General features: G+C 55.2%; 104 protein-coding genes, 1 tRNA gene, 1 pseudogene and 2 riboswitches (2 of these 108 running past the window's edge). Of the genes and pseudogenes, 79 read left to right on the top strand and 27 right to left on the bottom strand.

The window, feature by feature from the left end; genetic code table 11:
* Together phnE (GSF01_RS08510) and phnE (GSF01_RS08505) are read left to right on the top strand one after the other, a co-directional pair.
* Positions 1-674, top strand: partial view of a phosphonate ABC transporter, permease protein PhnE gene (phnE, locus tag GSF01_RS08510; protein WP_159882820.1) — the 3' portion only. It extends 118 nt beyond the left edge of the window; 674 of the gene's 792 nt are visible here — the last part of the coding sequence; the start codon falls outside the window, past its left edge; it ends in the stop codon at positions 672-674.
* Positions 671-1465: a phosphonate ABC transporter, permease protein PhnE gene (gene phnE, locus GSF01_RS08505; RefSeq protein WP_159882818.1), complete on the top strand. Its 795-nt coding sequence runs from the start codon at positions 671-673 to the stop codon at positions 1463-1465. Before phnE (GSF01_RS08510) ends, phnE (GSF01_RS08505) begins: the two co-directional genes overlap by 4 nt.
* Positions 1466-1578: 113 nt before the next feature.
* Here the strand turns inward: phnE (GSF01_RS08505) and GSF01_RS08500 are convergent, their stop codons facing one another.
* Positions 1579-2496, bottom strand: a complete 918-nt coding sequence (locus GSF01_RS08500) for a LysR family transcriptional regulator (RefSeq protein WP_235941356.1) — start codon at positions 2494-2496, stop codon at positions 1579-1581.
* Positions 2497-2617: 121 nt separating this feature from the next.
* Here GSF01_RS08500 and thrC point away from each other — a divergent pair, with 121 nt between their 5' ends.
* Positions 2618-3895: a threonine synthase gene (thrC, locus tag GSF01_RS08495; RefSeq protein WP_159882816.1), complete on the top strand. Its 1278-nt coding sequence runs from the start codon at positions 2618-2620 to the stop codon at positions 3893-3895.
* A gap of 94 nt (positions 3896-3989) precedes the next feature.
* Here thrC and GSF01_RS08490 read toward each other — a convergent pair whose 3' ends face one another.
* The gene (locus GSF01_RS08490) at positions 3990-4961 is read right to left on the bottom strand and encodes a phosphate/phosphite/phosphonate ABC transporter substrate-binding protein (protein WP_159882814.1); all 972 of its coding nucleotides are present in this window, start codon (positions 4959-4961) and stop codon (positions 3990-3992) included.
* Positions 4962-5204: 243 nt separating this feature from the next.
* On the opposite strand from GSF01_RS08490, the gene GSF01_RS08485 reads away from it, so the two are divergent.
* Both GSF01_RS08485 and GSF01_RS08480 read left to right on the top strand, forming a co-directional pair.
* The gene (locus tag GSF01_RS08485; RefSeq protein WP_268893703.1) at positions 5205-6821 is read left to right on the top strand and encodes a bifunctional metallophosphatase/5'-nucleotidase; all 1617 of its coding nucleotides are present in this window, start codon (positions 5205-5207) and stop codon (positions 6819-6821) included.
* Between the two features lie 781 nt (positions 6822-7602).
* Positions 7603-7887, top strand: coding sequence for a CD3324 family protein (locus tag GSF01_RS08480; protein ID WP_159882809.1), 285 nt, complete (start codon positions 7603-7605; stop codon positions 7885-7887).
* Between the two features lie 139 nt (positions 7888-8026).
* On the opposite strand, the gene GSF01_RS08475 is transcribed toward GSF01_RS08480, so the two are convergent.
* Positions 8027-8803: a sulfite exporter TauE/SafE family protein gene (locus GSF01_RS08475; RefSeq protein WP_159882807.1), complete on the bottom strand. Its 777-nt coding sequence runs from the start codon at positions 8801-8803 to the stop codon at positions 8027-8029.
* 363 nt (positions 8804-9166) lie between these two features.
* On the opposite strand from GSF01_RS08475, the gene GSF01_RS08470 reads away from it, so the two are divergent.
* Positions 9167-9538 (top strand): gamma-glutamylcyclotransferase family protein, encoded by a 372-nt coding sequence (locus tag GSF01_RS08470; RefSeq protein WP_159882805.1) that lies wholly within the window; start codon positions 9167-9169, stop codon positions 9536-9538.
* A 58-nt stretch (positions 9539-9596) separates the two neighbouring features.
* Here GSF01_RS08470 and GSF01_RS08465 read toward each other — a convergent pair whose 3' ends face one another.
* Positions 9597-9983: a hypothetical protein gene (locus GSF01_RS08465; protein WP_235941355.1), complete on the bottom strand. Its 387-nt coding sequence runs from the start codon at positions 9981-9983 to the stop codon at positions 9597-9599.
* Between the two features lie 213 nt (positions 9984-10196).
* On the opposite strand from GSF01_RS08465, the gene GSF01_RS08460 reads away from it, so the two are divergent.
* The 3 genes from GSF01_RS08460 (at position 10197) to GSF01_RS08450 (ending at position 14013) form a co-directional block, all read left to right on the top strand.
* Positions 10197-10580: a response regulator gene (locus GSF01_RS08460; RefSeq protein WP_159882803.1), complete on the top strand. Its 384-nt coding sequence runs from the start codon at positions 10197-10199 to the stop codon at positions 10578-10580.
* Positions 10581-10670: 90 nt separating this feature from the next.
* Entirely contained in the window at positions 10671-12353 is a 1683-nt protein-coding gene (locus GSF01_RS08455) for a GGDEF domain-containing response regulator (RefSeq protein WP_159882801.1), read from the top strand.
* 106 nt (positions 12354-12459) lie between these two features.
* On the top strand, positions 12460-14013 hold the full coding sequence (locus GSF01_RS08450; RefSeq protein WP_235941353.1) for a methyl-accepting chemotaxis protein: 1554 nt from the start codon (positions 12460-12462) through the stop codon (positions 14011-14013).
* Positions 14014-14354: 341 nt separating this feature from the next.
* On the opposite strand, the gene GSF01_RS08445 is transcribed toward GSF01_RS08450, so the two are convergent.
* Together GSF01_RS08445 and GSF01_RS08440 are read right to left on the bottom strand one after the other, a co-directional pair.
* Positions 14355-15392, bottom strand: coding sequence for a ribonucleotide-diphosphate reductase subunit beta (locus GSF01_RS08445; RefSeq protein ID WP_159882799.1), 1038 nt, complete (start codon positions 15390-15392; stop codon positions 14355-14357).
* A 151-nt stretch (positions 15393-15543) separates the two neighbouring features.
* Complete coding sequence (locus tag GSF01_RS08440) at positions 15544-17769, bottom strand: ribonucleoside-diphosphate reductase subunit alpha (RefSeq protein ID WP_159882797.1); 2226 nt, start codon at positions 17767-17769, stop codon at positions 15544-15546.
* 422 nt (positions 17770-18191) lie between these two features.
* Here GSF01_RS08440 and GSF01_RS08435 point away from each other — a divergent pair, with 422 nt between their 5' ends.
* The gene (locus tag GSF01_RS08435) at positions 18192-19850 is read left to right on the top strand and encodes a copper resistance CopC/CopD family protein (RefSeq protein ID WP_159882795.1); all 1659 of its coding nucleotides are present in this window, start codon (positions 18192-18194) and stop codon (positions 19848-19850) included.
* A gap of 138 nt (positions 19851-19988) precedes the next feature.
* Entirely contained in the window at positions 19989-21734 is a 1746-nt protein-coding gene (locus GSF01_RS08430; RefSeq protein WP_159882793.1) for a putative bifunctional diguanylate cyclase/phosphodiesterase, read from the top strand.
* A gap of 747 nt (positions 21735-22481) precedes the next feature.
* On the opposite strand, the gene GSF01_RS08425 is transcribed toward GSF01_RS08430, so the two are convergent.
* From GSF01_RS08425 to GSF01_RS08400, 6 genes are all read right to left on the bottom strand, one after another.
* Positions 22482-23405: an aldo/keto reductase gene (locus tag GSF01_RS08425; protein ID WP_159882791.1), complete on the bottom strand. Its 924-nt coding sequence runs from the start codon at positions 23403-23405 to the stop codon at positions 22482-22484.
* 156 nt (positions 23406-23561) lie between these two features.
* Positions 23562-24134: a hypothetical protein gene (locus GSF01_RS08420; RefSeq protein WP_159882789.1), complete on the bottom strand. Its 573-nt coding sequence runs from the start codon at positions 24132-24134 to the stop codon at positions 23562-23564.
* Positions 24135-24305: 171 nt separating this feature from the next.
* Entirely contained in the window at positions 24306-24500 is a 195-nt protein-coding gene (locus GSF01_RS08415; protein WP_159882787.1) for a hypothetical protein, read from the bottom strand.
* A 215-nt stretch (positions 24501-24715) separates the two neighbouring features.
* The gene (locus GSF01_RS08410; RefSeq protein ID WP_159882785.1) at positions 24716-24946 is read right to left on the bottom strand and encodes a DUF7660 family protein; all 231 of its coding nucleotides are present in this window, start codon (positions 24944-24946) and stop codon (positions 24716-24718) included.
* Positions 24947-24978: 32 nt separating this feature from the next.
* Entirely contained in the window at positions 24979-25467 is a 489-nt protein-coding gene (locus GSF01_RS08405; RefSeq protein ID WP_235941351.1) for an SMI1/KNR4 family protein, read from the bottom strand.
* Between the two features lie 717 nt (positions 25468-26184).
* Positions 26185-26556 (bottom strand): hypothetical protein, encoded by a 372-nt coding sequence (locus GSF01_RS08400; RefSeq protein ID WP_235941350.1) that lies wholly within the window; start codon positions 26554-26556, stop codon positions 26185-26187.
* Between the two features lie 1098 nt (positions 26557-27654).
* Between GSF01_RS08400 and GSF01_RS08395 the strand changes: the two genes are divergently transcribed.
* A complete protein-coding gene (locus GSF01_RS08395; RefSeq protein WP_159882781.1) occupies positions 27655-28179 on the top strand; it encodes a hypothetical protein in 525 nt (174 codons plus the stop codon).
* On the opposite strand, the gene GSF01_RS30330 is transcribed toward GSF01_RS08395, so the two are convergent.
* The 3 genes from GSF01_RS30330 to GSF01_RS08380 all read right to left on the bottom strand — a co-directional run bounded on the left by GSF01_RS30330 (position 28156) and on the right by GSF01_RS08380 (position 29485).
* Positions 28156-28395: a hypothetical protein gene (locus GSF01_RS30330; RefSeq protein WP_407945750.1), complete on the bottom strand. Its 240-nt coding sequence runs from the start codon at positions 28393-28395 to the stop codon at positions 28156-28158. The two genes, GSF01_RS08395 and GSF01_RS30330, sit on opposite strands and share 24 nt — an antisense overlap.
* Before the next feature lie 470 nt (positions 28396-28865).
* The gene (locus GSF01_RS08385; protein ID WP_159882779.1) at positions 28866-29030 is read right to left on the bottom strand and encodes a hypothetical protein; all 165 of its coding nucleotides are present in this window, start codon (positions 29028-29030) and stop codon (positions 28866-28868) included.
* Between the two features lie 384 nt (positions 29031-29414).
* A tRNA-Gly gene (locus tag GSF01_RS08380) sits at positions 29415-29485 on the bottom strand.
* Positions 29486-29655: 170 nt separating this feature from the next.
* Here GSF01_RS08380 and GSF01_RS08375 point away from each other — a divergent pair.
* The gene (locus GSF01_RS08375; RefSeq protein ID WP_159882777.1) at positions 29656-29997 is read left to right on the top strand and encodes a hypothetical protein; all 342 of its coding nucleotides are present in this window, start codon (positions 29656-29658) and stop codon (positions 29995-29997) included.
* Between the two features lie 25 nt (positions 29998-30022).
* On the opposite strand, the gene GSF01_RS08370 is transcribed toward GSF01_RS08375, so the two are convergent.
* The gene (locus tag GSF01_RS08370) at positions 30023-30379 is read right to left on the bottom strand and encodes an MmcQ/YjbR family DNA-binding protein (RefSeq protein ID WP_159882775.1); all 357 of its coding nucleotides are present in this window, start codon (positions 30377-30379) and stop codon (positions 30023-30025) included.
* Between the two features lie 167 nt (positions 30380-30546).
* A riboswitch (cobalamin riboswitch) is annotated at positions 30547-30755 on the top strand.
* A gap of 266 nt (positions 30756-31021) precedes the next feature.
* Between GSF01_RS08370 and cobJ the strand changes: the two genes are divergently transcribed.
* The 11 genes from cobJ to GSF01_RS08315 all read left to right on the top strand — a co-directional run bounded on the left by cobJ (position 31022) and on the right by GSF01_RS08315 (position 42803).
* The gene (gene cobJ, locus GSF01_RS08365) at positions 31022-32788 is read left to right on the top strand and encodes a precorrin-3B C(17)-methyltransferase (RefSeq protein ID WP_159882773.1); all 1767 of its coding nucleotides are present in this window, start codon (positions 31022-31024) and stop codon (positions 32786-32788) included.
* A 15-nt stretch (positions 32789-32803) separates the two neighbouring features.
* Positions 32804-33937 (top strand): sirohydrochlorin chelatase, encoded by a 1134-nt coding sequence (locus tag GSF01_RS08360; protein WP_159882771.1) that lies wholly within the window; start codon positions 32804-32806, stop codon positions 33935-33937.
* Entirely contained in the window at positions 33934-34713 is a 780-nt protein-coding gene (cobK, locus tag GSF01_RS08355) for a precorrin-6A reductase (protein WP_159882769.1), read from the top strand. Before GSF01_RS08360 ends, cobK begins: the two co-directional genes overlap by 4 nt.
* Positions 34713-35363 carry a precorrin-8X methylmutase gene (locus tag GSF01_RS08350; RefSeq protein ID WP_159882767.1) on the top strand — a complete coding sequence of 217 codons (651 nt, stop codon included), beginning with the start codon at positions 34713-34715 and terminating at the stop codon, positions 35361-35363. The genes cobK and GSF01_RS08350 overlap by 1 nt, the downstream gene beginning before the upstream one ends.
* A gap of 5 nt (positions 35364-35368) precedes the next feature.
* Positions 35369-36571: a cobalt-precorrin-5B (C(1))-methyltransferase gene (locus tag GSF01_RS08345; RefSeq protein ID WP_159882765.1), complete on the top strand. Its 1203-nt coding sequence runs from the start codon at positions 35369-35371 to the stop codon at positions 36569-36571.
* On the top strand, positions 36568-37791 hold the full coding sequence (gene cbiE / locus GSF01_RS08340) for a precorrin-6y C5,15-methyltransferase (decarboxylating) subunit CbiE (RefSeq protein ID WP_159882763.1): 1224 nt from the start codon (positions 36568-36570) through the stop codon (positions 37789-37791). The genes GSF01_RS08345 and cbiE overlap by 4 nt, the downstream gene beginning before the upstream one ends.
* An 82-nt stretch (positions 37792-37873) precedes the next feature.
* Positions 37874-38584 carry a precorrin-2 C(20)-methyltransferase gene (gene cobI, locus GSF01_RS08335; RefSeq protein WP_159882761.1) on the top strand — a complete coding sequence of 237 codons (711 nt, stop codon included), beginning with the start codon at positions 37874-37876 and terminating at the stop codon, positions 38582-38584.
* Positions 38581-39357 (top strand): precorrin-4 C(11)-methyltransferase, encoded by a 777-nt coding sequence (cobM, locus tag GSF01_RS08330; protein ID WP_159882759.1) that lies wholly within the window; start codon positions 38581-38583, stop codon positions 39355-39357. The genes cobI and cobM overlap by 4 nt, the downstream gene beginning before the upstream one ends.
* Positions 39357-40607: a cobalt-precorrin 5A hydrolase gene (locus GSF01_RS08325; protein WP_159882757.1), complete on the top strand. Its 1251-nt coding sequence runs from the start codon at positions 39357-39359 to the stop codon at positions 40605-40607. Before cobM ends, GSF01_RS08325 begins: the two co-directional genes overlap by 1 nt.
* A gap of 41 nt (positions 40608-40648) precedes the next feature.
* Positions 40649-42151, top strand: coding sequence for a cobyrinate a,c-diamide synthase (locus GSF01_RS08320; protein ID WP_159882755.1), 1503 nt, complete (start codon positions 40649-40651; stop codon positions 42149-42151).
* A gap of 220 nt (positions 42152-42371) precedes the next feature.
* Positions 42372-42803, top strand: a complete 432-nt coding sequence (locus GSF01_RS08315; RefSeq protein ID WP_159882753.1) for a hypothetical protein — start codon at positions 42372-42374, stop codon at positions 42801-42803.
* 65 nt (positions 42804-42868) lie between these two features.
* On the opposite strand, the gene GSF01_RS08310 is transcribed toward GSF01_RS08315, so the two are convergent.
* The 3 genes from GSF01_RS08310 to GSF01_RS08300 all read right to left on the bottom strand — a co-directional run bounded on the left by GSF01_RS08310 (position 42869) and on the right by GSF01_RS08300 (position 43923).
* On the bottom strand, positions 42869-43042 hold the full coding sequence (locus GSF01_RS08310; protein ID WP_159882751.1) for a hypothetical protein: 174 nt from the start codon (positions 43040-43042) through the stop codon (positions 42869-42871).
* Between the two features lie 111 nt (positions 43043-43153).
* A complete protein-coding gene (locus GSF01_RS08305) occupies positions 43154-43390 on the bottom strand; it encodes a YwbE family protein (RefSeq protein WP_159882749.1) in 237 nt (78 codons plus the stop codon).
* A 59-nt stretch (positions 43391-43449) separates the two neighbouring features.
* Positions 43450-43923 (bottom strand): hypothetical protein, encoded by a 474-nt coding sequence (locus GSF01_RS08300; protein ID WP_159882747.1) that lies wholly within the window; start codon positions 43921-43923, stop codon positions 43450-43452.
* 184 nt (positions 43924-44107) lie between these two features.
* On the opposite strand from GSF01_RS08300, the gene GSF01_RS08295 reads away from it, so the two are divergent.
* The 6 genes from GSF01_RS08295 to GSF01_RS08270 all read left to right on the top strand — a co-directional run bounded on the left by GSF01_RS08295 (position 44108) and on the right by GSF01_RS08270 (position 53952).
* Positions 44108-44671 carry a guanylate kinase gene (locus GSF01_RS08295; RefSeq protein WP_159882745.1) on the top strand — a complete coding sequence of 188 codons (564 nt, stop codon included), beginning with the start codon at positions 44108-44110 and terminating at the stop codon, positions 44669-44671.
* A 464-nt stretch (positions 44672-45135) separates the two neighbouring features.
* Positions 45136-46170: a phenylalanine--tRNA ligase subunit alpha gene (gene pheS / locus GSF01_RS08290; protein WP_159882743.1), complete on the top strand. Its 1035-nt coding sequence runs from the start codon at positions 45136-45138 to the stop codon at positions 46168-46170.
* Positions 46171-46191: 21 nt separating this feature from the next.
* A complete protein-coding gene (pheT, locus tag GSF01_RS08285) occupies positions 46192-48642 on the top strand; it encodes a phenylalanine--tRNA ligase subunit beta (RefSeq protein ID WP_159882741.1) in 2451 nt (816 codons plus the stop codon).
* Positions 48643-48945: 303 nt separating this feature from the next.
* Positions 48946-49887, top strand: coding sequence for a macrolide 2'-phosphotransferase (locus tag GSF01_RS08280; RefSeq protein WP_159882739.1), 942 nt, complete (start codon positions 48946-48948; stop codon positions 49885-49887).
* 253 nt (positions 49888-50140) lie between these two features.
* The gene (gene zapA / locus GSF01_RS08275; RefSeq protein WP_159882737.1) at positions 50141-53317 is read left to right on the top strand and encodes a cell division protein ZapA; all 3177 of its coding nucleotides are present in this window, start codon (positions 50141-50143) and stop codon (positions 53315-53317) included.
* Positions 53318-53319: 2 nt separating this feature from the next.
* On the top strand, positions 53320-53952 hold the full coding sequence (locus GSF01_RS08270; protein WP_159882735.1) for a CvpA family protein: 633 nt from the start codon (positions 53320-53322) through the stop codon (positions 53950-53952).
* An 11-nt stretch (positions 53953-53963) separates the two neighbouring features.
* On the opposite strand, the pseudogene GSF01_RS08265 reads toward GSF01_RS08270, so the two are convergent.
* Positions 53964-54128 (bottom strand): annotated as a pseudogene (locus tag GSF01_RS08265) (ATP-binding protein); the annotation flags it as partial.
* A 15-nt stretch (positions 54129-54143) separates the two neighbouring features.
* Between GSF01_RS08265 and GSF01_RS08260 the strand changes: the two are divergent.
* Positions 54144-54557: a DUF418 domain-containing protein gene (locus tag GSF01_RS08260; protein WP_159882731.1), complete on the top strand. Its 414-nt coding sequence runs from the start codon at positions 54144-54146 to the stop codon at positions 54555-54557.
* 46 nt (positions 54558-54603) lie between these two features.
* Here the strand turns inward: GSF01_RS08260 and GSF01_RS08255 are convergent, their stop codons facing one another.
* On the bottom strand, positions 54604-54987 hold the full coding sequence (locus GSF01_RS08255) for a cupredoxin domain-containing protein (RefSeq protein ID WP_159882729.1): 384 nt from the start codon (positions 54985-54987) through the stop codon (positions 54604-54606).
* A gap of 301 nt (positions 54988-55288) precedes the next feature.
* A complete protein-coding gene (locus GSF01_RS08250) occupies positions 55289-55657 on the bottom strand; it encodes a phage holin family protein (protein WP_159882727.1) in 369 nt (122 codons plus the stop codon).
* A 189-nt stretch (positions 55658-55846) separates the two neighbouring features.
* Between GSF01_RS08250 and GSF01_RS08245 the strand changes: the two genes are divergently transcribed.
* The 10 genes from GSF01_RS08245 (at position 55847) to GSF01_RS08200 (ending at position 65867) form a co-directional block, all read left to right on the top strand.
* Positions 55847-58234: an endonuclease MutS2 gene (locus GSF01_RS08245; RefSeq protein ID WP_159882725.1), complete on the top strand. Its 2388-nt coding sequence runs from the start codon at positions 55847-55849 to the stop codon at positions 58232-58234.
* Positions 58235-58374: 140 nt separating this feature from the next.
* Positions 58375-59058: a PspA/IM30 family protein gene (locus GSF01_RS08240; RefSeq protein ID WP_159882723.1), complete on the top strand. Its 684-nt coding sequence runs from the start codon at positions 58375-58377 to the stop codon at positions 59056-59058.
* Between the two features lie 104 nt (positions 59059-59162).
* Positions 59163-59585: a DUF350 domain-containing protein gene (locus tag GSF01_RS08235; RefSeq protein ID WP_159882870.1), complete on the top strand. Its 423-nt coding sequence runs from the start codon at positions 59163-59165 to the stop codon at positions 59583-59585.
* Positions 59586-59775: 190 nt separating this feature from the next.
* A complete protein-coding gene (locus GSF01_RS08230; protein ID WP_201305339.1) occupies positions 59776-60291 on the top strand; it encodes a hypothetical protein in 516 nt (171 codons plus the stop codon).
* Between the two features lie 297 nt (positions 60292-60588).
* Complete coding sequence (locus tag GSF01_RS08225) at positions 60589-61824, top strand: MFS transporter (protein ID WP_407945752.1); 1236 nt, start codon at positions 60589-60591, stop codon at positions 61822-61824.
* Positions 61825-61954: 130 nt separating this feature from the next.
* Positions 61955-62881, top strand: a complete 927-nt coding sequence (cysK, locus tag GSF01_RS08220) for a cysteine synthase A (RefSeq protein ID WP_159882717.1) — start codon at positions 61955-61957, stop codon at positions 62879-62881.
* 432 nt (positions 62882-63313) lie between these two features.
* The gene (locus GSF01_RS08215) at positions 63314-63616 is read left to right on the top strand and encodes a hypothetical protein (protein ID WP_159882715.1); all 303 of its coding nucleotides are present in this window, start codon (positions 63314-63316) and stop codon (positions 63614-63616) included.
* A gap of 145 nt (positions 63617-63761) precedes the next feature.
* A complete protein-coding gene (locus GSF01_RS08210; protein WP_159882713.1) occupies positions 63762-64253 on the top strand; it encodes an Lrp/AsnC family transcriptional regulator in 492 nt (163 codons plus the stop codon).
* 15 nt (positions 64254-64268) lie between these two features.
* Entirely contained in the window at positions 64269-65468 is a 1200-nt protein-coding gene (locus GSF01_RS08205) for an aminotransferase class I/II-fold pyridoxal phosphate-dependent enzyme (protein WP_159882711.1), read from the top strand.
* A 132-nt stretch (positions 65469-65600) separates the two neighbouring features.
* Entirely contained in the window at positions 65601-65867 is a 267-nt protein-coding gene (locus GSF01_RS08200; protein WP_159882709.1) for an aspartyl-phosphate phosphatase Spo0E family protein, read from the top strand.
* A gap of 98 nt (positions 65868-65965) precedes the next feature.
* On the opposite strand, the gene GSF01_RS08195 is transcribed toward GSF01_RS08200, so the two are convergent.
* Positions 65966-66559: a uracil-DNA glycosylase gene (locus GSF01_RS08195; protein WP_201305338.1), complete on the bottom strand. Its 594-nt coding sequence runs from the start codon at positions 66557-66559 to the stop codon at positions 65966-65968.
* A gap of 118 nt (positions 66560-66677) precedes the next feature.
* Between GSF01_RS08195 and GSF01_RS08190 the strand changes: the two genes are divergently transcribed.
* The 12 genes from GSF01_RS08190 (at position 66678) to GSF01_RS08135 (ending at position 79367) form a co-directional block, all read left to right on the top strand.
* Entirely contained in the window at positions 66678-67232 is a 555-nt protein-coding gene (locus GSF01_RS08190) for a DNA-3-methyladenine glycosylase (protein ID WP_159882707.1), read from the top strand.
* A 191-nt stretch (positions 67233-67423) separates the two neighbouring features.
* A complete protein-coding gene (locus tag GSF01_RS08185) occupies positions 67424-67981 on the top strand; it encodes a hypothetical protein (protein WP_235941349.1) in 558 nt (185 codons plus the stop codon).
* A gap of 112 nt (positions 67982-68093) precedes the next feature.
* A riboswitch (cobalamin riboswitch) is annotated at positions 68094-68312 on the top strand.
* Between the two features lie 168 nt (positions 68313-68480).
* A complete protein-coding gene (locus GSF01_RS08180) occupies positions 68481-69500 on the top strand; it encodes an ABC transporter substrate-binding protein (protein WP_159882703.1) in 1020 nt (339 codons plus the stop codon).
* Positions 69501-70544 (top strand): FecCD family ABC transporter permease, encoded by a 1044-nt coding sequence (locus tag GSF01_RS08175; RefSeq protein ID WP_159882701.1) that lies wholly within the window; start codon positions 69501-69503, stop codon positions 70542-70544.
* A 51-nt stretch (positions 70545-70595) separates the two neighbouring features.
* The gene (locus GSF01_RS08170; RefSeq protein ID WP_159882700.1) at positions 70596-71387 is read left to right on the top strand and encodes an ABC transporter ATP-binding protein; all 792 of its coding nucleotides are present in this window, start codon (positions 70596-70598) and stop codon (positions 71385-71387) included.
* Complete coding sequence (gene cobT, locus GSF01_RS08165; RefSeq protein ID WP_159882699.1) at positions 71380-72453, top strand: nicotinate-nucleotide--dimethylbenzimidazole phosphoribosyltransferase; 1074 nt, start codon at positions 71380-71382, stop codon at positions 72451-72453. Before GSF01_RS08170 ends, cobT begins: the two co-directional genes overlap by 8 nt.
* A gap of 11 nt (positions 72454-72464) precedes the next feature.
* Entirely contained in the window at positions 72465-73040 is a 576-nt protein-coding gene (gene cobU / locus GSF01_RS08160) for a bifunctional adenosylcobinamide kinase/adenosylcobinamide-phosphate guanylyltransferase (protein ID WP_159882866.1), read from the top strand.
* A 40-nt stretch (positions 73041-73080) separates the two neighbouring features.
* On the top strand, positions 73081-74061 hold the full coding sequence (gene cbiB / locus GSF01_RS08155; RefSeq protein WP_235941359.1) for an adenosylcobinamide-phosphate synthase CbiB: 981 nt from the start codon (positions 73081-73083) through the stop codon (positions 74059-74061).
* Entirely contained in the window at positions 74040-74936 is an 897-nt protein-coding gene (locus GSF01_RS08150) for an adenosylcobinamide-GDP ribazoletransferase (RefSeq protein WP_235941348.1), read from the top strand. The genes cbiB and GSF01_RS08150 overlap by 22 nt, the downstream gene beginning before the upstream one ends.
* Before the next feature lie 16 nt (positions 74937-74952).
* On the top strand, positions 74953-77802 hold the full coding sequence (locus GSF01_RS08145; RefSeq protein WP_159882698.1) for a cobyric acid synthase: 2850 nt from the start codon (positions 74953-74955) through the stop codon (positions 77800-77802).
* Between the two features lie 36 nt (positions 77803-77838).
* Entirely contained in the window at positions 77839-78405 is a 567-nt protein-coding gene (locus GSF01_RS08140; protein ID WP_159882697.1) for a cob(I)yrinic acid a,c-diamide adenosyltransferase, read from the top strand.
* A complete protein-coding gene (locus GSF01_RS08135) occupies positions 78405-79367 on the top strand; it encodes an RluA family pseudouridine synthase (protein WP_159882860.1) in 963 nt (320 codons plus the stop codon). Before GSF01_RS08140 ends, GSF01_RS08135 begins: the two co-directional genes overlap by 1 nt.
* Before the next feature lie 121 nt (positions 79368-79488).
* Here the strand turns inward: GSF01_RS08135 and GSF01_RS08130 are convergent, their stop codons facing one another.
* A complete protein-coding gene (locus GSF01_RS08130) occupies positions 79489-80232 on the bottom strand; it encodes a YdcF family protein (protein WP_159882696.1) in 744 nt (247 codons plus the stop codon).
* 178 nt (positions 80233-80410) lie between these two features.
* Here GSF01_RS08130 and GSF01_RS08125 point away from each other — a divergent pair, with 178 nt between their 5' ends.
* The 3 genes from GSF01_RS08125 to GSF01_RS08115 all read left to right on the top strand — a co-directional run bounded on the left by GSF01_RS08125 (position 80411) and on the right by GSF01_RS08115 (position 83287).
* On the top strand, positions 80411-80785 hold the full coding sequence (locus GSF01_RS08125; protein WP_159882695.1) for an arsenate reductase family protein: 375 nt from the start codon (positions 80411-80413) through the stop codon (positions 80783-80785).
* An 85-nt stretch (positions 80786-80870) separates the two neighbouring features.
* Positions 80871-81905, top strand: a complete 1035-nt coding sequence (locus GSF01_RS08120; RefSeq protein ID WP_235941358.1) for a site-2 protease family protein — start codon at positions 80871-80873, stop codon at positions 81903-81905.
* 158 nt (positions 81906-82063) lie between these two features.
* Entirely contained in the window at positions 82064-83287 is a 1224-nt protein-coding gene (locus GSF01_RS08115) for an aminotransferase class I/II-fold pyridoxal phosphate-dependent enzyme (protein ID WP_159882692.1), read from the top strand.
* A gap of 363 nt (positions 83288-83650) precedes the next feature.
* On the opposite strand, the gene GSF01_RS08110 is transcribed toward GSF01_RS08115, so the two are convergent.
* On the bottom strand, positions 83651-84676 hold the full coding sequence (locus tag GSF01_RS08110; RefSeq protein WP_159882690.1) for a LacI family DNA-binding transcriptional regulator: 1026 nt from the start codon (positions 84674-84676) through the stop codon (positions 83651-83653).
* 468 nt (positions 84677-85144) lie between these two features.
* Here GSF01_RS08110 and GSF01_RS08105 point away from each other — a divergent pair, with 468 nt between their 5' ends.
* From GSF01_RS08105 to GSF01_RS08020, 18 genes are all read left to right on the top strand, one after another.
* The gene (locus tag GSF01_RS08105; RefSeq protein WP_159882688.1) at positions 85145-86461 is read left to right on the top strand and encodes a sugar ABC transporter substrate-binding protein; all 1317 of its coding nucleotides are present in this window, start codon (positions 85145-85147) and stop codon (positions 86459-86461) included.
* An 81-nt stretch (positions 86462-86542) separates the two neighbouring features.
* The gene (locus tag GSF01_RS08100; protein WP_159882686.1) at positions 86543-87901 is read left to right on the top strand and encodes a carbohydrate ABC transporter permease; all 1359 of its coding nucleotides are present in this window, start codon (positions 86543-86545) and stop codon (positions 87899-87901) included.
* On the top strand, positions 87898-88746 hold the full coding sequence (locus GSF01_RS08095; RefSeq protein ID WP_201305335.1) for a sugar ABC transporter permease: 849 nt from the start codon (positions 87898-87900) through the stop codon (positions 88744-88746). The genes GSF01_RS08100 and GSF01_RS08095 overlap by 4 nt, the downstream gene beginning before the upstream one ends.
* A complete protein-coding gene (locus GSF01_RS08090; protein WP_159882684.1) occupies positions 88743-90395 on the top strand; it encodes an alpha-amylase family glycosyl hydrolase in 1653 nt (550 codons plus the stop codon). The genes GSF01_RS08095 and GSF01_RS08090 overlap by 4 nt, the downstream gene beginning before the upstream one ends.
* 132 nt (positions 90396-90527) lie before the next feature.
* Positions 90528-92588 carry a methyl-accepting chemotaxis protein gene (locus tag GSF01_RS08085; RefSeq protein ID WP_235941347.1) on the top strand — a complete coding sequence of 687 codons (2061 nt, stop codon included), beginning with the start codon at positions 90528-90530 and terminating at the stop codon, positions 92586-92588.
* 35 nt (positions 92589-92623) lie between these two features.
* Positions 92624-93271 carry a response regulator gene (locus GSF01_RS08080; RefSeq protein ID WP_159882682.1) on the top strand — a complete coding sequence of 216 codons (648 nt, stop codon included), beginning with the start codon at positions 92624-92626 and terminating at the stop codon, positions 93269-93271.
* Between the two features lie 248 nt (positions 93272-93519).
* Positions 93520-94575: a cysteine peptidase family C39 domain-containing protein gene (locus GSF01_RS08075; RefSeq protein ID WP_159882680.1), complete on the top strand. Its 1056-nt coding sequence runs from the start codon at positions 93520-93522 to the stop codon at positions 94573-94575.
* A complete protein-coding gene (locus tag GSF01_RS08070) occupies positions 94572-95768 on the top strand; it encodes an acyl-CoA dehydrogenase family protein (RefSeq protein ID WP_159882678.1) in 1197 nt (398 codons plus the stop codon). Before GSF01_RS08075 ends, GSF01_RS08070 begins: the two co-directional genes overlap by 4 nt.
* 4 nt (positions 95769-95772) lie before the next feature.
* Positions 95773-96363 carry a CYTH domain-containing protein gene (locus GSF01_RS08065; protein ID WP_159882675.1) on the top strand — a complete coding sequence of 197 codons (591 nt, stop codon included), beginning with the start codon at positions 95773-95775 and terminating at the stop codon, positions 96361-96363.
* 5 nt (positions 96364-96368) lie between these two features.
* Positions 96369-96629, top strand: coding sequence for an acyl carrier protein (locus tag GSF01_RS08060; RefSeq protein WP_159882673.1), 261 nt, complete (start codon positions 96369-96371; stop codon positions 96627-96629).
* A 12-nt stretch (positions 96630-96641) separates the two neighbouring features.
* A complete protein-coding gene (locus GSF01_RS08055) occupies positions 96642-97652 on the top strand; it encodes an ABC transporter ATP-binding protein (RefSeq protein WP_159882671.1) in 1011 nt (336 codons plus the stop codon).
* Positions 97627-98415, top strand: coding sequence for an ABC transporter permease (locus GSF01_RS08050; RefSeq protein WP_159882669.1), 789 nt, complete (start codon positions 97627-97629; stop codon positions 98413-98415). The genes GSF01_RS08055 and GSF01_RS08050 overlap by 26 nt, the downstream gene beginning before the upstream one ends.
* 5 nt (positions 98416-98420) lie before the next feature.
* Positions 98421-99251 (top strand): ABC transporter permease, encoded by an 831-nt coding sequence (locus GSF01_RS08045; protein WP_201305334.1) that lies wholly within the window; start codon positions 98421-98423, stop codon positions 99249-99251.
* A gap of 27 nt (positions 99252-99278) precedes the next feature.
* Positions 99279-100865 carry a bifunctional metallophosphatase/5'-nucleotidase gene (locus tag GSF01_RS08040; RefSeq protein WP_159882667.1) on the top strand — a complete coding sequence of 529 codons (1587 nt, stop codon included), beginning with the start codon at positions 99279-99281 and terminating at the stop codon, positions 100863-100865.
* Positions 100866-100906: 41 nt separating this feature from the next.
* On the top strand, positions 100907-102028 hold the full coding sequence (locus tag GSF01_RS08035; protein WP_159882665.1) for a nucleotidyltransferase family protein: 1122 nt from the start codon (positions 100907-100909) through the stop codon (positions 102026-102028).
* A gap of 51 nt (positions 102029-102079) precedes the next feature.
* Positions 102080-102787 (top strand): dTMP kinase, encoded by a 708-nt coding sequence (locus GSF01_RS08030; protein ID WP_159882663.1) that lies wholly within the window; start codon positions 102080-102082, stop codon positions 102785-102787.
* Positions 102771-104285, top strand: coding sequence for a preATP grasp domain-containing protein (locus GSF01_RS08025; RefSeq protein WP_159882661.1), 1515 nt, complete (start codon positions 102771-102773; stop codon positions 104283-104285). Before GSF01_RS08030 ends, GSF01_RS08025 begins: the two co-directional genes overlap by 17 nt.
* A gap of 202 nt (positions 104286-104487) precedes the next feature.
* Complete coding sequence (locus tag GSF01_RS08020; RefSeq protein ID WP_159882659.1) at positions 104488-105855, top strand: MATE family efflux transporter; 1368 nt, start codon at positions 104488-104490, stop codon at positions 105853-105855.
* Positions 105856-106073: 218 nt separating this feature from the next.
* Here the strand turns inward: GSF01_RS08020 and GSF01_RS08015 are convergent, their stop codons facing one another.
* On the bottom strand, positions 106074-107834 hold the full coding sequence (locus tag GSF01_RS08015) for an alpha-glycosidase (protein WP_159882852.1): 1761 nt from the start codon (positions 107832-107834) through the stop codon (positions 106074-106076).
* A 447-nt stretch (positions 107835-108281) separates the two neighbouring features.
* Between GSF01_RS08015 and GSF01_RS08010 the strand changes: the two genes are divergently transcribed.
* The 3 genes from GSF01_RS08010 to GSF01_RS08000 all read left to right on the top strand — a co-directional run bounded on the left by GSF01_RS08010 (position 108282) and on the right by GSF01_RS08000 (position 111705).
* The gene (locus GSF01_RS08010; protein ID WP_159882850.1) at positions 108282-109148 is read left to right on the top strand and encodes an ABC transporter permease; all 867 of its coding nucleotides are present in this window, start codon (positions 108282-108284) and stop codon (positions 109146-109148) included.
* 17 nt (positions 109149-109165) lie between these two features.
* On the top strand, positions 109166-110059 hold the full coding sequence (locus GSF01_RS08005) for a carbohydrate ABC transporter permease (protein ID WP_159882657.1): 894 nt from the start codon (positions 109166-109168) through the stop codon (positions 110057-110059).
* A gap of 68 nt (positions 110060-110127) precedes the next feature.
* On the top strand, positions 110128-111705 hold the full coding sequence (locus tag GSF01_RS08000; RefSeq protein ID WP_159882654.1) for an extracellular solute-binding protein: 1578 nt from the start codon (positions 110128-110130) through the stop codon (positions 111703-111705).
* Between the two features lie 98 nt (positions 111706-111803).
* On the opposite strand, the gene GSF01_RS07995 is transcribed toward GSF01_RS08000, so the two are convergent.
* Positions 111804-114032, bottom strand: coding sequence for a helix-turn-helix domain-containing protein (locus tag GSF01_RS07995; RefSeq protein WP_159882652.1), 2229 nt, complete (start codon positions 114030-114032; stop codon positions 111804-111806).
* Between the two features lie 267 nt (positions 114033-114299).
* Between GSF01_RS07995 and GSF01_RS07990 the strand changes: the two genes are divergently transcribed.
* Together GSF01_RS07990 and GSF01_RS07985 are read left to right on the top strand one after the other, a co-directional pair.
* A complete protein-coding gene (locus GSF01_RS07990) occupies positions 114300-115217 on the top strand; it encodes a 5'-3' exonuclease (RefSeq protein ID WP_159882651.1) in 918 nt (305 codons plus the stop codon).
* A gap of 46 nt (positions 115218-115263) precedes the next feature.
* Positions 115264-115343: the 5' portion of a spermidine synthase gene (locus tag GSF01_RS07985; protein ID WP_235941357.1), read on the top strand. It continues 718 nt past the right edge of the window; 80 of the gene's 798 nt are visible here — the first part of the coding sequence; it begins with the start codon at positions 115264-115266; its stop codon lies beyond the right edge, outside the window.

Raw genomic sequence — 115343 nt, 5'->3', positions numbered from 1 at the left:
TGCCCAGGCTGATTGAGGGAGCGCCGGAGATGGGCAAGCTGATCGTCGAGATGTTCCCGCCGGATTGGAGCTATATCGATGTAGTATGGGCCCCTATGATGGAAACGGTGCAAATGGCTGTAATCGGTACGACGATCGGCGGACTGCTCGCCATCCCTATCGCATTGCTTGCCGCTAGCAATGTCGTACGGACGCCATGGCTGTATCAGCCGGCACGTTTTATCCTGAACCTGATCCGGACGATCCCCGAGCTGTTATTCGCGGGCTTGTTCGTTGCGGTTTTCGGGATCGGGGCTATCCCCGGCATACTCGCGCTAATCTTCTTCTCCTTCGGTCTGGTAGCCAAGCTGACCTATGAATCGATCGAGGCCATCGATCCCGGGCCGCTTGAAGCGATGACGGCGGTCGGGGCCAATAAAGCCCAGTGGATTCAATTCGGCGTAGTTCCTCAGGTAGCGGCTCAATATATGGCTTATTTCTTGTATACCTTCGAGGTCAATGTGCGTGCGGCAGCCGTACTCGGACTTGTAGGCGCGGGCGGCATAGGCCTGTACCTGGACCGTACGCTCCAGCAATTCCGGTACGATCGCTCTTCGCTTATCATTCTCCTGACGCTGGCGATCGTCCTGCTTATTGATTATGTCAGCACAAGGGTAAGGGAGAAGCTGCTATGACAACCAGACCTGTTCCAAAAAAATCGTCTCGCATCCGCTTCTGGCTTGTAGCCCTGATCGTCCTGGCTATTTATGTATGGTCGTTTACCGGCATTGAATATACCGGTCTGACGGAAAGCGCAGGCAAGGATTTCGCTACTATACTGCGAGGTTTATTTCATCCCGACTGGGAATTCGTCTACCGGCCGGAGGGCGAGGATCTGCTTAGAGGACTGCTGGATACGCTCGGCATATCGATCATCGGTACGTTCATCTCCGCGATTCTTTGCGTGCCGTTCGCCTTCTGGGCCGCTGCCAACATGAGCCGTCTACGCTGGGTCAGCGGAAGCGGAAAATTCATGCTCAGCCTGATTCGGACGTTCCCCGAGATCGTCATGGCCATTATCTTCATTAAAGCTGTCGGCCCCGGTGCCTATGCTGGAGTGCTGGCGTTGGGGCTTCATTCGATCGGGATGCTCGGCAAGCTGTATTCGGAGGCTGTCGAAAACCTGGATTTGGGTCCTTCCGAGGCTCTGACAGCCTGCGGCGCCAACCGCCTGCAGGTGCTGTGGTTCGCCGTTATGCCGCAGGTGCTGCCACACTTCTTCTCTTTTGCACTATATCGGTTTGAGATCAACATCCGTTCGGCCTCGATACTCGGGTTGATCGGCGCAGGCGGTATAGGCGCGCCGCTTATATTCGCTCTGGAAGCCCGGGCCTGGAATCGGGTCGGTATTATCCTGCTGGGAATTATCGTGATGGTGACGATCATCGATATCATCTCGTCCTCGATTCGCAAACGCTTGGTATAGCTTTATGTTCGCATCGTACGTAGAAGAAAACCCGCTTTCCGCCGCCTTCGGAGAGCGGGTTTTTCCGTTCCGTCGGAACCGCGCGGGGGCGCTCGGAGTTGGTTGGCGAAGCCTTATTCTCCGGAGCCATATTCAGGTTGGTCGAACAGCCAGCGCAGGAAACGCTCGGCTTGCACCGAGAGCGGATCGCCTTCACGCCAGTAGACGGCCAGCGGGTTGGTTATCGTGACACCAGGTACCTGTACGCGGGCCACCTCTCCCCGTGAGAGAAAGTCCCGGACCTCCGTCGCAGAGGCAAAAAGCGTCCCATAGCCGGCTGCAACGGCACGGACCGCTTCATTCATTCCGCCGAGCTCAAGCCCGATCCGTGGCATGCCTACATGCATGGAGCGGCATAAAGCAAGCAGCATGTCCCGAGTAGAGCTCCCCTCCTCCCGCATAACGAACGGCTCCTGCAGCACCTCGCTCAGCGCAGCCTCCTGACCGGCCAAACGATGCTCCGGCGGTACGATGAACCACATCGGATCCTCGGCCAGCGGCCTCCGTACAAGGCCGCTAGCCGCTTCGAGCCGGCCCCCGACGACGGCGAGCTCAGCTTCGAAGGTGACCAGCATGCCGAGCGCCCGGTCGGCGTTGGCCGTGTGCAGGATAAGCTTGACATCCTCCGCCTGCTTCTTGAAGCCTGCCATCCAGGACGGGAGTAGAAAGTTAGCGGGCAAATACGTAGCCGCCAATCTCAGGCTGCCGGAACGCCCTTCCCGATATTCGTGGATGAGCAGGCTCAGTTCATCCTCCAGGGAAACCAGCCTCTTCGCCTGCGCGGCGACGAACTCCCCAGCTTCGGTCAGCAGGATGCCTCGCCCTCTGGGCGCTAGAAGTGTTAATCCCAGCTCCTGCTCCAGCTTGCGAATCTGCATCGTAACAGCCGGCTGGCTGATTCGCAGCAGCTCGGCAGCCTTGGTTACGCTGCCGGTGCGGGCAATGGCATGGAGCAGGTGCAGAGCATGACTATTCACATGAGGCGGCTTCATGAAAAACATCCTTTCTTGATATAAACATAAATATAATATATATAATCACAAATTATATATATTATATTTATTATATATCATGCCTTATGCTTAAAGAAATGAGAAGAAAGGCGTGAATGGTATGAAAATGACTTGCTCGGAGTGCGGAATTGAATACCCGGTGAGTTCGGTAGCCTACTGTTGCCCATGCGGTGGACTTATGCAGATTGTGCAGGAGCTGGGCGGCCTGGACGCCGATCGGCTCAAACGGATCTTCGATGACCGGTTGAGCGAGCGCGGCACGCTTCACGCAAGCGGAGTATGGAGATATAAGGAATTGATTCATCCTCAGTTGTCTTCTGAGCAGGCCATTACTCGATATGAGGGCAACACGGGACTGTACGAAGCGGAGTCTGTGCGGGCTTTCGCCGGAGTGGACAGGCTATGGCTGAAGGCACAGAGTGAAAATCCGAGCGGATCGTTCAAGGACAACGGAATGGTTGTCGCCGTCTCCCAGGGGCTATCGCTTGGATATAAGCGGTTTGCCTGCTCTTCAACGGGAAATACCTCGGCTTCGCTTGCTATGTATGCGGCGTGGAGCGGGTCCGAAGCGTATGTGTTCGTTCCGGAGCAGGGCGTCGCCGCGGGGAAGATCGGGCAAACGCTGGCCTATGGCGCGAGGATGATCCGCTTCGCCGGGACGTATGATGACGGCATTGCCTTTTTACAGCGGCATGCAGGTGAACTAAGCTTGTATCTATGCAATTCGGTCAATCCTTGGCGGATCGAAGGCCAGAAGAGCATTGGCTTCGAGATTGCGCATAGGCTAGGCTGGAAGCTGCCGGACTGGGTGGTCCTTCCAGGTGGCGCGCTAAGCAATGTCGCTGCATTGGGAAAAGGACTAAGGGAGCTGCTTGCGATCGGGTTGATCGACAAGCTGCCAAGGATTGCCGTGGTGCAGGCGGAAGGGTCCTCCCCGTTCCACCGGATGATGGCCGCGGGGAGCGACATGCTGACGCCCGAAGCTAACCCGCGTACGAGAGCCAGCGCCCTGCGCATAGGCGATCCGCCCAGCTGGAAGAAGGCGATGGTCGTCCTTCAGGAGACATCGGGCGTTACCGTGTCGGTAACGGATGAAGAGATTTTTGCCGCCAAGAGGGTCGTAGATCGCAGCGGCATCGGCTGTGAGCCTGCCTCGGCCGCCTCGGTGGCCGGATTGCGTAAGCTGCGCGAGGAAGGGACTATCGACCGGTTGTGCACGGCGGTCTGTATCCTGACGGGGCATATGCTCAAGGATCAGGAGTCTCTGGATATGTATCCGCATGAGCCTGATGGAGCAAGCGGGCAGTCTCGACCATCAAAGGGGGCGGAAGGACTTTATCCTGACGCGATCCGCGCGATGTTCGGCGCACAAGGGTAATAACAAAAAAAGGCTGTCCGCGGAAATGATCGGAATCGATCTTTCCGGGACAGCCTTTGTCCACTTAAGCTCCTATCCTCGAGCAGAAGCCTGATTATTTTTGACCAACGTCCTTGGAGTACTCGCGTACGATATCGAAGTTTTTGTCGTCGGACTTGACATAGCCGCGGTGCGAGTATACTTCATAGATGATTTTGCTGCCTTCCGGATCTTTGCCGATCTCGATAAAGGCGTTAGCAATCTTGTCTCTCCAGGCTTGATCCATATCCGTGCGGACGGTAATCGTATCGTTAGGGATTTTGGAAGTGAAGGCCAGGACGCGTGTTTGCTCGAAGACGTCCGGCTTGTCCTTTTTCACGGTATTGCGAGCATCTTGGAAAATAGCCGCTGCATCGGTTTGACCGTTCAATACGGCAAGTACGCCTTTATCATGGCCCTTGACTTCGATACCTTTGACGTCTTTCTCCGGATCGACGCCTGCTTTCTTCATGTCGTTAGCCGGCCATACGAAGCCAGCTGAGGACGTTACGCCTTGCCAAGCGATCGATTTGCCCTTCAGGTCCGTGAGCGTTTTGATCGGAGAGTCCTTCTTGACGATAATCATCGCTTTATAGAAATCTACAAGCTCCGTCGTTTCAGCGCCTGTTGCATCGTCGATGCCATAGCGCTGGGCCTGCAGAAGCAGATCAGCCGCTTTCTTCTCGTCATGCGCCAGTACATAGGCGTTTGGAGGCAGGAAGCCGACATCGACTTGTTTCGAGGACATTGCCTCGATGACGGTGTTATAGTTGGTCGAGACGGTTACTTTGACAGGAATGCCGAGCCTGTCCCCCAGAAGCTTCTCCAGTGGCTTAGCTTTCGCTTCGAGCGTTTCGGCGCTTTGCGAAGGAACGAATTGAACGCGAAGCTCTTTCGGCTCGAAGCCTTTGGCTGCAGGAGCCTCTTGTTTGGCGCCGTTCGGGGCAGGAGCATTTCCTCCCGGTGTTTCCGTTTTCGTTCCGCAAGCAGCGGCAAGTCCAGCCGTCAGGATCAGAGAGAGGCTGAGAGCCGTCATTTTCTTAAACATACCAATTGACCTCCAGTAAATTCTGTTTATTTGTCAAACAATTACACTATACCACAAAATGGAGAATTGAATAATTAAAATATTGTGAAAGCCGGCTTATGTGTGAGTAAATCTGACCCATTACTTACACTGTGGCTCTTTTTTATTGATTTTGCTAAGATAGATACATCATTCCCTCCGGTGCAATTGGGGTGCGAATGGATAATAAAAGTCAAAATTTGGACAATGGAGTTGACCGCTGCTGTGACCCAATCTCCCCAAGACTCGCTCAAGATTACTGTGCTGGAAACATCCGACATTCACGGGAATATCATGCCCATCCAATATGCAAATCATAACCCGATCGAAAGCGGGCTCGCCAAGCTGGCGACGTTGATTCGCGAAGAGCGCCGAAAGCAGGATTATGTGCTTCTTGTGGACAATGGGGACCTGATCCAGGGCACGCCCTTGGCTTATCATCATGCGCGCTTGAACCGGGAAGAGCCGAATCCGATGATCTCTTGTCTCAATGAACTGGGATACGATGCAGCCGTCGTCGGGAATCATGAGTTCAACTATGGGATGGAGCTGCTAAGCAAAGCAGTTGCCGAATCGTCATTCCCGTGGCTGTGCGCCAATATTGTTCGGGAAGCCGACAAGGAGCCTTTTTTGGGACAGCCCTATATCCTCAGGAGGTTTGGCGGAGTAAAGGTTGCGGTGCTCGGACTGACTACTCCGTATATCCCTAACTGGGAGAAAGCGGAGCATATAGCCGGTCTTGTCTTCGAGGATGCCGTCCAATCGGCCAAGCGGTGGGTAAAAGAACTGCGTGAGAGGGAAGGAGCGGATATCGTTATTGTCTCTTATCACGGGGGCTTCGAATGTCATCTGGAGACGGGCGAGCCGACAGAGCCGCTAACGGGGGAGAATCAGGGATTTGCGCTTTGCCGCGAGGTTGAAGGGATCGATCTGCTATTGACCGGGCATCAGCATCGGGTTATCCCGGGCGCCCGAGTGTGCGGAGTTCCGGTTCTGCAGCCCGGCAGCGCAGGCGGCTGGCTGGGTAAAGCCGTTCTTAGCGTAGAGCGGGATCGGGAAGGCCGTTGGCATATAGCCGCAGTGGAGACGGAGCTGCTCTCGCCTGAGGGTGCGGCGCCGGATGCCCAAATATTGGAGCTCGCCGATCCGCATGAGCGGTTGACCCAGGTTTGGCTGGACCAGCCTATAGGGAGATTGGTCGGCGATATGCGGGTGCTCGATCCGATGGAGGTCCGCTTGAGGGAGCATCCGCTGATCGAGTTTATCAATCGTGTCCAGATGGAGATTTCCGGCGCCCCGATCTCCAATACGGCGCTTTTCGACAATATATCGCCGGGATTTCCTGAACTTATAACGATGAGAGATATCGTGTCGAATTATATTTATCCCAACACGCTGCAGGTCATCCGCGTAAGCGGGAAGGACATTGAAGCTGCGCTGGAGCAAACGGCCGGGTACTTCGAGACGTATGATGGGCATGGGGAGATCCGGGTAAGTGCCGCTTTCAGCGATCCGAAGCCGCAGCATTACAATTACGACATGTGGGAAGGGATCGAATACAAGCTAGACATTTCAAAGCCAGTCGGCCAGCGTGTCTCCGGACTGCGCTATCAAGGAGCCCCTCTCGATCCCGAGGGCGAGTATGAGGTGGTTATGAATAACTATCGGGCCGCAGGCGGCGGCAATTATGCGATGTTCCGGGGGAAGCCGATCGTCAAGGATATACCGACCGATATGGCGGAGCTTTTGGCCAGCTACATTATGGAGCGCGGGACGATCGAATCGACGCTTGACCGGAACTGGGAGGTTATATGGACGGGGCATGCCGAAGACCGCCTCTAACACGCTCTCCGCGGCTCGCGGCCTCTCGGTATAAAATAGCTATAACGATTCTTCACCTTGCGGGGATCCGGCCTTCCATGCGTTAATAGTACTGTAGCCGGCCAGCTAACACTCTACGAAAGGAGTGATCGGAAACGATGATTACATTAACTGAGGTGATCTCTGCGTAAGCAGGGATCGCATGATGGTGAGGAGCTTCAGCTTCGGATTCCAGCGGATGCTAGCGTGTCCGAAGGAAGCTTCTCATGGGGCCTTCGGGCCCCGCCTCTACATACGGATTAACTGGGATATAAGCAAATAGACATTTTGGGAAACAATGGGTATAATAAGGTTTAATACATTCTAAAGAAGGGAGTGGCGTGTGATGTTGGTAGTGACAAACGCGACTATGATGATTATGGCAAGAGGATTTGATTACAAGTGAATAAGCATTTTCTCCATCACCGTCACCTGAACCCCGTCTTTTACAGGAACAGAACATAAGAGGCATTCGGGCACGCATCGGCAGATCGTGTTTTTTTTCTTTTCCGGCCATTCCGGCGTTTTGATGCTCTTAGAGCATGCTTATGCTTGGGAGGAAGTTGCGGATTAGCAAAAAGCATGCATGGTCGAATGGTACGGGCGCCCATCTTGAAAAGCTTCAATAGAGGTTTTCTTGTATGCCCCTCAAGACTAGCGAATCCTGTGTATCCAAAGGGCACATTCATAGGAGGTGTGAAGATGAAAATGCTGACGACTTTCGGAAGTAACGCCAATACGGCGCGAAAGGAGGCATTCATCGGTGGGGTACAAGAATGGAAGGGACATTTTGCCACCTAACCTGCTCAAGCAGCTGCAGGACTATATACAAGGTGAGATTATTTATATTCCGAAGAAAGACCAGACGCGCGCAGGCTGGGGCGAGAACAACGGCACCCGGCAGTCGATACAAAAGCGGAACCATGAGATATTCCGGCTATATCAGAACGGATACTCCGTTACAGAGCTGATCGGCAAGTTCCACTTAAGCGAAGACAGCATCCGCAAAATTATAGTCAAGACTCGCGGGCTCGCTGCCAGGCCTTAACAAGGCAGGCTAGAGCGGTGCGGGGGCGATAGCACGGGGTGTTGGTCCGCCCGTCGGAGCTGTCAGCGGAAGCCTTAACTTACAGAACATCATGACAAGAGCCAAAAGCGGATGACTTTTGGCTTTTTTCGATGAAATCTTACAGGATGTTCAAGCCTGCCAGCTTGATGCCGCTGATCAGGATGATCGCAGCCATAACCGTGCGAAGAGGCTTCGCCGGCACCCTGGCGGACAAGCTGCTGCCGAGCAGAACGCCGGGAACGGATCCGACAAGCAAGTTGAAGGCGAGCAGGTAATCGATATTGCCGAAGCCTGCATGCATCAGACCGGCAGCCGATACGAGCAAGAAAGCGTGGACGATGTCGGTACCGACCAGCTCGGCGGCTTTCAAACGGTAGAAAAACATCATGGCCAGTGCAAAGAGAGAACCGGAGCCGATCGAGGTCAGGCCGACGATAAAGCCGAGCAGCACGCCGATCAGAATAGAAAGGCCTTTTTTATCGGTCAAAGACTTATCCTGGATGGAGTTGGTCTTATTGGGCGAAATCCAAACCTTCGCGAGACTCAAAAGGGCGACTACGATCAGGACGATGCCAAGCGAATGCTTGATAATCGCATCCTGGTAGCCTTGCAGGGGCGGATAAAACCTTAGCAATACGATAGCAAACACGGCGCTTGGCACACTACCCATAGCCAAGTGCTTGACGAGCGTAACATTCACCGTCTTCTGGCGCACATGCTGAATGCTGCCGAACAGCTTGGTAATCGAGTTATAGAAGAGGTCGGTGGCTACCGCAACGGTGGGCTGGATACCCAGAAATACAAGCAGAGGAGTCAGCAGAGCAGCTCCGCCTACACCCGTCAAACCAACCAAGAGCCCGACAAGCGCGCCCATCAAAACAATGTTCATCTCCATTTACTTTTCCCACCTCAAGTTATCTTGTCGGTCAGCATTATTATAATCCCAAGTTAACCGATGTGCAATTATTATTTTTCAACATTTTCCTGCTGTGCCCTTCTCCCCCACTATATGTGGGCGTAAAGAGATCTGGTGCCAGTTTCCATGCAAAAAAACATCCGGCAGCGATCGCTGAGGAATCCCCTCATAACCTGTCGGATTTTTTGATAGCCTTTGCTATTCATGTCTGGCGAGGGAACGGTTGCCGTGATTTAAAGATAGTCCGGTATTCCCGAGGAAGCGTCAGGCGGCATATGGTATGATTTAAAGAAAGCCGCAGCAGGGTAGGCGCAAGCTTTGGCTCAGAAGGAGTGAGTAGCCTTGATCCCGTTGTTTGTGTATGGAACCTTGTTGGTGGGGGAAGCGAATCATCCTGTCATCGCTCCTTATGTATGGTCGGTACGGCCAGGCGCCGTGTACGGCAGACTGTTTGACGCCGGAGGCTATCCCGGCCTTGTGCTGTCCGGAGCAGGAACACATGGAAGGGTTCAAGGAGAGTGGATGGTAATTGCCGAGGAAGGAATGCCAAGACTCGAAGAGCTGGAAGAATACTACGGAACGGAAAAAGGACATGACTATGAACGGGTCTGGATACGCGATGGCTTACGGGAAGAGAGAGAGGGCTGGACTTACGCGTGGAAGCATTCGCACGGTTATCCGGAGATTGAAGGGGGTTCGTGGCGAAGCCGCTGAGACAGCGCGCAAAGAAGCCGTTCCCAAGTTGAGAACGACCGCTTAATTAGCATGGGGCTTAGGCTCGCCTGGAAAGCGGCCTCCAATCCTCTTTCTCCGATTTCTTGATGATCTCACTGATCCTCATGACGATAGCGTTGGCATCCTCTTCGCCTATGGACAACGCAAGCTGCTCAAAGGTCAGGTTATCCTGGTGAAGCTTCCGGGTCACCGAGCTTTCCTTGTACCAGGCTTCGGTGATGGCGAAGTAGCCTTCCTTTTTCAACCAAACCTCATGGTAGTACTGATCCTGCTCGTTCTGAGTTCTCAGGGACAGATAATAGGCTTGCATCGGGATGCGTGGATCGGAGAGGCGCTGGCTGATCACCGAACCCGAGGAGACGGGCTGGCCGAATGAAATATACCGGGACACCTTGCGTATTAATTGTTCGACAGGCTGCATCATAAATCACCCTTTCTATAGGACGTTTTCCCTAGGTTTTCGATACCGTTCTCTAAAGAACTCTTTATAAACATATTAACATAGTTCTTAAGGATTATGAAACTTATTTTTGAGTAGGATGTTGTCGGCTTTTCTTTCTTTTTTTTACCCAATATTTCCGGTTCATGCTATAATGAAACAGATGAAATTGCCAGATGAGAAGCGGAGAGAATACGAATGAGCGCCTATAGAATATTGCTTGCCGATGATGAGGAAGCCCTCCGTTTTTTACTTACGGAGACGCTTGCAGACGAAGGCTATGACATCACCGAAGCGACCGACGGCAGGGAGGCAGTCGAACGCTTGCGGAGCGAGTCGTTTGATCTGGTTATTTTGGACTATATGATGCCGGAGCAGACCGGCGTCGAAGTATGCGAATGGCTGCGAAGTCAGGACGGGGCGAACCGTGAGGCGCCCGTAATTCTTCTGACGGCCAAAGCTCTCGATAAGGATCGCGAGCGCGCGAAAGAGGCCGGGGTTACGCAATATATCGTTAAGCCCTTCAGCCCCCTTCAATTGATCGATACCGTTCAGGAACTTATTCAGCAGCGTTCGACTTAGGCGATGCGCTTTATCATGTACATAGATCGGGAGTGAGCTTGGTTGCGTCACAGCTCTGGAAACGACAGAAGCGATAGGGAACAGCGTCTCATGAAGGAGGGCAAGCGCAAGTATGTCTCCGAGCTGGCCAAACAATTGGCTCAGCTCCGGGAGTGGCTGTCGTCGGAGGCTAAACCGGATGATAGGCAGGAAACCGCTAAGAGCATCTACCGCGTTGCCCACACCTTAAAGGGAAGCGCTCCGATGTTCGGCTTTGTCCGCGTCGGGGCTGCCGCGCAGAAGCTGGTGGAAGTATGGGAGTGGACGCAGTCTGAAGAAAACAAAGGACAGGCTTCCGAAGCGATCGGCTCGTATTCGCACTGCGTAGAGAAGTCTGCCCCTATTTTACTTGAGCTGGAGCTGGAGCTGGACATATACGGGCGAGAGCTTGAGCTTGACGAGCAACAGGAACGCATGCACCGTTCCCTGATGCAACCGGGCGGTGAGCGGCTTCTCGTCATCGATGACGACGAGGTTTTACGTTCCTATCTGGTCCGGCGGCTCCGCCTGGACGGGTATGAGGTAGACGAGGCGGCTGACGTCGCTACGGCGGAGAAGCTGCTTCGCGAGAAGTCTTACCAGCTTGTGACGCTCGATCTGATGATGCATCCGGTGAGCGGCTATGAGTTATTTGAGTGTTTGAAGGAAGACCCCACACTGAAGTGGCTTCCGCTGATCGTCTTGTCGGGTCGCGAGGACGTAAATGACAAGGTACGCTGCTTCTATCTAGGGGCGGATGATTACGTGACGAAGCCTTTTCAATACGAGGAGCTAGCCGCACGTATTTACAGCCTGCTCAAGAGAACGAAAACCTTCGAGCAGATGGCGTTCCGGGATCCATTGACCGGGGTGTATAACCGCCGGTTCTTCGATCATCAGATACAGGTAGAGCTACAACGAATCGGCCGTTACCCCGGGCCTATTTCCCTTGCGTTTATTGACATTGACCGATTCAAGTCTATTAACGATACCTATGGGCACCATGTGGGTGACCTCGTCCTGCAGGGCCTTGCCCATCTTCTGCAGGATAATCTGCGGAGTACGGATGTCTTAGCCCGCTTCGGAGGAGAGGAATTCGTCATCGTATTTCCGAATACGAGCGGCCCCGATGCCAAGAAGACGATCGAACATATCCTGAAGCTTGCCCAGGTTGAGCCGGTCGCTCAAAACGAAGGGCAGGCTTATCGAATCACGTTCTCAGCGGGTATCTCCGAATGGGTAAGCGGCATGGATGTGCAGAGTTGGATAGAAATATCGGATAGTGCCATGTACGCGGCAAAGGAAGGCGGCCGCAATCGCGTCGTATTGCGCATGGATGGAGAGGCTGCGGCCAATGCAACCCAGCTCGCGCAGACGAGCGTGCGCAAGCGCGTGCTGATCGCTGACGACGACAAGATTCTGCGGTCGATCCTGATCGCGAAGCTGAAGCATCTGCCCGTTGACTTTCAAGAGGCTGTCGATGGGGAGGAGGCTTATCAGATCATGATGGAGCAGCCCGTGCATCTATGCATCTTGGACGGCGTCATGCCGCGTCTCGATGGCTATGCTCTGCTCAAGCGGCTGCAGGAAAAGGATGAGCGACCGTACGGGATGAAGATTATGATTCTGTCCGGACGGGGGCGCGAGGAGGATGTGAGCCGGGGCCTGCAATACGGAGCGGACGGCTACATGCACAAGCCCTTCTCTATGGTGGAGCTTGAACTACGCGTTAAGGAACTGTTGGAGCTTCCTTAGCCGTCCTGCCTATTAATTAACACCGCTGGAGCTGATGGATTGGGCCCGAGAGTCCCTCCTGCTCTAGCGGAGAGACGAGAGATTACACTTAAAATATTAAGGGGATGTGGGAGATTTGACCGAAAAACCGCTCGATATGCTCACTATAAAAAATCGCATGACTTTACCCGTAACCTTGGGAACTTTTATGCTGGCGCTGCTCACCCATACGCTGTTCCGCTGGATGGGCGTGTTTCATTCGCAGCATGACATCGATCTGGCGGCCTACAGCTTTGAATTAAATTCGCTGCTGGCAGCTCCGCTTCTGTTGCTTATTGGGGGCGGCATCGCCTTTGCTATGGGGCATCAACGCTTGGTCCCGTTGGCGAATGCCTTGTCAATGACGCTTTCGAGCGTAGCGATGATCTTCGTGGCTGGTGGAATGGTGGAGTTCTTTTTCTCGATCTTTATGGTCATTGCTCTGATGGCCTTTTATGAAAGCGTACTGCTTATTTGGATCATGACTGCCGTATTTGCGCTCCAGTACATCGCAGCGTATCTCTTTTTCCCGGAGCTGGTGTTCGGGACCGACGGGTATGGGGTGAAGCTGCTGCTGGTTCATCTTATCTTCCTGCTGTTGACGGCGGGTACGACCGTTTGGCAAATATCGAAGAAGCAGGCCACGTTCGCTCTGCTCGAAGCGGACAAGCAGAAGAAGCAGGAGCTGCTGAAGCAGACTTTGCATCAATTGAAGACAAGCTCAGGCCAGCTTGTTCGTTATGTCGAACATCTTAACGGCAATGCGGATCGCACGCTCGTGGAAAACCGCAGCATCATGGAGTCGATGGAAAGTATGGCTGCCGCGACCGAGGGACAGGCGCAGACCAGCGATGACAGCGCCCGTGCCATGGAGGAAATGACGATTGGCGTACAACGTGTGGCGGAATCGTCAGGCGTCGTTACGGAAGCTTCCATGGGGATGGTTCGCGAAGCGGAAAAAGGCAATGTGACGATTACCCATGCGGTGGAGCAGCTGGATTCGCTGCAAACCACCTCGCGCGAAGTAGGCGAGGCGTTGGAGCGCCTGGAGCAGCAGTCGCTGCAAATCGGCGAAATCGCCACGATTATCTCGGGCATCGCTTCACAAACGAATCTGCTGGCGCTGAATGCCGCCATTGAAGCGGCACATGCGGGAGAGCATGGAAGCGGATTTGCCATCGTTGCGACAGAGGTGCGCAAGCTGGCCGAGCAGTCGGAGGCTTCCGCGGGTCAAATCAGCGAGCTGATCGAAGATATCCAGCGGGCGACTGCTTCAGCCGTGGAGATCATGAAAATCGGCAGTTCCGAGGTCGAATCCAGCCATCAGGCGGTTGGCGAGGCAGGTCAAGTATTTCGCTTGATCGTACAGGAAGCGCATCGGGTATGCGACCAGATTCAGGAGATATCCGCCTCCGCCGAGCAAATGTCCGCAGGAACGGAAGAAGTATCGGCTTCGTTGAACGAGGTAGCCCGTCTGTCCGGAAACAATGCCAGCGGGGCTCAGCGGGTGCTTGCCTCGAGCCAGCAGCAGCTGAAGGCGATGGAATCCATATCCGAGGCGACAGAAGGCCTAAGCCGGCTTGCATATGAGCTGGAGAACATATGCGCCGGCTTGAACGAAGAGGCGAGAAAGCATATATAGTTCGTTCATCGTTCTTTTAATGCGATAACAAGCCGCCATTCTCTTTCTTAAAGGAGAAGGCGGCTGTTAAGGCAAAACACTTGAAGAAATAGTGATGTTTCCAGATGCATCGGGCTTGGACATATAATAAATTTTATTTTGCTGTGAAATAAAGATCCAGAGACTTCCGTCTGGAGTCACGGAGCTTGTCACACCGCCTTGGTTCAACGAGATGTCCCCCCTATCACCAAACAAGAGGCCTCCTGAACCACGTTTACCGTGGTTCAGGAGGCCTCTTGATTAATTCGGAGCAGCTTATTATATTAACGGATCAGGGATAGCCGCCCCCTCTTTGAGCCGGCTTACAAGTCGTCCCAGTTCAGGTTGGACGACTTGCTATAGTTCGTTACCTTCTGCTCGAAGAAGTCGGTCTTCATGCTGTTCATGTTGCTGAAGCTTTCGACCCACTTCATCGGGTGGTCGACGACTTCGGGATACAGAATTTCAAGATTAAGCTTGCGCAGACGCTCATTGGATAAATATTTGATATATTGGTCAATGATTTCGTTGCTCAGCCCGTTGATTTTGTTATTGGTAATGTATTGGCCCCACTCGATCTCATGCTCCACGGCCGTTTGCATCATGCCCCGCAGATCCTCGATCAGCTCATCGGTGAATATCTCCGGATTTTCCTTGCGGATCTCACGGAAAATATTCTGGAACAAAGCCAGGTGAGTCAGCTCATCACGCTGGATATATTTGATCTCGGAGACCGTCCCGAGCATTTTGCCCTGACGTCCGAGCGCATAGAAGAAGCTGAAGCCGCTATAGAAGTACAGCCCTTCGAGAATATAGTTGGCCATGATCGTACGGATCAGGTTATCGGTCGTCGGCGACTCGATGAAGCGCTCATACAGATCCGTGATGAACCGGTTGCGCTTCAACAGGTGCTTGTCTTCCCGCCATTGGTTGTAGATATCGTCGCGGACCTCGGCCGAGCAGACGCTGTCCAGAATATAGGAGTAGCTCTGGCTGTGGACAGCTTCCTGGAACGTTTGGACGGTCAGGCACAGGTTAACCTCGGAAGCGGTGATGTACTCGTTAATATTGGGCAGATTGGCCGTCTGCAGAGAGTCAAGGAAGATCAGGAAGCTGATGATTTTATCATAGCTTTGGCGTTCCTCGGGTGAGAGGAACTTATAATCCTTGGCATCCTGGGCAAGAGGGATTTCTTCCGGAATCCAGAAGTTGTTCATCATGGTGCGGTACATCTTCGTGGCCCAGTCGTATTTCACATTGTTCAACTCGATCAGATTCGTCGTGTTGCCTCCGATCATGCGGCGCTTGCCCCAATCACGGTCCCCGTTTTCATTGAACAGCTTTTTCTTTTGCAGATCCATCTTGCATATCCTCCCGTTCGGGCCTCGGGCCCTCATATCGTTTGTGCTCGGCGGCTGACAAAGGAAACAGGGGCGCATCTGCCCCTGTGTAGAAATTCAATTTCTGCTGCCCGCTATTCCGCTCCACGGGCTTGGGATAAGCGACTGCGGCTTAAGCGCTGCAGCTCACGCAATCCTCGACCTCCAAGCTTTTGTTGCGGACGTAATAAACGGTCTTGAGTCCATGCTCCCAGGCTGCCATATACAGCTCCAGGAACTCACGGGCGGACAGCTCCGGCGTGATGTACAGATTGAAGGATTGCGACTGGTCGATATGACGCTGGCGCGCGCCGGCCGCCTTGATGCTCCAAAGCTGGTCGATGCGGTGAGCTTCTTTATAGTACCACATGGTTTCGGCACTCAGGTTAGGCGCCGTTTGCGGAATGACGGCATTTTTCTTTTCCTCGACGAAGAATTTGTTGAAGATCGGGTCGATGCCCGCCGTCGAGCCTGCGATCAGCGAGGTCGAAGCAGTCGGCGCGATAGCGAACATCCAGCCGTTGCGGACGCCGTGCTTCGCCACCTGCTCCTTCAACTCTTGCCACTCGGGGCTATCGTAGCCTCTGGCCTCAAAGTAAGCGCCGGTCTGCCACTCGCTGCCCTCGAAGGCCGGGTAGGCGCCCTTCTCGCGGGCGATCTCCATGGAAGCCTTGATCGCGTAGTAGTTCATCCACTCGTACACTTCGCTGGCTTTTTCCACATGCTCGTCGGATTCCCAGTTGATCGCCAGCTGTGCCAGCATCTGATGGTAGCCGCTGGAGCCGAGCCCCACAGCCCGGTACTTCTTGTTCGTAATTTCCGCTTGCGGGATCGGGTAGTAGTTCAGGTCGATCACGTTATCCATCATGCGCATCTGTGTCGTGACCACGCGCTCGATGTCTTCCTTCGAGTAAACTCGGCCGAGGTTAGTGGAAGACAGGTTGCAGACGACGAAGTCGCCGCTCTTCACCTGCGAGGTAATGATGCCGTCCTCATGAGTCGTTTGGATGATTTCCGTCGCGCTCATATTCTGGCAAATCTCCGTACACAGATTGGAGCAGTAGATCATGCCCTTATGCTTGTTCGGGTTGGCGCGGTTCACCGTATCGCGGAAGAAGATGAACGGCGTGCCAGTTTCGAACGAGCTGGTCAAAATCCGCTTCATGATATCGATAGCCGGAATCTCGTCCTTGGAGATCTTGTCGTCGCTTACGCAATCCAGATAACGTTGTTCCCATTCGTCGCCGAACGAATCCTCCAGCGAATAGCCCTTGTATTTGCGGACCTCATGCGGATCGAACAAATACCAGGAGCCGCGCTCCTGCACCGTGCGCATGAACAGATCGGGAATGCAGACGCCGGGGAAAATATCGTGAGCCTTCATCCGGTCGTCGCCATTGTTGGTCTTCAAGTTCAGGAAGTCGAGAATATCTTTATGCCAGACGTCGAGATAGACGGCGACAGCGCCGGAGCGCACACCGAGCTGGTCGACGGCGATCGCGGTATTGTTATAGTTTTTGATCCAAGGCACGACGCCGCCGGCGACGCCCTTGAAGCCCCGGATGTTCGAGCCGCGGCTGCGCACTTTGCCGACATAGATGCCCATGCCGCCGCCATGCTTGGATACCTGCGCGAAGCTTTGGTCCACGTTGTAGATGCCCCACAGATTATCCGGTACGGTGTCGATGAAGCAGCTCGACAACTGATGCAGCGGCTTGCGGGCATTGGCAAGAGTCGGCGTGGCGACTGTCATCTCCAGGCTGCTGAGCACATCGTAGAACTGCTTGGCCCAGCGCAGCTTGTCCGTTTCTTTCATGGCCAGATGCATGGCCACACCCATGAACAGCTCCTGCGGCAGTTCAAGCACCTCTTTGTCGAGTCCGCGGATCAAATAGCGGTCAGCCAAGGTTTTGAGTCCGATATAATTGAGCAAATAATCGCGCTCCGGCTTGATATAAGCCCCGAGCTCCATGATTTCCTCCCGGCTGTAATGCTCCAGCATATAGGAACCGTACAGTCCCATATCAGTCAGGTATGTAATAAGCGAATACAGGTCTCCATAGCCGAAATGCCCATATTTGCGGTTCAGGCGCGCTTCTTTGTACAGATCATAGGCCAGCAGCTTGGCGGCTACATACTGCCAGTTCGGCTGCTCCACGCTCGTCTTCTCCACAGCGACCTGAATCAAAAGGCGTTGGATTTCCTTGGTCGTGATGCCGTTGCGGAATAGAGGCAGCAGAGCCGTTTCCAGCTCGAGGGGATCGCATTCCGGGTATGCCTCGATGGCGAAATCGATCACCTTTTTCATTTTGGAAAAAACAAGCTCTTCCTGTGTGCCGTCGCGTTTGACGATAATCATCATTCCAGCTCCTCTACAGTAATAATATCGGCAGTTCCCTCGGCAATCGAATAAAAAGCACGCGCCCATCCCGTTGCCGGGCAGCAGCATGCCGGTGTTAACGCCTCAGGAAGGTGTAAAATACGGGGCGAAGGGTGTCAAAACAAGCGGGGGCGACGGAAGTCGCACCTGGCCATGATACAGTTTGACATTTCACAGAAACACACTATATATCGTATATCTTAATGGGTGTATATACAATATATAGTTTATTCAATAAAAAGACAATAAGTTGAATTTACATGATGAACGGACAATTTGTCAATCTATTTGATAGAAACGACATGTCATAGAATCGTAAGTTTCACCTGCCGGGTCATGTGGTTAAGGGAATCGCTTTATGCTACATTAGAGGCTGACAGGTCGAAGGGGAGGGGTAATCAATGAATCGTTCTTGGTTTCAGCGTTCACGCGTGGGGATGTGGGTTTATGTTTGGATGATCGCGCTTACTGTGTTCGGGATGCTGCCTGCCGGCACGGTCCATGCACACACCAGCCTGCTGCAGGCGGTGCCGGAAGCGGGCAGCGAGCTGGAACAGTCCCCGGCGGACGTGACGCTGACCTTCAACGAACGTCTGGAGGAAGGGATATATTACCTTCGGGTATATGATAAGGATAAACGGAAGGTGACAGATCGTCCGGCAACCATGAACGAGTCGCGGACGGCTCTCAGCCTGCAGCTGCCCGAGCTTGGCCGGGGGACCTATCTGGCCACCTATCACGTGATTTCGGCGGACGGCCATCCCGTACAGGGCAGTTATATGTTCGCCGTCGGACAAAGTCTTGATGCTCCTTCCGCTGCGAACTCGAATGCATCGCTCGAGCATACTCATCGTCATGGTGGGGAGCTGGGCGGAGGACTTGGGCTAAAGGACGCGCTGCAGTTTGCAGCGAGGATAGCGTTCTATGTCTCCATGCTGACGCTTACGGGATGGGTGCTATGGTACCGCTGGTTCGCGCTTGGCCAGCCGGAGGAGACGCGGTCTCTGCTGAGGAAAGTATTGATCGGCCTGCAGCAGGTGTATACGGTCGTTTACATTTTATTCATGGGCGCCCATCTCGCCGATCTGATAGGAGACGGCGGCATGGAAGGGCTGGTCAGCCTGTTTACGCGGACGACGATCGGACCCGCCTGGCTGGCGGGACTTGTGCTGGCCTTGCTTTCCTTCGTCTGTTTGCAGCGCGGACCCTGGCTGGCATACGGCTGGGTGGCGGCAGTGTGGTTGAGCAAAGGCCTGCTCGGGCATGCGGCTGCATTTGAGCCCAAGAGCCAGACCCTGCTGCTCGATTGGCTGCATCTCGGAGCCTCGGCCATCTGGGTCGGGGGTCTCTCCATGCTGCTCTACGCCTGGCGCATCAGACAAGAGGCTGCCCGCACTTTGCTTCCCTTATTTTCGACGGCGGCCTTGTTATCCATTCTGCTTCTGGTTGTAACGGGAACGCTCTCGGTTTTTATTTTCCTGCCCAATATTGAGTATGTACTGGAGACGGCATGGGGACGCTGGCTGCTTGCTAAGACAGGACTCGTTCTGCTGGTCATCGCAACTGGCGCAGCAACCCGGATGGTTCTGCGCAGGAAGCGTGAGCGCGCGGCAGGGATGCTCATTCGCGTCGATGCTGCTTGGATGGCCTGTATTCTGTTTATTGTCGGAATCTTTACTTACTTGACGCCTATGCCGGCCAACACTCCGCTGTACTGGCATGAGATGGGACAGAAGATTCATATGACGACGCAGATCAGCCCTAACAATCCCGGAGTGAACAACTTCACGGTGAAGGTTTGGCTGCTGGAGCAGCTAGGGCCACCCAAGCAAGTTGTGCTGAAGCTGCAGTCTCCAGATAGCCCGGATATCGCTCCGATCGAGGTGCCTGTAGAGCCGGCGGAGGATACGAGTGTGGACGAGGATTTCGGGATGAAGAGGCATACGTACAAGGTGAAAGGCCCTTATCTGCCCTATGCGGGGAGATGGACGGTCGAGGTTCGTGTTCTGGACCAACAGGATGAGGAAACGGTCTATGTGAAGGAGATTCGCGTATACTAAAAAGTTTTCGACATTATTCTGTGAAAAATAGGATGAATTATATCTAATTAGGACTTTAAGACCAAATATTGCTTGTCGATTCTTCGTTATCCCCTTACAATAGGAATATACCTTTTTAAGAGGAAGCAGAGGATCAACATGGAAAAACGGAATCATCCTCCGGGTCCTAGTCAGGAGAAGTGGGAAACAACTAGCAGAGCCCTTGCTTATTACGGTTTGCTGCTGCGCTTGTGGTGCGCGTTTGCCGCGGCCGCATTGGTCCTGCTCTCCATAAAGGAACTTCTGGGGTATTCGAACGATCTGTTCGATTACTTGAGGGCCTTGATCATTAGCCTTATCGTGACGCCGGCCCTGTGTGCGGCCATCAGGAAGCGATGGTTTTGGCATTGGCTGGGTACGCCGCTTATCGCAGCCGCAATCATTTTAACGGTAGAAGCGCTCGATGCGGCCTTAAGGTACCTGTTTACGGGCGAAGTGATTTGGTTCGTAGATACGAAAGAAACCTTGCTGCTGATTGTACTGACTGCTCCCATGACGTACTTGGTAGCCGCGGATATTTACCAGCGGGAGCAAACGGTTCGTCAGCTGTCGTATCTCGCTTATCACGACCAGCTGACGGGGCTGCCCAACCGCCAGATGTTTCAAGAAACGTTGACCTTATCGATAGACGCGGCTAAGCATTCGCAGCAACAGCTGTCGGTTATGCTGATCGACCTCGACCGGTTCAAGAATGTCAATGAAACCTTTGGCCATGAGTTCGGAGACCAATTGCTGAAGGAGGCCGCGTGGAGGCTTCAGACGGGGCTTAGGACAGGGGATGTAGTCGCCAGGCAAGGAGGGGACGAGTTCACGCTTTATCTTAAGGATACGGGTCAGACCGACGATGCGGAGAAGATCGCGCAGAAGATTATGAGGCTGCTGGGTCAGCCCTTCTCTATACAGGGGCATGTACTGCGTGTCGGCTGCAGCATCGGGATCGCGATGTATCCGATTGACGGCGAGGACTCGGTTACCTTGATGAAAAATGCGGATACCGCGCTGTACCGGGCCAAGGACCGGGGGAAGAACGGCTACCAATTTTTCCAGGCCGAAATGAATGAGACGGTGATCCAGAAGCTGATTATGGAAGAATGGCTGAACCAAGCGCTGGAGCATGATGAATTTATCCTGCACTATCAGCCCCAGGTGGATATATTCACAAGCCGCATGAACGGGATGGAGGCGTTGATTCGCTGGAATCATCCTCGTCTTGGCTTCATCTCTCCGGGTGAATTTATCCCGCTCGCCGAGGAAACGGGCCTGATCATCCCGATCGGGGAATGGGTGCTGCGCACAGCCTGCAAGCAGAACAAGGTTTGGCAGGCAGCCGGCTTTACGCCTATCAAAATGGCGGTGAATATTTCGCCGATTCAATTCCATCAGCCGGATTTCGTTCAAGTCGTGCTGAGAGCGCTTCAGGATAGCGGGCTGGAGCCGCAATATCTGGAGCTGGAAATTACCGAAGGTATAGCGATGGTTCATGTCGATCAGGTTATTCAAAAGCTCCAGACGCTTCGCGATCTGGGCGTACATATTTCGATGGACGATTTTGGGACAGGTTACTCTTCGCTCAGCTATCTGAAGAAGTTTCCGATCAACAAGCTCAAGATCGCTCAGCAATTCGTCCGCGATATCACAGATGATCCCGATGATGCGGCGATCATTCAAGCGATCATGGCCATGGCGCACAGTCTGAAGCTGAATGTGATCGCAGAGGGCGTGGAAACGGAAGAGCAGTTGTCTTTCCTGCTCGGTGTCAAATGCCGCGAAATCCAGGGCTATATTTTCTCCAAGCCGATTCCGGCCAGGGAGTTTACGAGCTTGCTGCAGCGCTTATCGGCTTAACTGGGGAACGTTCCCGAAGTAACGTTACTTGTCCCCAATACCTGCATGGGTATCGGGATCGGCTAACGGACATGGCAGAGGCTGTCGATTCATTGTGGACGGCAGCGCAGTTAAGTAAAGGCTGATCGTAACGGACACCACAGTCGCTATTTCACAAAAATGGGGCCTGTTCAAATTGTAACGGACACAGACGACCTTACTTACGTCAAAACCGCATAGAATGGTCGGAAATGCACCAAATAGCGTCATCTGAGTCCGTTAGATTTTCAATATCGCGAAAATGCTGTAAATAGAGACTCTGAGGTCCGTTAGCGAAAGCAGAACGTTTCAACTCAGTTACTCACAATGAATCGACAGCCTCATGGCATACTCTTAGAAGCAGATTTGGGCTTGATGAAAAATGTAACGGACATGGCGTACTCTAAAGCGGCTCGAACGCTCGGAAAACCAAGAAATTGTCGCTCTAACGGTCCAATATGTCCCTTACATTCGTATCCGTGTCAATCCCAACCGCTAACAGTTCAAATGTCCGTTAACCGTAACCCCGCCACCGCTCCTATGTTGCTCCATTATTATATAAATTTCAGATCGCTCTACTAGGGATCGATGGACCCCAAAAACCTTCAAAACCACGCTACGTGGTTTTGAAGGTTTTTGGCATGCCGCCGTTTCCGGCGCAAGTTCTAGGGGGTGGAGAGGCGGCTTGGAGCGTAATCCCCCCACAGCCGCCGCTAGGCTGTCACGGGATTAGGCTTGCTGCCAGGCCTGCGGATGGCCGTCGCCGACATAAGCGACCGCGGCTGCGTTGGCCTTGACCTGCTCAGGGCTCTTGCAGCCTGGGATAACGGCGGTTACGGCAGGGTGCTTGAGGCACCAGGCCAGCGCCCAGGCAGACATGTCCACCCCTGGCGGGATTTCCTGGGTGCGGATGCGCTCGACCTCTTCGAGCTTCAGACGCGTTTGCTCCGCCTCGTGGCGGTGCCGAACGTCGTTATCGGGGAATACGGCTCCCGGCTTGTACTTACCGCTCAAATAGCCGCTGGCGAGCGGTACGCGAGCGAGGACGCCGAGCTGCTGCTGCTGGCAGGAAGGGAATACATGCTCCTCGGGAACCCTATCCAACCGGTTGTACACGACCTGGATGACCTCCGAGCCGACACGGGAAGAGGCCTCTACCTGATGCAGGTTGGCGTTGCTTCCGATCGACGTGCCGAGATGCCGGATTTTCCCCGCCTGCACCTGCTTGTCCAGTAGCGTCCATAAGGCATCCTGGTCGAAGTCTTCATTCGTCCCGGAGTGAAACTGGTAAATATCGATATAATCGGTGCGGAGCGCTTTAAGCGATGCTTCCAGCTGGGCGAGCACCTGCTCGGGCGACCATTCCTGCGATCGTGTGAAATTTTCATGAAAATGGTGGCCGAATTTCGTAGCCACAATCCAGTCCTCCCGGCGTCCGCGTGACAAATAGCCGCCGATCAGGGCTTCCGACGTATGGTCGCCATAGCATTCGGCCGTGTCAATCAGATTAATGCCGCTTTCGCGGGCCTGATCCAGAATAGCATCCGCTTCCTGCTGCGTATAGGGCTTGCCCCATTCGCCCCCGAGCTGCCATGTTCCAACGCCGATGACGGATACTTTCAGATTCGTTTTACCTAGCACTCTGTACTTCACGTCATACGCCTCCTTAGTTCTGGGTACACGCTCTATTGTAGAGCATAATGGGGGCGACGGCAAAAAAACCTTGCACGGAAAAAATCCGGGCAAGGCTCTGAAAGGAAGCGGGTGAAGGGAATCGAACCCTTCTCTTTTATTGAATTGTTCCTAATGCTAATCTTCCCAATAGAAAAAGGCATCAAATAATTTATACGGTTCTTCGGCAAGAATTGTGGGTATCTTCGCTTCAAAGGGGAACGGTTGATTAACGAAATTACGGTCTAATACTGTGAAATTGTAGGATTCAAGTACATCCCTAATTCCCCAAACCTCTTGATTCCAATCGCCTGACGGTAAAACATCAACCTTATTACTTTCTATGTAATCGCTACTTCCTCCTCTTGCATGTTTTGTTACCTGACCTTTACCAATCACGGCTACAGGGGTAACACGACATACATAAATTCTAATACCGTCAATGTACAATACGCCCTCTTGTTCTTTTGACGAACTCCCATTCTTTTTCCAACAGAAAATACTTACATATGAAGCATATCCACTCCCGTAACTCCTGAAATCAGCTTCGTGGTTAATATTATTTACGCTAGCCAAGGAACCAACCACTTTTGAGATATACTCATTCACTGCATCATGATTATATTCTTTTATATTATATGGGTAAAAGTTGCCTACAGGTTTTGTTTCGATAATCCTTTTTAGATCATCATTAGAGAAGTTTATAGACACAGTAAGCCCCCAATATAGGATTTTGTTTTGGGTTGCGACGAAATGAAATCCATCTTTTTTTACTTGAACACCATCACGCTCATGAATAGTAAAATAAACAAGAACAACAGTAAAATGAAGACTATTAAACCTACAAACCTCCCATAGCGAAATGCTTTTAAAATTGCTCTTTTACCCAACGCAATCGACTTCATAGTCTACTGTTTCTGCAACGATTTCAAATGAAGCATCATCTCTTTCATCCCAATTTCCAAAGATGAATCTACGTAATGTTTGACTTTCCTTCATTTCACTAATTGCATAAAGCATCATACCAATTGGTCTGTTGGAATGTATTGTTTTCACGCCGTAAAATCTTACGACCATCCCCTCTCCGTCGTAGCTTCTTAAGGATACGCAAAGATTCCCATTTTATACATTCAATCCTACTATCGTGTACCCTATAATCCCCTGTATAAGAAATAAACTGCTTTTCTTCCATAATGCTTTGCTCCTTATATAGAATCGTGCTTTCACCAATTAAACAAGTTAACGCTCCTATACTTCAAATAAATCATTCTTTCATGCTAGGCTCTGCATAATCACTCGTAGCTTTTACCAACATACATGATTTGAGCGAGAATATTCCAATTAGGCACTTCTGGCAATGATGAAGTATCTTTCACCCAAGCTTCGATGGATTCTAAATATTGGTCGAGCGTGAGGTTCTGCCACTCATCGTTATTTGTTCGCAAGTCAATTCTTAATGATTGAATAAACTCCGCTAGGTCATCTTTTGTTTTTACTTCATTGCATTTTTCATATAAATTCATTTTAAGTAGTACCTCTTTTTATAGATACATTTTTATACGTTATCATAAGCATCGCCCATTGATACAAAATCATCTTGTAGCCAATACCATCTTTTTCCCTTGGTCTCCATGAAGCGTAATAGCAAATCTGTAAATGAAGTTGCGATAATCGGGCAATCACCTGCTACACCATGCTTATCCCAAAAGCTGTCATAACATTTCCCTAATCGCTCTTTTGCAAGATCAATGGTCAAGTAATCACCATTGCCATCGTCCGCAACTATGTACCAATTTGATGAAATATCCCCTTCGCATCTTTCGCCAACTATTACTGGATTAGCCAAAACAAATTTCTTTGGAGAAACAATAGAGATAGAATAATCACTACTGGTGAACAGTTCTATTCCACCACAAATTTTATAAAATTCGTGTACATCTAAAGGAACTACATGTTCTCTTTCTACAATTGGGCTTACAGTAGGAGGATATACAATGCAATCTGGAAGTGTTTTTATCTTTATTAATAGCTGTTTTATGTTCAATTCAAAAACACCATCCATCGAAATAAAATTATGTCTATAAATTACAACATTGAAGCTTCTCTCTGAGCCATTCTAATCCTTTAGTTAGTTCTTTACGATTTTTTCTATTCTTTATCCATTTAGGAAGTCTGCTTGCCAAAGATTGATTTCTATTGGGTATGCGTTCTCGCAGGGAAGAAGTAATATAATAGTCCAAAAAATCTAGGTGTTCCTTGTTATAAGCCCAAAGCACATTGCCACAACAGTTAATTCTCAACCAAAGATTAAGTCCCATGAAAGTACCATTACCCCATGAGCATGTCTTTGGATTCATAAGTATTCCACAACGATTTCAAATAAACTTATATTCATAGTTGGCATCTTGTATTTTTATACCTTTTGCACATTTCAAGCAATGCGGACACTCAATAAGTACACAATCAGACTTCAAAAGAAAATCATACAAACTTTGACCTGTATCAGCGAATCTTGATTCAGTCATCTAACTGTTCCTTTACTATTTGATAAAATCATTAATTCATTCTTGTTCTTTCTGACCCATACCTTCAACTGTGATTCTAATATGTCCAGGGCATCAAAGTAAGCAAGATTCAAGCCTAATCTAAAGGCTTTGTCAGCTTCTAATTCTTTTGATTTTGTTTCAAGAGTTTCGTTGTATTTTCTTTAGTTAATGCCACGTAATATCTATGAATCCCTGTAATAGCAATAATACCAACCCTAGCATTTTATAATTTTTGAATATACAGTTAGTTTGTAATGGCTTTCTATTTCATCATTGTTATCCATGTTATTGTCTGTTTCATCTACCTCAATAATAGCGATACCATTAAACTGGGCTTTCTCCCTATATTGAACAAGAAGTTCATTTAAGGAATTTACCTTGTTCAATGAACATACAAAAGGCAGTTCTAATTCTTTGTAGAACGAAGCAATTGAAATCCTAATAGCAGGTATCTGATAATCTCCCCATACATAAAAGACAAAGACTTTTCCTTTGTAATGCTTTTTCAAATAGTCATACCAGGACGATTCAATAAAGCTAAACACCTTCTCTAAATCTCTTATTGCAATATTGCTGTTCTTAATCATTTTGTTTAGCTTTTGGATTGTATAAAGGTTATAACTGGCTTCTGCATAATATTGATTTTTGTCATTTGAAAATAAGAGATTTGGGTTCTCAGCTATTCTAAAATTTCATTGTACGCTTTATTTCCTTATTCCTTAGAAATACAATCATGAAAATATCACTGCTTTCCAAGTTCTTCAACATACATAAATTGTTGTAGCGGGAAGTGGGGTTGTTGCTTTTTTCATGCTGAAGTTCCATTGAAAATGATTAACTGTTTGCAGTGAAACATCCTGTACACTCATGATTTGTTTATTGGTGCAGTAATTTTGAAACATATCCAGAACCATTATGTAACCGTCAATTTTCTTCGCCGACAAGATGATGTGCTTCTTGCACGCAATAAAGTCCTTTATAGCAAACTTAGTAAGCATAAATAAAAACAAACCTTCCAAGTGATTTTGTGTCACAAGGTTGGTGTGTTGGCTACTTGAAATGCGATTTTAACTTGACCACTAAACAAAATGCGTGAAAAGTCTCATAAGCGGGTGAAGGGAATCGGACCCTCGCCTCAAGCTTGGGAATTTTAATTTTCTTACCCGTTCTATCCCTATGTGAACGGAAAAAACTTGATGTATCAGGCTTTCCGCTTTTTTCTGAACTGACTGATGGGAGTGATTTGGCTCTCACCCGATGTGTCTTGTCCCCATTTTGTCCCCCACTTTTTTTGGGTCGAACTTCTCCAATCGGTTCGGAAATCTTCTGCAGGCGATAAATTCAGCAGGTAGTACATTGAGTATAAACCCAAACTTAGCTGGTGCCCCTGCGTTGGCTTTCAACAATGTAACAACACAAGCCAGACAATGGGTAAACGGGACGTATTTTGTAGTAGATACAACCACAACCCCAGGCTCATCAATGCATTTATTGTCTGGGTGGGTATTCTACTTACACCATGGCCAGGAAGATAAGTAAAAGTCAGTAATAGATATTCAATAGCTTTTGATAGTGGTGGTACGCTTGGAGCAGAATTAGACGCCCTATCGAATCGGATCGCAGCTCTAGGAAGGTAGAACCTTTTGTGGTATAATATACCAAAATGGCACAGGAGTGTGATCGCTTTGAAACGATGGTCCTATATCTCGTTGGGTATTATTATTGGAATCGCAGGATCGATAACAGTTAGCGCGGGGGCAGAAAATATCCAGACGTTAGTCGGCAAGAAAATTGACGGAGAATTCCCAGTTACCCTGAATGGCAAAATACTTGAAAGCTCAGCTGGTGTTATTGAGGGGACATCTTACCTCCCTGTGAGGGCAATAGGGGAGGCGCTCGATCTAACTGTAACTTTCGACCAAATCCAAGGTATCGTTCTCTCCAAAAAAGAGGAGGATGTGAAGTTGAACGGACTACAGAAGGATAAAAATACAGTAGATCCGGCCAAAGATGTAAGTTTCTTGAAAGATCAAATATCCGGTCGGGAATCGGCAATCGAGTCCATGAAGGGCATCATAACGATGAACGAAGCATCAGGTCAGCATCTTGATAAAAACGAGATGCTTAAAGCTGAAGCGCTGCGCCTCGAGGGAGAAGTGACAGTCTTAAAAGACATACTTGCTAAACTAGAGAAACTCGAAACCAAATAAATCACAAACAGAGTCGGTACTGTCCCAGCAGTTACCTCTGCGCGACATCGATTGCTTAAAACCTGCCTCAGCTATGAAATGAAGGGTTTTAGGATGTGTACAATGCATCCCTTGATCGGAGTGTATAATAACCTCCGGATGGATATTTCCTCCCATTCGCTCTAAAAGGCGTTGAAGTGTCCGTTCAACAATAGGAAGTTCAAGCGTGGCTGCCACGCAGTCGGCAAGGATCTGTCTAGTGGCTCCGTCCTTTACACAGGAAAGGTATGCTCACTGACCGGCCCCATAACGTAAACAAGTGATGTCTGTGAGAAATAATTTCTTGGGTTCACCTTGATTAAACTGGCGCTCTAGCAGTAGGGCAAGTCTGGTGTTCGTGAGTTGCCTTGCCTTACGCATGAGAAGCCGAATCTTCTTGTGATTCATGATGACATGGCTTATTTGCTCAAGACGCATTTTTATGGCCAGCATACCCGCTTTGCCGTTCAGTGCCTCAAAGTGGTGTCTGATAAGAACGATGTCCTCTGAATCAGCTGCTGCCCGAATTTGGCGTTGTTCCTCGGCTGCATGCCATCTGTAATAACCGCTCGGACTTACATCCACAAGCTCACACAGATATCGCGTCATGCGTTTTAGGCCATAGACCCGTATTGTACGGTTAATGATCTCAAAGCGCTCAGCGGCCGTTAGCGCTTCTTCTGCCGCTCGAGCGCTTCGACTTTTTTTAGCAAGTCCACCTGCGCTTCAAGCAGTTTGATCTTGGCCTGGGCTCGCTTTAACTCTTCTTCCACCGACAACTCTCCAGCCGGCTTTCGTCCCGCGCTGTCCTTACCGCGCCGTTCAGTAGCCAACCCTTCTTCGCCGTACAGTTCGTTTGTTTCGCGCCAACGCTTTAAACTTTATTTCGGCTTTTGATGTCCGATTACATCGAGGTCGAAGCCTGCACGAATAAATATCTCCGAAGGCAGCTGCCCCGCCCTGTAAGCTTGAAGAGCCTCCAATTTAAACGCAGGCGTGTAAGTAATGGCTGATTCCTACGCCCTTAGCACGTTGGGGTTTGCCTCCAACTTTCTTATCTGCTCCTCCGTAAAAACGATTCGTTTCAACCTTCCCTTGACCTCACTCCTCATCCCTGTATCTCGATTAAAACACAAAAAAACCACAAGAGAGTCACTTTTCTCAAAGTGTCCTTCTTAATGGGTCACAGTTCAGGGTTTCAAGTCACAAAAAGGATAAGCGGGTGAAGGGAATCGAACCCTCGCCTCAAGCTTGGGAAGCTGGCGTTCTACCATTGAACTACACCCGCATAGGAAAGACTGCTTAACAAATCTAGCACATTTTTTAAAGAAAATCAATCTGCAATCAGTTGGAAACGAGCAAGGGACATGGAACATTTCCCCAGCTGCCTGCGTCGATAGTGACGAACAATAGAGGTTGCTCCATGTACGTAATCCGGCGTATGGGAGGAGAGATAGGATGCTGCCTATGGAGCAGGAAACCATGAGTTTGCTGGTTATCGGCTATGCCATCGTGATGGGGATTGCTTTTGTATTCGTCAGTCTGCTGTGGATCAAGGGGCGAAAAGAGGTGTACGCCAGCACTTTCGGCTGGGTGCTCGCCCATTTTCTGATGTTCACCGCGGCGGTAGTCTGCTGTCTGATTGCGATAGGGAGCCGCCCCGAGCATCCGGCTATGGCCTCTGAGGCCAACTCGCTGTGGCTTGGCGTTGGCGGAGTGCTATGGGCCGTCTCCATGCTCTGCTTGCTTGCAGCGGTGTCTGCCTTTAATCGCACGGGAGTCGGATTCCAGCAAGGGTGAGCAGACTTGAGAAGGGCGTCGGGGGTTAAAGCCCGTACTCTTCCTTCACCGCTTTTGTCAGCTTGCGCCGCGTCAGCTGATACGATTCCTCGAGCATATCGAGAACTTCCTCGTCCGACAACTTTCCGTTCAGTACGACTGTGTTCCAATGCTTTTTATTCATGTGATAGCCGGGCAGGACGGTACCAGGATAGGTTTCCCGAGTCAGCCACACCGTGTCTGGGTCCGCCTTCAGATTGACGCTCGGTATGCCTTCGGTTGTGCCGAGCAGGGCGAACATTTTATTGCCCACGAACAGCACCGGGAGCCCCGGGTCGAATGGATAACGCAGGGACGTTCCCGGCTTGGACAAGCCGCGGGAGGTTAATTGCTCGTGATTCATAGCGTCTCGACTTCCTCTCAAAGTTCGTAAGTTCAGCATATACGAAGAGCCTGCATAAGAAAAGGCCGAGAATGATAGAAACCGGAAACGGTAGACATTGCCGAAACGATCATGCTATCATGGTAACGAATCATGGACGGATATAAAGCAGTAATTTCATATAGGTAAAATCAGTTCAAAAAACAGGTTCCGGTCAGGGAGTGCAAATACTTGCGCACCCTGCCGGATTAAAAGGGAAGCCGGTGAAAATCCGGCACGGTCCCGCCACTGTAAGCGAGGAGCTTCCGCCTGCACGATGCCACTGTCTGACGATGGGAAGGCGCAGGTGAAGCGAAGAGACGCGAGTCAGGAGACCTGCCTGTTTGTTTGACGTCATGGTCTGCGAAGCTTCGCGGACATGGCGTGCAGTCACCGGTAAACCTACGAGGATAGGGAGGTGTACGCCGAACGGATGTGCCAGGATACGTATGACCGCATGCAGGTGTCTGCAACATTCTGCCGCAAGTCGACGTGCCATCGGCAATCTCCCTTTGTCGTCCAGCGTCTTCCTCTTTTCCGAGAGGGAGGCGCTTTTTTTGCGTTTCATCCGCTCCAGTATAAACAAGCCATCTATTCATTTGAAAAAGAGGGAGGAAGAAGAGGATGAGAGGAACATTGTCTGTCATCGGATTTGGTCCAGGCAGCTTCGAGCATATGACGCAAGCGGCCAGAGATGCGATACAAGATAGCGAGGTGATTATCGGGTACAACACGTACGTGGATCTGATCGCAGGGCTGCTGAGCGGCCAGCAAATCGTGCGAACCGGCATGACCGAGGAGGTCAGCCGGGCCCAGGAAGCTGTCAGGCAGGCGGAGGCCGGACGAAAGGTAGCCGTCATCTCCAGCGGAGACGCAGGGGTATACGGGATGGCCGGTCTCATCTACGAGGTGCTGATGGAGAAAGGCTGGAGGCGAGAGGACGGGGTTGCCGTGGAGATCATCCCTGGCATCTCGGCCATTAACTCCACAGGCTCATTGCTCGGTGCGCCGATTATGCATGATGCCTGCACCATCAGCCTCAGCGATCATCTGACCCCCTGGGATCTGATCATTAAGCGGGTCGAGGCTGCTGCTGCCGCTGATTTCGTCGTAGCCTTGTATAATCCTCGCAGCGGAAGACGAACGCGCCAGATCGTCGAGACGCAGCGTGTGCTGCTGCGCTACCGTTCGGCCGACACGCCGGTGGGAATCGTCAAGAGCGCTTATCGCGACCGGCAGGACGTCGTTGTGACGACGCTGGGCCGCATGCTGGATCACGATATCGGCATGCTGACGACGGTCATCATCGGAAACTCGGCGACCGTCGTCTACGACGGTCTGATGATCACGCCGCGGGGCTACCAGCGCAAATATACGCTCGGCGACGATATTCAGCCGCTGAAGCCGCATGAGCGGCTGCGTCCGGAAGCGGAGCCTTGGTCGCTGGAGGCCCGGCTGGGAGGCTCGCCTGCCCAAAGCTTGACGGAGGACGGCGCCGAATTATTATCCGCAGGCGGAAGCGTGCCGGTAGCGGAACGCGAGTCGGCGGCGAGCGGACTTGCTTCCGCAGCCACCCAGGCGGTGGCGTCCTCAGCTGTGGCGGAGTCGGTATCGCCGCTTGAGCTGGCGCTGGAGGCGTTGTGGCTGGTCGATGCCCGCCGTGGAACAGCGGCAGAGCCCGCACGGCTAGAAGGAACGGGTACGACGGAGGCGCCTTGGCTTCTGCAGAACGCATTTCGAAGGCAGGAAATTCTGGAGTTCGCCGTCAGCCCGGGGCTGGCCGAGAAGAAGCTGACCAGCGCTCAGCTGACGCTGCTGGCCGATGTGGTCGGCGAGGACGGTTCGATTGAGTATACGCCTCATCATCAGTGGCTCGTACGCATCGTCACCGGAGATCCCGGCGAAGCCGTCAGTCGGCTGAAGGAAGCCGGGCTGATGCTGGCTCCGGTCGGCGACGTCGCGCAAATCAAGGCTTGCGATTTCTGCGATATGGAAAAGGTGGATTCGGTGCCGTATCTGGAGGAGCTGCACAACCGCATCGGCGGGATGAAGGTGTCCAAGGAGCTGCGCATCGGATTCAACGGCTGCGGCATGGCTTGCTATGGGGCGGTCAAGGATGATATTGGGATCGTCTACCGTCGCCAAAGGTTCGACCTGTTTTTGGGCGGCAAGACGGTCGGGAGAAATGCTCATGCCGGCATTCCCGTAGCCGAAGGCATCGACCCTGAGAAGCTGGTGGAAACCGTAGAGAAGATCGTGCGCAGGTATGCGGACGAAGCGCATCCGAACGAGCGGTTTCATAAATTTTTCAATCGCGTCAAGGAGCTGGAAGGCTACCGTTACCGCGAACTGCCTGTTTTTCAAATCGAGAACGCCCTTTGTGGCGATTAATAAGGAGACCGGAATATGGATGCATTACTGTTTGTCGGACATGGAAGCCGCGATCCGGAAGGAAATGAAGAGATACGCGAGTTTGTCAAGGCGGTCGAGCAGAAGCTGGACGTGCCGATCGTCGAAACATGCTTTCTGGAATTTGAGCGTCCGACCATGCGGGACGGATTCGCAGCCTGTGCCCGGCGGGGGGCTACCCGCGTGGGGGTTGTACCGATTACGCTGCTGGCGGCAGGTCATGCAAAGCTGCATATCCCGGCGGCGATCGATGAGGCCAAGGCGGCTTATCCGGCCATCCGCTTTCATTATGGTAGGCCTATCGGCGTGCATGACTTGTCGCTGGACATTTTGCAGTCGCGGTTGGCCGAGTCGGGAGTCGACGGACTGGCAGCGGAGCCGGATACGGCCTTGCTTCTGATCGGCCGCGGCAGCAGCGATGCGGATGCCAATAGCGATTTGTTCAAAATATCTAGGCTGCTGTGGGAGCGGCTTAACGTTCGGTGGGTGGAGACGGCTTTCATAGGGGTCACGGCGCCGCTCGCCGATGAAGGGGTGGAACGCTGTGTTCGGCTCGGAGCCAAGAAGATCGTGCTGCTGCCTTACTTTTTGTTTACAGGCGTTCTCATCAAAAGGCTGGAGCAGCTGAAAGAAACGTTTGCTGCCGCATATCCGGAGCTGGAGCTCGTGCTGGCCGATTATTTCGGGTTTCATCCGAAGCTTCAGGACATTCTGCGCGAGCGGGCGCTGGAGGCGCTTCAGGGCGAGGTGAAGATGAATTGCGACATGTGCCAGTTCCGTCTGGAGGCGATGAAGCACCATCACCACCATCACGATCACGATCACGGCCACGACCATGACCACGGACATCATCATGGACATGAGCATGCACACGAGCATGCGCATAGCCACGATCATGAGCATACGCATAGCCACGATCATGAGCATACGCACAGTCACGAGCATGCGCACAGCCACGGTCACGAGCATGTACATAGCCACGATCATAAGCATACGCACAGCCACGCGCATTCAGAGCATGAGCATCACGAGCGGGACAAGAAGGGCGAGCCGGGTGGCGGAAACGAAGGTTCGACCCGACCGGCGGACGCAAGCCGGGAAGCGGCGGCAACCAAGGAGGTATCCTTATGATCCTCGTCATGGCGGGAACGAGCGACGCCCGGGAGCTAGCTGCCCGGATCAGCAAGGCGGGCTTCGACCTGCTGACCACCGTCGTAACCGATACGGCGGCCAAGAGCTTGTCCGAGGTCGGGCTGCCTGTCCAGGTGGGCAGACTGCCCGAGGCAGCGCTCGTCCGCCTTATCCAGGAAAGAGGAGTTCGGGCTGTCGTCGATGCGACCCATCCATTCGCCGAGGAGGCCTCGCGCAATGCAATGGCGGCGGCACAAGCAGCCGGCGTCCCCTATATCCGTTACGAAAGGGAGCATGGAAGCTACTCCTCGCATCCCAAGCTGACCTTCGTGGACGACTATGAGCAGGCTGCCGAGTTAGCCGCTTCGAAGCGCGGCGTCATTTTTCTCGCGACCGGCAGCAAGACGCTTCAGGTGTTCGCCGAGAAGCTGATCGGCTTGCCGGATACGACGCTGGTGGCGAGGATGCTGCCTCGCAAGGACAATATGGAAAAATGCGAGCAGCTCGGCATCGAGCAAAAATATATTGTGGCGATGCAGGGCCCCTTCTCCAAGGAAATCAACCGGGCGTTCTACCTGCATTATGGCGTAACCGTGCTTATTACCAAGGAGAGCGGTCAAGTGGGGGCGGTCGAGGAGAAGCTGTCGGCCGCGCTGGAGATGGGCATCGATACGATCGTCATAGGTCGTCCGCAGCTGGACTACGGGCTTGTATTTACCGATTATGCCGGCGTGATCGCCGAGTTGAAGAATAAGGTGCAGGAGGTGCATGGCTAATGGATTTTCAGACGGAATTCAAACCGCTGACCGTTCAGCCTCAGGAGATTGAGGAGAAGAGCTTTGATATAATCTCCGAGGAATTCGGTCCGCATGATTATCCCGAGGAACAGTACAAGGTGGTACAGCGCGTCATACACGCGTCCGCGGATTTTGAGCTGGGACGCAGTCTGGTGTTCCATCCCCATGCGGTGCGTGCCGGGATTGAAGCGATCCGTCAGGGACACCCGGTCATCGCGGATGTGCAAATGGTGCAGGTCGGCATCAGCAAGCCGCGCCTTGAGAAGTTCGGCGGCGATGTCCGCGTTTATATTTCCGACCCGGATGTGATGCAGGAGGCGAAGCGCTTGAATACGACGCGTGCCATTATCGCCACCCGCAAGGCCGCGCGTGAAGCGGAAGGGGCCATCTATGCGATCGGCAACGCGCCGACGGCGCTTCTGGAGCTGATCCGGATGGTCAAGGCTGGCGAGGCTCGTCCAGGACTCATCATCGGGGTACCGGTCGGGTTCGTATCGGCCGCCGAGTCCAAGGAGGAGCTGCTTAAGCTCGACGTGCCGTTCATTACAAACGTGGGCCGCAAGGGCGGAAGTCCGGTAGCCGTGGCTACGGTCAACGCGCTGTCGCTGATGGCGGAACGGTCAGGTTAACCGCGATGGCGCAGGCTGCTGGAGACAATGGGGAAGCAAAGCCGCTGCGTCACGGATACACGACGGGAGCCTGCGCAACCGCCGCCGCCCAAGCGGCGCTGGAGGCGCTGATTAGGCAGGAGCCCGTGGAAGAGGCGACGATTCGGCTGCCGGTCGGGCAGGACGCGACGTTCGCGATCGTCCGCTGCGCCTTCGAGACGGATAGGGCGAGCGCGGAGATTATCAAGGACGGAGGCGACGACCCGGACGCGACGCACGGCGCGAGAATTATAAGCGAGGTGTTCTGGACGGAGCAACCGGGGATCGAGATCGACGGCGGCGTCGGCGTAGGGCGCGTGACCAAGCCGGGCTTGCCCGTCGAGGTGGGACAGGCGGCGATCAATCCAGTCCCGCGCAAGATGATCCGCGAGGCTGTGAAGGCGGTCCTCCATCGGTTCGATATGCTCCATCGGGGGGTTCGCGTGGTCGTATCCGTGCCGGATGGCGAGGAGATTGCCAAGAAGACGCTGAATGGCAGATTGGGCATCCTTGGCGGCATATCCATCCTGGGCACCCGAGGAACCGTCGTTCCCTTCTCGACCGCCGCCTATAAGGCGAGTGTAGCGCAGGCGATCCGGGTTGCGGTCAAAAGCGGCGTACGCCATATCGTGCTGTCTACAGGAGGCCGGACCGAGAAATACGGCATGGAGCTGTACCCGGCGCTGCCCGAGGAAGCATTCGTCGAAATGGGCGACTTCGTCGGCTTTGCCGTGCAGCAATGCGTTCGGCAGGGAATCAGCCGGATTACGCTGATCGGGATGATGGGCAAGTTCTCCAAGGTAGCTCAAGGCGTGATGATGGTGCACTCCAAGAGTGCGCCGGTTGACTTCGGATTTCTAGCCGGGCTGGCCCGGGAGGCGGGCGCCTCTGAAGAGACGCTGATCGAGATCCGAGAGGCGAATACGGCCGCTCAGGTAGGCGATATGATGCAAACGCAGGGTAACCGGACATTTTTTGAGCGAATGGGCTCGTATTGCTGCCACGCTCTGCTGAGAGAGGCCGGACGGGGGATGGACCTGCAGGAAGGGACATTGGACAGCAGAGGGGCTGGGGACGAGATGAGGGAAACGGCAGAGGTAGAGACGGTCATTATCTCTATGAAGGCCGAGCTGCTAGGGCGGTCGAGCTGGACAGGATCGTCCGACAGGAAGGAGAAGGAAGAAACATGAGCCATTCCATTACCGTGATTGGCGTGGGCGATGACGGCAAGGCGGGCCTTCCGGCCTCCTATCTGGAGCGCATCGAGCGCTGCGGAGTATTAGTCGGAGGGGAGAGGCAGCTGTCTTTTTTTGAAGACAGTCCGGCGGAGAAGGTATCGATAAAGAACGGCCTCTCCGGGCTGGTTGCAAGGCTGGAGCAGGAGGTACGCGATACGGTCGTGCTGGCTTCAGGCGATCCGTTATTTTATGGCATAGGCGGATATTTGTCCGGCAAGCTGCCCGGACGGGTATGCGTATACCCGGCGGTAAGCTCGCTTCAGCTGGCATTTGCCCGAATAGGGGACAGCTGGCAGGATGCGGTGGTGGTCAGCCTGCACGGCCGACCGATCAAAGGATTGGCTCAGCGTCTGGACGGCAAGCGCAAGGTGGCGCTGCTGACCGATGAGGTTAACCATCCCCCGGCTATTGCCGGCTATTTGCTCGAGTTCGGCATGACGGAGTATGAGGTGTTCGTCGGGGAGCATCTGGGCGGGGAGCAGGAGCGTACCGGCTGGTATGGCGTGGAGGAGCTGGCCGGTATGGAGGCTGCCTTCTTCGCTGCGCTGAATGTCATGGTGCTGCGTGTAAGACGTGACGCTGACAAGCCGGCGGAGTGGACGCTGGGTATCGACGATGCCGAATTCGCTCAGCGCAAGCCGGATAAAGGGCTTATTACAAAGCGGGAGGTCCGCGTGCTCAGTCTGGCGGCGCTCGGGCTCAAGCCGGACAGCATCGTTTGGGACATCGGCACCTGCACCGGCTCGGTCGCTATCGAAGCCGCCCGTTTATGCAGGGAGGGGGCTGTCTATGCGATGGAGAAGAATGAGGGGGACCTTGCCAATGCGGCGGAAAACTGCCGCAAGTTCAGAGCCGACCTCACGCTGGTTCATAGCAAGGCGCCGGAAGGACTAGAAGCCTTTCCCGACCCGGATGCCGTGTTTATCGGCGGCAGCGGGGGCGAGCTGCGCGAGCTGCTGGCGCTTTGCTGCTCCCGGCTGCGCCCGGGCGGGACCATCGTCTTGAATGCGGCGACGATCGAAAATTTATCGGCTGCCCAGCAGGCATTTTCCCAAGAGGGCTTCGCCACGGATATTACGCTCGCCCAGCTTGCTCGCAGCAAGCCGATCCTGGACATGACCCGATTCGAAGGGTTGAATCCGGTCTATATCATAGCGGCGCGGCGCAATTGAATTAACGTTATAACTGGACAAGACGGAGCAGATGAAGCCCGCTCATCCAGGTTCAATATGGACTATGAAAGGAAGCTATGGCATGACAAAGCTAGGCACGTTGTATGGACTGGGGGTAGGGCCCGGAGACCCGGAGCTGATCACGGTAAAGGCATTCCGTCTGCTGAAGCAATGCCCCGTCATCGCTTTTCCGAGGAAGAAATCGGGAGCCAAGAGCTACGCGCTCTCGATTACGGAGCTTTATGTGGATACCCGGGAGAAGGTGATGCTCGGACTGACCTTCCCCATGACGAAGGATCGGGAAGCGCTGGAGAAGCATTGGAACAAAACGGTCGAGACGGTATGGGGATATTTGTCCCAGGGACAGGATGTCGCGTTTGTGACCGAAGGGGATACGATGCTGTACAGCACTTATATTCACCTTATGCGCCTGATGAAGGAGCAGCATCCCGAAGTAGAGGCTGTCTCGGTCCCGGGCATCTCATCGGTGATCGCCTCGGCGTCCCGGCTTGGCCTGCCGCTTGCGGATGGAGACGAGCAGGTGGCGATCGTGCCGGCAACGGATGATTACGAGGCGATGCGGAAGGCGCTGGAGACGCATGATGCCGTCGTGTTTATCAAGGTGGCGAAGGTCATCGATCTGATGCTGCGCGTGCTGGGCGACCTTGGGTTGACGGAGAAGGCGTCGGTATTGACGAAGGTCACATCGGAAGAGGAGCAGATATGGCGTGATGTCACCGAGCTTGCGGGGCGCGAGCTGGAATATTTGACCTTGATGGTGGTGAGAAAATGAAAATATACATGATCGGAGCGGGGCCGGGCGATCCGGACCTCATTACCGTCAAGGGATTGAAGCTGCTCCAGGAGGCGGATGTCGTTCTGTATACCGACTCGCTCGTGAACCCCGAGCTGATCGCGAAGGCCAAGCCCGGTGCGGAGGTCATGCTGAGCGCGGGCATGAGCTTGGAGGAAATGGTAGACGTGATGTCCGATCGGGTGAAGGCGGGAAAAATGGTTGTCCGCGTTCACACGGGCGATCCCTCGATATATGGCGCGATCATGGAGCAGGCCGCTTTGCTGAAGCGGGAAGGGATTGACTACGAGGTCATCCCGGGCGTCAGCTCCGTCTTCGCCTCGGCGGCGGCCATCGGGGCTGAGCTGACGATCCCCGAATTGACGCAGACGCTTATCCTGACGCGTGTCGAAGGACGCACGCCGATGCCGGATAGGGAGCAGCTGCGCGATTTGGCGGCTCATCACTGCACCTTGGCGTTGTTCCTCAGCGCTACGCTGACGAAGAAAGTCATAAGCGAGCTGACCGAGGCCGGCTGGAGTCCGGACACGCCGGTAGCCGTCGTCCAGCGAGCGACATGGCCCGATCAGCTTATCGTGCGTTCGACGCTGGCGCGACTGGATGAGGATATGCGTGCGCATGGCATTCGTTCCCACGCGATGATATTGGCAGGCTGGGCGCTGGACCCGGAGATTCATGACCGGGATGAGTATCGCTCCAAGCTGTACGACAAGACGTTCACTCATCGCTTTCGTAAGGGAGTGAAGGAATAATGCAGGAGACGGATGCCGTGCAGTCCAAGACGGAAAGAAATACATCGGCGATCAGCGCAAGCGCAGGGCAGTTGGGGCGGCCTGTCGAAGCAGCGGAAGCAAGTGAAATCGCCTCAGGGAATCGCATCAAGCTGCAGGAGGGCGTCGTGCCGTCCATCCGCCGCACTGGGGACTATGCGATCGTGGCCATCACCAAGCACGGCGTAGAGGTGGCCAGGCGGCTGCAGACTTCCTTCGAAGGCGTGGCCGACGTCTACTACATGTCGAAGTTCGCCCGGGGAGACGAAGTGGCGCGTGGTATTCAGTTATTCGACGGGAGCGTGAGGCTGCTGTTCCCCGCCCTGTTTCCGGCGTACTCGGGCATCGTCTGCATCATCTCGCTCGGTGCGGTCGTACGGATGATCGCACCGCTGCTCGTGGATAAAAAGACCGACCCCGGGATCGTCGTCGTGGACGATAAAGGGGAGCATGTCATCAGCGTGCTGTCCGGGCATCTGGGCGGAGCCAATGAGCTGACGGGCGAGGTTGCGGCGGCGCTGAACGCCCGCGCGGTCATTACGACGGCTTCGGATGTGCAGAAGACGATTGCCGTCGATCTGTTCGGCCGGCGGTTTGGCTGGACATGGGAAAGCGCCGACAAGCTGACGGCGGTGAGCGCCTCGGTGGTCAATGAAGAGCGGGTGGCAGTCGTGCAGGAATCGGGGGAGCCGAACTGGTGGCTCCACGATACGCCGATGCCGGATAGTATCCGCGTATACGATCACGTGCGGGCCGCCCAGGCCGACCATCCGCAAGGCGCTCTGGTGGTGACGCACCGGCTGTTGGAAGCCGATGAGGAAGGCATCCTCGCGAATGGCGTGCTGTATCGCCCCAAGTCGATCGTGCTGGGGATCGGCTGTAACCGCGGGACGGAGGAAGCGGAGCTCGAGACGGTCATCCGCCGAACGCTGGAGGAGCTGCGCTTCTCGATCCGCAGTGTGAGGGCCGTTTGCACGATCGACCTGAAGAAGGACGAGGCCGGACTGCTCTCCGTATGTGAACGGAACGGCTGGCCGCTGGTCTGCTATACGGCGCAGGAGCTGAATGAGATCGCCATCGAGGAGCCGTCCGAAACCGTCTTCCGGTTTACGGGCGCTTACGGAGTCAGCGAACCTGCCGCCAAGCGGTATTCCGGCAATGACCGGCTTGTCCTGACCAAGAAAAAGAGCGGCAATGTTACCATCTCCGTCGCGTTGATGACCTATTCGTAACATACATACTTAGACACTTAGACACAGGAGGAATCCCGCAAATGGACAACAGGCAATCGGGGGCGGCCCGCAGTCTCGTTATTGCCGGAACCGGCAGCGGCGTCGGCAAGACGACGGTCACGCTGGGCATCATGGCGGCTCTGCGGCGAAGAGGCTTAGTCGTTCAAGGCTTCAAATGCGGACCTGACTATATCGATCCGACCTATCATAAAGCGGTCACCTCACGGCCATCCCGAAACCTGGACGCGTGGATGATGGGTGCGGAGGTCGTACGGGAGATTTATGACCGGGCCTCGGCCGATGCGGATCTGGCCGTCATCGAGGGTGTGATGGGGCTTTATGACGGCAAGGACCCGAAGTCGAATACGGGAAGTACGGCCGAGATCAGCGTGCTGCTGGACAGCGCGGTGCTGCTGGTCGTCAACTGTCAGAGCATGGCGCGCAGCGCCGCCGCTATCGTGAAGGGCTTCCAGCTGTTGGACCCGCAGGTGAAGATCGCAGCCGTCTTTGCCAACAAGGTCGGAAGCGAAAATCATTACCGGATCGTGAAGGAAGCGATTGAGCAGGAATGTGGCATACCTGTCGTGGGGTATATGCTGCGCAGCGACGAGCTGTCCGTGCCGGAGCGGCATCTCGGACTCGTGCCATCCATCGAGCGGGGCGAGCTGGACAGCTTCTACACGGCGTTGGCTGACCGCCTGGAGACGTGCTCGGATCTGGACCGTTTGCTGGAGCTGGCCGGCGTACCGGCGGACGGACCGCTTGCGGAGACGTCCGGGATACCATCGGGTACCGGTCCTGCGACGGGCTCGATGGTTGTCAAACGCCCTGCGTCTTCAGTCCGCTCAGGCAAGCCTGTATTGTTTGCGGAGCCGGCAAGGCGTTTCTCCGTTAAGCTGGCAGTGGCGAGAGACCCGGCATTTCATTTCTACTACGAGGAAAACCTGGAGCTGCTCCAACTGCATGGCGCCGAGCTGGCCTTCTTCTCGCCGCTCGCCGGCGAGCAGGTTCCATCCGATGCCGACGGGCTTTATATCGGAGGGGGCTTCCCGGAGGAGTTTGCCGGGCGTCTTGCCGAACAGACCGAGGTGGCTGAGTCGATCCGCCGCGCCATCTCCTCGGGCATGCCTACATTTGCCGAATGCGGCGGTTATATGTACTTGACCGAGTCGATCCGGGATACGAAGGGACAGAGCTACCCGATGGTAGGCATCGTACCCGGACAGGTGTCGATGCAGACAAAGCTGGCCGCGCTCGGATTGCGCGAGGTGACGGGATTGCGGGGCAACTATCTGCTGCCGGACGGCGAACGGGCCCGCGGACATGAGTTTCATTATTCCGTCTATGAGCCAGGGGAGGAGAAGCTGCCTCAGGCCTACGAAACCCAGGGGATGCGGGGACTTAAAACGGAAGGGAGCCTGCGCGACCGGTTAGTCGCCGGTTATACGCATCTTCACTTTGCCTCCAATCCCGGTCTGGTCCCGCGCTGGCTGGAGCTATGCTTGATGTATCAGGGAGAGCGGAAGCAGGAGGAAGGGCTCTAGCCGGAAAAAGGATAAAGGAAAAAGAAAGCAGGTAAACCGTCTTTCCAGGTAAATGGACAGACGGTTTTTCCTGCTGCGCCGTCCGTACCTACCTCTGCGCAGGCAATGCATAGCTCGTCATGCTCCGCATATATATCAAGATAATAGGCTAAATGACGATAATCGCGAGAATCGTACCGAGAAGGAGAGAGTCCTAATGGCAGGACAGGAGGATTAGGGAATGAAGGATACGACTTGGATAAAGGTTACGAGGCCGGGAAGGTTCGCCTCCTGGTTAAGCGGGGTTACCGCAGTGACGGGAATTTGGCTGATAAACGGGATCAAGCAGTCGGCGATCTTGTATGAGCGGACGCTTCTATTCCTGATGCTGTCGAGCCTGCTAATCGCTTCCGCGGGGCTGTTCGTCCTGCTGGCCGGGAGGCGATATACGCTGCTGATCGGAGACGACATGATCCTGGCCGGACGGAGGGCATACAAGCAAGCGGACATTACCGCGATCCGTCTGGAGGAAAATCGGAGAAGGATAGCGGTGAAGAGCAGGCATGGTTGGGGCTGGAGCGAAATGGCGTTTGCCCGTTCCCAAACTCCCGTCGTCATGACGGCCATGCAGAGATGGGCCGATCGGCATGGGATACCGCTGGAGCGGAGATAGCGCATAGAAAACCGGCAGCTGCAGGGAACGTCCTCGCTTTGGCAATGAACCTGCAACGGAGAGGCTCACTCCCAGGGCTTTGGCTTGGTTCTGGGCCTGCGGGACGGCGTGAGCTTCTGCCACCACTTGCGTCTTTGCTTGCTTTCCTGGTAAGTCCGCAGCTGCTGCATGACCAGCTTGGCGCGGTCCTCGTCCTTGAACTTTACACGTAAATCTTCGAACAAATTGTTGGATTCCATGGGTATCACCTGTCGTCGCAATGGATTCTAAGTTGAAATAAGAATGTATGTTCCCATTATAAGGCGTGCGGAAGGCATATAGCAAGAGCGGAAGTACAGAAAAGACGCAGATCAGCTTGAGCTGCCGCCTGCGCCTGTGCTTGTATCTGTGCTAATTACGGACTGGACTCGACCAACCTGTCCGTTCTGCAGCCTTACCTTTATACCATGCGGGTGTGTAGGAGAATTGGTCAAAATATCCTTGACGATTCCCCGTGTCGTTTTCCCGGTTCGCTGGTCCTGCTTCAGCACAATATCCACCTCGAGTCCGGGGCGAATCTGGCTGCGCTGCTGTCCGGCTTTATTCATCCTCTGCACTCCTTCCTGCTGTATCTTCTTGTGCCGAATGACGAAATCCTACGGCCATTCTAAGGACGGCGAAACCCTTCCTCCTGCAAATAGTGCACGGCTTCTTCATAAGTTTCGAAAGCCGACTCGAGATTAAGGCCGGCATACACGTACCACAGCTCATCCTCATGAACGAGCAGCAGGGTTTGGTTATCCGGGCCGTGCCAGCGTTCTTCGTCGTCCGCCGTGCCACTGACGGCCAGCTCTGCAGCCGACTTCGGGGCGAGCGATAAGATAGAAGCTTTGATCAGGGCGCGCAGCTCGTCTTCGCCATAATCGCGAATATTGACAAGCCCCCGGTCGTCGGTCTCCGCTTCGGCCAAGTGGCCGGCATAGACGAAACCATTTCCGTTGGGATGAAGATGATAAACGACGATTTTCTTATCGTAACCGCTGTTTTCATAATGATAATTGGCGCGACCGAGCGATACCTCTTTGCGCGTCAGCTCGGAGAAGGATTCGATCACCGCTTTTTTCTGTTCGTAGCTTAACATGGAAGAACCTCGCTTTTCGTAGACAATTAGGGTTTGGTTGATTATACCATAGAGACTCGGGTTCTCAAAAATGGTCGGGCAAGAAGCGGGCCGCAAGAAAATTTACGGTAACCGCTTTAATTGTCTGAATATTCGTACTATAATAGAATTATCCAGTAGCTTTCTATAAAGGGAGTGATGGCATATGAACGGACGGCCCATTCTACTTCTTTTTACCGGCACCGGCGGCTCAGGACGCAAATCGGTGGCCCGTCGTGTCGGGGAAGCCTTGCAGCTGACGGCGGTTGCTTCCTATACGACCCGCGAGCCGAGGAAGAAAGAGACTAACACGGATTTTTACCGGTTTATCCATGAAAGCGATTTCGAGAAGGCGGAGCAGGACGGCGAGTTTATCCAAACGGCCAAGATCAACCGGTATCGCTATGGGATCAAGCGGGCCGATCTGGAGGCTGCCCTCTCCTCCGAGTACGGCGCTTATCTTGTGTTGAACAAGGAAGGAACGGAACTGTTCAAACGCATGTTCGGAGCCCAGGCCGTGCGGATTTTCATTTATGTAAGCAAGCAGTCGATTCTGGAGAGGCTGACAGCGAGAGGTACTCCTTTCGAAGTGCTGGAGCGTTACATGGCCCAATACCCCGACGAGGTCTCTTACCGAAAGTCCTGTGAAATTGTGGTGGAGAACCTGGAGCTGGAGGCCACTGCGGCCAAGGTGCTGGAAGCCGTGCGCGCGAGCCTGCTCGTCACCTGAGCTTGCCGCCTCTTGCATCCTTGGCGGGGATTGCATATAATACTTGATAAATCCATACCGACCAAATGCATGGACGGAGAAAAGTAAGCAGTGCTTCTTCACAGGGAGGAACCGCCGGAGACTGAGAGCGGGACCGATGGAATCAGGCTGCCGAAGTTCGCTCCCGAGCAGTCCCTTGAAACCGCGGGCGATCTTGTCAGGTTGCGCGCTGCGGCAAGTAGAGGGTCCCGGTTTTCGAACCGTTATGTTCAATGAAGTAAGAAAGCGGACAGCGATTGTGCGTGTCTATAAGGCTTTCTAACAAGGGTGGTACCACGGCTTTTTCGTCCCTTATCCGGGAGGAAGGAGCCTTTTTTGCGTTGTCCAGGCTGAAGAGGCGGCCTTGTTTCGCATCAGGGACGGGGCGGGCTTCGGGAATGGGGCTTGCCGCTGTCTACTTACGACTTTATGAAGGGAGCAGGAACATGAAGGAACGTTTGTTGCAGTTGAAGGAAGAAGCCCTCGGCGAGCTGGCGGGTGTTCAAAGCCAGCAGCAGCTGAGTGAGCTGCGGATTAAATATTTGGGCAAGAAGGGCCCGCTTACCGAGATTTTACGCGGCATGGGGGCTTTGAGCGCGGAGGAGCGCCCGGCTATCGGCCTGGTGGTCAATGAGGTGCGCGGGGCGATCGAGGAAGTGATCGAGGCTAAGCAGGCTGCCTACAACCAGGCTGAGACGGAAGCCAGACTAGCCTCCGAGACGATCGATGTCACGTTGCCAGGCCGCCCGGCGGCACAGGGGGCGCAGCACCCGATCAACAAGGTGATCCAGGAGATCGAGGATATTTTCATCGGGATGGGCTATACGGTCGCCGAAGGACCCGAGGTGGAGCAGGATTACTACAACTTTGAAGCGTTGAATTTGCCCAAAAATCACCCGGCGCGGGATATGCAGGATTCGTTCTACATCACGGAGGATATCCTGATGCGCACGCAAACCTCGCCCGTGCAGGTACGGACGCTTGAGAAGAGCAAGGGCCGCGTGCCGATTAAAATTATTTGCCCGGGCCGCGTATATCGCCGCGATGACGACGACGCTACGCATTCCCACATGTTCACTCAGATCGAAGGCTTGGTCATCGACCGCAACATCCGCATGAGCGATCTCAAGGGGACGTTGCTTCGCTTTATGCAGGAGCTGTTCGGCGAGCAGACGAAAATTCGGATGCGTCCGAGCTTCTTCCCCTTCACCGAGCCTAGCGCGGAGGTCGATGTGACTTGTGCCATGTGCGGCGGCAGCGGCTGCCGGGTGTGCAAGCATACGGGCTGGCTGGAGATTCTCGGCTCCGGGATGGTGCATCCGCGCGTGCTGGAGATGGCCGGGTACGATCCGGAGGAATATAACGGCTTCGCATTCGGTCTTGGAGTCGAGCGGATTGCGATGCTCAAATACGATATCGAAGATATTCGGCATTTCTATACGAACGATCTGCGCTTCCTGAAGCAGTTCGTTCACTTGTAAGGGAAGGGGCGAGAACAAGCGATGAATGTATCTTATCAATGGTTGGCTCAGTATGTGGACATAGCGGATTATACGGCTGGGGAACTGGCGGAGAAGCTGACACGCAGCGGCATCGAGGTCGATATCGTGGAAAGCCGCAACAAAGGCGTGACCGGCGTTGTCGTCGGCTACGTCACTTCCAGAGAAAAGCATCCGGATGCGGATAAGCTGAGCGTGTGCAAGGTGGATGTAGGCACAGGCGAAGAGCTGCAGATCGTGTGCGGGGCGAAAAATGTGGACGCAGGTCAGAAGGTGCCTGTGGCGACGGTCGGAGCGAAGCTTCCGGACGGGCTTGTGATCAAACGCGCAAAGCTGCGCGGCGTGGAATCCCAGGGCATGATCTGCTCCGCCAAGGAGCTGGGCCTGAACGACAAGCTGCTGCCGAAGGAAATTCAGGAGGGGATTCTCGTGCTGCCGGCCGATACGCAGGTAGGCGAGAGCATTCTGGATGTGCTCGCGATCAACGATGAAGTGATGGATCTCGACCTGACGCCCAACCGCTCCGACTGTCTCAGCATGCTGGGGACCGCTTATGAGATAGCGGCCATCTTGGGCCGGGAGGTTCGTTTGCCGGACAGCGAGTCGGGACTTCGTGACGCAGAGGCTTCGGTGAAGGCGGCAGACCGGATTTCGGTAGAGATTACCGCCAAGGATGCTTGCTCTCACTACGCTGCCCGCTTGATCGAAGGCGTGAAGGTAGGTCCGTCTCCGCTCTGGCTGCAAAACCGGCTGATGGCGGCCGGAATTCGCCCGATCAGCAATATCGTCGATATTACGAATTACGTCATGCTGGAGTATGGACAGCCGCTGCACGCATTTGACGCGGACCGGCTGGAGAACGGCCACATCGACGTTCGCTATGCGCGGGAAGGCGAGACGCTTGAGACGCTGGATCATATCGAGCGCAAGCTGGAGCCACATATGCTGCTGATCACGGATGGCACGAAGCCGGTCGCACTGGCCGGAGTGATGGGCGGCGCGAACTCCGAGGTTACGGACGGGACGTCCCGCATTTTGCTGGAATCTGCGAAGTTTGACGGAGTGACGGTCCGCAAAACAAGCCGTCAGCTTGGTCTGCGCTCCGAAGCCTCGCTTCGCTTCGAGAAGGAAGTGAATCCCGAAGCCGTTATCCCGGCGCTGGATCGTGCTGCTGCTCTGATCGCGGAGCTGGGCGGCGGACAGGTCGCTTCCGGCTTGGTCGAGGCAGTCGCAAGCGAGCATCGCCCTGTGCAAATTGAAATCACAGCCAGCCGGATCAACACGTATCTGGGTACGAGCCTGTCGGTGGAAGAGATCACCTCCATCCTCGGACGCCTGAACTTTACGGTAGAGCCGCTGGAGCATGATGGATTGCTCGCTCATGTGCCGAGCCGCCGCGGCGATATTACGCTCGCTGTCGATCTGATCGAGGAAGTGGCCCGTCTGTACGGCTACGACAACATCCCGACGACGCTCATGAACACGGAGACGACGCCGGGCTCGCTGACGCGGGAGCAAGCGATCCGCCGGACGGTGCGCCGTCTGCTGAACGGCAGCGGGCTGCATGAGGCGATTACCTACTCCTACACGCATCCCGACCACATCGCAGCGTTTCCCGGCATCTACCGCGATGCCAAGCCGGTGGCGCTTGCTATGCCGATGAGCGAGGAGCGCAGCGTGCTGCGGACCAGCCTCGTTCCGCATCTGATCGATGCGGCGGTGTATAACCGCAATCGGAATAACGACGATGTAGCCTTGTTTGAAATTGCTCCTGTATTTTTAACGGACGAATCGAGATTGACCCGGCAGCCGGAGGAAAAGCTGCTGCTCTCCGCTCTGTTGACCGGGAAGCGAAGCGAGCTGCACTGGACGGGCAAGCCGGGGAATGTGGACTTCTACGATCTGAAGGGCCTATTCGAGAGCGTCATCTCTTATCTCGGCATTGAGGGCCTTCGTTATGTGCAGGCGCAGGTAGAAGGCTTTCACCCGGGCCGGACGGCTGCGATCGAGGTCGAGCTGGACGGTGCGCGCCGTGTGATCGGCACGATCGGCCAACTGCATCCTGCCCTGCAGCAATCCAAGGATCTGGACGATACGTATGTGCTGGAGGTCGAGATGGATGCGCTGACGAAGCTGGCCGCCGCCCGCTTCACTTACAGCCCGCTGCCCCGGTTCCCTGCGATCTCACGCGATATGGCTTTGGTAGTTGATCGCGGGATCGCGGTCGGCGATCTGATCGCCAAGGCCCAGGAGACGGCCGGCGAGCTGCTGGAGTCGATCCAGGTATTCGATATTTACACGGGAGAGCGGGTCGGCGAAGCCAAGAAGAGCGTGGCGATCGCCCTGGTGTACCGGACGGCCGACCGCACGTTGACCGACGAGGAAGTAAGCGAGCTGCATGGCCGGGTTGTAGCGGCGCTCGAGGCCACCTACGGGGCGGAGCTGCGCAAGTAGGAAGGCCCTCCTAGACCCTTATAGAAAGCGGAAGATAGGTTCAAGATTAGAACTTATCCTTCGCTTTTTTTGTACGCCCATGGCCTATTGACGGAAGGTTGTATCCATTGATTATTCAAAATAGTCAGTGTTATACTAGGGTATGTTTTCTTGCTGGGAGGGTTTTCGTTATGGGCATCCATTTCATGCGTTTACGTTAATTCAAGCGAGTCCTTTTTTTTCAGTCTGTTCGAAAATTCAGGATGATTCAAGTTTATTTGTGCTGCTTGTATTAACGAATACGATGAATGAGGTGGAAGGTTCATGGTGGATAAGAGTATAACGAATAAAGTAGACAGCTTGCTCTCGCTTGCAAGTGACCATGGGATCGAGGCGGACCCGGCCGACGTAAAGATCAACGAATCGGGTTTGGATTTTTACGCCGTATTCGCTCGAGCCAAGGATGGGATCCCATGGGTGCTGCGGGCTCCACGCCGCGATGATGTAGTGGAATCGGCTGCTTATGAGAAAAAGGTACTGGACCTGATTGCTGGCAAATTGCCTGTAGCCGTGCCGAACTGGCAGGTGCATACGCCTGAATTGATCGCTTATCGGAGACTGGAAGGCTCTCCGGTTGCTACTATAAATGCAGAGAAGAGCAATTACGATTGGTATATTGACCCCAAAGCTCTGCCTGAACGTTTCTTCCAAACCTTAGCTGAAGCTATGGCCGCGCTGCACGCTGTTGACCATAAGGAAGCTTCTAGAGCCGGGGTGCGCGTTAAGCAGCCGGATCAGGTGCGAAGATCGCTATCGGACAGGATGAATGAAATAAAACGAAGCGTGGGGGTTTCGGCAGCGTTATGGGACCGCTGGCAGCGATGGCTTGCGGATGAAACGTATTGGCCGCAGCATTCGTCGCTCGTACACGGCGACCTTCATCCGGGCCATATCGTAGTAAACTCAGCCGGGGAGGTAACCGGCCTGCTGGATTGGACGGAGGCAGAGGTAGCCGATCCGGCAATCGACTTTACCATCCAATACACCTTATTCGGAGATTCCGGGCTGGCCGACTTAATTGACAAGTATAAAGAAGCCGGCGGACAGGTCTGGCCGAGAATGCAGGAGCATATCGTCGAGATGACGGCGGCCTATCCTTTGCTTATCGCGGCCTTTGCCTTGAAGTCCGGGTTGGAGGAGTATATGGTTATGGCCAGAAACGCTCTTGGCGTCGATGAGCAGGGGGAAGAGCTCCCGACATCATAACCTAACAACGTTTCGCCATAAAAGGTGCGATAACGGAAGAAGACGGGGCCGTCGCTCAAGTCATCGATGTGACTTGAGCGACGGCCTTTAATTCGTTCAATTCAGACACTGAGGGCTTGGTAATAATTTCCGTCATTTGTATATCGCTTCCCTTGACAATTCATGGCCAGAGGCAGCAGGAAAAGCGATTCTCCGTATCGAATAGTTGAGGATACGGAGAATTTTTTTGTTTTATGGAAAGGGGACAACCTGCGTGAACGGTGAAGAGAAAGTGCGTTTGACCGTCGACATCTACGGCACCCAATATAAATTGGTTTCAAGGTCCAGTCCTTCCTATATAAAGCGAGTCGTCGCCTTGGTCAATGATCAGATGCATCGCATAGCTTCGGGAAGTCCTCGGCTGGATCTTCCCAAGATTGCTGTATTGGCAGCGGTGAATATGGCCGATGAGTGGACGAGGATGCAGGAACAAATCGAAGATTCGCAGCAGCAGAAGCGAGAGCTGGATAAGGCACTGGCAGATGTGACGGCAGCCGCAGAGCTGCTGGAGCAGCTGCAGCAGGAGTTGATCAAGGAAAGGGAGCAGTTGGCGGAGGTTACTGCGGAGCGGAACGGGCTGCAAACGCGTAAGGATGCGCTGGAGGAAAGAGAAGCGGCGCTTGTCAAGGAAATGGAAGCGCTAGCCGAGCACAAGCAGGCGATTGAATCGGAGTTTGCTGAAACGGCCGAGCGTCTGGACCGTCAGCTTGCGCTCCAGGAGGAACTAGAGGGGAAGCTGGCCGCTGCGCTGGAGCGTGCCCGCGAGTATGAAGGGCGAAGTGCGGAGCTGTCCCGCGAAGCTGAGCGACTGGGCCAGCTGCTGCTCGAGGGGGAACGCCAGCGGGATGAGCTGGAAGGCAAGCTGGCCGCCGAGCGAGCGGAGCAGGAGCGTCAGCGCGCTGAGCTGGAGAGCCGCCTGGCGGCAGGGCATGAGGAGCATGAGCGCGAGCGTGCGGAGCTGGAAGGCAAGCTGGCCGCCGAGCGAGCGGAGCAGGAGCGTCAGCGCGCTGAGCTGGAGAGCCGCCTGGCGGCAGGGCATGAGGAGCATGAGCGCGAGCGTGCGGAGCTGGAAGGCAAGCTGGCCGCCGAGCGAGCGGAGCAGGAGCGTCAGCGCGCCGAGCTGGAGAGCCGTCTGGCGGCGGGTCTTGAGGAGCATGAGCGCGAGCGTGCGGAGCTGGAAGGCAAGCTGGCCGCCGAGCGAGCGGAGCATGAGCGTCAGCGCGCCGAGCTGGAGAGCCGTCTGGCGGCAGGGCATGAGGAGCATGAGCGCGAGCGTGCGGAGCTGGAAGGCAAGCTGGCCGCCGAGCGAGCGGAGCAGGAGCGACAGCGCGCCGAGCTGGAGAGCCGCCTGGCGGCAGGGCTTGAGGAGCAGGAGCGCGAGCGTGCGGAGCTGGAAGGCAAGCTGGCTGCCGAGCGAGCGGAGCATGAGCGTCAGCTCGCCGAGCTGGAGGAGATGCTGACCGCTGAGCTGGAGGTACAGGAGCAGCTGCGTGCCGAGTTCGACAGCAAGCTGACGGCAGAGCGTGCCGAGCAGGAGCGTCGGCGCGCTGAGCTCGAAAGCAGGCTGACGGCCGAGAGTGAAGAATACGCGAGACAGCTTGCCGATCGGGAGCGTCGAATAGCGGAGCTGAGCGAGCAGCATGACCAGCTCCAGGAAGAACTTACGGCACAGCAGCAAGAGGTAGAGCTGCAGATCGCACTGTATAATGAACTGTTGGAGCAAAGCGGCGTAAGGGAAACCGAGCTTCAAGCGGAGCTTGAAGTGGCGGCCGAGCGTTCACGTATCGCACTCGAAGCGGAAGCGGAGCGCCAGGCAGCCTTGGAGCAGCGGATAGCGCGTTTGCTCCAGGAAGCGGAAGACAGCGCAGCCGCGGCGGCGGAGCGCTCGGACGAACGCGAGGCCTACTATACCCGACAAGTCGAAGAGGCGGAGCAGAGAAGGCAGGCCGAGCTTGCCGAGCATCAAGAGAAGCAGCGCAGACTGCAGATTCAGCTCGGCGAGCAACTGGAGCAGGGCCGCGACCTGCTGCTCCAGGCGGAGATGGCGCGGGAAGAGCTCGAGGCGGAACGTCAGAAGCGGCAGGAGCAGTCGGAAGAGCTTGAGATGCAGCTGGAGCTGTACCGGGAGCTGGAGAGAGAGCTTGCGGAACTGAAGCAGGCCAGCGCGGCGCGCGAGGCGGAGCTGCAGCAGCATGTGGATACCGGACATGCCGAGATGGAGGCCTGGAAGCAAGCCGAGGCGGAGCTTCGGGAGAGGCATGCGCGCGAGCTGGAGCAGGCGGAAGCGCGGAGGCAGGCCGATCTGGAACAGGCGGAGGCGCGGAGTCGAGCCGATCTGGAACAGGCCGAAGCAAGACGAACAGCGGAACTCGAGCAAGCCGAAGCACGACTGCAGGCGGAGCAAGACCAAACGGAAGCGCGTCGCTTGACAGAATTGGCCGAATTGGAGGCGGGCCTGCGGGCCGAGCTGGAGCAAGCCGAATCGCGTCGCCAGGCCGAGCTGGAGCAGATCGAGTCGACTCTGCGAGCCGAGCTGGCTCAAGCCGAGCAGCGTAATCAGGAGGAGCTGGCGCAAGCGCAGGCACGCGCCCGCCAAGAAACGGAATCGCTCAGCGCGCGCAGTGCCGAGCTCCAAGCCGAGCTGAACGAGCGCGAGCAGCGATCCCAGCAGCTTGAGCGCCAGCTCGCTCAGCAGCAGGCCTATAACCTGCAGCTTCAGGAAAGCAGCAGTCAGTGGCAGCAGCGCAGCGAGAGCCAGGCGGCCCAAGCCGACGAGCTGCGGGTGGGACTGCTGGCGCGGCAGGAAGAGCTGCATCTCCAGCAGGAGCTGTATGAAGAGCTTCAGAAGCAGCATGACGAATTGGCGGCTCGATTTGCCGAGCTGGAAGCCCGGAGTAAGCTTGAAGGCGAGCAGCTGAGGGGCAGGCAGGACGAGCTGTCAGGCGCCTTGGAAGAGAAGGAGCGTCAACTGGCTTCCTTGCAAACGGAGCTGCGACAAGCTCGCGAGCTCGGCCGCGCTCTTCAGGAGCAATGCGCAGCATGGGAGCATAAGCAGAAGCATTCGCTGGATGAGCATAACGTGCTGACAGCGCGCCTTGCTTCTCAAGCCGCCCGGCTGCAAGAGCTGGAGGCGGTAGCTATCGAATCAAGCCGCATGCAGAAGGAGCTGGAAGCCAATAGGGAAGAGCTGGGCTTGCAGCATGAATTGTACCAGGAGCTGCAGCTTGAGCTGAAGCAGCAGGTCCAGCTGCACAAAGCCTTGCAGGCCGAATACGATGAGCAGCAGGAGAAGGCCGAACGGATATTCCGGGAGCTGGGGCTGCTGCAAACGGAGTATGAGAAGCTGCAGGTTGAGTATAACGAATGGATCGAGCTGGTCGAGAAGGATTAGCCATGAATGGGTTGGATTACGGCTTGCTTGTTATTCTCGCGCTGGGTCTGGCGCTAGGCTACGCCCGGGGCTTCATCGGACAGTTGGTTTCATTTACCGGTTTTTTCGTAGCCTGTATCGTCGCCATTCTTGGCTATTCCCAAGTTGCGCCCTGGATCAAGAGCGTGATGAATCTGTCCGGTCACGAAACGTTCAGCCGCTACGAGCTGCTGGCCCAGGAGCTGCGCGTGGACACCTACGTGTATAATGTATTGGCCTTCGGCTTGTTACTGCTCGGGACAAAGCTGGCTTTCGCGATAGCGGGGAGAGTGCTCAACTGGCTTGCGGCCGCCCCAGGCATCAAGACCTTCAACAAATGGGGCGGCGCTCTGCTCGGACTGCTTGAAGCGGCACTGCTTGCGCTGCTCGTGGTTCACGTGATGACGGTGTGGCCAAGCGACACGGCTCAAAGGCTGCTGTCCACCTCGACTTCCGCCCCTTATGTCGTAGAGCATACGCCGGTATGGGCGGATAAGCTCAAGCAATTATGGGAAAATCGGAAAGAAAGTAACGAAGCTGCTAAAAGTCGCAAGGACTACGGCCAGGAAGTCCAAAACGCCCAAAACGTCACACGTCCGGTTCAGACCGAAGTGTGACGTTTTTGCGTTTATGTCGCCCGCTGCCTCGGAAGGGTAGTATGATGAGCGCGGTCGGCTAGAGGGAATTGCAGCAGGATCGTCGTACCTTCGCCTAGCCTGGATTCAACCTCAATGCTGCCGTGGTGGGCCAGAACAATCGATCGGGCAATATTCATACCAAGTCCGGTTCCGAATGTATCACCTTCTGTATGGCATGGGGGGACGCCGGGACGATACTAGGGCCGAATTTGCTTGCGCTCGGTTATCTTTTCGCCTTTGCCCTCCTCTATGCTTCGATGAAGCGTACATCCGTCTGGCTTGTCCGCTTGGAGGCGGTGGGCCGGCTGTCGCTAACGAATTATTTGCTGCAAACGGCAGTCTGTACAACCTTGTTTTACGGTTATGGCCTCGGATGGTTCGGTCAACTGGGCGTTTTGGCCGGCTGTGCGATCGGGCTTGCTCTTTATTCCCTTCAGGTCGCGGCCAGCTCCTGGTACCTGCTTCATTTTAGAACCGGGCCGGTAGAAAGACTGCTAAGGATGGGAACTTATCTTACGCTGTCGGCCAAGGCAAAGCCGGGGAAAAGAGCGGAAGTGAGCGTCTATATGGACGAGGGCAAATAAAAAAACGTCCTCTTCCGAGGACGTCCTGTATGTGAAGGGCTACCGATTATTCGACAATCAGCTTGGATTTCATGCTGACATGACCAGAGCCGCAAGGGATATTGCAGATGATGTCATAAGTGCCCGCTTTATCAGGCGTGACCGTGGCAGATAGCTTGTCGCCTTTCAAATCTACCTTCAAGCCGGTGATGGCTACGCCATGCAATCCTGCTTTGTTCTCCAGGGTAAAGGTGACTTCTTCACCTTTCTTCACTTTATATTCCTTCTGATCGAATTCAAAGTTCGAGGCGATCAGCTTAACCTCCTGGCCTGCGCCGCTGCTTGCTTGGCCCCCGGAAGCGGGAGTCGCTGCTGGCTCCGACTTGGCGCCGCAACCTGTCATGACAGCGATCAGAGCAATCGCCGATAGTGATACGATCCATTTTTTCATTACAAAATCCCCTCCGTATATATATATTTCCGTGCATGATAAGGCCCCTCATCAAGCCCAGTACTCTCAGCATAACCCATTTCTGCCTCTATTGCTGTGTCAAATGGGTGACAACCCTATGAATAAGCGGTGAAATTTTCCTACTCCCCAGGTAGGGGACCCGCCTGTCGTAAATGCTTATAAATAAAGTCTCCCTTACAAAAGCCGCATGCGCTGACGTATATTAATAGGATCGAGGCATGACAAAATCAGCCAGATCTGCCAGAATAGCTGGCTGACCTGGCTGATTGGCCGGATGGGATTACTTTGCGCGTTCTCGCTTGTTGTTTCCTTGCTCGAATGGAGTTTTCACCGGGATGAACAAGTCGATGATCCCGATGACGAGAGCGGCCAGGATAGCACCGATAATACTGGTCGATACGCCGCTGACGATAAACTGAGCCGCCCAGATGACCAGCGCACTGACCAGAAATCCGACAATCCCCCGACCGAACGGGGTAATTCGCCTGCCGAAGACGCCCTCGATGATCCATGCGGCCACTGCGATGACCAAGGCCAGGAAAAATGCGCTCCAGAACCCGCCAACGGAAAAACCGGGAACGATCCAGCTAACGACCAGCAGGATTAAGGCGGACACGATAAATCGGACAATATGTCCTAGAATGTGCATCAGACGATTCCTCCTTCGCTTTCTTGGATGGCAGTTTGCACACCGGTACACTCAATAGGTTTGCCCGCCGCGCGAGCCGATATAAGTGGGAGGTACAGGCAAAATCATTCGCTTTGGAACGACAAGTTGGATATAATAGCAGGTGTAAACGGGTTAAGGCTACGAAAGGCAGGTTCCTTATAGAAACCGATGAAAACAACGACAATTTACAATCAGAAAATATTGAATACGCTTGATTTCCACGCGGTACTGGAGAAATGCGCCCATCACGCCTCAACCTCGCTGGGGCAGGAACGGGTGATGGAGCTGCAGCCGAGCGGCGAATTCCAGGCGGTCAAGATCCGTCTCCAGGCGACCGAAGAGGCCGTGAATGTAGACCGCCTCAAGGGGGGCGCTCCTTTCGGCGGCATTCGCAACATCCGCAGCGCGGTTCATCGCGCCCGGATCGGCGGCATGCTGAATACGACCGAGCTGCTGGACGTATCCATGACCAGCCAGGGGGGACGCAGGCTCGGCAAGTTCTTGGATGATGTGAACGGAGACTATCCGATCCCTCTGCTCCTGGAGTTAACCGCCCGCATGACCGATCATAAGTCGATGGAGGATAAGATCCGCCAATGCATCGATGAGAACGCGACCGTGGTCGATTCCGCAAGTCCGGAGCTGGCGCGCGTCCGACAGGAGCTGCGGGGCAGCGAGTCGAAAGCCCGCGAGCGGCTCGAGCAGATGGTGCGCACTCCCTCCATCCAGAAGATGCTCCAAGATAATCTGGTGACCCTTCGCAATGACCGTTATGTGATTCCGGTTAAGCAGGAGTACCGCGGCCACTTCGGCGGGATGATCCATGACCAGTCGGCATCGGGCGCGACGCTGTTTATCGAGCCTGAAGCGGTAGTTCAGATGAATAACCGGGTCCGAGAGCTGAAGCTGAAGGAAGAGGTTGAGGTAGAGAAGATTCTTCGGCTGCTTTCCTCGCTGGTCGCCGAATCGGCGGATACGCTTCTGGCGAATGTAGAGGCGCTGGCCGAGCTGGACTTTATATTCGCGAAGGCCGGTATGGCCCGGGAAATGAAGGCGACGCTGCCGATCTTGAACGACCGAGGGTTCATCAAGCTCAAGCGAGGCAGACATCCGTTGATCGCCCCGGAACAGGTTGTACCGCTCGATGTGGAGCTGGGCAACAAATTTTCATCCATCATCGTCACCGGCCCCAATACAGGGGGCAAGACGGTATCGCTCAAGACGGTCGGACTGCTGTCGCTCATGGCTATGTCGGGCTTGTTCGTGCCGGCCGAGGATGGCAGCCAGCTCTGTGTGTTTGACGCGATATACGCAGATATCGGAGACGAGCAGAGCATCGAGCAGAACCTGAGTACATTCTCCAGCCACATGACGAATATTATCCGCATCCTAAAGGAAATGACGCCGAAAAGCCTCGTCCTGCTCGATGAGCTGGGAGCGGGTACGGATCCGGCCGAAGGCTCGGCTTTGGCCATCTCTATTCTCGATTATATTCATCGGATGGGCTGCCGGATTCTGGCGACTACGCATTATTCCGAGCTTAAGGCGTATGCCTACGACCGCCCTGGCGTTATCAATGCAAGCATGGAATTCGATGTACAGACGCTCCGGCCTACTTACCGGCTGCTCGTGGGCGTTCCGGGCCGAAGCAATGCATTTGCCATCGCTTCGCGTCTCGGTCTGCCAAAGCCGATCATTGATCACGCCCGCGGCCAGGTCGATGAAGAAGAACAGCGCGTGGAGTCGATGATCGCGACGCTGGAGGAGAACACGATCCAGGCGGAAGCGGAGCGGACGACCGCGGCTCAGCTGCGCGAAGAAGTGGAGCGGCTGCGAGAAGAGCTGCGCCGCGAGCGCGAACGCTTCGAAGAGCAGCGCGGCAAGCTGATGGAGCGGGCCGAGCGCGAAGCCCGCGAGGCGGTCGCGAAGGCTCGGCGCGAGGCCGAGGAGGTTGTCACCGAGCTGCGCCGCCTGCAGCGTGAAGAAGGCGGAGGCGTTAAGGATCACAAGATCAGCGAGCTCAAGCGCAAGCTGAACGATGCGGTGCCCGAGCTTAAAGCGAAGCAGACCTCGACGGTCAAGCGTAAGCCCGATCGGCTTGAGCCGGGCGATGAGGTGCTCGTGACGACGGTAGGTCAGCGGGGGCATATCGTTGAGTTGGCGGGCGAGCATGAAGTAACCGTACAGCTCGGCATCCTCAAGATGAAGGTGAACAAAGCGGATGTGCAGCTGTTCAAGGCAGCGGCTTCCCAGCCGAAGGTACAGCAGCCGCCCAAGGCAACCTCCAGCCTGAAGCGGACCCGCGATGAGAATGCCAAGATGGAGCTGGATCTGCGGGGAGCCAATGTCGAGGAAGCGATCCTGGAAATCGATCGTTTTCTAGACGAATCGTATCTGGCGAATTTTGCTCATGTCTATATCATTCACGGCAAGGGGACTGGCGTCCTTCGCACAGGCGTACAGGAGTATTTGCGCAGGCATAAGCATGTGAAAAGCCAGCGGCTGGGTAATTATAACGAAGGCGGGGCCGGTGTCACGGTAGCGGAACTGAAGTGATGCTGATGCAAGTCATTTTGAAATTTTCTCGGATTGGTTGAAACGTCTCGGCTCCGGCTCCGTATGAATAGATATAAACACGAAGGTCACTGGCTCTGCAGGCTGCGTGTACGATATTTCCTAATTTGGGAGGATGGACAATGGGAATTTTTAAACGTTTTCGCGACTTGACGATGGCTTCGATCAATGACTTGCTGGATAAAGCGGAAGACCCTGTCAAAATGCTGAACCAATTCCTTCGCGACATGGAGGCGGATATTCAGGAAGCTGAGATCGCCGTCGCAAAGCAGATTGCCATCGAGAAAAAGTTCAAGCAGCAATATGAAGAAGCGCTGGAAATGGTCCAGAAGCGCGAGGAGCAAGCACTTAAGGCGCTTGAGGCCGGCAACGAGGATCTGGCCAGACGCGCTCTTCAGGATAAGAAAGAGCATCAAGCCCGCCATGATGAGATGAAGGTCCAATACGAGACGGCCAAGACCAATGCGGATCGTCTGCGCAACCAGCTCTCCGAGATGAAGGATGAGTTCGGCAAGATGAAAAACAAAAAGGATCTGCTGATCGCCCGCGCTGAAGCGGCCAAAGCGCAGAAGCAGATCAACCAGGCGATGTCCGGCTTCGGCACAGACAACGCGGCTAAGGGCTTCGATCGGATGAGCGAGAAGGTTCTGCAGCTCGAAGCGGAAGCGGAAGCAAGCAATGAGCTTCGTTCGAAGGACAAGAGTCTGGACGATGAGCTGAACGCTCTTGCCAAAAACGATGGAGTCGATGATGAGCTGGCAGCCTTGAGGGCCAGATTAGCCGCTAAGAAACAACCCGAAGCCTAGTTCTTGCAGGAGACAAAAGGATTCCAGGAGACTGAAGGTTCCAGAGCCTTCAGTCTCTTCGATTGTTTCCGAAGACTACCAGAAGGGCATGGTGAAGTTTGAATATGTGGAATGAAGAGGTGGACCTGATAATGGGCAATCCATTCGTGGAGACATTGGCATTTTTCTCGGTGGCAGTGCTGGCGCTTGTCGTGTTCTTGGCGGTATTTGAGCTGGTAACCAAATACAAGGATTGGGATGAAATCAAGAAGGGCAACTTAGCGGTGGGCATGGCAACCAGCGGGAAAATTTTCGGGATATGCAATATATTCCGGTTTGCCATTTTGAACAACGATTCGCTGCTGCTCTCCTTAACCTGGGCGGCATACGGGTTCGTCCTGCTTTTGGCCGCGTATTTCATATTCGAGTTCCTGACGCCTTACTTCAAGATCGACGAGCAAATTCAACAGGACAACCGGGCCGTAGGGCTGCTCTCCATGATGATATCCGTGTCGCTATCCTATGTCATCGGCGCTAGCGTAACCTAAATTGTTCAGGGTCTTTCCGCATTCCTTATATCACAGGTGAGGTGCCACAGCCATTGAAATATTTATGGGGAATTTTGCTTGCGCTTGCGCTTGTTTTTTTGGGCGCGGGCGTTTACTATTTTATTAATTATGCGTAAGGATTCCAGTTCCGGCCTTCCCAAGTAGTGGAGCGGACGGGTCTCGAGGAGGAATGAAGTTGTCGCATTCGGAGGAACAGATTTGTCCGTGGTGTCAAACTGAAATCGTGTGGGATCCGGAGATTGGTCCGGAACCAGAATGCCCTCATTGCTTTAATGAACTGGGAGGGTACCGCAGCATTCAGCTAACGGTCAAGCAGACCGGACAGCCGATTGAGTTCGATGACACGGACGATGAAGATGAGGACTACGAGTCGTACGACGAGTTTGACGAGAACGAGCTGCAAGCGATGGATGAATACGAGGAGGGTGCTCAGCGGGTGCTGGACCACCAGGAGACAGCTCCTGAATGTTCATCCTGCCAAAGCTTCATGCTGTTGGCCGGGACACAGACCGCAGGGAGCGCGTTCATCCCTGTCGTACAGAAAACCGCTGGGGCACCTATACTGTCGGAGGGCTATTCCACGGAGGTATTCGTTTGCCCGTCCTGCTTGAGGGTGGAGCATATTTTGGCAGAGAAGGACCGCCTGAAGCTTGCGCAGCTGCTCAAACAGGTAGGAAGCCAGTAAAGCGGAAGGCCCGAAGTCGGAAGGCCGGATAACGTGAAGGGTAGAGCGTACGGCCGAGGACGCTGCTACGCTGTGGATGCGACGCCGATGAAGGAAAGGGCAAGAAACTAAAAGCCGCTTGCGGCAGACGGTTTCTTTTTTTTGCTATACAGTCATGCTTTCCTGGAGAATGGGGAACGTTAACTAACACATTCCAAGGATAGGATTGAGGGCATGCATACCGGATCGAAGCAGTTTCCGCATCATGGCGTACGCACCCGGCACGAGGCCGAAAGCAAACAGCAGCAAGGGATAGCCATGGAAAGCCGGAGTGGCCAAGCCGGCGCGGGGAAGGACCGGAAGAAGGGAGAGCCGCTAGATGGACAATCCCGTCTGCTGTTGGCGGTCAATGGGCTGTTCGCGGCAGGAAATGCTCTCTCGGGTACCTTCGTCAACGTATACCTTTGGAAAGCCAAGCATGACTTTACGCTCATTGGGTGGTTCACGCTGGTTCATTACGTAGCGATGGCCCTGACATTTTGGGTGGCGGGCAAATGGGTGAAAGAGCATAACAAAATGAACTGCCTGCGCGCGGGTGTAGCGGTATCCGCGCTATTCTACATCCTTGTGCTCTGGTTCGGCGTACGGACCGCGGATTTTTTTGTGCTGCTTGCAGTCGTGCAGGGGATGGCGGCCGGTTTCTTTTGGCTGGCCTTCAACGTTGTTTACTTCGAAGTAACAGGCCCCGGTAATCGTGATCGCTTCAACGGATGGGCCGGGCTGCTGGGCTCCGGGGCGGGTATGGTCGCCCCATGGATTTCGGGATTTCTGATCGTTCGGATGGAGGCGCAGACCGGCTATCGGCTGATCTTTACGATTTCGCTGATTGTTTTTTTGATCGGAGCGGCCGTCAGCTTTTTCCTGAAGAAAAGGAAGACCTCCGGTTCCTACGAATGGATGCTGACCTGGACGTGCCTGCGGCAAGAGGATACGGCCTGGCGCAAGGTCGGCTTGGCCTTGATGGCTCAAGGGGTACGGGAAGGGGTGTTCGGATTTATGATCGGTCTGCTCGTTTACGTACATACGGGCAGCGAGATGAAGCTGGGTAATTTCGCCCTGATTTCCTCGGCAGTGGCCCTTGTGTGCTTTATGCTGGCAGGAAGATTCCTGAAGCCGAGGTACCGCCCGAAGGCGATGCTGATCGGCGTTGTCATGCTGGTCGCCATTATTTTGCCGTTTTTCTGGAAGGTTACCTTCGTCACTCTGCTTATATTCGGTATTGGGGCGGCGATATTTTACCCGCTATACGGAATCCCAATGACGACGATCGTCTTCGATCTGATCGGCCAGGACGAGGAAAGCGTCAAACGGCGGGAAGAATACATCGTTATGCGCGAGCTGGCCCTTAACGCAGGGCGGCTGCTTGGCACGGCCATCTTCATTCTTGTCGTTTCCTTAACCAGCTCCCCGGCCGCGATGAACGTGCTTCTGCTCGGGTTAGGCAGCTCTCCCTTGATCGCTTATTACTTTATGCGCAAGGCGCATGCGGCTTGAATCGGTTCCCCGCGCCTGTGGGGGGTCCCCATTTTCCCTTGACAAGTTCCCTCGGGTCTATAACAATTAAGGCCATAGCATTAGTCGTAAATAGCCAAGGGTCAGGATGCGGAAGGAGCTGCCTTTAAGAATGGACAGACGAACTTTGATGGTTAACAGCGTGACGGAGCTTATTGGCGGAACGCCGGCGGTAAAAATTCGCCGGTTGACCGGCGAACAGGATGCAGAGCTGTATGTAAAGCTGGAATATTTTAATCCAAGCGGCAGCGTGAAGGATCGGGCCGCGTATAATTTGATCGCTCAGGCCGAGCTTGAGGGCAAGCTGAAGCCCGGGGCGACCATCATCGAGCCGACTAGCGGCAATACGGGGATCGGCTTGGCGATGAATGCCGCGGCCAAGGGATATAAGGCGATTCTTGTCATGCCTGATAATATGAGCAAGGAACGCATTAACCTGCTGAAAGCTTACGGCGCTGAGGTCGTTCTTACGCCGGCGGCCGAGCGGATGCCGGGAGCGATCAAGAAGGCTGAGGAGCTACGCGACGGGATTCCCGACAGCTTCATCCCGCAGCAGTTCGAGAATAAGGCTAATCCCGACATACACCGGATGACGACAGCGCCTGAAATTCTCGAGCAGATGGAAGGCAGACTTGACGCTTTCGTGGCCACCTCCGGGACAGGGGGGACGATTACGGGTACAGGCGAGGAGCTGCGCAAGACCCTCCCGGACCTTAGAGTCTATGTGGTAGAGCCTAAGGGATCGCCGGTGCTGTCCGGTGGCGAGCCGGGGCCCCATAAGCTTGTGGGCACGAGCCCAGGATTTGTCCCTGCGATTCTAAACACAGACATCTACGATGAGATTGTTCAGGTAGCCGATGACGATGCTCTGCATACGATGCGTGAGCTCGCCAAGCAGGAGGGGATCCTGGTGGGCCCCTCGGCAGGCGCATCGGTATGGACCGGACTGCAGGTTGCGCGCAAGCTGGGACCCGGCAAGCGGGTGCTGTGCATAGCGCCGGATACCGGAGAGCGGTATTTGAGCATGAATATTTTTTGAAGCGAAACCCGGCTTCCGCCCACGGAACCCGGGTATTTCTCTTTTTCGCGGAAGGTCAGGTAAGGTTGTTATGCGGATCAACGAAGTCCGCTAGTAGGCGGAGGGTTTTGTAGGAATTGGTGCTAATGCGAAAGAAAGTAGCGTGGAAAGCTGTAACTTTGCCGGTAGCAGCTTCGAAAGTTGTAACCTCTGCCAGAACGGTACGATTCCTTTTGCCAGTGCTCCAGCATAAGATGAAAAGGGATGGAAAAGCGTAAAATAACGGGGCTTGCCCGTTCTTGTTAGGGGTGGCGGATCGGTCTCGAAGAGTGCAGGAGATTGTGTACAAGCCGGTCAACATATAGTTTGAATATTTATTCATTATAATGTATAATAATAAGTAACGAGTCGTTACAGCGACTATAAGCAGTATACTGGGAGGGACATGTGATCATGAAAATTGCTTTGCATAACGAATTACCGTGCGAGGCGCACGTTCGGCAGCTCATTGATGCATTGACAGGCCCGGCTTCAGCTTTGCAGGCCTTTGAATATGAAACGCTACGCGGCAGCTCAAGCCGCATCCTTGCAGCCTATGACCGGGATCGGCTGATCGGTCTGGGCAAGTGGGACGAAGGCTGTTCAGAGCCGGAGTTCGCTATACTTCCCGCTTACCGCAATCGCGAAATCGAAACGTACATGAGCAAGCTGCTGAACGCAGCTCCCCGCAAGACGGCCGCAACGGTTTGCGGATGAACGGCAGACATGCCCGTTACAGCCTACGCCCGCAAGGGCTTTTTTTTCTTTGCCAAGCAAGATCGATAGGTGTAATATGGAGAGATAAGCAAAAGCTCGATAGCTTTATGCTGGCATGCATGACCTTGATCAGGAGGATGAAATCATGGAACAATTCAAAATGAAGATCATTGATCTGCTGAAAGAAGACGCGCGCCGTAGCCCTGCGCTGATCGCAACCTTGCTGGGGGCGTCCGAGGCGGAGGTGGCGGGGGCGATCAAGGAGCTTGAGGAAGCGAACGTTATCGTGAAATATGCGACGGTCGTGAATTGGGCCAAAGTGGACAGCGAGAAGGTAACCGCCTTGATTGAAGTACAAATCACTCCGGAACGCGGACGCGGCTTCGACGCCATCGCGGAACGGATCTATTTATATCCGGAGGTTAAATCCGTGTACCTGATGTCGGGAGCGTACGATCTTCTCGTCGAAATCGAAGGCAAGACGCTGAAGGAAGTGGCCTCGTTCGTATCGAACCGGCTGTCTCCGATCGATCGCGTGCTGTCGACCAAAACGCATTTTATTCTAAAAAAATATAAGCAGGACGGAATAAGCTTCGAGGATCACGAGGATGATCGCCGTCTCTTAATCTCACCGTAAAGGACGCTGAGGACGATGATTGAGCAGCAACAAAGCACCGGACAGACGCCCAGATCCATGGGCAGCTATCTGACACCGGTCGTAAGGGATATTCCCCCTTCGGGCATTCGCAAGTTTTTTGACCTTGCCGTCGGCAGCAAGGATATCATCTCACTCGGCGTGGGCGAGCCTGACTTCAGTACGCCCTGGCATGTCAGAGAAGCCTGTGTGTATGCGCTAGAGCGCGGCAATACGAAATATACGCCGAACTCCGGGCTGCCGGAGCTTCGCGAGGCGATAGCGGAATATTTGTATGATTCCTTCCAGGTTCCCTACGAGCCGTCCGATGAAGTGCTGGTGACGGTCGGCGGCAGTGAAGCGATCGATCTGGCCTTGCGCGCGCTCGTCTCGCCTGGCGATGAGATTCTTGTTCCCGAGCCCACCTATGTTACGTACGGTCCTATAGCCAAGCTGAGCGGCGGCAAGCCTGTCGGCATCGAGACCTTCGCGAAGGATAAGTTCAAGCTGACCCCGGAAGCGCTGCAGGCTGCCATTACGCCGCGCTCCAAAGTCCTGATTCTATGCTATCCGAGCAATCCGACGGGGGGCATCATGACCTATGACGACTGGCTCCCTATCGCCAGGATCGTCGAAGAGAACGATTTGATCGTCATTTCCGATGAGATCTATGCCGAGCTGACTTACGAGCAGAAGCATGTCAGCTTCGCCTCGATCCCGGGTATGCGCGATCGAACCATCCTGGTGAGCGGGTTCTCCAAGTCATTCGCAATGACGGGCTGGCGGATGGGTTATGTGTGCGCGCACCGCGAACTGATCGCGGGCATGCTCAAAATTCATCAGTACACCATCATGTGCGCTCCGTCAATGGGTCAAATAGCCGCTATCGAAGCGCTGCGCAACGGGATGGAAGAGAAGGACCGGATGGTGGAATCCTACAATCAGCGCAGGCGTCTCGTTGTTCAGGGCTTCCGGGAAGTCGGTCTTCCATGTCATGAGCCTCAGGGAGCGTTCTACGCTTTCCCGTCCATACAGGCAACAGGTCTTAGTTCCGATGAGTTTGCCACCCGGCTGTTATTCGAAGGGAAGGTCGCGGCGGTCCCCGGCAATGTATTCGGGCTAGGCGGAGAGGGCTTTTTGCGGTGTTCTTACGCTTATTCCGTGAGCCAATTGACCGAAGCGTTCGATCGGATAGGGAATTTCATGAAAAAGTTGTAATTTCGACAAAAAAAGCCATTTTCAAGTTCTCCTAAAACTGGTATGTTAGATACATGGAAGTTTCACAGTTTTAACCTTTTATGAAGCTTTTCATCTGTGGGTCTAAAGATCGGGAACAGGGAGGGATGAACAATGGCTTTTCCGGAATATCGGCTTCGGCAAAACCTTCAAGTCGGATGGATTCATGAAAACGACGATAAGGCCAAGTGGATTTTTGGGAAACGAAGAGCAATCTCGTCATCTGCGTCTTTAGAAGATGAAATCTACGGCTTGCGTCAGGAGCTGGAGGCGCTGGTCCAAAGCGGTAGCAGCTTGACCTCCCCTCGCGTTGTTGAGATCAGTATGGAATTGGATATCAAAATTAATGAATACATGAATCGTAACCCGAGAGGCCGCTGAGAAGCGGCTTCTTTTCTCATCTGGAAGTGTTTGCGCGCGGGGTCAAGGGGAAGGTCCGGGGACTCGTTAGGCATGGCTTGCATGCTTGTATGGCTTGGTTACTGGGAATCAGTGCTTCTCCATCTCTCCTTCAGAGCAACCAGGTCATTTACGAAAAACTTGAGTAAATTGGGACGCCTTCTTACTGCAAGAGGGTGGTAGGTAAACCCGATAGGGATCCCTTGAAATTCATGCCAGGTCCCTCTTAGATCCTTTACGCTGGCATTCTCCATCCAAGGGAGCAAAGCTTCGGCCACAACATTACCGAATCCGAACAGCAGTAACGGCCGCTTCTCCTGAAGCTGCAGCCGCAGATGGGGCGAACAAGCTTCTCGGGCGGCTGGTTTATCGTAGGCGCGGATCGGTCTGCATTTGAGCAGATACGTGATATAAATCGAATCAGTTTCTAAGCCTGCTTCCTTTATGCCGCGTTGGAGCGTCTCTCGAGTGCCGCACAGAAACGAGCTGCCATGCCGGTCTTCCCTTGCTCCCGGATTATCCAGAATCAGCAGGATCGGAGCGGCGGGGTTTCCTTCGCCCCAGATCACTCGAGTCCGCTGGTTAGCAAGTTCGCAGCGTGTACAATCTTTAACAGCTTGTGGCGCCGATTCTTCAGGCAGGATCACGAGTGATTCATTCCTATTAGGTGTCATCGCGGACTTCCTCCTCTTGCACGTCATGATGTATCCATTGTGCCCGCCGTAAACCTTTACTATAAGAAAAATTTAAGAGCCATATAGAATGCCCAATGCGAGGGAGAAAAGCAAGCCTATGAACAGACATTTTTTCGAACAAGATACGGTTTGGGTGGCGGAGCAGTTGATCGGCTGCTACCTTGTCAGGCAAACAGACGAAGGCATAATTCGCGTACAAATCACCGAAACGGAAGCCTATAAGGGCGCTGAAGATCCTGCAAGCCACGCCTATCGAGGAATGACTCCACGGTCCCGATTGATGTTTGGAGAGGTGGGGCGGTTGTATATTTATTTTATTTACGGGAAGTACTTCTGCATGAATGTTGTAGCCCATGAGCCTGGAATGGTAGGTGCGGTGCTAATACGTGGCGCCAGACCTGTAGAAGGTATGGATCTGATTCGCGCTAACCGGCCTAACCAATCGGACAAGACGCTATTAAACGGTCCGGCGAAGCTTACCCAAGGACTGAATATCACGAAGGACATGAATGGGTATGACCTTCTTGCCGATCCAAACAATTGCATGACATGGCTGCAAAAGGAACGGAACCTGACCACTGTAAAAACGAAGCGGATCGGGATTTCCAAGGGTACTGATCTGCTTTGGCGATTCTTAGCCGTTGATCCATGACCCCAAAATCCAGGGCATCTGATATCTTCTTAAGGCAGCGTGGCTGGTTAATCATGTAAAACAAAAGGCGAACCATTTAATGAAGTAAATAGTTTTTGATACAAAGTTTCCGGTATGGTAAGATATGACGATGAGAAGGTTAAACAGATTGCCTATTTAGCTGATGAACTTATCGGATGGAGGGAAAGGTTTTGAGGAAAGGTAGCTGGCTCATCTGTACCTTTTTAGTGCTGATTCTGGCGGGATGCGGGGGCGGCCCGAAGGCGGATGTGCCGATCTTCATGATGTCTAAAACCGGTGTTCCTGGCGAAGTTGCCCAGAAGCTGGAGGCGGCGCTCATCGAGAAGGTGGGAGAGGCTCCAACGGTTTCCATATCGTCATCGCCGATGTTCTCTATGGAAAAGTTGATTGTCGAGATAGCCGCAGGCGGCAATGGTATTTTGGTCGTCCCCGGCGAGCAATTTGAGGGTATGAGCAGGCAAGGAGGCTTCGTTCCGCTGGATGATGTGGCAAGCCCGGCTGATTTCCCTGAAGGTGTGCTTGAGCTGCCTGTTGAGGAGGAGAACGGCAAGGCTGCGGACAAGGCGAATCCCAAGCTGGAGAAGCATCTTTACGGCATTCCCTTGGAGCAAACCAAGTGGTTCACAGAGCTGAAGCTCAACGGGAAAGACTTGTATGCATTTATCCCTCAGAATGCAAAGGATATCGAGAAGGCGAAGCAGGTCATGAAGCATATCGCACAGAAGTAACGATAAGGCGGCGATAGGGAAGCCTGCGCGCTTGACCATTTAGCTGAAAGCGTGAGAAACTGTAAGCCAGTTGGTAGAAGAAGAAGTTATGAGCAAGCGGCCCCGGACCATCCGGGGTGAAAACGGTTCAGGTGCCCGACGATTCGGCGTTATCTACGCCCCTCGGGTTAAAAGGGAAGCCGGTGGAACTCCGGCGCGGTCCCGCCACTGTAACCGGGCGATAAGCCTCCGAGCATGGCCACTGTTGATTCGCTGCGCGAGCAATGGGAAGGTCGGAGTGCGCCGTAAGGAGCCCGGAAGCCAGGAAACCTGCCTGCAACCGTCACAGCTGATTCCTTTCGAGGATAAAGGAGCGGCAGCGGCAAGACGACGACCGGCGAAGCGGCGGGAAGGATGCGCCTATCGGTCGGCCTAAGTCTGTCCTCTGCTCCGGACCGGTGTCCGTAGGCAGAGTTTTTTTCGTTTGGAGACAAATATAGAATAGGGGAGAGAAATGATCATGAGAAACAAGATGAGGAAGAGAACGGCGAGGAAACTATTGACGGTTATTTTGAGTCTGGCGCTGGCGGGAACGCTCGCGGCTTGCGGCGAAACGGCTAAGACGCCCAACCAGGGACAGCTTGTGGACCCGCCGAAGGCGGAGAGCGGCTCGAAGCCAGGCGAGTCGCAGGCGAAGCGCACGACGTACCCGCTTAAGGTGAAGGACGGAACCGGCAAAGAGTTCGTCTTCGAGAAAGCCCCGGAACGGATCGCCTCCACGTCCCCGAGCGAAACGGAAATGCTGTTCGCCCTGGGACTAGGCGATAAGGTAGTAGGTGTGTCGGACTACTGCGATTATCCGGCTGAGGCAAAGTCGAAGCCAAAGCTCGGCAGCATTACTAAGCCAAACGAAGAAGCGATCATTGCAGCGGGCGCCGACTTGGCGCTAACGGGCGTATCGATGAAGACGCCGACGGTGGAGAAGCTTCGCGAGCTGAAGGTCAATCTGTTCCAGGTTCAGCCGAAGACGGTGGACGACGTGCTGGCCAATCTGTTGATGATGGGCGAGATCTTCGACCGTCAGGCCGAGGCCGAGAAGCTGGTCGAGCATATGAAGGCGGACCGTCAGAAGATTGTCGATGCGGTGAAAGGATTGAAGCCGGAAGAGAAGAAGAAGGTATTCATCGAATTCAATCCGGGCTGGACCGTCGGCTCCGGCGAGTTTCTGAGCGAGCTGATCGAAACCGCAGGCGGCATCAATGTCTACGCGTCCGAGAAGGGCTATGTCAAGCTGAGTGAAGAAAAGGTAATTGCGGAGAATCCGAAGGTTATCCTGTATCCGAATAATCTGATTGACGATAAATCGAAAAAAACATTGGATCAGATCATCCGCGAGCGCAGCGGCTGGGATCAGATCGATGCGGTGAAGGAAGGCAAGCTGGCCGGGATCGATAAAGATACGACGAGTCGTCCGGGGCCACGGATCGTAGAGGGCATGAAGGAAATCGCCAAGGGGATCTATCCCGAACTGGTGCAATAAATGAAGCGTAAGCTCATGGTATGGGGCGGAGCGGCTCTCGGGCTGCTCTTGCTGGCCGTGACCGTAGCGCTCTCGGTCGGTTCGGTGCGGGTGCCGTTTATCCATGTCTGGAGCATCCTGTTTCATCACCTGCCGGGGATGGAGGGGCGGATCGACGTGAATTGGCCAACCTCTTCGGAGCAGATCGTATGGAAGGTACGTCTGCCGAGGATTGTCCTCGGCATGCTCGTAGGCGCCGCACTTGGTCTGGCAGGGGCTGCCTTCCAGGGCGTGCTGCGCAATCCGCTGGCCGATCCTTATACGCTCGGTGTGTCATCGGGAGCGTCGGTAGGCGCTTCCTTTCTTATTTTATTCGGACTGCAATACATGTTCGGCGAATGGAGCGTGCCCGCCATAGCGTTCTGTACGGGTGCGGTTTCGCTGCTGCTGGTGCTGCTGCTGGCCCGAACGGACGGGAAGCTGCGAATCGAAACGGTCATTTTGTCCGGTGTCGTGCTGCAGGCCTTTCTGTCGGCGATGGTATCGCTGATGGTCTCCATGTCGAAGCAGGTGATCAATGAAATCATTTTCTGGCTGATGGGCAGTCTGGCGCTTCGAGGCTGGTCTTACTCCCTGGTCATGCTGCCTTATCTGGCGGTAGGAGCGATTATTTTGCTCGGCTATGGCCGGGCGATGAACCTGTTCGCTCTCGGCGAGCGGCAGGCGGCGCACCTGGGCGTGCATGTCGAGCGCACCAAGCTCGTCGTTCTGGTCGCCGCCACCTTGATCACGGCGGCGGCGGTCTCGGTGACGGGGGTCGTCGGCTTTGTAGGCTTGCTGGTTCCCCATCTGATTCGACTGCTTGTGGGTCCCGATTACCGGCTGCTGCTCCCTTTATCCGTCATAGGAGGCGCGATCTATGTGCTCATGGCCGATACGCTGGCCCGTACGCTGCTAGCGCCGACCGAAATACCGCTAGGCGTCGTGACGGCCTTCATGGGGGCGCCGTTCTTCGCCTACTTGTTAAAGCGGCGCAAGCGGCTCGCCGGCGGACAAGGAGCTTGACGGGCCCGGCAGCGGTTCGATTCGCCGGATATCGAAGGAGGAGACAACAACATGATCGAGGTTGCGGTAGAGGGACTGCATAAGCGATATGGAACGCGGGTCGTGCTGGACTCGGTGCAATTTCAGGTGCAGCCCGGGGAATGGTTCTGCATCCTCGGTCCCAACGGCAGCGGCAAAACGACGCTGCTGCAGGCTTTGTCGGGCGTCGAGCCGGTTGATGCCGGAAGTATCAGGCTGGGGGGGCAGCCCGTCGAAAGCTACCCTCGAAAGGCATTGGCCCGTCAGGTTGCGGTCCTGCAGCAGGATGCGCTTCCGCCGATCGGCTTCACCGTACAGGAAGTGATCGAGATGGGGCGATACCCGTATCAGAACTGGCTGGGGGATGAAGCGGGGGATACGGGCGCTCTCGTCGAACGGGTGATCCAATGGCTGAAGCTGGAGCCGCTCCGGGACCGTTCCGTGGAGCAGCTGAGCGGGGGGGAACGGCAGCGCGTGGCGCTAGGCAAGGCGATGGCGCAGGAGCCCCGGCTGCTGCTGCTGGACGAGCCGACGACGTTTCTCGATATCGGCTATCAAGTGGAGATGATGGATCGAGTTCGCCGCTGGCAGAAGGAATGCGGCATGACGGTCATTTCCGTCTTGCATGATTTGAATCTGGCCGCCCAGTATTGCGACCGGCTGCTGCTGCTTCATCAAGGAGTTGTGGCGGCTAGCGGAACCCCGCAGGAGGTGCTGCAGGCCGGGCTGCTGGAGGAAGTATACGGAACCCGGCCCCATGTGCTGGCCCACCCGGCGAATGGCGTACCGCAAATATTATTGGCAGGAGGAGATCAGGATGAGTAAGCGTGTTTGGCAGGAGGCTGTATCGGAGATTGCACCGCTGGATGAAGCCTGGGTGTCCAAAGCGTCCGAACGGCTGGACAGTCTGACCAAGCCCCCGGGCAGCCTTGGCCGTCTGGAGGAAACCGCAAGGCAGCTAGCTGGAATGACGGGGCAGCTGACGCCGGACTTGTCGCGTAAGGCAGTCATCGTGATGGCGGGCGATCACGGAGTATGCGAGGAAGGCGTGAGTGCCTTCCCGGCCGCTGTGACACCCCAGATGGTGCTGAATTTCCTGAGCGGCGGGGCGGCGGTCAATGTGCTTTCCCGTCAGACCGGGGCGGACGTCGTCTGCGTGGATATAGGCGTGAATGCGGACCTGAGCCATCCGGCTCTTGTGTCGCGCAAGATACGGATGGGAACCGCTAATATGGCGGTAGGTCCTGCGATGACAAGATCCGAAGCGGAGGACGCGATAGCCGTGGGCATCGAGCTGGTCGGGGAGATGGTCGGCCAAGGCTATCGGATGTTCGCTACCGGAGAGATGGGGATCGGCAATACGACGGCGAGCTCGGCGATCCTTACGGTACTTGGGGATACCGATCCGGTGGATGCTACCGGGCGGGGAACCGGGATCGACGATGAGCGTCTGAAGCATAAGCGGGACGTAATCGCCCGGGCTATCGCCGTCAATCGACCGGATGCACAGGACCCTATCGATGTGCTGGCCAAGGTCGGAGGACTAGAAATCGCTGGCCTAGTCGGCGTTATTCTGGGAGCCGCCCGTCACCGCTGCCCGGTCGTTATCGACGGCTTTATCTCGTCGGCTGCGGCTTTATTGGCAGCCCGGATCGCTCCGCTCAGCGCGTCGTATATGATTGCGTCGCATCTGTCGCAAGAGCTGGGCCACGCCCGTCTGTTGGAACGGATCGGCCTCCAGCCGATGCTGCGCATGGACATGCGGCTTGGAGAAGGAACGGGGGCTGTGCTGGCCTTTCCTATTATTGAGGCGTCGGTGCTGATTATGAAGGAAATGGCGACTTTCGCCGATGCCGGTGTGTCGCAAAGCGGGGAGGCACGCCAAGCTTGAAGGCGGGTGAGATGTACGCTAAGGAGAATAGGACGGCAGGCAGAAAGGTGCTCGTGACGGGCGGCGCACGCAGCGGCAAGAGCTCCTTCGCGGAGCGATACGCGGCTACGCTCGGTGAGAATGGCTTGTATATCGCCACGGCCCAGGCTTATGACGAAGAGATGGAGGAGCGCATCGCGCTGCATCGGCGGGACCGCGAGCTTCGCGGTTATCTCTGGAGCACGGCCGAGACGCCGTACGGGCTCGCCGAGGCGATCCGCAAGGCGCAGGCTCCGGTCGTCCTGGTGGACTGTCTGACCCTGTGGCTGTCCAACTGGCTGCTTCGGCTGGAATCGGAGCAGGAGGCAGCTCGCCTGCTGGAAGAGCAGGTAGACGAGCTGGTGGAGGCCTTCCGCGCGGCCAGGCAGCCCGTCGTGCTTGTGACCAACGAGGTCGGCAGCGGCTTGGTGCCGGAATATAAGCTGGGACGGCTTTTTCGCGATGCGTCGGGCCGGATGAACCAGCGGCTGGCCCAGGAAGCGGATCAGCTTTTTCTTGTAACCGCCGGCGTTCCGGTAGAGCTGAAGAGCCGGGCCTTTTCGTTCTGAAACTTATACAACAGATGGCGAGGGACAAGATTTGTTAGGGATGTATAGCTTGGAGGAGGCGCTCTGGATGGCGCTTGCCGCGATCGTCGTAGATTGGGTGATCGGCGATCCGGCCTGGCGCTGGCTGACTCATCCGGTTGTGCGGATCGGGCAATGGATCGGGCTGCTGGAGAGACGCCTGCGACCTGCAGATCAGCCGCTGTCATCGGCGTCGCTTCGCCTGCGCGGCATTCTGCTCGTCCTGCTTACCCTGCTGCCGGTTTTTCTGGCGATGACCGCTGTCGTACTGGCGGCGGACTGGATCCACCCGTGGCTCGGCTATGCCGTCAACGTCTGGTTCATGTCTACGGCATTGGCCGTGAAGGGCCTGAAGGAGGCGGCGATGGCGGTGTATACGCCGCTGAGCGAGGGACGGCTCGATGAGGCCCGGCAATATACCGGTTACATCGTCGGGCGGGATACGACGAAGCTGGAGGAGCCGGAGCTGACGCGGGCGACCGTGGAGACGGTGGCGGAGAATATAGTCGACGCCTTCGTTTCCCCGTTATGCTACGCGCTGCTTGGAGCCGCGCCGCTCGCGATGCTGTATCGCGCGGCGAATACGCTTGATTCGATGGTCGGCTACAAGAATGACAAGTACGCCGACTTCGGCTGGGCGTCGGCCCGCTGGGACGACGTGCTCAATTATATCCCGGCGCGGCTCGCCGGACTGCTGCTGATCGGCTGGGCATATGCGGTGCCGGGACTGTCGGGCCCGCGCTCGGCTCGTGCGGTGCATCGCTTCGCGAAGCTGCATCCGAGTCCGAACAGCGGTATTCCGGAATCGGCGGTGGCCGGAGCGCTCGGGATTGAGCTTGGCGGGGTCAATGTGTACCATGGCCGCACCAGCGAACGGGCGAGGATGGGCTGGCCGCTGCGAGAACGGCAGCGGAGCGATATCAAGGCTACTGTCCGTATCTTATACGGAGTCAGTTATATGATGGCGGGGGGGCTGCTCGTGTGGGGACTGCTCGTGTTATAAGAGAGGCCGGCGCCGCTTGTGCGGCGGCTCTGCAGTTTTTGACCCGGCTGCCGGTACCGGTTCGGCTGCATTATGATGACGCTTTGTTTCGACGGAGCGTCATTTTTTACCCGCTCGCGGGCTGGCTGCTCGGTTCTCTGACAGCAGCGTTCGGCGTACTGCTTGCCGATGGGCTGGGGCTGCCGGCGACCGTAACGGCTGCGCTTACGCTTGGCTGCTGGGTCGCGCTAAGCGGAGCGCTTCATCTCGACGGCTTGATGGATACGGCCGATGGCGTGCTGAGCCACCGTTCCAGGAAGCGCATGCTGGAGATTATGAAAGACAGCCGGGTCGGCGCGATGGGGGTGATCGTGTGCGTTCTACTGCTGCTGGCCAAATGGACGCTGCTCACGGAACTAGCGCCAGATTCAGGCGGCGCAGGCGCATCGCCTTGGCTGCTGCTGCCGCTCGTTACGCTGTGGAGCCGCTGGTTTATGGTCGTTGCGATCTGGGGCTGGCCCTATGCCCGAGCCGGCAGCGTCCAGCCGGATTCGACCTCTTCCGGGGCTGGAGGTTCATCTGCCAGTGGCGGGATAGGCGGGTTTTTCCGCGGCGTTGGTCTTCCGCATGTAGGAGCTTCGACAGGGCTGGCGGTTGTGCTGACAGCGGCCGGGCTGGGTCTGCCTATGAGCCTGGGCTGGCTGTCTCTCACAGCGGGGCAAGGGTTGTTCCTGGCCTTGGCGACGGTCGCGACGACGGTTGTTGCCGGCACAGCGATGGCGGCATACTTGCACGGCAAGCTGGGGGGACTGACGGGCGATACGTATGGTGCGATAAATGAGCTGCTGGAGGCCGTGCTTCTGCTGGTATTGCTGGTGCTGGCGGCTCAGTGGTAGAGGGGAGCGGAAAACAATGCTGGAACGTTATGGACATGGCGGCGATCTATGGACCGCTGCGGAGCTGTTTGGTAGACCTAAGGACGGGTTTATCGACTACAGCTCCAATATGAATCCGCTGGGTCCTCCGGATGCGGTAAGGACGATTATGACAGAGCGCTGGCGGGAGCTTATTCACTACCCCGATCCGGCAGTGCGGGAGCTGACCGCCAGACTGGCTGCCAAGCATGGCGTACCTCCAGCCAGCGTGCTGGTCGGCAATGGGGCGGCAGAGCTGATCGATCTGGCGGTCCGCGTACTCAGCCCTCGGGTGACGGGGCTTGTTTGCCCGTCGTTCGGCGAGTATGGCGAGGCGGTGGAGCGGGCGGGAGGCAGCGTATATGGCATCCCGACGAGCGAGCCGGACGGCTTTCAGCTAACGCTGGATGCCGTCCGGGAAGCCGCGGTCCGCTGCGACGCCCTGATTCTGGGGCATCCGAACAATCCGACCGGCCAGGTGCTGCCGAAGCCGGTACGGGGCTGGCTGGCCGATGGAGCGAACGGCACGGATGTGATTGTAGACGAGGCGTTCCTCGACTTTACCGAGGACGAGGAGGAGTTGACGCTTGCTCGACAAGCGGCAAAGAGCCCTCATCTGATCGTCATCCGGTCGATGACGAAGTTCTATGCCGTGCCGGGGATCAGGCTGGGCTACGCAATCGCGCATCCGGACGTCATAGCCCGGCTAAGACGGCTTCAGGTGCAGTGGAGCGTCAATGCGCTCGCCCAGTGGATCGGTCTGGCAGCGCTCGACGACCGCGAGTATGCTCGCCGGACGCTGGCCTGGCTGGCTCCGGCCCGGGAGAAGCTGATCGCCGGGCTGCGCAGGCTGGGGCTTAAGGTGTACGACAGCGACGTGAATTTTATTTTATTCTCGGTCAAGCCGCTCGGCCTGAAGATCGCCGGGCTGCAGCGGGAGATGGGCCGCAGAGGCGTGCTACTGCGCGATGCGTCCACCTTCGCGGGACTGGACGATACCTTCGGACGGCTGGCCGTGAAGGACGAAGCAGGCAACCTTGCCCTGCTGCAAGTGCTGGGGGAAGCCTTGGATGCCCTGCAAGGGAGCAAGACGAGCGAGCGGTCGGAGACCAGCGCGAGTGTCTTGGATCCATCTTCGCACACGCTGCCCTTGTCGGCGGAGGCTCGCCCGGGTTCAAACGGGACAAGCTTAGCTTCCTGGACAGAAAGCCGCGCTTCGGCAACTCGGGCAAGCGGCTATGCGAAGACGATTATGCTGCAGGGCACCGCCTCGGATGTAGGCAAAAGCCTGCTGACGGCGGCGTTGTGCCGTATCCTGCTCCAGGACGGCTATCGGGTTGCTCCGTTTAAGTCACAGAACATGTCGCTGAACTCCTATGTCACCCCGGACGGCAAAGAAATCGGCCGGGCGCAGGGGATGCAGGCCGATGCTTGCCGAATCGCGGCGACGACCGATATGAACCCGATTCTGCTGAAGCCCAAGAAGGACATGGTGTCGCAGGTCGTCGTCCATGGCAAGCCTTACCGCGATCTGGACGCCCGCACCTACAGGGAGAAGTATTTGCCTGAGGCGGAGGCCGTGGTGAAGGAAGCGCTCCACAGGCTGCGGCATTCGGTTGATGTCGTGGTGATCGAGGGGGCGGGCAGTCCGGCGGAGGTGAACCTGAAAAACCGGGATATCGTCAATATGCGGCTAGCCGGCTGGGCGGATGCTCCGGTGCTGCTCATCGCGGATATTGACCGCGGGGGCGTATTTGCATCGCTAGTCGGCACGCTGGAAATATTGACTGAAGAGGAACGGGCCCGGGTTAAAGGGTTCGTGATCAATAAGTTCCGCGGCGATGTCACGCTGCTGAAGCCGGGCCTGGACTGGCTGGAGGCCCGTACGGGCAAGCCTGTGCTGGGGGTAATTCCCTATCTGCCCGATCTCGGTCTGGAGGATGAGGATTCGGCTTCGCTGGAGCGCAGGCTGACAGAGGCGGGGGCCCCGCCGGAAGCGGTCATTGATGAGGCGGCCGAGCGTCGCAAGCTGGATATCGTCGTGATCCGCCATCCGCGGCTATCCAACTTTACCGATATCGATCCGCTGCTTCAGGAGCCGGATGTCCGCGTACGATTCGTGACGAAGGCGGCCGAATTCGGGCGACCGGATGCGGTTATCGTACCAGGCAGCAAAAATACGGTGGACGATCTGGTCTACCTGCGCGAAGCCGGACTGGACGGAAAGGTCGTACAGCTCGCTTCAGAGGGCGGGCATGTAGTCGGTATTTGCGCCGGCTACCAGATGCTGGGCATGCGGCTGCTCGATCCCGAACTGGTCGAATCCGACCGTCCTGAACTATCGGGTCTGGGCTTACTGCCTACAGAAACGGTATTCGTCGCGGACAAGCGCACCGTCCGGGTGGAAGGAAGCACGACGCTTTATGCCGAGCCAAACGGACATTACCCGATAACGGGGTACGAGATCCACATGGGACGTACGTCCTTTCTCGAGCCGGTCGAGCATGCTTTTACTTTGAAAACCGATAATATCGCGTATACAGGCGCAGCTGGCACGGAAGACGGGCCAACGCGGAGCGGCAGACCATCCTCCAGTCGAGGGGATGGGGGCATCCGAGATGGTGTCGTGACGGCGAACGGACGCATATGGGGGACTTACCTTCATGGCGTGCTGCATAATGATGATTTTCGGCGCGCCTTCCTGAACCGAATCCGGACAGATAAGGGCTGGGAGCCGCTGGATGCCGAGCTGCGTTTCCAGGAGCAGCGGGAGGCCGCATTCGAACGGCTGGCCGAGCACGTGAGAAGCAGCTTGGATATGACTCGTTTATATGAGATGATCAGGTAAGCGGTAAGAGCTAAGTCAAATCTAGGAGGGCTAGGTATGCGAATTTATACTCGAACTGGTGATGCCGGTCAGACGGGAGTGATCGGCGGACGTGTGGACAAGGACGATGACCGGGTGGAAGCCTACGGAACGACCGACGAGCTCAATTGCTATGTAGGCCAGGCTATGGGCTTCCTGGACCCGGAGCGTGACTCGGATCTGCTGGCCGATCTGCTGGAGATTCAGCATGAGCTGTTCGACTGCGGATCGGATCTCGCGCTGTTGAAGCAGGAGCTTCGTCCGTATAAGGTGAAGGCGGAGATGGTGGAGCGTCTGGAGACTTGGATCGATAAATACGATGCGGAGACGCCCGATATCAAGCGCTTCATCCTGCCGGGAGGCAGCCTGGCGTCCTCAACGCTGCATGTGTGCCGTACCGTATGCCGGAGGGCGGAGCGCCGGGTGGTCACGCTGGCCCGTACTCAACCGATCAATGAGGAGGTGCGGCGGTATTTGAACCGGCTGTCGGACCTGTTCTTCACGATCGCCAGAACGGCCAATCACCGGGCAGGCGTGCCCGACGTGGAATACGTACGGAGCGCCGAGGTGTTCCGCCGGAAGTGATGACAACTTACTACAAACCTTTGGAGTATAAAGTGCCGCCTGATGATGAAGGTCTGCTGCTGCGGACGGTGCTGCAGAAGCGGATGGGCCTGTCCCGCAAGCTGATCTCCCGTCTGAAGCTGACCGAGGAAGGGATCACGGTTAATGGCGAGCGCAAATATATCGATGTGGCTGTAAAAACGGGCGACCTGGTAGCGGCCCGCATGGCCGAGGAGGATTCGGAGGACATCCTGCCGCAGCCGATGCCTCTGAGCATTCTGTATGAGGATGATGAGCTGCTCGTGCTGAACAAGCAGGCCGGCGTGATCGTTCACCCGACCCACGGCCACTATACCGGGACTATCGCCAACGGCGTCATTCATTATTGGAGAGAGCAGGGAGCAAGCTTCCGCTTTCGACCGGTTCACCGGCTGGATCAGGAAACGTCGGGGGCTCTGGCGATCGCCAAAAACCCGTATGTCCATCAACAAATCTCGGAGCAAATGCAAGCGAATGGCCTGAAAAAGGAGTATGTGGCGCTCGTGCATGGGGATGTCCAGGCACAGGTGGGTACGATCGATGCCCCTATCGACCGCGATCCCGACTCTCCCCATGTGCGCATCGTGACGGAGACCGGATACCGGGCTGTGACCCATTACCGGGTAGAGCGGCGCTACGGGGCCGCTACCTTGGTCAGACTGCGCCTGGAAACCGGACGTACTCACCAGATTCGCGTGCACATGAAGCATCTGGGGCATCCGCTGGTCGGCGACAGCATGTACGGTCTACCTGAAGCAGACGGCGGCCTGATCGGCAGACAGGCGCTTCATGCGGCCACGCTGGGTCTGACGCACCCTATCCTGAAGCGGTGGATGGAGTTCGAGGCGCCGGTTCCGGAGGATATGCTGGAGTGCGCGCGGAGACTGGAGCAGGGCGGGACAGCCGGACAAGCCGGACAAGCCGGACTGGCCGGAGGCGGATAAAAGAGGACGCATAACGCTATAGAAGGTCTTGCGGCGCTGTATCTTTCCGCAAGTCAAAACGCAAGCATTCCGCTGTCTAGCCGGAACGGCTTGCGTTTTTTTACGTACATTTCTTAAGCGGTCATTGCAGCATGCCCAAATATTCCTTCATGGCAACCGACAGATTTTCCAGCGCGCCTGCCTGCGGCGTCCAAAGCTGGGTAAAGGCCCGGGGCGGCCCGCTGAGCCTTGTGCGAAAATCTGTGGGATATGGAATGACGTCAACTCCCTGAGCTTCGAAATGCTTCACCGCACGCGCCATATGAAAGGCCGAGGTAATCAGCACCGGCTCGTTCAGCCTTTGTTTCGTCAAAATGGCTTGCGTGTTACGGGCATTCTCCTGGGTATTGCGGCTTGTATCGTCCACCAGGATCTGCTCTTCGGGGATGCCCAGCTCGATCAGCATCCGCTTGGCAAGATGCCCCTCGTTGCCGGAGGCGGCGTACACCTGCCCGCCTGAGAATACAATAGGCAGCGGCTTGCGCGCATATAGCTGGACGGCGGTTACGACCCGCTGCAGCGTCGGCCCCGACAGCTGGCCTTCGCCTGCCGGGCTCGGTACTCCTGAGAGGGAGCCGCCGCCAAGCACGACATAAGCATCTCCTTCGATGGAGGGGGGAGGGGCATACCGTCTCTCCAGCCCGCCCATAACGGCATCGGCCCAGGCGGGAGTCGACAGGGCGTACAGAAGCAGCGCTGAGCCGCCGATGAACAAGGCCGCCTTACGGTTGAAACGGAGGAAGGCTGCCGCCGCTAGCAGCAGCAGGAGGATGAATATTCCGGGAGGCAGCAGGAAGCTGTACAGGGCCTTTAAGAAATAGATCATGACCGGTCGGACTCCTTTACCGTCTAGCGATTTCCATGCGTACCCATTATGGAGGCAAGTCCGTTGTTTTTCAACCCCCCGGAAGGACTAGAGCCGTCATTTGCAGCTTGCTGACGTTCATCGGTATAATGAGTAGGGCGTCAATGACCGATTATTTTCATAGAAGAGGATGAGGTGCGTGAACGAATCGACTGATCACATAACGATCTATGAGTATCCTCCCTGCGGAACTTGCCGCAGTGCCGTAAAATGGCTGCAGAACGAGGGCTGGTCCCTGGAGCGAATTCACATCAAGGAGACGCCGCCAAGCGTCGCCGTGCTGCAGGAGCTGATCGCGTTAAGCGGTCTGGACATCAAAAAATTTTTTAATACGTCAGGCGAAGTCTACAAGGAGCTGCAGCTCAAAGACAAGCTGGCCGGTATGTCGCTGGAGGAAAAGCTGCAGCTGCTCTCCGCGCATGGCATGCTGATCAAACGGCCGATCGCAACGGATGGGAAGCGTGTGACCATCGGCTTCAAGCCTGAAGCTTATGACGAGGCCTGGAGCCGGTAAATCAGAATCTAAGGGGCGTGGAACCAACTTGGGGCAAACAAAGCGTAAAAAGCAAAATCCGTTTTGGTATATCGGAGCTGCGGCCATGTTCATACTGTCGCAGCTGAAAGTTCTGCTCCCTCTGCTTAAGCTGGGCAAAGCCGGGGGCGCGATCATCACGATGGCTGTCTCCATCTGGGCTTATGCTCTACGATTTCCGTGGCAATTCGCGGTGGGGTTCGTCCTGCTCATCTTCGTTCATGAGATGGGCCATGTGTGGGCCTCCAAGCGCAAGGGTCTTCCGGTCAGCGCGCCGGTATTCATACCGTTCCTGGGCGCGATGATCAATATGAAGCGTCATCCGCGCGATGCCGCCACAGAAGCTTACGTCGCGATGGGCGGTCCCTTGGTCGGCACGCTGGGGGCGGTCCTTGTCTTGGCCGCCGCTTATATATGGGACAGCGGGCTGCTGTACAGCTTGGCCTATACCGGCTTTTTCCTTAATCTGATCAATCTGCTGCCCATTCATCCGCTGGACGGGGGGCGGATTGCGACGGCGGTTACCCGATGGCTGTGGCTGGTCGGCTTGATAGGCGGGCTTGTAGTGATCGTGTATTTGAAGAGCTGGCTGTTCTTTCTTATCTGGGCCATGTTTGCTTATGACTTGTATGTGAAATACGTGAAGAACCGGAAGGGGGGAAAACCAACGGATATCCGCTCGGTATCCCTGACTTTCATGGTGCCTGCGGAGCCTCTGATCGAGCAAGGCTACATCCTGCCCGGGCCTGAGCATAAGCGGGAGCTGCCGTTCACTACGTATACGGACCTGAAGGACGAAACCCAGCGCGTCGATTTATTCTGGGAAGGGCTCAACTTTCACGGGACCGTGCCCATGACCCAGCAGGGTTTGATCCACCGGGCCCACGTTACGGGTCTCGAAAGGATTCAGAAAGATGAGGGCTTGCAGCTGGCCATTCATTGTCAGGTCGATTATTCGCCTTATGTGAACGATAAGTACTACGAGGTGCTGCCTGCCACCAGGTGGAAATTCGGGATCGGCTATATGTCGCTGGCTGCGGCGCTGCTGCTTCTGATGTTCGGGGTTCATGAATTGTCGGGCATAAGCTTCATGGGCCGCTAAGCATGTATGGAGTTAACGAATGAAGGCATGCCGTTCGGATTAGAACAAAGGAACCTCTAGGCCGGCCGGATCCATCCGGGATGACTGCAGAGAAAGATGGGACAAAACCCGAGGGTCCGGTAAACCGGGCGATGCAGAGGTAAGGGGAGAGGGATGCGATGAAGCGCTGGGAGTCCAAACGTTTGGCCGAGCTCGGTTCGGCTATTTTTTCTGAGGTGGCGCAGTGGAAGCAGGAAGTGATAGCCCGGGGAGTCGACGTCATCGACCTGGGAATCGGAAGTCCTGACAGGGGGCCGTCTGACAGAGTCCGGAAGGCGCTGAGCGAAACGGCGCTCGATCCGATGCAGTATGGGTATCCGGGTACGGAAGGAACACCGGAATTCCGTCAAACGGTAGCGGATTGGTATCGCTACCGATTCGGCGTCTCGCTGGACCCGGATTCCGAGGTTGTTGCTCTGATGGGCTCCCAGGACGGGCTGGCCCATCTGGCGATGGCGGTTACCGATCCGGGCGATGTGGCGATCGTGCCCGATCCGGGCTATCCGATTTATTCGGCCAGTCTTGTGCTGGCCGGGGTGAAGCCTTACCGGATACCGCTCCGGGAAGAGCATGATTTTTTGCCCCAGCTGGAACAGATTCCGGAGTCTGTGCTGAGGCAGGCCAAGTTCATGCTGCTGAACTATCCGAGCAACCCGCTATCGGCGGTGGCGACGATTCCTTTCTTCGAACGGCTGGTCGATTTTGCCCGTCGCTATGGGATTCTGCTCGTACATGATGTCGCCTATTCGGAAATGGCCTTTGACGGCTTCAGGCCTCCAAGCGTGCTTGAAGTCGAAGGAGCTAAGGACGTTGCTGTCGAATTTCATTCGCTGTCGAAAAGCTTTAATATGGCAGGGTGCCGGATTGCTTTTATGGTCGGCCAGCCGGATGTAGTGCGCGCACTGCGCACACTCAAGTCGAATATCGATTATGGCGTCTTTCTTGCCGTGCAACGCGCGGGGATCGAGGCGATGAGAGAGGATATGGAGCCGGGCAGCCAATCCGTAGCCGCGCTTTACGAGCGCCGCCGGGATATTGTCATTGATGGCTTACGGGAATTCGGCTGGGAAATCCGCAAGCCCAAGGCTTCGATGTTCATTTGGGCCTCGATTCCGAAGGGCTGGACATCTCGACAAATTTCCCGGGAAATGCTGTACTCTGCCGGCGTTGTTGTCATACCGGGCGACGCATTCGGTCAAGAAGGCGAAGGATATGTCAGAATTGCGCTGGTTCAGGAAGAGGCTCGATTGAAGGAGGCAGTTCTGCGAATGGGTGAATTCATGCGCTCCATTAGCCAAGTGAAGGACAGCACGCTCACTGCTCAAGGGACAGGGGAAATGTAGCGGGGCTGGAGCGTTTCATAAAGCTTCTGTCTACCCATCCGCGTGTTCATAATATACGTCGACGATGCGACTGTGACCCAGGGGCTGCTTCCAGTAGGAAGCGGTCCCTATTTGGCTAGGGATAGCTTTCATACAGGGGTCTCCTGTGATTAGCTGTAAGCAAAGCCGGAGGGCCGTCAAAGAAGCTGTTCCCGTAGCAGTCGGGATCGTGGGCGGCCGAGAGCTGAGAGCTGAGAGCCGAGAGCCGAGAGCCTTCTGACGCTAGCCGTCCTGTCCTATGCTCGTGTCGAAACTAAACGACGGCGGCTGCCGATCCTTGGATGACTTCATCACAAGGGTCTCTTGTTCCGGGACAAGACATCTTTACGAGGGATCGGTATACAAGGACGACTCCCGCAATACCAGTCGATGAGGAATAAGGGTTCTGTTGTGATGAATCGCCTCTCCCTTGACAGAACGAATTAACGTTTGGGACGCGGTATATCCAAGCTGGTAAATCCCGATATCGACCGAACTGATCGGCGGGGAGGAGAGCTCGGACATCGGAATATTGTTAAAGCCGATAACAGCAAGATCCCTCGGCACTTTGTAGCCAAGCTCCGTTAGCCCGCGAAGCACGCCGAAAGCGACCAGATCGTCCATGACAACCAGAGCCGTAGGTCTTTCGGGCAGAGCCATGAAGAACGACATCGCCCGATAGCCGCTCTCTTGCAAAAAATCCCCTTCCACAATCCACTCGTTATGAAAATCAAGTCCGGCATCGTCAATGGCCTTCTTATATCCGGTCAGCCGGTCTCTCGACACGATCAGGTTGGGAGGACCGCTTACGAAGCCGATCCGCTTATGCCCCTGTGCGATCAGATGCTTGGCGACATCATAAGCAGCCTGCACGTTATCATTATCGACCGACAGAATATCAGGATGATCTTCGCTTCGTCCGATCAGGACGAAAGGGAAATTCTGTTCTTTAAGAAAATCAATGACCGGGTCGGAATTTCGCGAATAAAGCAGGATGACTCCATCGACTCGCCGACCCCGGACCAGCTTCGTAACGGCCTCGACCTCTTCGCGCTCGCTAATGCCGGTCGTCATCATCAGATCGTACCCGGAGCGGGTAGCCTGGGAGATGACTCCGCGGACGACCTCGGAGAAAAATTGGTTCAGAAACAATTCCTCCGCCGAGCGGGGAAGCAGCAGACCGAGTGTTTGCGTTGTCTTGGACACCAGGCTTTTGGCCATGGCATTCGGATGGTAGCCGAGCTCCTCCATGATTTCCTTCACCTTCCGAACAGTAGCCGGGCTGATACGGGAATGACCGGACAGCACGCGGGAGACGGTAGAAGGAGAAACGCCGGCCTTTTTAGCAACATCAATGATTGTAACGTTCATGCGATATTCCTCCGGCATTTATAGTCTGGTAGCGGTTTGTGCAAACGCTTTTCTTTTCAGGAGAGCAAAATGTAAATAGCTTATCGTTATCTATATTAGCGTACCCTGCTCTCAAATGTAAACAGCTTCAAGGGAAATAAGAAAACCGAAAGATGGGAAGCGTGATTTGTAAAAAAAGCGAAATAATTAGAAATATGGAGAAAAACAGAGATAAAGTGCAGAAATAATTGGAAATTATGCAAATAAGATATGCGCAAACGTTTTTACAAAATAGATCCCATCGTGTATGATGATCTGGGAATGAAGCGTTTCCAATGGGTGGAATGTTAAAGCTTATGCGAAAATAACGGATGAAATCAAGAGATCACCCTTTTTTTTCTGAAGTTGAGCAAACGTTTGCGCAGTCCTCCTGTTCCAGACGCTCTGAAAGCTGAATAAACCAAGCATCGAAAGGGGTATGTACCAAAAATGAAAAGAAACAAAGCACTCTCGTTGATTGCCGCATTATCGATGGCGTTTTCTGTCGCCGCCTGCTCGCAGGGAACACAGCCAGGGGCCGGATCCGATCCGCAGCCGGTAGAGACGCCTTCCGCGACGAAGTCTGGTGACGCGCTGCCAACCGGAGCCGATGACAAGGGAATCAAGCCTGAGCCGGGCGCCAAGCTGGTGATTTGGGAAGGAGCCAAGGAGCGCCCCTATACGGAGGAGATCGTGAAGCGCTTCAAGGAAGTCTACAACGTGGAAGTGACGATCGATGAGGTAGGACCCCCGGATCAGGTCGGCAGACTGACCAACGACGGACCGGCCGGCATCGGGGCGGACGTCGTGGTCATGCCGCACAATCACTTGGGAAGAGCGGTGGCAGCCGGCCTGCTGCTGCCCAACGATATCTTCGGAGAGGCGGTCAAGAAAGAAAACACAGAGAGCTCGATTATTGCCGCGACTAGCGGTGACATGCTGTACGCCTATCCGAGGTCCTCGGAGACGATCGCGCTGTATTACAACAAGAGCCTGGTCAAGGAGGCTCCCAAGACATTCGAGGATGTTATCAAAGTCGGGAAGCCGCTTACGGACAAAAGTAAAAATAAATATGGGCTCATCTTTGAGAGCGGCAACTTCTATGTCGCCTATCCCTTTTTTGCAGGAGGTTATGTATACGGCAAAAACGGCACCGACAAAAACGATGTCGGCTTGAACACCGACGGTGCCGTAGCCGGGATGAAGGTTTTTGCGGAGCTGAAGAACGCGGTGCTGCCGATCAATACCGGCGACGTGAACCCGGATATCCAGCGCTCGCTCTTTACAGGCGGCGATGCGGCGATCAGCATAACCGGACCTTGGGAGCTGGGCGTCTACAAGGAGGCGCTGGGCGACAATCTGGGCATCGCGCCGATCCCGGCCATTAACGGCAAGCCGGCCGTTACCTTCTCCGGGGTCCAGGAGCTGGCGGTCAACGCCTATACGAAGTACCCGAACGCGGCGAAGCTTTTCGCACGCTTTGCTACCAGCAAAGAATCCCAACTGCTGCTGCACAAAATGATCGGCTCCGTACCGACGAACAACGAAGCCCAGAACGATCAGCAGATCAAAAGCGACCCGCTCGTCGCCGCTTTCGTAGAGCAATCGGTACACTCGGTTCCGATGCCGTCGATTCCGGAGATGGAAAATGTATGGAATCCGGTAGGCGCAGCGCTTGGCGACATCTGGAACTCGGGCAAGGATCCTAAGGCTGCGCTCGACAATGCCGTGAAGCAGATCAAGGATGCGAATAACGGAAAGCAGTAACGAAAACAGCTTGTGCGTCTCACCCTCCGCGTGGCGGGCGGGTGAGACGATTATTTGCAGGAGAGGGGGAGAGGACAGGAAATGGGTCAACTTCGCACAACCGTTGACATTGCGGGTGGCAAACAATCGCCCAAGCACGGGATCATCGCAGCAGTCCTTTCAGCTATGGCATGCGGCCTTGGGCAATTGTACAACCGCCAGTACATAAAGGGGGTGCTCCTGCTCGCGCTGGAGGCTGCCGGTCTGATCTACTTTATCAACAATCTGGGTAGAGCTGTCTGGGGACTGGTTACCCTGGGGGAAACGCCAACCAAGCAGATCAAGGTGGGGGAGGTTTTCCAGAACGTACCGGGAGACCATTCGATTTTTCTGATGATTAACGGTTTGATAACCGTATTTGCCTTCCTGCTCTTTTTAGCAGCCTATATCGTGAACGTCAAGGACGCTTATCAGATTGGCAAACAGCGTGAGGAGGGGGTTCTGCCGAACGGGTTCGCCTCGACTCTGAAGTATTTATCGGACAAAAAATTCGCACAATTGTTTCTGCTGCTTCCGGCCATAGGCATCTTGTTCTTCACGGTGCTGCCGATCGTGTTCATGGTGCTGCTGGCGTTCACGAATTTTTCTTCTCCCGATCACGTGCCCCCGGCCAAGCTGGTCAACTGGGTCGGCTTTCAGACCTTCAAGGATCTGCTGCTGCTCAAGACATGGAGCGGGACTTTCTTCGGTGTCTTGAAATGGACGATAATCTGGGCGATATCGGCAACGGTTACGACGTACTTCGGGGGCTTCCTGGTCGCGCTGCTCGTTCAGCAGAAGGAGATCCGGTTCAAAGGGTTCTGGAGGACGATTCTGATTATTCCTTATGCAATCCCCGCATTGATTTCCCTGCTTATGATGAGGAATATGTTCAATGCGCAGTTCGGACCGATCAACCAGTATCTGGGCAGCTTGGGGATCTACCAGCCGCAATGGCTGACAGACCCGACCTGGGCGAAGATTACGGTAGTCATCGTCAATATGTGGATCGGTATCCCAGTCTCGATGATTCTCATCATGGGCGTATTGACGACCATATCGAAGGATCTGTACGAAGCTGCGGAGGTGGACGGCGCATCGGCCTTCCAAAAATTCCGGATTGTGACGCTGCCGCTTGTCTTGTTTACGACGGCTCCCGTTCTGATCGGCCAGTTCGCGGGCAACTTTAATAACTTTAACGCGATCTTCCTGCTTACGGGAGGCGGGCCGACAGTCGGCAGCTATCAATTTGCCGGAGCGACGGATCTGCTGGTAACCTGGCTGTTCAATCTTACGCTGAGCCAATTGAAATATAATATCGCTTCTGCCATCGGCATTATCGTATTTTTTATCATTGCATCGTTCTCGATCTGGAATTTCAGCCGATCCCGTTCGTTCCGAGAGGAGGATATGATCCAATGATAGGCCGACGCTTGCGTACTAGAATACGACTAACCTTGAGCTATATCACACTGATTTTGTTATCGGTGTGCAGCCTGTACCCGGCACTTTGGATTGTTTTGGGCTCATTCCGCCCGGGGAGGTCCCTCTACAGCAAGACGTTGTTCCCGGAGAGCTATACGCTCGATAACTACAAAGCTTTGTTTACATCCAAAAGCTTTCTGTTCGGCCCCTGGTACATCAACACGCTGAAAATTGCGGTGATCTCGATGATCCTGGGTACGCTGCTGGCGCTGCTGTGCGGATATGCGGTGTCCCGATATCGCTTCAAGATGCGCAAAACCGCCTTGTCAACGATTCTCGTGCTCAATATGTTCCCGGGCTTCCTGAGCCTGATCGCGGTCTTCATCCTCCTGAAGGAAATGAACCTGTTGAATACGCATATGGCCGTTATTCTGGTCTACGCCGCTGGGGCACCACTGTTTTCGACTCTGCTGGTCAAGGGTTTTTTCGACGCCGTACCGCGAAGCCTGGATGAGGCCGCTCGGATCGACGGGGCAAGCAATCTGACGATATTCGCCCGTATTATGCTGCCGCTATCCAAGCCGCTGGTCACTTACGTGGCACTTACGACGTTCGTCGGACCCTGGGTCGATTATATTTTCGCCGCGCTCGTGCTTCGCTCTCGGGATAAATGGACGCTCGCGGTCGGGCTCTTCGATCAGGTTGCCCGCTCTAACCAATCGACGAACTTCACTTTGTTCGCCGCAGCCTCGGTGCTGATCGCGGTGCCGATCACGATTCTGTTTATTTTCCTGCAGCGCTTCCTCGTCGAGGGCTTGACAGCAGGAGCCAGCAAGGGATGAGTGCATCTCGTCGCCCAGCCGCGCTGCTGCTCGCTGCAGCGCTTGTGCTCTCCTCATCCTCAGGCTGCAGCGATTCCGCGCCCTCCGAGGTACAGGATATGCCCTCGACAGCTGTAGAAACCTACCTGCCCTTCGCTTCTTTGCAAGAGACGAAAGAAAAGCCCCCGGTCTACGAACAGCCTTCGAGGGTATTCTATGAAATTTTTGTCCGTTCCTTCTATGATTCCAATGGCGACGGGATCGGGGACTTGCAGGGGGTCGCAGCCAAACTCGATTACTTGCAGGAGCTCGGCATCGAGGGGCTATGGCTAACCCCCATTCACCCGTCGTCGAGCTATCACGGGTATGACGTTACGGATTACTATGACGTAAGCCCGGAGCTCGGTACGCTGGAGGACTTCCGATACTTATCGGCGGAGGCGCGCAAGCGGGGAATCCAGCTGATTCTTGATCTGGTCGTCAATCACACCAGCTCCAGCCATCCTTGGTTTATCGACTCGTCCTCGGGTCCGGACAGCAAGTACCGCAGCTGGTACAACTGGTCGGAGGACCCGAACCGGAATGCGCATGTGCTTAGCGCGACAGGCAGCGGTAACGCCTGGCATCTGAGCGGGGGCGCTCGTTATGTGGGCACGTTCTGGGAGGGGATGCCGGACTTGAACTTCGACAATCCGGCTGTACGCGAGGAGATGATCCGGGTCGGAAACTTCTGGCTGAAGCAGGGCGCGGACGGGTTCCGGCTTGATGCGGCAAAGCATGTTTACGAGGACTTTCAGTCGTCCAAAGGCAGCAAGGAGACGGCAGCAAGCAACCAGAACTGGTGGCAGGAGTTCCGGCGCGGACTGAATGAAGCGGATCCCGATGTCTTTCTCGTCGGGGAGGTATGGGATAGTGAAGCCGTGATCGCTCCTTACCTGAATCAGGCTTTCCAGTCGGCCTTTAACTTTACGCTGAACACCACCCTGCGAAGCGCCGTTCATGCTGAGAAAGCACCCGATCTCGGAGCGATGCTTAGCCGTCAGTATGAGATATTCCGGAAGGAATCCGGCGGTCGGTTTGTCGATGCTTCTTTTATCGGCAATCACGATGCAGACCGTCTAATGAGTGTGCTGCGGGGCAGCGGGGAGCATGCCCGCATGGCTGCGGCGCTGCTGCTGACACTGCCCGGTCATCCGTTCCTCTATTACGGGGATGAGATCGGCATGAAGGGCAGCGGAGCGGATGAAAACAAGCGCGAGCCTATGCTGTGGCATGCCGCCGGCAAGGGTGAAGGGCAGACGACCTGGAAGCCGGCACGTTCCAATAGCGGGGCTGACGCGCCTTCGGTGGAGGCGCAGCTGAAAGACCCGAACTCCCTTCTAAACCGCTATAAGCAGCTGATCGACTGGCGCAAGCGCGAGCCGGCGCTGAGGGATGGAGACATCGCCCCTTTCGCTGCTGAGGATCCGGGCCTGTCTGCTTTCATTCGGAGAACGGCCGAACGGGAAGTGCTCGTCGTACACAATCTGACAAGCAAGCCGCTGGAGCTGGATGTACGCAAGCGAGAGCCCGAAAGGTTCGGACGGATTCTGCTGTCTACGGAGGGTTCCACAAGGATCGAAGCGGGAATACTGTCGATTCCGGCCTACAGCTCGGTCGTTTTGCAATAAGCGTACCGCTTCCGGACGGAATGCGAATACACGCTCTCATAGCTTGGATCCGCCTAGGTGCAATCTCAAGTCATCGGCCCGAGATTGTGCTTTTTGTTCAACACAGAAACTACAAAACAGGAGGCCATCTCGTTGAACGCAAACTTCAAAGCTCGGCTGCAAAGCCCGCTTCAATCCGTAGGAGGAAAGCTGTTTCTTCTGCTGTTCGTCACAACGGCCGGTCTCACGGCCGCGCTCGGCTGGGTCTCATATACAGTGGCCAAAGGACTGATCATTGACCAGGTGGCCGGTGCGTCATCGCAAACGATTGTACAGGCGGCAGACAAGCTCGATTTTTTATTTGCCCAATACGAATCGTTGTCCAGACAGCTGCTTATCGATCAGGAGCTGAGGGAGGACCTGCAGCTGGTGAGCAAGCCGGATGCGGACTATGGTCTTAAAAACCAGGCGGAGAACCGGATCCGCCGGAAGCTGGATGCGATCGTCAGCTCGGACAAGAGGCTGCTGCGCGTCATGCTCATTCCAAGGACGCTGGACATCGCGAAGACGTACCGGACGTCCGGAAGCAGCTCGATTATGATCAACGAAGCTAACGCGGGAGCGCTGAAAGCGATCATGGAGGCGGACGGGGATATTCGCTGGCTGCCAGTTCAGAAGAAGGGGCTGTACACGCTGAATACCGAGCCTACCCTGACGATGGGGAGGCTGCTCAAAAATGCTCAACGTCCGGAGGCTGAATTCATCCTCACCCTGGAGATCAAGAGCCAGGCGCTTACCGAGATCTTATCGAATGTCAGACTGGGGCAAACGGGGGAAATATGGCTTGTGACGAACGATGGGAAGGTAGCATATACGGCGGAGCCGGCAGCGCTGGAGCAGGTATCGAACATTCTGGGCGAGGCAGGCGAACAGGAGGAAGGGGCCTTCCATGCCCGAGAGGAGGACGGCGTAGAACGGCTCGTTGTCCACAAGCGGCTGCAGACGGCCAAGTGGCAGCTGGCCGGCCGTACCCCTGTAAGCGAGTTCGTTCAGGATACGGACAAGCTGCTAACGATCACAGTGGCCATGACGCTGTTGGCGATCGTACTGGCCGCTGCCCTCGGCTATCTGGTTGTAAGGCTTGTAGGCAGGCCGCTAACGTTGCTGTGCAAGCTGATGGAAGAAGGGGAGCGCGGCAATCTGACGGTGCGCACCGACTTCCGTTCACAGGACGAGATCGGACGGCTCGGCCAGAGCTTCAACCGCATGATGCAGCAAATCCGGACGCTTGTCGAGCAAACGAATCGTTCGGCTCAAGAGGTGCTGCGTACGGCAGCCGAGCTCTCTGAGGTTTCCAAGAACACCGCATTGTCTGCGCGGGAGATTGCGGCGGCGACAGGAGAGATCGCCCATGGGGCCAGCAGTACGGCAGCGGTAGCTGAGAAGGGCACCCTGCTGACCGAGCGGATCGGCCTGACGACGACGGAGGTCGCCCTCTCCAATGACCGGATGGGAGAAGCTTCCGGCCGTGTGCAGCAGGTCAGCGTTCAGGGGACTGCTTGCATGAACGTATTGGTCGAGAAAACGGATGAGAACGCCAGGCTGACCCATACGATCGTCGACAAGGTCGACCGGCTTAAGGCGAGCGCTTCATCCATGCGGAAAATTCTCGATGTCTTGAACAACCTGACTAAGCAAACCAATATATTATCGTTGAACGCGACCATTGAGGCTGCACGCGCAGGTGCTGCCGGCAAGGGGTTCATGGTCGTCGCCGAAGAAATCCGCAAGCTGGCGGACCAGTCGAAGAACTCCATACAGGTTGTGTCCGGCATCACGGAGACCATCCGGCAAGAGATGGAAGAAACCGTCCAATTCCTGTTGACGGCCAACCCGATGTTCGAGGATCAGCGGAACGCGGTAAAGGAAGCGGCGGCCATCTTCGGCCAGGTTATGGAGGAAACGACCCGGTATATGGAGCAGCTTAGGGCATCCTCCGCTTCTGTCGAGCAATTGGTATTATCCCAGCACAAGCTGTCCGAAGCGATGGGCTGCGTAAGCTCGGTCGTCGAGGAAACGACGGCTTCGACGGAGGAGGTGGCCTCCTTATCGGCAAGTCAGTTGGCTGTTAGTGAAAGACTTGTGGGGCTGTCGTCAAGATTGGAGGAATTATCCGAGCAATTGAAGCTTTCACTCGTTACATTTCGCACCTGAATCGGAAATACTCGGTTGCGAACAAAGGAGGAGCTATGATCAAAGTTGTTGTAGCAGATGCTCACCGGATCGTCAATGAGGGAATCAAGCTTATCCTGGAGCGGGAGGGGGAGATTGAGGTAGCCGGGTACGCGGCGACCTCGCAGGAGCTGATCGAGCTGTGCGACCGATTGCAGCCTTGCATTGCGCTGGTAGACGCGTTCGTCCTGAAGGAAGGTGGCATAGAGGTCGTCAGGCAGGTCCGCAGCAAGCATCCGAGCACGAAAGTCATCATCTTCACCAGTTGCACGGATGCGGGCTGCATGCTGCAAGCGATCCAAAGCGGGGCGAGCGGATATATTCTGAAGGACATCCATCCTCCAGAGCTGGTGCTGACGGTCAAAAGTGTGGCGGCGGGGCTAAGCATTATGGATAAGCAGGCCATGCACAGCTTCACGGAGCAGGCGGGCATCAGCCTGGCTGCCGCCTATGAGCGTCAGATCTCGCCTGATCCCGGGCTAACCGATCGGGAGGTCAGCATCATCAGGCATATTGTGGAGGGCATGGAAAATCGCGAGATTGCGCGCAGTCTTTTCATGTCGGAGGGGACGATTAAAAATACGGTATCCGGCATTCTTAGAAAGCTTGACCTTCGCGACCGCATCCAACTCGTGGTGTTTGCCATTCGCAACGGGCTGGCATGAATACAGGACTCATCACCCATGAATGACAGGCAGGCCCTGCGATCATGGGTTTTTTGTGTCCGACGAATGCACATGAAAAAAAGGAAGCGCGGACAATTCTTTATAACCGCACGTCCTTTTTTTATAGCTGTATCGCTGTCCGGTTCATGACGCAGGGCATCTGGCACGGTGCGAACAGGGTGAGGCATACTTACGGTAGCAAGTGAAATGAGGTTAGATAAAAGTTAATTTTCCAAGGGGGGTTCTGCGTGACGAAAATACAATTGCCCATCAGCATACCGCCTGTGAAGTGCTGGCAGTTCTCGGCGTATCCGCTCGCTGTCATCGGGACGGATGAGCGAAGTTGGGGCTGGATCTTCAGCAATTACATCCAGGTCAGTATTCATGAGCGTTTCGCAACGGCGCCCGTCCCTTTCGGCTTCTACGAGTACGATTATGCCTGCAATCCGTTGCTCTCGGTGCAGCGCATGGACAGGGACCTGTTCCCCCTCTTCCGCAGAGGAATCGTAGATTTCGTCAAGGACTGCATCGGCCAAGGCTACTCGGTATACCTCAATCTGAATGAGTATCATGTCCCCAGCCGCATGCATTATGGCGTGCGCAATTATTCGCATGACGTGCTTGTGTACGGCTTCGACGAGGAACAGGGCGTCTTCGACCTGCTCGGGTACAATGAAAGGCTGATGTTCGGGAGCTCGACGATCAGCTTCACCGAATTTGAGCAGGCCTATGCCAGTCTGGATACGTTTCCTAATCCGTGCCGGCAGATTTTCCTGTACCGGCTCAATGAACGGGCCAGCTATGCGTTCAATATCGATCTTGTTGCGGAAAGTCTGGAGGACTATCTGTACTCGCGCAATACGGCACTGAAATACCAGCTGCTCGCCGAGCCGGAAGACGATCTGATCTTCGGGCTTGATTCCTACTCGATCCTGCGGCAGTTTATCGAAGCGCAGAGCGCCAATAAGAACCCGTGGGTGGATATGCGCTATATGCACATGCTTTGGGAGCATAAGCATCTGATGGCCTTACGGGTCGCATACATGACGGAGCGGGGATTTATCGATACCTCTAGGGGTCTGGAAGGCAGATTCGCGCAGCTTGAGAAGACGGCGGAGGCGGCCCGCAACAGCTTCATTAAGTTCTCTCGCTCGCGCAAGCCCGAGCATCTGACTTCGATCGTTGGAACGGTAGAGCGGATGCGGGAAGAAGAGCGGCAGCTGTATGACGAGCTGCTGGGGTCGATTCGGCTGCGGCCGAATCTGTCCGGTGACACGGCGGCGGAGAGAGGGGTGGCCGGATGAGCGGATTGACGGCTGTCCAAGAGTGGCGGGAAATCGCGGGTGAAATGAAACTGGCTATGGCGGGCCGTGCGGCTCACGCCGACGCGACATCCCGGTTTCCTCATGAAAATTTTACAGAGCTGGCTCAGAAGGGGCTCCATACGCTTACGCTGGGGGAAGCCTACGGGGGCCATAGCATCGGCTTCGAGAACACGTTCGAGTTGATCTCGGAGCTGGCAGCGGGCTGCGGATCTACGGCACTATGTCTAGCTATGCACTATTATACGCTGGCGGGACTCGGGACCATGACAGACAATGCCATGCTGGCCGGCGTATTCCGGGATATCCAGCACAATGGCGAGTACATGTCGTCGTTCAACCAGCCGAATGTCATGCTTCTGACGGCCCGGGTAGCGCCGAAGGACATGGTCAAGATCGAGGTCCGGCGAACGAACGGCGGTTATATCGTGAACGGACGGAAGGCGTTCGTCTCCGGCTGCGAACGGTTCAAGTATCTCCCTATATACGGCTACCAGGAGGATACGGGGACGAGGCTCGGCATGACGGCATTGATGGTCACGCGGGACGATTCGGGCGTTACGATCGACGAGGCATGGCGTTCTACGGCGATGAAGGGAACGAAGAGTCATCATGTCACCCTGGATGAGGTTTTCATTCCGGAGGATAGGCTGATCGGCCGGGAGGGACATGCCATCGAGGATACGAACGAGCTGTCCCACTGGTCGAGGCTGGCCATCTCCTCGGTCTACCAGGGCATCGCACAAGCGGCCTTCGATCATGTGGTGTCTGTGCTCGGCAAGAAACGGGATATGTACTCGCAGACGCCGCTCGCTTTCATGCCGGGCTCCCAATTCACGCTGGCGGAGATGCGCATCAAGCTGGAAACGGCTGCGAATCAGCTCCGGATGTTCGCTAGAAGGGCCGACCGGGAGCGTGAGCAGGGCAGATTCACGGATGACTTGTTTCAGCAGTCGCTCATTACGAAATATTACGTGACCCATATGGCCAATGAGATCGTCTGGCAGGCGATGCAGCTCGATGGAATGAGCGCCTTGAACGAAGGCGAGCTGCTGGAGCGGCTCTACCGGGACGTGAGAGCGGCGACCTATCATCAGCCGGGAGATGACCTGCTGAAAGAGCTGCTGGCCAAGAAAACGCTCGGCGTCGTATCGGTCAAGAATAGATGGTGTTGAAGCGATGACGCTGGAACGCGAGATCAAACGATTGCTGACCAAGGAGGATTACGCCCGGCTGCTGTCGCATCCGGAGCTGCTCCCTTTTCCCGTCCGTCATCAGCTTCAGATCAATTATTACTACGAAACGGATGATCAGGGGCTGCATGAGCACGGGATTACCGTCCGGGTCAGGCAGAAAGAAGCGGCGCTTACGCTGGAGGTGAAGTATCCCGCCCGGGGCGCCGGGGAATCGGCCGGTTACCGGATCAAGCAAGAGCTGAGCCGGCCAGTCGATGCGCTGCCGCTCCGCTTCGAGCTGGAGCGGGAATTCCCCGAGCTCGGCATCCGGGGGGAGGCGCATCTTACCCTACCTCTGATTACGGAACGGTCGAGCTTCCGCATATCCGGGGGAACCCGGGTGGAGCTAGACCGGAGCAGCTATTTAGGCATCACGGATTATGAGCTTGAGATCGAGTTCGAGGAGGGAGAGGCCGAGGAGGCCTTTCGCATGTACAAACGGCTGCTGCCGGATAGCGAAGCGGGAGACTCGACGTCAGACGGCAAAAACACCAGATTCTTCCGGCAGTACCGGCAGCTTATGAGGGAGAGATGATCAGGATGGAGATTTGCCTGCAAGTAAAGAGAATCGTAGCGGATACCTTAAAGCTCGGGGATGAGCGCCAGGAGAGCTTGTCTGATGAGCATTCGCTGACTGCCGAGGGGATGGATTCGATCAACTGCGTCGATATTGTACTCAGTCTGGAAGAACAGTTCGACGTCGTATTTGGCGATGAGGAGCTGCTGCTGGACAACCTGAATACGATTGGCAAATTAAGCTCGATCATCGGACAGAAGCTCGGCCTGCAGCAGCCGATCTAGGAGGGGCTGGAAGTGGCATTTATCGAAGTCAAGGAACTGGTCAAGGAATATGAGATCAGCGTCAGAAAGAAAGGCTTGCTGGGCTCCATCAGCAGTTTGCTGATGCCGGAGTACGTCAAGAAGCGGGCCGTCGATTCGATCGACTTCTCGATCGCGCAGGGCGAGACGGTCGGATTCATCGGACCGAACGGGGCAGGCAAATCCACGACGGTCAAGATGCTGACGGGCATTCTCGTGCCCACGTCGGGCTCGATCTCGATCGGGGGGCTCTCTCCGCATAAGGACCGCAAGCTGAACGCTCAGCGGATCGGCGTCGTCTTCGGCCAGCGGACGCAGCTGTGGTGGGATTTGCCTGTGGCCGATACCTTCGATCTGCTGCGGTATGTGTACCGGATACCCGAGCAGCGCTATAAGCGCAATATGGAGCTGTTCAGCGAGCTGCTAGGCCTTCAGGAGTTCATCCGGCAGCCGGTCAGGCAGCTCAGCCTCGGGCAGAAGATGCGGGCGGATATTGCCGCCGCTATGCTGCACGACCCCGAGATCATTTTCTTCGATGAGCCGACGATCGGTCTGGATGTGGTCGCCAAGGAGAACATCCGGGCCTTCATCCGGCAGATGAATAAGGAGAAGGGAACGACGATGCTGTTCACCACGCATGATATGGTCGATATCGAGAAGACCTGCGAGCGGATGATCATTATCGACAAGGGACATAAGATTTATGACGGTACGGTAGAGGAGATTAAGGACCAATATGGCAAGGACCGGACGCTAGCCGTTGAATTTGCCGAGCCTGTCGGTCATGTGTTCATCCCCGGCGTCGAGCTGATCGAGGACAAGGGGACGAAGAAGCGGTTCCGGTTTTCCCGGGACGAGATCCAGGCGTCCGCTATCCTGCAAATTCTGATGCAGAAGTATCCGCTACTCGACTTCACGGTACAGGAGCCCGATATCGACGGCATCATCCGGGAAATTTACCAAGGGGGTATCAGCCTCGATGAGAGTTTACCTGGAGTTTGCTAAGAAGTCGTTTCAGAACAGCATCGTGTACCGGGTTGATTTTCTCGCGGGCGTGCTCAATGCGATCGTGATGATCTTCGTCAATATTGCAATCTGGCGGGCGATCTACGAGGAAGGGGATATGCTGGAGGGCGTTCAGTTCAAAATTCTCGTCACGTACGTGGTGCTGTCGTTTCTCCTTCAGCTCGTCTATGTCATGGATGAATATTTCATCGAAGCGAAGATTCGCAGCGGGCTTATATCGTCGGACTTGCTAAAGCCGATCAACTTCAGGCTCTATGTGTTTTTCTACAATCTGGGCTCGGTAGCGTTCCGGGTCGTCATGCAATTTGCGCCTGTGCTGGTGGTCTCGATTGTCGTATTCAAGCTGCTGCCCCCGTTCTCCGGGATGATGCTGGCTTATTTTATGCTCAGTGCGGCGCTTGGCTTTCTCGTGCTGTACAATCTGAACTTTATCGTCTGGGTCAGTTCATTCTGGTTTTACTGGACCTTCAGTCTTGTCACGATTAAGGATGCGGCGGTCATGATCTTCTCGGGCGCTCTGGTGCCGATCTGGCTTATGCCCCCGCAGCTCGTACGATTTATCGAGATGACGCCTTTCGATTCGATCTTCTATATCCCTATCCGCATCTATCTGGGCATGGTGCCGGAGGATCAGATCCTCATGAGCATGCTGCGCCAATGCATATGGGTGGCCGTACTGTTCGGAGCGGGGCAGCTGCTGTGGACGCTGGCCCAAAAAAGACTGGTCGTACAAGGAGGCTGACAATTGTGGGAGGATATTCGACGGCCGAGCTGGCCGGGCTGTTCCTTCGCTACGCGAAGCTGAACCTGAAAACGACGCTGGAATATAAGCTGGACCGCTCGTTCCTCGCCTTCGCCATCTTCTGCCGGGAGATGATCAGCGTCATCGTGATGCTGTTGATCTTGGCCCGGTTTCTGCACATTCGAGGCTGGGAGATGAATGAGCTGTTCTTCCTGTACAGCTTCCTGTTTTTATCCTACAGTCTTTTCGTGTTTTTGTTTGCCGGCGTCCGCGACTTTGACGGGATGGTGCATTCCGGGGAGTTCGACCGGTTCCTGATCCGTCCGCTGGGTCTCTTGTTCCAAACAGTCGCTTCGAAGATCGATCTGCCGGCCACGCTTGGCCATGGCGTCGTAGGCGTGATTCTGTTCATGAAGACGGCGTTCTCGGTGGGCATCGTCTGGGATGCGGTCAACATTTTCTATTATGTGACAGCGCTAATCGGAGGAGCGATGATTCAAGCTTCGATCTTCATGCTGTCGGCCTGCTTCAGCTTCTGGACGATCAAGACGGAAAATCTGCGCAATCTGATTTTCTTCAATGCACGACGAATTGCCGGTTACCCGATCAGCTTTTATCCGGGGCTCATTCAGAAGATGCTGATCTTTCTCGTGCCCTTTTCGTTCGTCAGTTATTTTCCGGCGCAGTTTTTCCTACGGAAGGATGATCTGCAGCTGTACGGGGGCGGATACTTGTATGTGACCCCGCTTGTCGGGCTGGCGATGTTTCTGCTGGTGTACCGGCTGTGGAAGCGGGGCGTGCGGAGCTATACGAGCTCAGGCAACTCTATGTATTAATACCGAATCAGGAGAGAGGAACTTGCTTTGAAAAAGTACACCACGTTACTTGTGCTGGGCGTTCTGCTGCTGGGGGCGGCTGTTTATGCGGTGGCGACCCAGGTCGATTTCAACCGCATGCTGCTGGCGGCGGGCTATTACGAAAAGCGAATTACGATCATCAATACGGCGGATCTGCACGGTCATATTACGTTCAAGGAGTATGATACCGGCGGGCTTCTGCCGGGGACGGATCAGCATCCCGAAATGGGGATGGCTCTGATCAAGGGAATCGCCGATGAGATCCGCAAGGACAACCCCCATACGCTGATGCTGGATGGCGGCGATATGTTCCATGGTACGCCGGAGGCGGCGGTGAATGAGGGGGAAGGGATCCTTGAGATCGCCAATCTGATGGGCTACGATGCGCTGACGGCCGGCAACCATGAGTTCGACTGGGGCTGGGAGCGTACGATGGAGCTTAAGGACAAGCTCAACTTCCCGATTCTGAGCGCCAATATTACGAAGGGCGGCCAACCGGTCTTCGAGGCTTACCGGATTTTCGAGGTTGGCGGCAAGCGGATCGGCGTATTCGGGCTGACGACGGCCCAGTTCCTCCAGGATCTTCAGGTGCACGGCATCGGCGATGTCCGTTACGAAGACCCGCTGCCTGCGGCCCAGAAGGCTGTAGCCGAGCTGCGGGAGCAGCAGGTGGACTCGATCATACTGCTGTCCCATCTGGGCGACGATCTGGACCGCCATCTGATCGCGGCGAATGTTAGCGGCATCGACCTGATCCTCAGCGCGCACGGCCATTTTCTGTACGAGAAACCGCTTATCGCCAGCGGCGTCCCGGTCGTGGAGTCCGGCGGCTATTCTACGCATGTCGGAGTCGCCGATCTGTATTTCCGGCAGGGCAAGGTGGCCAAGGTCGCCTGGGGCGTCCGGAAGACGCTGGACCGGAAGAAGGAGGACCCGAAGATCGCCGAGATCGTGGGGCGTTATCACGCGATGGCACTGGAGAACGGCAAGGAGGTCGTGGCCACCTCGGAGTCGGGCCTGGACGGCATCCGCTCGCATGTGCGGACCAAATCGACCAACCTCGGCAATCTGGTCGCCGATGCGATGAGGGTGCGGGGAAATGCGGACCTTACGCTGTACAACAGCGGGGGGATCCGAGAGAGCATTCCGGGCGGCGATGTGACGCTGTATAAGCTCGACAACGTGCTTCCCTTCGTTAACAATCTGGTCACGGTCGAGCTGAAGGGCGAAGCGATCTACAAGGCGCTGGAGCACGGGATGATCAACTGGCCGAGCGGAGCGAGCAACGGCGGCTTCCTGCAGGTATCGGGCATCACCTACGAGATCGACGGTTCAAAGCCCGCAGGCAAGCGGCTCTCCAGTGTCACCCGAAACGGGCAGCCGCTGGATAAGAACGCCATGTACAAGGTTGCGATCACCGACTTCTTGATAGCTGGCGGCGACGATCATGACGTGTTCAAGGACGCCAAGGTCGTGCAGCGGGGAGGCCTGCTTAGTCAAGAGGTCGCCGCTTACCTGAAGAGCCAGGGAGGCAAGCTGCCCGAGGAGCTGGAGGAAGAGCGGATCAAGATCATCAACCAGCGTTATCAATAATGCTTGTTAGTCTACATTTCAATTAACTGGAGGAATGCGAGATGACGATTACCCCGGAACAGCAGCTGGTCCTGGAGCTGGCCCAATACAGAACCCCGAACAAGGAGAAGATTCTGGAGCTGCTCGGCCAGAAGCTGGATCTGTCGGAAGTGCTCGGGCATATGACGTATAACCGGACGGCGGGCATCGCCTACCATGTGCTGCGCAAGATCAGCGCCCCGTTCTTTAACCGCGAATTCGAAATGGCGCTATACCTGATTCATCAGATTCAGGCCTTGCGCACCAATTCGCACAAGCATGCGGTTGCCCGCATCGCCGAAGCGATGAATGACAGCGGAATCCCTCATGCGTTTCTCAAAGGCTCCATCCTGGCCAACTCGACGTATCCGGCTGGCTGCCGCATCTCCAGCGACATCGATATTTTGCTGAATGCCGGGGATCTGACGGCTTGCGGAGACGTGTTCCGGGAGCTTGGCTTTGTCCAGGGCTTCCATGACGAGAATGAGAACGTGGTCGTTCCGGCTACACGCCGCGAACTGGTAAACTACCGGATGAACTACGGCGAGGTCGTACCGTTCCGCAAGGTTGTCGATGAGCCCGGGATCAATCTGATCGAGATCGATATCAACTTCTCGCTGGATTGGATGCCGCATGGCACCGAGCAGGCGGTCGATAATTTCATCCGGGAGTCGGAGACGTACTTGTTTTCGGAGGGCCAGCGGGTCAGCTCGCTGCCGAAGGAATACTTCCTTGCCCACTTGTGCGTTCATCTGTACAAGGAGGCCCGAGTTATTACTTGGGTCGAGTGGCAGCGCGACCTCGGACTGTATAAGTTCGTCGATATTTACGGCTTTCTTACCGACCCGCAGCTGGAGATCGACTGGGTAAGATTCGAAGAGATCATCCGCGCCAACAACATTGTGGAGGAATGCTACTACGCGCTGGAATACGCCCGGACGTTCTTTCCGGTACTGGGCGATATCGAGGCCTTCGCCTCAGCGCTGGAGCGCATCCGCCCTGCGAATACGGACTATCTGGAACAGGTCATTGACGGTGCGGATTCCTCTATCGTCTATACCTGGAAGGAAGACCTGCTCACCCGCTTCTTTGATCTCAAGCGTTACCGGAGTCTGGAGCGTCTGCCCAGCCTGGAAACGATCTGACCGCCCGGCTGTGCCATGAAGAGCGGCGCGGCTGGTAGCCGGGTAAAGGGAGTGCTGGTAGCTTATGAAGGAATCAGCGGCTCGGGCAAAAGCGAAAGCATGAAGCGGCTGCTGGCCCGTCTGGAGGCCGCAGGCTTTGAAGCGGTCCTGGTCGAATGGAATGCCAACCGGGCAATCCGCATGCTGGCAGCGGGGCTGAACCGCGCGGGACTGCTTGTCCCTCGCGTCTACAGCCTGCTGCAGTGGCTCGGCTTCCTTCTCGACTATGCCCTGATCATAGCACCCTCGCTGAGAAAGGGGCGTATCGTCATCGCGGACAGGTACGTGCATACGGCGCTCACCCGCGACGCGACGAACGGTGCGGGCACCCGGCTTGGAAGCAAGCTTGCGCGGCTCGTCCGCCCTCCGGACCGGGTCATCTTCCTGGACACGCCGCCCGAGCTGTGCTACGACCGGATCAGAGTCCGGGGCAAGCGGCTGTTCCACCCGAATAAACGGCTGAAGGGCGACGATCTGACTTACCTGCGAAGGATGCGGGAGGCCTATATTTGCCTGTTCGGCGGCTTGACCCCGAACGGCGGCACGTTTGTGGAGGTCGAGGTCGTCACAACCGGAGCGGATATCTCCGGCGATGATCCCGCCGAAGTCCGGGTGGAACGGTATGTGAAGGAACGGCTGGGGGCGGAGAGCCCCCTGTTTGGACATCTTGCGGCGAAGGCAAATAAGGGGAGTGGAAGTGCAAATGGACGAACAATTTGACCTGATCCGATGCTTGACGACACACAAGCGCGAGCATGTGCTGATCTGGCTGCTCAATATCGGAGCGGAGAAATATTGGCATCCGGTACACGCCGGGGTCATCGACCGAACGGAAGACCGCATCGTCGCCAGAGTCGAGGAGATGAACCTCCTGCTCTGCCGGGAGCAGGATATTCTAATCGTCCGCGAGCGGCCGGATGAGGCCTATCTGGCCAAACTGCGGGAGTGGGGCTTCGAGGTGCCGCGCCGCATCCTGGTGCCTCGCGGCGCCGATGCGCTGCTGCCGATCTCCGAGCTGGTGCTGCAGGATGAAGGGCTGAAGCGGGAACTGGCTGCTGCAGCGGCTGAGGCAGCAGCTGAGGCAGAGGCGGCAGGGGCAGGGAGAACGGCCCAGGCGGATGGCAGCGGTGTGGAGGAAGCCGGGCGCCGTCCGGCGGGAGTGTACTTCGTCCCCTACGCGGTGACCCGGCTGGAGGAGAGGATCGCCGAGGAATGCGGGCTCACGCTTGTCGGTGCGCCGGCTGGCGTGAACGCCGCTGTGAACGATAAGATCGGCAACCGCCGCATCGCAGAGGCGCTCGGTCTGCCGGTCAGTCAGGGCAAGGTATGCCTGAGCACGGCAGAGATTCGCGACGAGTACGAGCGGCTGACCGAACGGGAGCAGTTCGGGATGGTCATCGTGAAGGAGCCGCATGGCGCGTCCGGCAAAGGCTTGTACCGGGTCGATAGCGCCGAGAAGCTGGCGCCTCTGCTGAGCCGCCTGGCCCGCTTCTCCAGGGGCAGAGAGGATGCGCAGTGGCTGGTCGAGGGCTGGTACCCGACACAGGCCGATATCAGCTTCCAGCTCTATGTGTCGCCGCAAGGGGAGGCCCAGGTGTTCTCCATCAAGCGGCAGGTGCTGAGAGATACGGTCTATATCGGCTCGGCGATGCCCGCCGATCTGGATGAGCGCACCTTGTCCGCCTACCGGGAATACGGCGTGCTCATCGGCAAGCATTTATATGAAGAGTATGGCTATACGGGAGTGGCAGGCGTTGATTCGATCATCACGAAGGACGGGACGATCATTCCGGTCATTGAGATCAACGGCCGGTTCACGCTGTCCACGTATCTTTCATTTGCAGGAGATGTGCTGGGGGATGTAAAGCTTTATGCACGTTACTTCAAACTGCTGACGCGGCAGCCGCATGACTACGCCCGGCTGTGTACGGCTATGGAGCGTGAAGGATTGCTGTATAACCGGGAAACGGGCAAAGGGGTTTTGGTCTATACATCAGGCACGCTGTCCATACCGGTCGCTGAGGGGGACGGGGCGTCAACGGCTTATGCCGGCCGCCTGTTTACATTAACGGCAGCAAGGGATTGGTCAGGCGTCGAAGCCTACAATGCCCGATTGGAAGCGTTTGTTAACCGGCTTTGCTCCCCTTCGGCGCTTCTGCTGCAGGAAGCTGAGGAAGCGCAGGAGGCAGAGATGCCAAGTATTAAGGTAAACAATTGAAAATTGTTCACAACATGTAAGCTTTCCTCTATAATGATGCTATCATGCTCATTGTGAAGCGGTTCGTCCGTTTGGTTTGCTTACAAGTGAAGGGCTATGCTTTATGAGACGCATCACTATGCTCGCGTCCGTAACAACCCCGTATTCTCCCGTCCAGGAGATACGGGGTTTTTGCAATTACCGCGGCGCTTTAGGAGGTATAATGTTGAAAGATGGCAAAAAGTTAACCTTAGCAGCGCTCACATGGCCCATATTTGTGGAGATGCTGCTCTCAATGCTGATGGGCAATGCGGATACGCTGATGTTGAGTCACTATTCAGATGGAGCGGTTGCCGCGGTGGGCGTGGCCAATCAGGTCCTGTTTCTGGTGAATCTGATGTTCGGGGTCGTGGCCGCAGGGACTAGTGTGGTGATCTCCCAGTATTTAGGGGCCGGGCGAAATCAAGAGGCGGGCGCGATCGGGCTGACGGCTATCGCGCTCAACCTTGCATTTGGCCTGCTGCTTGCCGTGCTGCTGCTCGCTTCGGGAGCGCAGGTGTTTCGCTTAATGGGGATTCCGGCCGAGCTGATGGATTCCGCTTGGACATATTTGAAGCTGGTAGGGGGCTTTTGTTTCCTGGAAGCCGTCCGGCTTACGCTCGCCACGATCCTGCGCAGCTACGGCTACACCTCGAGTACGATGTATGTAGCCGTCGGCATGAATCTGCTGCACCTGCTCGGCAATTATTTGTTTCTGTACGGCCCCTTCGGCCTGCCGGTTCTCGGCATCGAAGGAATAGCGCTATCGACTAACGTCTCCCGTCTGATCGGGATCGGCATATTGCTCCTTCTGCTCTACCGCAAGGTAAAGCACCGGTTCGTCCCCGAGGGCTGGTGGTCGGCACAGAAGACCTACGTGAAGCAGCTGCTGCGGATCGGGGTTCCGACGGCCGGAGAAAGCTTCTTCACCACTCTGGCCCAGATGGCGATTACCTCGTTCATTGCAATCGCGGGAGCGGACGCATTGACCGCCAAAATCTATGCGCAAAGCATCGGCATGTTCAATATGCTGTTTACGGTATCCCTGGCGATCGGCACGGAAATTCTGCTCGGCCGGATGGTGGGGGCGGGCCGGTTCGATGAAGCGTACGCGCGGGGCATGCGCAGCGTGCGCATTGCCGTGATCGTGACGGTCGGTGCGGCTACGGTGATGGCTGTCGGCTCGCGTCCTCTGCTTGGCCTATTCACGGACAACGCATCGATCCTGTCACTGGGCGTTCAGGTGCTGCTGCTCGGCATCCTGCTCGAACCGGGCCGTGCGGTTAATCTCGTCCTGATCAATGCGCTGCGGGCAGCCGGGGACGCCAAGGTACCGATGTATCTCGGAGTCGGCTCGATGTGGCTTATCTGCCTTCCGCTCGCGTATATGCTGGGCGTGTACGGCAAGCTGGGTCTGCTCGGCGTCGTCATCGCATTCGTCGTGGACGAATGGGTGAGGGGGGCGCTGTTCTACTGGAGGTGGAGAACGCGCGCCTGGGAGCGGATGAGCATCGTCGGAGCGGCGGAGGAAAGAAAGGCAGTGCCGTTTTAACGTCAATAACGCAGCCCGTACCTGCCTAATCCCGCTGCTTCAATTGAATAACGGAAGATGCCCTGAAGCATTCACATGAGCGGGGATCTTCTACGAACAAGCAGAAAAACGCAAGAGAAGTACGAGGCGAGACCTCATCTTCTCTTGCGTTTCTTATTGCATTTTTTATTGCATTTCTTATTGCGTTTCCTTCTGCGTCGCTTTCTCTTATCCGCGTTTTAGACTCCGTCTGCGGGGGCCGCCGCCTGAAGTATAGCGAAGCCGTAGGCCGGAAGCTCTACGTGCAGGAGGCCGTCCTCGGCAGCCAGCATGCGGCTGGACCAGAGGTCATTCCACTGAGCCGTATCCGCCGGAACGCTGAGAACCGCGTTCTTAGAGGCGGCGTTGAAGAGGATGAGCAGCCTCTCGCGGGCCGTAGCACGCTCGATGACGAGCTGATGCCCGCCGGGCTGGGCCGACAGGAAGCGGAGACTGCCGGAGCGCAGCGCCTCGTGGCTGAGACGCAGCCGGATAATGCGCTGGAAGAAGGCGAACAGCTCGCGGTCCTGCTCCCCCGTATCCCAGATCATGCATCTGCGGCAATCCGGGTCGCCGTCCCCGGCCATCCCGACTTCATCGCCGTAATAGATGCAGGGAGCGCCGGGGAAGACGAATTGCAGCGCGGTGGCCAGCTTCATCATCCGCTTGTCTTCGCCGCAAATGGTCAGCAGGCGGGGCGTATCGTGGCTGCCCAGCAGGTTGAAGGTCGTTTCATTGATCTGCCAAGGGTAACTGGCCAATTGGGCGCCGACCGTGTTCGCGAAGCCGGCGGCGTCGAGTTTTCCCTTAGCGGCGAAGTCCAGCACGGCGCCGGTGAAGGGATAGTTCATGACGGCATCGAACTGGTCCCCTTGCAGCCACGGCATGGAATCATGCCAGATCTCTCCGAGCAAATAAGCGTCCGGTCTGAGGGCCTTCACGCGGTCGCGTAACAGCCTCCAGAAGCGATGATCCACTTCATTGGCTACATCGATTCTCCAACCGTCGATGCCCACCTCCTTGATCCAATACTCGGCCACGTCCAAGAGATAGTCCTGAACGCCGGGGTTCTCCGTATTCAGCTTCGGCATGCTTGTATCGAAGGCGAACGTATCGAAGGTAGGAATTCCGTCCTTCAGTCCGACCGGAAACTCCCGGATATGGAACCAGTCGGCATAGACGGAAGCTGCTCCTTTCTCCACGACGTCGACGAAGGGAGCGAACGAGCTTCCGCTGTGATTGAATACCGCGTCCAGCAGCACACGAATGCCCCGTTTATGACAAGCCTCCACAAGCCGTTTCAACGTATCGTTCGTGCCGAAGTGCGGATCAATCTTCTTGTAATCCGTCGTATCGTACTTATGGTTGGTTTCCGCCTCGAACAGCGGATTGAAGTAAACAGCGTTAATGCCGAGGTCCGTCAGGTGATCTAAGTGGTCGATGACACCCTGCAAATCTCCGCCGAAATAATTGGTCGGCGTCGGGTCGCCGCCCCATGGTTCAACATCCGCCGGGTCATTGGCGGGGTCCCCGTTCGCGAAGCGTTCCGGGAAGATCTGATAAAACACCGCATCCTTCACCCAGGCCGGCGGAGTGAATACATCGGCCGGATTGATGAAGGGAAACTCGAACATCCCTGTGGAGTCCTCCGGTTCTCCTTGATGAAACCCGACCTCGGTCATCCAGATTCGTTCGGTTCCGCTTTGCAGCCGGAAGCCGTACCTCAGACGGCGAAAAGGGGGCTTTATCTCCGCCTGCCAGTAGTCGAACAGCGAGTCGCTGGCAAACTTGATCATAGGGATATATGCCGAAGACTCCTCCCAGATGTATTTGTCTCCGGCGAATAGGTGCACCTGCTCTACGTTGTCCCTTTTGGTACGAATGCGGATGTGCAGGGTGGCTCGGTCGTAGGCATACGACCAGTTTTGCTTGGCTCGATGATAGATGGCTTCCAATACGATGGTCATGGAATAAACCTCCTTAGAATGGAAAATAGGCATGAAAAAAAGGCACAGCCGCGGAGAAATCCCGAGGTTGTACCTTCCGGTAACATTGCCTTTAACTTATTTCTACTATAGCAAGGGATTGGCAAAATTGTAAACTGTTTTTTTCGCAGGTGCGGTTTGCCCTCTATACCATGCTAAGTGCACTTCTAAGTGAATTGTTCATTAGGCCCATGACAGCATTGTTCACTAACTTAAGAAAGCTTCACTTCCCTCTGCATGAGTCCCACCCTATACTTCAAGCATACAAGCTAACTTTAAGGAAGGTGATAAAGATTGAATGCGCGCACGCTCAAGGATAACCAACATCATTCCAGTGGTCCGGGTCTCGTTACACCCGCATCCGTCTCCAGAAACAAGCGAGGCCTCTGGTATGAGCTAGTGACCAACCGCATCCTGTTTCTGATGATTTTGCCGGCGCTCTTGTTTTTCCTCATTAATTCTTACTTTCCGATGGTCGGCATTTACTACGCCTTCACCAAATTCGATTTCAACACGAGCCTGTTCAATAGTGAATTCGTCGGACTAAAAAACTTTGAGTTTTTGTGGAAATCCGGGATTTTGCTCAGGCTGACGCTCAATACCTTTGGGTATAATCTTGCTTTTATTTTGCTGGGCAATATAGGTGCGGTGGTCCTGGCCGTTATGATCAGCGAGCTGAAGATCAGATGGTTTAAGAAAATCACCCAATCGTTCCTGTTTCTCCCCTACTTCGTATCCTTTGTTATCCTGAGCGTCATTGTGTACAACGTATTTAATTTCGAGACCGGATTTATGAACACGACGCTCAAGAGTGTGGGCATGGAGCCTGTGGATGTGTACAGCAAGCCGGTTGTTTGGATTGTACTGATCATCCTCTTTTATCTTTGGAAAAATATAGGGTATAGCATGGTCATTTATTTGGCTGCCATTACCGGCATCAGCGACGAGTATTATGAGGCGGCAAAAATTGACGGTGCCCATATTTTTCAACGTATCCGCCATATTACAATCCCCATGTTGAAGACGACCTTTATTATGCTTCTGTTGTTCGCGCTCGGCAGCATCATGAAGGGGCAATTCGATCTGTTCTACCAGCTCGTGGGCAATAATGGCCTGCTCTATAACACGACGGATATTCTGGATACGTATGTATACCGCTCCTTGAAGGTTACCTTCGAGATCGGCATGGCGACGGCGGCAGGAGTGTATCAGTCGGTCTTCGGCTTTATCTTGATCATGTCGGTCAATGCCATCATTCGGAAAATTAACGACGAGTACGCGTTGTTTTAATCAAGGGAGAGGATTGTATGAAGATCAAAGAGGAGAAGTACTACGGTTTATTCCAAACGATGGCCTACCTCGTGGTCACACTGGTCACGCTGGCCTGTCTGTTTCCGTTTTTGCTCATTATCTCCGCTTCGGTTACGGATAATGCCAGCATTATCCGGGAGGGCTACCATCTGATCCCGCCCAAGTTTTCCTTGGAAGGCTATAAGATGGTGTTCCAATTTCCAAAGGAGGTGCTTCAAGCCTATTGGGTGACCACGTCGACGACGGTGGTTGGTACGATACTGGGATTGTTTTTTATGACCATGGCCGGTTATGTTCTTCAGCGCAAGGACTTTAAGTATCGGAACCAGCTCGCCTTTTACATTTACTTTACGACGTTGTTTGGGGGAGGACTGATTCCCTGGTACATCATGCTGACGAAATATTTTAATCTGATGGACACATACGCCGTTCTGGTGCTGCCAGGCTTGATGTCGCCGTTTCTCATTATTCTTATGAAGAATTTTATCCGCTCAGCGGTTCCCGATGAAATCATCGAGTCGGCCAAGATCGACGGGGCTAATGATTTCACCATCTATTGGAGGATCGTGCTGCATCTGTCTATGCCGGGGATCGCCACGGTGGGGTTATTCCTTGCCCTGCATTATTGGAACGACTGGTTCACCTCTTCTCTGTTCATTAATGACCAGAAGCTCTACCAGCTGCAGTACTACTTATACAATATTATCAACACGATCGCTTTCATTACGAACATGGGGGCGGGGACCGGAGTGACCTTGACCGAAGACATACCGACCGAATCCACGAAAATGGCCATGGCGCTTATTGTAACCGGGCCAATGGTACTCTTGTATCCCTTTATTCAGAGGTACTTTGTGAAGGGCTTGACGATTGGCGCAGTGAAAGGTTAGAACCGGTTATCAGGGTAACGCCCTGGCCGGATAACATATTCTACCGAACATTGATAAGGAGGATTTTCATGAAGCTTAAAAAGGGAAAGGTCGTTTCAACGCTGGTTACGTCGAGTCTGCTGCTTACGGCACTGGCCGGCTGCGGAGGCGACCAACCATCCAAGCCCGCTCCCGATCCAGCCGCCCCTGCTCCCGGCAGCAGCCCTCAGGCGACTGCGCCATCGGGTATCGATACCTCGAAGAAGGTGGAGCTGCAGTTCTACATGCTGGGCAGCGCTCCCAAGGACCTTCCTATCATCGAAGCGGAGGTCAACAAGCTGACGCAAGCGGAGCTCAATGCAACTGTAAAATTCAACTTTACCACCTGGACGGATTGGGAGCAGAAATATAAGCTCTTATTGTCCTCGGGGCAGTCGGTCGACTTGATCTATACCGCCGAATGGACAAAGTTCCAGGCCTATGCGAAGAGCGGGGCGTTCCTGCCCCTTGACGAGCTTTTGCCGAAGGCGGCTCCCAAGCTTCATGCCTTCGTCCCCAAGGACATGTGGGAGGCCGTTAAAATCGATAACAAGATTTATACCGTTCCCGCTACGTACAAGGAGTATGTAACCAACGGCTTTGTATGGCGGGAGGATCTGCGGAAGAAACATAACCTGCCGAAGCCTGTAGACCTGGCCACGTTCGAGGCTTATCTGGAGGGCATCAAAAAGAATGAATCCAGCCTTATGCCGCTTGCTGCCAATTCGGATATTAGCGGGGGGCTGATTGATCGCATTCGGGAGTTTCACAAATGGGTCGGCGGGCCAATCCCTTACGGGGTAGGCATTGCCTATGATAAGCCCAATGTGGTGTACTCCTACTGGGGCTCCGACGAACAGAAACAGGATCTGACCTTGATCAAGCGCTGGGCCGACAACGGATATTTTCCTAAAAACGTGCTGAACGTCAAAGATACGATCCCAGATCAAATCGTCCATGGAAAAGCGACGGCTATTATTGGCGACAATCCGACGCGGTATAATGATTCGCTCAGCAAAATGAAGTCCACGCATCCGGACTGGGAATTGGGGTACCATCCGTATGGACTGACGATTGGATACGCCACGCCGGTTCATCCGATTCATAACGGCTTCGCCGTCCCCAAGAGCAGCAAGAATGCCGACCGGGCGTTAGCTTTCTATGAGAAGCTTGTGACGGACAAACGTTATAACTGGCTGACGCAGTATGGGATCGAGGGTAAAAACTTTGAAGTAGAGAACGGCTACTACAAAATGCTGGGCGACAACACGTCCAATGGCTTTGCACGCGAAGGCATGCAGGGATGGGCATGGAGAAATCCGGAATTCATGCTGTTCGATAAAGGGTATGACAACGTGAAGGCGATCTTCGACGAGCTGGATAAGATTCAGAAGCCGGACATCTTCATGGGCTTCGCCGAAGATTATACCTCTTACCAGGCGGAGCGGGCGGCATTGGAGCAGGTAGAGAAGCAGTATTTATATCCATTACTGGCCGGTCAGGTCGCTAATGTGGACGAAGGCTTGAACACCTTCCTGAGCAAGGCCAAAACAGCCGGACTGGAGAAGGTTCAGAGCGAGTATAAGAAGCAGTGGCTTGAATACACGAAGAGCCAAGGAATTAAATAAATAGCTGTGAGGCAGAAGCAGAAAACCCGGTTCATTCACCATATCGCGTGAACGCACCGGGTTTTCTGCATGGCGGGAGCGGGCCTGCCGTTTTCGGATTAACGGAGCTTGGCTTTCCGGTACTCCGACGGAGTTACGCCGAAGCGCTTCTTGAACATCCGGTGGAAGTAGGAACTGCTCGTATAGCCTGCTTTCTCGGCAATTTCGGTGACGGAGCTGTCGCTTTGCTCCAGATGCTCCTTCGCCCTCTCCAGCCGATAATCGTTGATGACATCGACGATCGCCGTTAGCGTCTGCTGTTTATAGACACGGCTTACATAGATGGAGGACAGATCGAGACGCTCCGCCATCCAGTTCAGACAAAGACCGGGATCGGCATAATGCTTCTCGATCATCTCGTTGATGCTTCGCACGAGATCCGCCTGCTTCATGCTTCGTTTCTCTACCAGCTTGCTGTGCACCTCTTCCAGGAAGGTACGGAAAGAAGCGGTCAGCTCTGTAATCGTCTCAACGGCATCAGCGGAAGGCATGTAAATGTCGAGGCCGCCGCGAAATTCCAACGCACCGTTCTTCTGGATGGAATAGATCAAGTTGTTGATCGTCATCGTTAAGTGTGAAATAGCCAGCCTCATCACATGAATGGGGTAGGAGGAGGTTTCTTGCACGATTTCCGTAAATACTTGCATGGCCTCCTCCGTTTTACCTGCCCGGATGGCATCCGAGAGCCGCTTCTCCTTCTCCGCCGGATATACATATTCCTTCGATTTGAGCGCGAGAATATCCTCCGAATCGATCAAGCAGCCGTGACCGTAAAACATCCGATGCAGCGTCGCCTCCTTAACCTGCTCGTAGAGCGGATGAAGATGATGAGGCTGGTTGGTAATCGGGCTGTAGGCGGCGGATACGCTGATGGTCAGAAACTCTTGGACCGCTTTCTGGGTTTGCCGGAGCCGCCGAAGGAACAGCTTGTCATCGACGGGTTCTCCTGCTGTATGAACACTGACAAGCAAGGCAACGCTGTCGTCGTCCATATCTACCGTCTCCACCTGACAGGAATCCGATAATACCTCCGAGCTGATGTTCATAATCGCAAATTTGTAAATAGGAAGATCGCTGCCTCGAGTCGTTCTTAATTCTTGAAACCGGTCGATTTTGAGCAGAACGACCCGGTAATCTTGCTGGAAGGGAAACGTGATGCCGATGCTTTTCAGACTGTCCAGCTTCGTGCCGCCGGATAAGGTGCGCGTACCGAGCAGGAGACTTCGGAGGGCGTTTTGCCTGATCGTCTGAGAGTGGTTCCGCTTCTCCGTTTCCAGGGAGTTCATCTTGTGAAGGATTCGCCTGATTGGGACGTACAGGAAGCCGGAGAGCAGGGAAGAGATCAGAAGTCCTGCAAACAAAATGAAAGCGGCTATCGTAATCGTCGTATTGCGGATCGTGCTGATGCTGTCCGTTATGGTTAGATATGGCGTGACTCTAACATATTGCCAACCCAGAGAGTCCCTTTCGGTGAAGGAAATCAAGGATTTTTCGTTCTGGAAGGAATGAGTGAAGTAACCGGACGGGTTATCCCTCACACTGTCCAGCATCAGCCGGGTTTCGGTATCCGACCAGACGGGCGGCAGCAGCGTGCTCGTAGACAGCATCCGGCTTTGGTCGTCCACAATATAGGTTTGCCCCAGATCGGGCGAAATTTCTTTATGAATCCATGAGGCGGATATGTTTACAATTACGGCTGAGTTAATGGTTTGATTCTTATTGATAGCGTCATAGCAGAGAAACGTGTAAGCGCTTATCATTTCGGACATGCCTGGCTCCGTGTTATAGGTTCTCGGTATAGGAGTAAACGGCTTGTAGTCTCGGAAGCGATCCAACACTCGCAGAATATCGGTATCCGCCAGCTCGCTTTTCGCAAATATCCCATTTTGACCCGTGCGGGCAGCCATGTAGAACGTCTCTGAAGCCGAGTTATAGACAAGAATGGATTCGATAAACGGCATGGAGCTGAGGTGGTTGGTAATCTCGCTCATCCCCGCCGTTACGTCATATATGTTGGGAACCGAATAATACAAAAGCTTGGCAATACTGCTGTTGCGGTAAATCTGAAAAGCTACGGATTGGGCGCTGTCGGTCATCCCGTTTATCGCTTTGCTCGTCAGGTTCAGACTGTTCAGGTCCGACTGGAACGCCTGCTTCAAGGCAATACCGTTATAATTACGATAATACAGATAGGAAGAGCTGAGCAGCGTGACCACAATACACAAGGTGATGCTGAGCAGGAAGCTCGTGAAGAGCCTGCGATTTTTGACAACATAGCGGATCTGCACCACGGGCACCTCATTTTTTACTCGTCTTGGGAGTTTTCTACAGCGAATACTATCATATCGTACGAGGCTTCAGCTAGTGAAAAAAGACGAAGGCAGTGAACAAACCATACTTCAAGTACGGCAAAAAAAGGCGAGCGGATCGTTCCAGGCGAAAGATCCGAGCCGGGTATGAACAATGTGAACAATGCCTGGATGTTGTCCTCGAAGGTCGAGCCCATGGGCAAGCTATGGTATACTGGGATAAAAACCAATGGAGCGATAACCGATATGGAAGCATTTGCAACGACTGCCACAGAGGCAAGAGGCTCTAACAATGTACTGCTTGTCGATGGGATGGCCCTGCTGTTCCGCGGATTTTACGCCAACTCGTACGGGGGCTATATCCGCAAGACCCGTGACGGACTTCCGACCAATGCCGTGTTCGGCTTCGTGAAATATTTGCTGGACGCCATCAAGACCTTCAAGCCGACGCATGTGATCTGCTGCTGGGATATGGGAAGCAAGACCTTCCGTACGGAGAAGTTTACGAACTATAAGGCTAACCGGCCGGAGGCGCCGCTTGAGCTCATTCCGCAATTCGATCTGGTGAAGGACGTGGTCGCCAGCTTCGGCATCCCGAACGTAGGGATCGCCGGCTACGAGGCGGACGACTGTATCGGAACGCTTTCCCGCAAGTTCGGGGCCGATATGGATGTGCATGTGCTGACCGGCGACCATGACATGCTGCAGCTGGTAACGGAACGCGTCAAGGTCATCATTATGAAAAAAGGCGCTTCGAACTACGCCGTATATGACCCGGCCCTGCTGCTGGCCGAGAAGCAGCTGACCGCTCTCCAGTTCATCGATCTGAAAGGGTTGATCGGCGACACCAGCGACAACTACCCGGGCGTGAAGGGAATCGGCGAGAAGACGGCGGTCAAGCTTTTGCTGGAGCACGGCTCCATCGACGGGATTATCGCCAACCTGGGGCTGCTTACCAAGTCGGTCAAGGCGAAGATCGAGGCCGATCTGGAGATGCTGCATCTATGCCGCGAGCTGGCGACCATTCATTGCGAGGCGCCGGTCGATTGCGCCATCGAGGACTGTGTGTGGAGTCCCGACTACCGGAAGATTCATGAGAAATTCACCGAGCTGGAGTTCAACAGCCTGGTTAAGGATATCGAGCGGCTGACGGCCGTATCGTAGAGAACTCCGAACGGTGATGAATCGGCCAGCGATGCCCTTTCGACCAATAAAGGAGACGAATGACTTGTACGTACGATACAAGGAAACCAGCCAGACCCGTGAAGTTACGGTGTACGATACGGAGGA

Source organism: Paenibacillus puerhi (assembly GCF_009846885.1).
Lineage (GTDB): Bacteria > Bacillota > Bacilli > Paenibacillales > NBRC-103111 > Paenibacillus_G > Paenibacillus_G puerhi.
Note: the sequence above shows the minus strand (reverse complement) of the source record. Positions and strands in the feature narration are given on the sequence as shown.

Coding starts and splice junctions, on each gene's coding strand:
- phnE (WP_159882818.1), top strand. CDS start 671: ATGACAACCAGACCTGTTCCAAAAAAATCGTCTCGCATCCGCTTCTGG.
- GSF01_RS08500 (WP_235941356.1), bottom strand. CDS start 2,496: ATGAAGCCGCCTCATGTGAATAGTCATGCTCTGCACCTGCTCCATGCC.
- thrC (WP_159882816.1), top strand. CDS start 2,618: ATGAAAATGACTTGCTCGGAGTGCGGAATTGAATACCCGGTGAGTTCG.
- GSF01_RS08490 (WP_159882814.1), bottom strand. CDS start 4,961: ATGTTTAAGAAAATGACGGCTCTCAGCCTCTCTCTGATCCTGACGGCT.
- GSF01_RS08475 (WP_159882807.1), bottom strand. CDS start 8,803: ATGGAGATGAACATTGTTTTGATGGGCGCGCTTGTCGGGCTCTTGGTT.
- GSF01_RS08465 (WP_235941355.1), bottom strand. CDS start 9,983: ATGATGCAGCCTGTCGAACAATTAATACGCAAGGTGTCCCGGTATATT.
- GSF01_RS08460 (WP_159882803.1), top strand. CDS start 10,197: ATGAGCGCCTATAGAATATTGCTTGCCGATGATGAGGAAGCCCTCCGT.
- GSF01_RS08455 (WP_159882801.1), top strand. CDS start 10,671: ATGAAGGAGGGCAAGCGCAAGTATGTCTCCGAGCTGGCCAAACAATTG.
- GSF01_RS08445 (WP_159882799.1), bottom strand. CDS start 15,392: ATGGATCTGCAAAAGAAAAAGCTGTTCAATGAAAACGGGGACCGTGAT.
- GSF01_RS08440 (WP_159882797.1), bottom strand. CDS start 17,769: ATGATTATCGTCAAACGCGACGGCACACAGGAAGAGCTTGTTTTTTCC.
- GSF01_RS08435 (WP_159882795.1), top strand. CDS start 18,192: ATGAATCGTTCTTGGTTTCAGCGTTCACGCGTGGGGATGTGGGTTTAT.
- GSF01_RS08430 (WP_159882793.1), top strand. CDS start 19,989: ATGGAAAAACGGAATCATCCTCCGGGTCCTAGTCAGGAGAAGTGGGAA.
- GSF01_RS08415 (WP_159882787.1), bottom strand. CDS start 24,500: ATGGTCGTAAGATTTTACGGCGTGAAAACAATACATTCCAACAGACCA.
- GSF01_RS08410 (WP_159882785.1), bottom strand. CDS start 24,946: ATGAATTTATATGAAAAATGCAATGAAGTAAAAACAAAAGATGACCTA.
- GSF01_RS08400 (WP_235941350.1), bottom strand. CDS start 26,556: ATGATTAAGAACAGCAATATTGCAATAAGAGATTTAGAGAAGGTGTTT.
- GSF01_RS08375 (WP_159882777.1), top strand. CDS start 29,656: ATGCTGCCTATGGAGCAGGAAACCATGAGTTTGCTGGTTATCGGCTAT.
- GSF01_RS08370 (WP_159882775.1), bottom strand. CDS start 30,379: ATGAATCACGAGCAATTAACCTCCCGCGGCTTGTCCAAGCCGGGAACG.
- cobJ (WP_159882773.1), top strand. CDS start 31,022: ATGAGAGGAACATTGTCTGTCATCGGATTTGGTCCAGGCAGCTTCGAG.
- GSF01_RS08360 (WP_159882771.1), top strand. CDS start 32,804: ATGGATGCATTACTGTTTGTCGGACATGGAAGCCGCGATCCGGAAGGA.
- cobK (WP_159882769.1), top strand. CDS start 33,934: ATGATCCTCGTCATGGCGGGAACGAGCGACGCCCGGGAGCTAGCTGCC.
- GSF01_RS08350 (WP_159882767.1), top strand. CDS start 34,713: ATGGATTTTCAGACGGAATTCAAACCGCTGACCGTTCAGCCTCAGGAG.
- GSF01_RS08345 (WP_159882765.1), top strand. CDS start 35,369: ATGGCGCAGGCTGCTGGAGACAATGGGGAAGCAAAGCCGCTGCGTCAC.
- cbiE (WP_159882763.1), top strand. CDS start 36,568: ATGAGCCATTCCATTACCGTGATTGGCGTGGGCGATGACGGCAAGGCG.
- cobI (WP_159882761.1), top strand. CDS start 37,874: ATGACAAAGCTAGGCACGTTGTATGGACTGGGGGTAGGGCCCGGAGAC.
- cobM (WP_159882759.1), top strand. CDS start 38,581: ATGAAAATATACATGATCGGAGCGGGGCCGGGCGATCCGGACCTCATT.
- GSF01_RS08325 (WP_159882757.1), top strand. CDS start 39,357: ATGCAGGAGACGGATGCCGTGCAGTCCAAGACGGAAAGAAATACATCG.
- GSF01_RS08320 (WP_159882755.1), top strand. CDS start 40,649: ATGGACAACAGGCAATCGGGGGCGGCCCGCAGTCTCGTTATTGCCGGA.
- GSF01_RS08315 (WP_159882753.1), top strand. CDS start 42,372: ATGAAGGATACGACTTGGATAAAGGTTACGAGGCCGGGAAGGTTCGCC.
- GSF01_RS08310 (WP_159882751.1), bottom strand. CDS start 43,042: ATGGAATCCAACAATTTGTTCGAAGATTTACGTGTAAAGTTCAAGGAC.
- GSF01_RS08305 (WP_159882749.1), bottom strand. CDS start 43,390: ATGAATAAAGCCGGACAGCAGCGCAGCCAGATTCGCCCCGGACTCGAG.
- GSF01_RS08300 (WP_159882747.1), bottom strand. CDS start 43,923: ATGTTAAGCTACGAACAGAAAAAAGCGGTGATCGAATCCTTCTCCGAG.
- GSF01_RS08295 (WP_159882745.1), top strand. CDS start 44,108: ATGAACGGACGGCCCATTCTACTTCTTTTTACCGGCACCGGCGGCTCA.
- pheS (WP_159882743.1), top strand. CDS start 45,136: ATGAAGGAACGTTTGTTGCAGTTGAAGGAAGAAGCCCTCGGCGAGCTG.
- pheT (WP_159882741.1), top strand. CDS start 46,192: ATGAATGTATCTTATCAATGGTTGGCTCAGTATGTGGACATAGCGGAT.
- GSF01_RS08280 (WP_159882739.1), top strand. CDS start 48,946: ATGGTGGATAAGAGTATAACGAATAAAGTAGACAGCTTGCTCTCGCTT.
- GSF01_RS08270 (WP_159882735.1), top strand. CDS start 53,320: ATGAATGGGTTGGATTACGGCTTGCTTGTTATTCTCGCGCTGGGTCTG.
- GSF01_RS08260 (WP_159882731.1), top strand. CDS start 54,144: ATGGCATGGGGGGACGCCGGGACGATACTAGGGCCGAATTTGCTTGCG.
- GSF01_RS08255 (WP_159882729.1), bottom strand. CDS start 54,987: ATGAAAAAATGGATCGTATCACTATCGGCGATTGCTCTGATCGCTGTC.
- GSF01_RS08250 (WP_159882727.1), bottom strand. CDS start 55,657: ATGCACATTCTAGGACATATTGTCCGATTTATCGTGTCCGCCTTAATC.
- GSF01_RS08245 (WP_159882725.1), top strand. CDS start 55,847: ATGAAAACAACGACAATTTACAATCAGAAAATATTGAATACGCTTGAT.
- GSF01_RS08240 (WP_159882723.1), top strand. CDS start 58,375: ATGGGAATTTTTAAACGTTTTCGCGACTTGACGATGGCTTCGATCAAT.
- GSF01_RS08235 (WP_159882870.1), top strand. CDS start 59,163: ATGTGGAATGAAGAGGTGGACCTGATAATGGGCAATCCATTCGTGGAG.
- GSF01_RS08230 (WP_201305339.1), top strand. CDS start 59,776: ATGAAGTTGTCGCATTCGGAGGAACAGATTTGTCCGTGGTGTCAAACT.
- GSF01_RS08225 (WP_407945752.1), top strand. CDS start 60,589: ATGGAAAGCCGGAGTGGCCAAGCCGGCGCGGGGAAGGACCGGAAGAAG.
- cysK (WP_159882717.1), top strand. CDS start 61,955: ATGGACAGACGAACTTTGATGGTTAACAGCGTGACGGAGCTTATTGGC.
- GSF01_RS08215 (WP_159882715.1), top strand. CDS start 63,314: ATGAAAATTGCTTTGCATAACGAATTACCGTGCGAGGCGCACGTTCGG.
- GSF01_RS08210 (WP_159882713.1), top strand. CDS start 63,762: ATGGAACAATTCAAAATGAAGATCATTGATCTGCTGAAAGAAGACGCG.
- GSF01_RS08205 (WP_159882711.1), top strand. CDS start 64,269: ATGATTGAGCAGCAACAAAGCACCGGACAGACGCCCAGATCCATGGGC.
- GSF01_RS08200 (WP_159882709.1), top strand. CDS start 65,601: ATGGCTTTTCCGGAATATCGGCTTCGGCAAAACCTTCAAGTCGGATGG.
- GSF01_RS08195 (WP_201305338.1), bottom strand. CDS start 66,559: ATGACACCTAATAGGAATGAATCACTCGTGATCCTGCCTGAAGAATCG.
- GSF01_RS08190 (WP_159882707.1), top strand. CDS start 66,678: ATGAACAGACATTTTTTCGAACAAGATACGGTTTGGGTGGCGGAGCAG.
- GSF01_RS08180 (WP_159882703.1), top strand. CDS start 68,481: ATGAGAAACAAGATGAGGAAGAGAACGGCGAGGAAACTATTGACGGTT.
- GSF01_RS08175 (WP_159882701.1), top strand. CDS start 69,501: ATGAAGCGTAAGCTCATGGTATGGGGCGGAGCGGCTCTCGGGCTGCTC.
- GSF01_RS08170 (WP_159882700.1), top strand. CDS start 70,596: ATGATCGAGGTTGCGGTAGAGGGACTGCATAAGCGATATGGAACGCGG.
- cobT (WP_159882699.1), top strand. CDS start 71,380: ATGAGTAAGCGTGTTTGGCAGGAGGCTGTATCGGAGATTGCACCGCTG.
- cobU (WP_159882866.1), top strand. CDS start 72,465: ATGTACGCTAAGGAGAATAGGACGGCAGGCAGAAAGGTGCTCGTGACG.
- cbiB (WP_235941359.1), top strand. CDS start 73,081: ATGTATAGCTTGGAGGAGGCGCTCTGGATGGCGCTTGCCGCGATCGTC.
- GSF01_RS08145 (WP_159882698.1), top strand. CDS start 74,953: ATGCTGGAACGTTATGGACATGGCGGCGATCTATGGACCGCTGCGGAG.
- GSF01_RS08140 (WP_159882697.1), top strand. CDS start 77,839: ATGCGAATTTATACTCGAACTGGTGATGCCGGTCAGACGGGAGTGATC.
- GSF01_RS08135 (WP_159882860.1), top strand. CDS start 78,405: ATGACAACTTACTACAAACCTTTGGAGTATAAAGTGCCGCCTGATGAT.
- GSF01_RS08130 (WP_159882696.1), bottom strand. CDS start 80,232: ATGATCTATTTCTTAAAGGCCCTGTACAGCTTCCTGCTGCCTCCCGGA.
- GSF01_RS08120 (WP_235941358.1), top strand. CDS start 80,871: ATGTTCATACTGTCGCAGCTGAAAGTTCTGCTCCCTCTGCTTAAGCTG.
- GSF01_RS08115 (WP_159882692.1), top strand. CDS start 82,064: ATGAAGCGCTGGGAGTCCAAACGTTTGGCCGAGCTCGGTTCGGCTATT.
- GSF01_RS08110 (WP_159882690.1), bottom strand. CDS start 84,676: ATGAACGTTACAATCATTGATGTTGCTAAAAAGGCCGGCGTTTCTCCT.
- GSF01_RS08105 (WP_159882688.1), top strand. CDS start 85,145: ATGAAAAGAAACAAAGCACTCTCGTTGATTGCCGCATTATCGATGGCG.
- GSF01_RS08100 (WP_159882686.1), top strand. CDS start 86,543: ATGGGTCAACTTCGCACAACCGTTGACATTGCGGGTGGCAAACAATCG.
- GSF01_RS08095 (WP_201305335.1), top strand. CDS start 87,898: ATGATAGGCCGACGCTTGCGTACTAGAATACGACTAACCTTGAGCTAT.
- GSF01_RS08090 (WP_159882684.1), top strand. CDS start 88,743: ATGAGTGCATCTCGTCGCCCAGCCGCGCTGCTGCTCGCTGCAGCGCTT.
- GSF01_RS08080 (WP_159882682.1), top strand. CDS start 92,624: ATGATCAAAGTTGTTGTAGCAGATGCTCACCGGATCGTCAATGAGGGA.
- GSF01_RS08070 (WP_159882678.1), top strand. CDS start 94,572: ATGAGCGGATTGACGGCTGTCCAAGAGTGGCGGGAAATCGCGGGTGAA.
- GSF01_RS08065 (WP_159882675.1), top strand. CDS start 95,773: ATGACGCTGGAACGCGAGATCAAACGATTGCTGACCAAGGAGGATTAC.
- GSF01_RS08060 (WP_159882673.1), top strand. CDS start 96,369: ATGGAGATTTGCCTGCAAGTAAAGAGAATCGTAGCGGATACCTTAAAG.
- GSF01_RS08050 (WP_159882669.1), top strand. CDS start 97,627: ATGAGAGTTTACCTGGAGTTTGCTAAGAAGTCGTTTCAGAACAGCATC.
- GSF01_RS08035 (WP_159882665.1), top strand. CDS start 100,907: ATGACGATTACCCCGGAACAGCAGCTGGTCCTGGAGCTGGCCCAATAC.
- GSF01_RS08025 (WP_159882661.1), top strand. CDS start 102,771: ATGGACGAACAATTTGACCTGATCCGATGCTTGACGACACACAAGCGC.
- GSF01_RS08020 (WP_159882659.1), top strand. CDS start 104,488: ATGTTGAAAGATGGCAAAAAGTTAACCTTAGCAGCGCTCACATGGCCC.
- GSF01_RS08010 (WP_159882850.1), top strand. CDS start 108,282: ATGATTTTGCCGGCGCTCTTGTTTTTCCTCATTAATTCTTACTTTCCG.
- GSF01_RS08005 (WP_159882657.1), top strand. CDS start 109,166: ATGAAGATCAAAGAGGAGAAGTACTACGGTTTATTCCAAACGATGGCC.
- GSF01_RS08000 (WP_159882654.1), top strand. CDS start 110,128: ATGAAGCTTAAAAAGGGAAAGGTCGTTTCAACGCTGGTTACGTCGAGT.
- GSF01_RS07990 (WP_159882651.1), top strand. CDS start 114,300: ATGGAAGCATTTGCAACGACTGCCACAGAGGCAAGAGGCTCTAACAAT.